General features: G+C 50.8%; 111 protein-coding genes, 1 tRNA gene and 1 riboswitch (2 of these 113 cut by a window edge). Of the genes, 44 read left to right on the top strand and 68 right to left on the bottom strand.

The annotated features are described in order from the left end of the window. A protein-coding gene (dbpA, locus tag ACZ520_RS06390; RefSeq protein ID WP_464127793.1) for an ATP-dependent RNA helicase DbpA crosses the window boundary here: on the top strand, window positions 1-815 show its 3' portion. It extends 574 nt beyond the left edge of the window; only the last 815 of its 1,389 coding nucleotides appear in the window; its start codon lies off the left edge, out of view; it ends in the stop codon at window positions 813-815. Here the strand turns inward: dbpA and ACZ520_RS06385 are convergent, their stop codons facing one another. Then, on the bottom strand, window positions 816-1,916 hold the full coding sequence (locus ACZ520_RS06385; RefSeq protein ID WP_464127792.1) for a class I SAM-dependent methyltransferase: 1,101 nt from the start codon (window positions 1,914-1,916) through the stop codon (window positions 816-818). A 114-nt stretch (window positions 1,917-2,030) separates the two neighbouring features. Continuing rightward, a riboswitch (TPP riboswitch) is annotated at window positions 2,031-2,127 on the top strand. 55 nt (window positions 2,128-2,182) lie between these two features. Here ACZ520_RS06385 and ACZ520_RS06380 point away from each other — a divergent pair. Beyond that, the gene (locus ACZ520_RS06380; protein WP_464127791.1) at window positions 2,183-4,279 is read left to right on the top strand and encodes a TonB-dependent siderophore receptor; all 2,097 of its coding nucleotides are present in this window, start codon (window positions 2,183-2,185) and stop codon (window positions 4,277-4,279) included. Between the two features lie 6 nt (window positions 4,280-4,285). Here ACZ520_RS06380 and ACZ520_RS06375 read toward each other — a convergent pair whose 3' ends face one another. The 4 genes from ACZ520_RS06375 to ACZ520_RS06360 all read right to left on the bottom strand — a co-directional run bounded on the left by ACZ520_RS06375 (window position 4,286) and on the right by ACZ520_RS06360 (window position 8,422). Then, window positions 4,286-5,137: a S1 family peptidase gene (locus ACZ520_RS06375; protein ID WP_088565678.1), complete on the bottom strand. Its 852-nt coding sequence runs from the start codon at window positions 5,135-5,137 to the stop codon at window positions 4,286-4,288. Window positions 5,138-5,253: 116 nt separating this feature from the next. After that, window positions 5,254-6,027, bottom strand: a complete 774-nt coding sequence (locus ACZ520_RS06370; RefSeq protein ID WP_464127790.1) for a hypothetical protein — start codon at window positions 6,025-6,027, stop codon at window positions 5,254-5,256. Between the two features lie 114 nt (window positions 6,028-6,141). Beyond that, window positions 6,142-7,779: a hypothetical protein gene (locus ACZ520_RS06365; RefSeq protein ID WP_464127789.1), complete on the bottom strand. Its 1,638-nt coding sequence runs from the start codon at window positions 7,777-7,779 to the stop codon at window positions 6,142-6,144. Continuing rightward, entirely contained in the window at window positions 7,766-8,422 is a 657-nt protein-coding gene (locus tag ACZ520_RS06360; RefSeq protein ID WP_464127788.1) for a hypothetical protein, read from the bottom strand. The genes ACZ520_RS06365 and ACZ520_RS06360 overlap by 14 nt, the downstream gene beginning before the upstream one ends. A gap of 154 nt (window positions 8,423-8,576) precedes the next feature. Between ACZ520_RS06360 and ACZ520_RS06355 the strand changes: the two genes are divergently transcribed. Further along, the gene (locus tag ACZ520_RS06355) at window positions 8,577-10,178 is read left to right on the top strand and encodes a tryptophan halogenase family protein (RefSeq protein WP_088565682.1); all 1,602 of its coding nucleotides are present in this window, start codon (window positions 8,577-8,579) and stop codon (window positions 10,176-10,178) included. Here the strand turns inward: ACZ520_RS06355 and ACZ520_RS06350 are convergent. After that, window positions 10,175-10,789 carry a tRNA-uridine aminocarboxypropyltransferase gene (locus ACZ520_RS06350; protein ID WP_464127787.1) on the bottom strand — a complete coding sequence of 205 codons (615 nt, stop codon included), beginning with the start codon at window positions 10,787-10,789 and terminating at the stop codon, window positions 10,175-10,177. The two genes, ACZ520_RS06355 and ACZ520_RS06350, sit on opposite strands and share 4 nt — an antisense overlap. Before the next feature lie 182 nt (window positions 10,790-10,971). On the opposite strand from ACZ520_RS06350, the gene ACZ520_RS06345 reads away from it, so the two are divergent. Then, window positions 10,972-11,595, top strand: coding sequence for a hypothetical protein (locus tag ACZ520_RS06345; protein ID WP_416481030.1), 624 nt, complete (start codon window positions 10,972-10,974; stop codon window positions 11,593-11,595). Here the strand turns inward: ACZ520_RS06345 and ACZ520_RS06340 are convergent. Then, the gene (locus ACZ520_RS06340; RefSeq protein ID WP_088565685.1) at window positions 11,592-12,872 is read right to left on the bottom strand and encodes a trans-sulfuration enzyme family protein; all 1,281 of its coding nucleotides are present in this window, start codon (window positions 12,870-12,872) and stop codon (window positions 11,592-11,594) included. The genes ACZ520_RS06345 and ACZ520_RS06340 overlap by 4 nt on opposite strands. Before the next feature lie 65 nt (window positions 12,873-12,937). Beyond that, window positions 12,938-13,612, bottom strand: a complete 675-nt coding sequence (locus tag ACZ520_RS06335; RefSeq protein WP_464127786.1) for a glycerophosphodiester phosphodiesterase — start codon at window positions 13,610-13,612, stop codon at window positions 12,938-12,940. A 79-nt stretch (window positions 13,613-13,691) separates the two neighbouring features. Between ACZ520_RS06335 and ACZ520_RS06330 the strand changes: the two genes are divergently transcribed. The 3 genes from ACZ520_RS06330 to ACZ520_RS06320 are packed head-to-tail and all read left to right on the top strand — an operon-like array spanning window position 13,692 to window position 17,151. Then, a complete protein-coding gene (locus tag ACZ520_RS06330; RefSeq protein ID WP_088565687.1) occupies window positions 13,692-14,246 on the top strand; it encodes a YaeQ family protein in 555 nt (184 codons plus the stop codon). After that, complete coding sequence (locus ACZ520_RS06325; RefSeq protein WP_374032507.1) at window positions 14,243-14,962, top strand: pseudouridine synthase; 720 nt, start codon at window positions 14,243-14,245, stop codon at window positions 14,960-14,962. The genes ACZ520_RS06330 and ACZ520_RS06325 overlap by 4 nt, the downstream gene beginning before the upstream one ends. A 50-nt stretch (window positions 14,963-15,012) precedes the next feature. Next, on the top strand, window positions 15,013-17,151 hold the full coding sequence (locus ACZ520_RS06320; RefSeq protein WP_374032506.1) for a hybrid sensor histidine kinase/response regulator: 2,139 nt from the start codon (window positions 15,013-15,015) through the stop codon (window positions 17,149-17,151). Here the strand turns inward: ACZ520_RS06320 and ACZ520_RS06315 are convergent. From ACZ520_RS06315 to ACZ520_RS06305, 3 genes are all read right to left on the bottom strand, one after another. Next, entirely contained in the window at window positions 17,148-19,739 is a 2,592-nt protein-coding gene (locus ACZ520_RS06315; protein ID WP_464127785.1) for a PAS domain S-box protein, read from the bottom strand. The genes ACZ520_RS06320 and ACZ520_RS06315 overlap by 4 nt on opposite strands. A gap of 70 nt (window positions 19,740-19,809) precedes the next feature. Beyond that, a complete protein-coding gene (locus ACZ520_RS06310; RefSeq protein ID WP_464127784.1) occupies window positions 19,810-20,739 on the bottom strand; it encodes a PA2778 family cysteine peptidase in 930 nt (309 codons plus the stop codon). A gap of 1 nt (window position 20,740) precedes the next feature. Further along, complete coding sequence (locus tag ACZ520_RS06305) at window positions 20,741-21,103, bottom strand: PA2779 family protein (protein WP_088565692.1); 363 nt, start codon at window positions 21,101-21,103, stop codon at window positions 20,741-20,743. A gap of 174 nt (window positions 21,104-21,277) precedes the next feature. On the opposite strand from ACZ520_RS06305, the gene ACZ520_RS06300 reads away from it, so the two are divergent. Beyond that, a complete protein-coding gene (locus tag ACZ520_RS06300) occupies window positions 21,278-22,132 on the top strand; it encodes a hypothetical protein (protein WP_198298005.1) in 855 nt (284 codons plus the stop codon). On the opposite strand, the gene ACZ520_RS06295 is transcribed toward ACZ520_RS06300, so the two are convergent. The 3 genes from ACZ520_RS06295 to ACZ520_RS06285 all read right to left on the bottom strand — a co-directional run bounded on the left by ACZ520_RS06295 (window position 22,129) and on the right by ACZ520_RS06285 (window position 25,616). Further along, complete coding sequence (locus tag ACZ520_RS06295) at window positions 22,129-23,328, bottom strand: DUF7453 family protein (protein ID WP_464127783.1); 1,200 nt, start codon at window positions 23,326-23,328, stop codon at window positions 22,129-22,131. The two genes, ACZ520_RS06300 and ACZ520_RS06295, sit on opposite strands and share 4 nt — an antisense overlap. Window positions 23,329-23,369: 41 nt before the next feature. Continuing rightward, window positions 23,370-25,115 (bottom strand): substrate-binding domain-containing protein, encoded by a 1,746-nt coding sequence (locus ACZ520_RS06290; protein WP_464127782.1) that lies wholly within the window; start codon window positions 25,113-25,115, stop codon window positions 23,370-23,372. 126 nt (window positions 25,116-25,241) lie between these two features. Continuing rightward, window positions 25,242-25,616: a SnoaL-like domain-containing protein gene (locus tag ACZ520_RS06285; protein ID WP_416481022.1), complete on the bottom strand. Its 375-nt coding sequence runs from the start codon at window positions 25,614-25,616 to the stop codon at window positions 25,242-25,244. Window positions 25,617-25,832: 216 nt separating this feature from the next. Here ACZ520_RS06285 and ACZ520_RS06280 point away from each other — a divergent pair, with 216 nt between their 5' ends. Then, window positions 25,833-25,955: a hypothetical protein gene (locus ACZ520_RS06280; protein WP_464127781.1), complete on the top strand. Its 123-nt coding sequence runs from the start codon at window positions 25,833-25,835 to the stop codon at window positions 25,953-25,955. Window positions 25,956-26,126: 171 nt separating this feature from the next. Beyond that, window positions 26,127-26,399, top strand: a complete 273-nt coding sequence (locus ACZ520_RS06275; protein WP_088565697.1) for a hypothetical protein — start codon at window positions 26,127-26,129, stop codon at window positions 26,397-26,399. Between the two features lie 2 nt (window positions 26,400-26,401). Here the strand turns inward: ACZ520_RS06275 and ACZ520_RS06270 are convergent, their stop codons facing one another. From ACZ520_RS06270 to ACZ520_RS06260, 3 genes are all read right to left on the bottom strand, one after another. Then, window positions 26,402-27,676, bottom strand: a complete 1,275-nt coding sequence (locus ACZ520_RS06270) for a M24 family metallopeptidase (protein WP_464127780.1) — start codon at window positions 27,674-27,676, stop codon at window positions 26,402-26,404. 64 nt (window positions 27,677-27,740) lie between these two features. Further along, complete coding sequence (locus tag ACZ520_RS06265) at window positions 27,741-29,420, bottom strand: glutamine--tRNA ligase/YqeY domain fusion protein (RefSeq protein WP_464127779.1); 1,680 nt, start codon at window positions 29,418-29,420, stop codon at window positions 27,741-27,743. A gap of 99 nt (window positions 29,421-29,519) precedes the next feature. Continuing rightward, window positions 29,520-30,746: a DEAD/DEAH box helicase gene (locus ACZ520_RS06260; RefSeq protein ID WP_464127778.1), complete on the bottom strand. Its 1,227-nt coding sequence runs from the start codon at window positions 30,744-30,746 to the stop codon at window positions 29,520-29,522. Between the two features lie 236 nt (window positions 30,747-30,982). Here ACZ520_RS06260 and ACZ520_RS06255 point away from each other — a divergent pair, with 236 nt between their 5' ends. Further along, window positions 30,983-32,017 (top strand): right-handed parallel beta-helix repeat-containing protein, encoded by a 1,035-nt coding sequence (locus ACZ520_RS06255; protein ID WP_464127777.1) that lies wholly within the window; start codon window positions 30,983-30,985, stop codon window positions 32,015-32,017. A 67-nt stretch (window positions 32,018-32,084) separates the two neighbouring features. Next, window positions 32,085-33,137 (top strand): P1 family peptidase, encoded by a 1,053-nt coding sequence (locus ACZ520_RS06250; protein WP_464127776.1) that lies wholly within the window; start codon window positions 32,085-32,087, stop codon window positions 33,135-33,137. Window positions 33,138-33,179: 42 nt separating this feature from the next. Here ACZ520_RS06250 and ACZ520_RS06245 read toward each other — a convergent pair whose 3' ends face one another. From ACZ520_RS06245 to msrB, 6 genes are all read right to left on the bottom strand, one after another. Next, window positions 33,180-34,466, bottom strand: coding sequence for a beta-sandwich domain-containing protein (locus ACZ520_RS06245; protein WP_374032491.1), 1,287 nt, complete (start codon window positions 34,464-34,466; stop codon window positions 33,180-33,182). A gap of 173 nt (window positions 34,467-34,639) precedes the next feature. Further along, entirely contained in the window at window positions 34,640-35,182 is a 543-nt protein-coding gene (locus tag ACZ520_RS06240) for an SRPBCC family protein (protein WP_464127775.1), read from the bottom strand. 121 nt (window positions 35,183-35,303) lie between these two features. Further along, window positions 35,304-36,506: a hypothetical protein gene (locus tag ACZ520_RS06235; RefSeq protein ID WP_464127774.1), complete on the bottom strand. Its 1,203-nt coding sequence runs from the start codon at window positions 36,504-36,506 to the stop codon at window positions 35,304-35,306. Window positions 36,507-36,634: 128 nt separating this feature from the next. After that, a complete protein-coding gene (locus ACZ520_RS06230; protein WP_464127773.1) occupies window positions 36,635-37,477 on the bottom strand; it encodes an ATP-binding cassette domain-containing protein in 843 nt (280 codons plus the stop codon). A gap of 75 nt (window positions 37,478-37,552) precedes the next feature. Further along, on the bottom strand, window positions 37,553-37,939 hold the full coding sequence (locus ACZ520_RS06225) for a nuclear transport factor 2 family protein (RefSeq protein WP_464127772.1): 387 nt from the start codon (window positions 37,937-37,939) through the stop codon (window positions 37,553-37,555). Beyond that, window positions 37,936-38,463: a peptide-methionine (R)-S-oxide reductase MsrB gene (gene msrB / locus ACZ520_RS06220; protein WP_088565708.1), complete on the bottom strand. Its 528-nt coding sequence runs from the start codon at window positions 38,461-38,463 to the stop codon at window positions 37,936-37,938. The genes ACZ520_RS06225 and msrB overlap by 4 nt, the downstream gene beginning before the upstream one ends. Window positions 38,464-38,651: 188 nt before the next feature. On the opposite strand from msrB, the gene ACZ520_RS06215 reads away from it, so the two are divergent. Beyond that, window positions 38,652-39,833, top strand: a complete 1,182-nt coding sequence (locus ACZ520_RS06215; protein ID WP_416481013.1) for a sugar transporter — start codon at window positions 38,652-38,654, stop codon at window positions 39,831-39,833. Window positions 39,834-39,844: 11 nt separating this feature from the next. Here the strand turns inward: ACZ520_RS06215 and ACZ520_RS06210 are convergent, their stop codons facing one another. Continuing rightward, window positions 39,845-40,267 (bottom strand): DUF4288 domain-containing protein, encoded by a 423-nt coding sequence (locus ACZ520_RS06210; RefSeq protein ID WP_088565710.1) that lies wholly within the window; start codon window positions 40,265-40,267, stop codon window positions 39,845-39,847. Window positions 40,268-40,575: 308 nt separating this feature from the next. Between ACZ520_RS06210 and ACZ520_RS06205 the strand changes: the two genes are divergently transcribed. Continuing rightward, window positions 40,576-41,904: a BspA family leucine-rich repeat surface protein gene (locus tag ACZ520_RS06205; RefSeq protein WP_464127771.1), complete on the top strand. Its 1,329-nt coding sequence runs from the start codon at window positions 40,576-40,578 to the stop codon at window positions 41,902-41,904. Here the strand turns inward: ACZ520_RS06205 and ACZ520_RS06200 are convergent, their stop codons facing one another. After that, entirely contained in the window at window positions 41,905-42,759 is an 855-nt protein-coding gene (locus tag ACZ520_RS06200; RefSeq protein WP_464127770.1) for a trypsin-like serine protease, read from the bottom strand. Between the two features lie 245 nt (window positions 42,760-43,004). On the opposite strand from ACZ520_RS06200, the gene ACZ520_RS06195 reads away from it, so the two are divergent. The 3 genes from ACZ520_RS06195 to ACZ520_RS06185 all read left to right on the top strand — a co-directional run bounded on the left by ACZ520_RS06195 (window position 43,005) and on the right by ACZ520_RS06185 (window position 45,483). Then, window positions 43,005-44,579: a L,D-transpeptidase family protein gene (locus ACZ520_RS06195; RefSeq protein ID WP_464127769.1), complete on the top strand. Its 1,575-nt coding sequence runs from the start codon at window positions 43,005-43,007 to the stop codon at window positions 44,577-44,579. Window positions 44,580-44,581: 2 nt separating this feature from the next. Then, window positions 44,582-44,890, top strand: a complete 309-nt coding sequence (locus ACZ520_RS06190) for a hypothetical protein (RefSeq protein WP_374032484.1) — start codon at window positions 44,582-44,584, stop codon at window positions 44,888-44,890. Between the two features lie 68 nt (window positions 44,891-44,958). Beyond that, window positions 44,959-45,483, top strand: a complete 525-nt coding sequence (locus tag ACZ520_RS06185) for a dihydrofolate reductase family protein (protein ID WP_232468623.1) — start codon at window positions 44,959-44,961, stop codon at window positions 45,481-45,483. 36 nt (window positions 45,484-45,519) lie between these two features. On the opposite strand, the gene ACZ520_RS06180 is transcribed toward ACZ520_RS06185, so the two are convergent. The 3 genes from ACZ520_RS06180 to ACZ520_RS06170 all read right to left on the bottom strand — a co-directional run bounded on the left by ACZ520_RS06180 (window position 45,520) and on the right by ACZ520_RS06170 (window position 46,911). Beyond that, window positions 45,520-45,840, bottom strand: coding sequence for a hypothetical protein (locus tag ACZ520_RS06180; RefSeq protein ID WP_464127768.1), 321 nt, complete (start codon window positions 45,838-45,840; stop codon window positions 45,520-45,522). 102 nt (window positions 45,841-45,942) lie between these two features. Beyond that, window positions 45,943-46,680 carry an SDR family oxidoreductase gene (locus ACZ520_RS06175; protein ID WP_464127767.1) on the bottom strand — a complete coding sequence of 246 codons (738 nt, stop codon included), beginning with the start codon at window positions 46,678-46,680 and terminating at the stop codon, window positions 45,943-45,945. Between the two features lie 93 nt (window positions 46,681-46,773). Then, window positions 46,774-46,911 (bottom strand): hypothetical protein, encoded by a 138-nt coding sequence (locus ACZ520_RS06170; RefSeq protein ID WP_157678779.1) that lies wholly within the window; start codon window positions 46,909-46,911, stop codon window positions 46,774-46,776. A gap of 209 nt (window positions 46,912-47,120) precedes the next feature. On the opposite strand from ACZ520_RS06170, the gene ACZ520_RS06165 reads away from it, so the two are divergent. Beyond that, window positions 47,121-47,651: a hypothetical protein gene (locus tag ACZ520_RS06165; protein WP_417869599.1), complete on the top strand. Its 531-nt coding sequence runs from the start codon at window positions 47,121-47,123 to the stop codon at window positions 47,649-47,651. 8 nt (window positions 47,652-47,659) lie between these two features. On the opposite strand, the gene ACZ520_RS06160 is transcribed toward ACZ520_RS06165, so the two are convergent. Next, window positions 47,660-48,172: a hypothetical protein gene (locus ACZ520_RS06160; protein WP_088565721.1), complete on the bottom strand. Its 513-nt coding sequence runs from the start codon at window positions 48,170-48,172 to the stop codon at window positions 47,660-47,662. 162 nt (window positions 48,173-48,334) lie between these two features. Beyond that, on the bottom strand, window positions 48,335-48,868 hold the full coding sequence (locus ACZ520_RS06155; RefSeq protein WP_464127766.1) for a gamma-glutamylcyclotransferase: 534 nt from the start codon (window positions 48,866-48,868) through the stop codon (window positions 48,335-48,337). A gap of 260 nt (window positions 48,869-49,128) precedes the next feature. On the opposite strand from ACZ520_RS06155, the gene ACZ520_RS06150 reads away from it, so the two are divergent. Continuing rightward, window positions 49,129-49,872, top strand: a complete 744-nt coding sequence (locus ACZ520_RS06150; RefSeq protein WP_464127765.1) for a substrate-binding periplasmic protein — start codon at window positions 49,129-49,131, stop codon at window positions 49,870-49,872. A gap of 64 nt (window positions 49,873-49,936) precedes the next feature. Here ACZ520_RS06150 and ACZ520_RS06145 read toward each other — a convergent pair. Next, window positions 49,937-50,013 (bottom strand) — tRNA-Asp (locus ACZ520_RS06145). A 168-nt stretch (window positions 50,014-50,181) separates the two neighbouring features. Here ACZ520_RS06145 and ACZ520_RS06140 point away from each other — a divergent pair. The 5 genes from ACZ520_RS06140 (at window position 50,182) to ACZ520_RS06120 (ending at window position 53,710) form a co-directional block, all read left to right on the top strand. Continuing rightward, the gene (locus tag ACZ520_RS06140; protein WP_088565731.1) at window positions 50,182-50,457 is read left to right on the top strand and encodes a heavy-metal-associated domain-containing protein; all 276 of its coding nucleotides are present in this window, start codon (window positions 50,182-50,184) and stop codon (window positions 50,455-50,457) included. 100 nt (window positions 50,458-50,557) lie between these two features. Continuing rightward, window positions 50,558-50,965, top strand: a complete 408-nt coding sequence (locus ACZ520_RS06135; RefSeq protein WP_232468625.1) for a response regulator — start codon at window positions 50,558-50,560, stop codon at window positions 50,963-50,965. A 76-nt stretch (window positions 50,966-51,041) separates the two neighbouring features. Further along, window positions 51,042-51,569, top strand: a complete 528-nt coding sequence (gene orn / locus ACZ520_RS06130) for an oligoribonuclease (RefSeq protein ID WP_374028132.1) — start codon at window positions 51,042-51,044, stop codon at window positions 51,567-51,569. Between the two features lie 101 nt (window positions 51,570-51,670). Continuing rightward, window positions 51,671-52,549, top strand: coding sequence for a hypothetical protein (locus tag ACZ520_RS06125; protein WP_417869591.1), 879 nt, complete (start codon window positions 51,671-51,673; stop codon window positions 52,547-52,549). Between the two features lie 27 nt (window positions 52,550-52,576). After that, on the top strand, window positions 52,577-53,710 hold the full coding sequence (locus ACZ520_RS06120) for a DNA alkylation repair protein (protein WP_464127764.1): 1,134 nt from the start codon (window positions 52,577-52,579) through the stop codon (window positions 53,708-53,710). Here the strand turns inward: ACZ520_RS06120 and ACZ520_RS06115 are convergent. The 5 genes from ACZ520_RS06115 to ACZ520_RS06095 form a co-directional block, all read right to left on the bottom strand. Next, entirely contained in the window at window positions 53,707-55,380 is a 1,674-nt protein-coding gene (locus ACZ520_RS06115; RefSeq protein WP_464127763.1) for a thioredoxin family protein, read from the bottom strand. The two genes, ACZ520_RS06120 and ACZ520_RS06115, sit on opposite strands and share 4 nt — an antisense overlap. 104 nt (window positions 55,381-55,484) lie before the next feature. Then, on the bottom strand, window positions 55,485-57,077 hold the full coding sequence (locus ACZ520_RS06110; RefSeq protein WP_374028127.1) for a methyl-accepting chemotaxis protein: 1,593 nt from the start codon (window positions 57,075-57,077) through the stop codon (window positions 55,485-55,487). A gap of 373 nt (window positions 57,078-57,450) precedes the next feature. Next, on the bottom strand, window positions 57,451-58,833 hold the full coding sequence (gene ahcY / locus ACZ520_RS06105; RefSeq protein WP_416480995.1) for an adenosylhomocysteinase: 1,383 nt from the start codon (window positions 58,831-58,833) through the stop codon (window positions 57,451-57,453). Between the two features lie 66 nt (window positions 58,834-58,899). Continuing rightward, the gene (map, locus tag ACZ520_RS06100) at window positions 58,900-59,664 is read right to left on the bottom strand and encodes a type I methionyl aminopeptidase (protein WP_088565739.1); all 765 of its coding nucleotides are present in this window, start codon (window positions 59,662-59,664) and stop codon (window positions 58,900-58,902) included. Window positions 59,665-60,127: 463 nt separating this feature from the next. Continuing rightward, entirely contained in the window at window positions 60,128-60,547 is a 420-nt protein-coding gene (locus ACZ520_RS06095) for an SWIB/MDM2 domain-containing protein (protein WP_088565741.1), read from the bottom strand. A gap of 326 nt (window positions 60,548-60,873) precedes the next feature. Between ACZ520_RS06095 and ACZ520_RS06090 the strand changes: the two genes are divergently transcribed. The 3 genes from ACZ520_RS06090 (at window position 60,874) to ACZ520_RS06080 (ending at window position 66,078) form a co-directional block, all read left to right on the top strand. Next, window positions 60,874-61,236 carry a J domain-containing protein gene (locus tag ACZ520_RS06090; RefSeq protein ID WP_374032469.1) on the top strand — a complete coding sequence of 121 codons (363 nt, stop codon included), beginning with the start codon at window positions 60,874-60,876 and terminating at the stop codon, window positions 61,234-61,236. A 106-nt stretch (window positions 61,237-61,342) separates the two neighbouring features. Continuing rightward, window positions 61,343-62,623 carry a sensor histidine kinase gene (locus tag ACZ520_RS06085; protein ID WP_374032468.1) on the top strand — a complete coding sequence of 427 codons (1,281 nt, stop codon included), beginning with the start codon at window positions 61,343-61,345 and terminating at the stop codon, window positions 62,621-62,623. 92 nt (window positions 62,624-62,715) lie between these two features. Then, the gene (locus tag ACZ520_RS06080) at window positions 62,716-66,078 is read left to right on the top strand and encodes a beta strand repeat-containing protein (protein ID WP_464127762.1); all 3,363 of its coding nucleotides are present in this window, start codon (window positions 62,716-62,718) and stop codon (window positions 66,076-66,078) included. Here ACZ520_RS06080 and ACZ520_RS06075 read toward each other — a convergent pair. Further along, entirely contained in the window at window positions 66,075-66,797 is a 723-nt protein-coding gene (locus ACZ520_RS06075) for a DUF4010 domain-containing protein (protein WP_417870144.1), read from the bottom strand. The genes ACZ520_RS06080 and ACZ520_RS06075 overlap by 4 nt on opposite strands. A 126-nt stretch (window positions 66,798-66,923) precedes the next feature. After that, window positions 66,924-68,594 (bottom strand): energy-dependent translational throttle protein EttA, encoded by a 1,671-nt coding sequence (gene ettA, locus ACZ520_RS06070; protein ID WP_088565744.1) that lies wholly within the window; start codon window positions 68,592-68,594, stop codon window positions 66,924-66,926. Window positions 68,595-68,798: 204 nt separating this feature from the next. On the opposite strand from ettA, the gene ACZ520_RS06065 reads away from it, so the two are divergent. Beyond that, window positions 68,799-69,059 carry a hypothetical protein gene (locus tag ACZ520_RS06065; protein ID WP_088565745.1) on the top strand — a complete coding sequence of 87 codons (261 nt, stop codon included), beginning with the start codon at window positions 68,799-68,801 and terminating at the stop codon, window positions 69,057-69,059. A 148-nt stretch (window positions 69,060-69,207) separates the two neighbouring features. On the opposite strand, the gene ACZ520_RS06060 is transcribed toward ACZ520_RS06065, so the two are convergent. The 4 genes from ACZ520_RS06060 to ACZ520_RS06045 form a co-directional block, all read right to left on the bottom strand. After that, window positions 69,208-69,534, bottom strand: coding sequence for a BolA family protein (locus ACZ520_RS06060; protein WP_416480990.1), 327 nt, complete (start codon window positions 69,532-69,534; stop codon window positions 69,208-69,210). A gap of 3 nt (window positions 69,535-69,537) precedes the next feature. Then, on the bottom strand, window positions 69,538-70,146 hold the full coding sequence (locus ACZ520_RS06055; protein ID WP_464127761.1) for a hypothetical protein: 609 nt from the start codon (window positions 70,144-70,146) through the stop codon (window positions 69,538-69,540). A gap of 12 nt (window positions 70,147-70,158) precedes the next feature. Continuing rightward, window positions 70,159-71,088, bottom strand: a complete 930-nt coding sequence (locus ACZ520_RS06050) for a ParA family protein (RefSeq protein ID WP_088565748.1) — start codon at window positions 71,086-71,088, stop codon at window positions 70,159-70,161. A 69-nt stretch (window positions 71,089-71,157) separates the two neighbouring features. After that, a complete protein-coding gene (locus ACZ520_RS06045) occupies window positions 71,158-71,412 on the bottom strand; it encodes a hypothetical protein (RefSeq protein WP_088565749.1) in 255 nt (84 codons plus the stop codon). Window positions 71,413-71,529: 117 nt separating this feature from the next. On the opposite strand from ACZ520_RS06045, the gene ACZ520_RS06040 reads away from it, so the two are divergent. Continuing rightward, window positions 71,530-71,940, top strand: a complete 411-nt coding sequence (locus tag ACZ520_RS06040; protein WP_464127760.1) for a hypothetical protein — start codon at window positions 71,530-71,532, stop codon at window positions 71,938-71,940. Then, window positions 71,937-72,623, top strand: a complete 687-nt coding sequence (locus ACZ520_RS06035; protein WP_374032463.1) for an RluA family pseudouridine synthase — start codon at window positions 71,937-71,939, stop codon at window positions 72,621-72,623. The genes ACZ520_RS06040 and ACZ520_RS06035 overlap by 4 nt, the downstream gene beginning before the upstream one ends. Here the strand turns inward: ACZ520_RS06035 and ACZ520_RS06030 are convergent, their stop codons facing one another. The 6 genes from ACZ520_RS06030 to ACZ520_RS06005 all read right to left on the bottom strand — a co-directional run bounded on the left by ACZ520_RS06030 (window position 72,624) and on the right by ACZ520_RS06005 (window position 79,768). Continuing rightward, on the bottom strand, window positions 72,624-73,985 hold the full coding sequence (locus ACZ520_RS06030) for a PAS domain-containing protein (protein WP_464127759.1): 1,362 nt from the start codon (window positions 73,983-73,985) through the stop codon (window positions 72,624-72,626). 129 nt (window positions 73,986-74,114) lie between these two features. Next, window positions 74,115-76,133: an ATP-dependent helicase gene (locus ACZ520_RS06025; protein ID WP_374035311.1), complete on the bottom strand. Its 2,019-nt coding sequence runs from the start codon at window positions 76,131-76,133 to the stop codon at window positions 74,115-74,117. Window positions 76,134-76,155: 22 nt separating this feature from the next. Then, window positions 76,156-76,596, bottom strand: a complete 441-nt coding sequence (locus ACZ520_RS06020) for a hypothetical protein (RefSeq protein WP_088565754.1) — start codon at window positions 76,594-76,596, stop codon at window positions 76,156-76,158. A gap of 14 nt (window positions 76,597-76,610) precedes the next feature. Beyond that, complete coding sequence (locus ACZ520_RS06015) at window positions 76,611-77,543, bottom strand: hypothetical protein (RefSeq protein ID WP_088565755.1); 933 nt, start codon at window positions 77,541-77,543, stop codon at window positions 76,611-76,613. A 45-nt stretch (window positions 77,544-77,588) separates the two neighbouring features. After that, window positions 77,589-78,998 (bottom strand): class II fumarate hydratase, encoded by a 1,410-nt coding sequence (gene fumC, locus ACZ520_RS06010; protein ID WP_088565756.1) that lies wholly within the window; start codon window positions 78,996-78,998, stop codon window positions 77,589-77,591. A 2-nt stretch (window positions 78,999-79,000) separates the two neighbouring features. Next, window positions 79,001-79,768, bottom strand: coding sequence for an SDR family NAD(P)-dependent oxidoreductase (locus ACZ520_RS06005; RefSeq protein ID WP_088565757.1), 768 nt, complete (start codon window positions 79,766-79,768; stop codon window positions 79,001-79,003). A gap of 125 nt (window positions 79,769-79,893) precedes the next feature. Between ACZ520_RS06005 and ACZ520_RS06000 the strand changes: the two genes are divergently transcribed. Genes ACZ520_RS06000 through ACZ520_RS05990 form a run of 3 tightly spaced genes read left to right on the top strand, consistent with a single transcriptional unit; the run spans window position 79,894 to window position 81,718 of the window. After that, entirely contained in the window at window positions 79,894-80,289 is a 396-nt protein-coding gene (locus tag ACZ520_RS06000; RefSeq protein ID WP_374032458.1) for a YchJ family protein, read from the top strand. Next, window positions 80,286-80,744 carry an EVE domain-containing protein gene (locus ACZ520_RS05995; RefSeq protein ID WP_374035306.1) on the top strand — a complete coding sequence of 153 codons (459 nt, stop codon included), beginning with the start codon at window positions 80,286-80,288 and terminating at the stop codon, window positions 80,742-80,744. The genes ACZ520_RS06000 and ACZ520_RS05995 overlap by 4 nt, the downstream gene beginning before the upstream one ends. Before the next feature lie 2 nt (window positions 80,745-80,746). Continuing rightward, a complete protein-coding gene (locus ACZ520_RS05990; protein WP_417869993.1) occupies window positions 80,747-81,718 on the top strand; it encodes a tRNA dihydrouridine synthase in 972 nt (323 codons plus the stop codon). Here ACZ520_RS05990 and ACZ520_RS05985 read toward each other — a convergent pair. The 3 genes from ACZ520_RS05985 to ACZ520_RS05975 form a co-directional block, all read right to left on the bottom strand. After that, a complete protein-coding gene (locus tag ACZ520_RS05985) occupies window positions 81,700-82,557 on the bottom strand; it encodes a TIGR02285 family protein (protein WP_464127758.1) in 858 nt (285 codons plus the stop codon). The two genes, ACZ520_RS05990 and ACZ520_RS05985, sit on opposite strands and share 19 nt — an antisense overlap. A 101-nt stretch (window positions 82,558-82,658) precedes the next feature. Then, window positions 82,659-84,932, bottom strand: coding sequence for a hypothetical protein (locus ACZ520_RS05980; protein ID WP_464127757.1), 2,274 nt, complete (start codon window positions 84,930-84,932; stop codon window positions 82,659-82,661). Between the two features lie 182 nt (window positions 84,933-85,114). Next, entirely contained in the window at window positions 85,115-85,771 is a 657-nt protein-coding gene (locus ACZ520_RS05975) for a class I SAM-dependent methyltransferase (RefSeq protein ID WP_464127756.1), read from the bottom strand. A gap of 47 nt (window positions 85,772-85,818) precedes the next feature. On the opposite strand from ACZ520_RS05975, the gene ACZ520_RS05970 reads away from it, so the two are divergent. Continuing rightward, on the top strand, window positions 85,819-86,073 hold the full coding sequence (locus ACZ520_RS05970; protein ID WP_417869987.1) for a glutaredoxin: 255 nt from the start codon (window positions 85,819-85,821) through the stop codon (window positions 86,071-86,073). 2 nt (window positions 86,074-86,075) lie between these two features. On the opposite strand, the gene ACZ520_RS05965 is transcribed toward ACZ520_RS05970, so the two are convergent. From ACZ520_RS05965 to ACZ520_RS05935, 7 genes are all read right to left on the bottom strand, one after another. Beyond that, window positions 86,076-87,134 carry a tRNA-dihydrouridine synthase family protein gene (locus tag ACZ520_RS05965; RefSeq protein ID WP_464127755.1) on the bottom strand — a complete coding sequence of 353 codons (1,059 nt, stop codon included), beginning with the start codon at window positions 87,132-87,134 and terminating at the stop codon, window positions 86,076-86,078. A 4-nt stretch (window positions 87,135-87,138) separates the two neighbouring features. After that, window positions 87,139-87,657 (bottom strand): DUF6580 family putative transport protein, encoded by a 519-nt coding sequence (locus tag ACZ520_RS05960; protein WP_464127754.1) that lies wholly within the window; start codon window positions 87,655-87,657, stop codon window positions 87,139-87,141. A 13-nt stretch (window positions 87,658-87,670) separates the two neighbouring features. Further along, a complete protein-coding gene (gene acs / locus ACZ520_RS05955; RefSeq protein WP_464127753.1) occupies window positions 87,671-89,608 on the bottom strand; it encodes an acetate--CoA ligase in 1,938 nt (645 codons plus the stop codon). A 79-nt stretch (window positions 89,609-89,687) separates the two neighbouring features. Continuing rightward, window positions 89,688-90,467, bottom strand: coding sequence for a sulfite exporter TauE/SafE family protein (locus tag ACZ520_RS05950; RefSeq protein WP_088565767.1), 780 nt, complete (start codon window positions 90,465-90,467; stop codon window positions 89,688-89,690). Between the two features lie 10 nt (window positions 90,468-90,477). Further along, window positions 90,478-90,918: a DUF6691 family protein gene (locus ACZ520_RS05945; protein WP_088565768.1), complete on the bottom strand. Its 441-nt coding sequence runs from the start codon at window positions 90,916-90,918 to the stop codon at window positions 90,478-90,480. Between the two features lies 1 nt (window position 90,919). Then, window positions 90,920-91,339 carry a YeeE/YedE family protein gene (locus ACZ520_RS05940; protein WP_464127752.1) on the bottom strand — a complete coding sequence of 140 codons (420 nt, stop codon included), beginning with the start codon at window positions 91,337-91,339 and terminating at the stop codon, window positions 90,920-90,922. Continuing rightward, window positions 91,336-91,659: a rhodanese-like domain-containing protein gene (locus tag ACZ520_RS05935; RefSeq protein WP_088565770.1), complete on the bottom strand. Its 324-nt coding sequence runs from the start codon at window positions 91,657-91,659 to the stop codon at window positions 91,336-91,338. The genes ACZ520_RS05940 and ACZ520_RS05935 overlap by 4 nt, the downstream gene beginning before the upstream one ends. Window positions 91,660-91,844: 185 nt before the next feature. On the opposite strand from ACZ520_RS05935, the gene ACZ520_RS05930 reads away from it, so the two are divergent. Continuing rightward, a complete protein-coding gene (locus tag ACZ520_RS05930; protein WP_088565771.1) occupies window positions 91,845-92,705 on the top strand; it encodes an MBL fold metallo-hydrolase in 861 nt (286 codons plus the stop codon). On the opposite strand, the gene ACZ520_RS05925 is transcribed toward ACZ520_RS05930, so the two are convergent. From ACZ520_RS05925 to ACZ520_RS05905, 5 genes are all read right to left on the bottom strand, one after another. After that, window positions 92,688-93,284 carry a Crp/Fnr family transcriptional regulator gene (locus ACZ520_RS05925; protein WP_088565772.1) on the bottom strand — a complete coding sequence of 199 codons (597 nt, stop codon included), beginning with the start codon at window positions 93,282-93,284 and terminating at the stop codon, window positions 92,688-92,690. The genes ACZ520_RS05930 and ACZ520_RS05925 overlap by 18 nt on opposite strands. Window positions 93,285-93,373: 89 nt before the next feature. Then, on the bottom strand, window positions 93,374-95,287 hold the full coding sequence (dnaK, locus tag ACZ520_RS05920) for a molecular chaperone DnaK (RefSeq protein WP_088565773.1): 1,914 nt from the start codon (window positions 95,285-95,287) through the stop codon (window positions 93,374-93,376). A gap of 259 nt (window positions 95,288-95,546) precedes the next feature. Beyond that, entirely contained in the window at window positions 95,547-96,662 is a 1,116-nt protein-coding gene (gene dnaJ / locus ACZ520_RS05915; protein ID WP_088565774.1) for a molecular chaperone DnaJ, read from the bottom strand. Window positions 96,663-97,203: 541 nt separating this feature from the next. Then, window positions 97,204-97,890 (bottom strand): tetratricopeptide repeat protein, encoded by a 687-nt coding sequence (locus ACZ520_RS05910; protein ID WP_464127751.1) that lies wholly within the window; start codon window positions 97,888-97,890, stop codon window positions 97,204-97,206. A gap of 4 nt (window positions 97,891-97,894) precedes the next feature. Continuing rightward, window positions 97,895-98,464: a type IV pilin protein gene (locus ACZ520_RS05905; RefSeq protein WP_464127750.1), complete on the bottom strand. Its 570-nt coding sequence runs from the start codon at window positions 98,462-98,464 to the stop codon at window positions 97,895-97,897. Between the two features lie 224 nt (window positions 98,465-98,688). On the opposite strand from ACZ520_RS05905, the gene clpS reads away from it, so the two are divergent. The 4 genes from clpS to ACZ520_RS05885 all read left to right on the top strand — a co-directional run bounded on the left by clpS (window position 98,689) and on the right by ACZ520_RS05885 (window position 104,580). Beyond that, window positions 98,689-99,033 carry an ATP-dependent Clp protease adapter ClpS gene (gene clpS / locus ACZ520_RS05900; protein WP_011163787.1) on the top strand — a complete coding sequence of 115 codons (345 nt, stop codon included), beginning with the start codon at window positions 98,689-98,691 and terminating at the stop codon, window positions 99,031-99,033. Continuing rightward, the gene (clpA, locus tag ACZ520_RS05895) at window positions 99,030-101,360 is read left to right on the top strand and encodes an ATP-dependent Clp protease ATP-binding subunit ClpA (protein ID WP_417866483.1); all 2,331 of its coding nucleotides are present in this window, start codon (window positions 99,030-99,032) and stop codon (window positions 101,358-101,360) included. The genes clpS and clpA overlap by 4 nt, the downstream gene beginning before the upstream one ends. 61 nt (window positions 101,361-101,421) lie before the next feature. Next, window positions 101,422-102,318: a protease HtpX gene (gene htpX, locus ACZ520_RS05890; protein ID WP_011163785.1), complete on the top strand. Its 897-nt coding sequence runs from the start codon at window positions 101,422-101,424 to the stop codon at window positions 102,316-102,318. 99 nt (window positions 102,319-102,417) lie between these two features. Continuing rightward, complete coding sequence (locus tag ACZ520_RS05885; RefSeq protein ID WP_464127749.1) at window positions 102,418-104,580, top strand: transglycosylase SLT domain-containing protein; 2,163 nt, start codon at window positions 102,418-102,420, stop codon at window positions 104,578-104,580. A gap of 42 nt (window positions 104,581-104,622) precedes the next feature. Here ACZ520_RS05885 and ACZ520_RS05880 read toward each other — a convergent pair whose 3' ends face one another. The 4 genes from ACZ520_RS05880 to ACZ520_RS05865 form a co-directional block, all read right to left on the bottom strand. Beyond that, on the bottom strand, window positions 104,623-105,168 hold the full coding sequence (locus ACZ520_RS05880) for a GNAT family N-acetyltransferase (protein ID WP_464127748.1): 546 nt from the start codon (window positions 105,166-105,168) through the stop codon (window positions 104,623-104,625). 10 nt (window positions 105,169-105,178) lie between these two features. Then, entirely contained in the window at window positions 105,179-105,592 is a 414-nt protein-coding gene (locus ACZ520_RS05875; RefSeq protein WP_088565779.1) for a glycine-rich domain-containing protein, read from the bottom strand. Between the two features lie 17 nt (window positions 105,593-105,609). Continuing rightward, entirely contained in the window at window positions 105,610-105,909 is a 300-nt protein-coding gene (locus ACZ520_RS05870; RefSeq protein ID WP_088565780.1) for a hypothetical protein, read from the bottom strand. 152 nt (window positions 105,910-106,061) lie between these two features. Beyond that, window positions 106,062-106,571 (bottom strand): hypothetical protein, encoded by a 510-nt coding sequence (locus ACZ520_RS05865; RefSeq protein WP_464127747.1) that lies wholly within the window; start codon window positions 106,569-106,571, stop codon window positions 106,062-106,064. A gap of 171 nt (window positions 106,572-106,742) precedes the next feature. On the opposite strand from ACZ520_RS05865, the gene ACZ520_RS05860 reads away from it, so the two are divergent. The 3 genes from ACZ520_RS05860 (at window position 106,743) to ACZ520_RS05850 (ending at window position 109,485) form a co-directional block, all read left to right on the top strand. Further along, entirely contained in the window at window positions 106,743-108,119 is a 1,377-nt protein-coding gene (locus ACZ520_RS05860; RefSeq protein WP_232468637.1) for a S8 family peptidase, read from the top strand. Between the two features lie 158 nt (window positions 108,120-108,277). Continuing rightward, window positions 108,278-108,850 (top strand): hypothetical protein, encoded by a 573-nt coding sequence (locus ACZ520_RS05855; RefSeq protein WP_464127746.1) that lies wholly within the window; start codon window positions 108,278-108,280, stop codon window positions 108,848-108,850. A gap of 65 nt (window positions 108,851-108,915) precedes the next feature. After that, window positions 108,916-109,485: a hypothetical protein gene (locus ACZ520_RS05850; protein ID WP_464127745.1), complete on the top strand. Its 570-nt coding sequence runs from the start codon at window positions 108,916-108,918 to the stop codon at window positions 109,483-109,485. 51 nt (window positions 109,486-109,536) lie between these two features. On the opposite strand, the gene ACZ520_RS05845 is transcribed toward ACZ520_RS05850, so the two are convergent. Beyond that, window positions 109,537-110,358: a hypothetical protein gene (locus ACZ520_RS05845; RefSeq protein ID WP_464127744.1), complete on the bottom strand. Its 822-nt coding sequence runs from the start codon at window positions 110,356-110,358 to the stop codon at window positions 109,537-109,539. 33 nt (window positions 110,359-110,391) lie between these two features. On the opposite strand from ACZ520_RS05845, the gene lnt reads away from it, so the two are divergent. After that, window positions 110,392-112,002 (top strand): apolipoprotein N-acyltransferase, encoded by a 1,611-nt coding sequence (gene lnt, locus ACZ520_RS05840; RefSeq protein ID WP_464127743.1) that lies wholly within the window; start codon window positions 110,392-110,394, stop codon window positions 112,000-112,002. After that, window positions 111,980-113,976, top strand: the 5' portion of a protein-coding gene (locus tag ACZ520_RS05835; protein WP_464127742.1) for an endonuclease MutS2. Its footprint extends 334 nt past the window's final position; the window shows 1,997 of its 2,331 coding nt (coding positions 1-1,997); it begins with the start codon at window positions 111,980-111,982; its stop codon lies beyond the right edge, outside the window. The genes lnt and ACZ520_RS05835 overlap by 23 nt, the downstream gene beginning before the upstream one ends.

The raw sequence follows: 113,976 nt of genomic DNA, 5'->3' as shown, positions 1-113,976 counted from the left end.
TCGAGCATCTTTCACGCAAATACCAGCGTCATGCACAGCAGGTGATCATCGAGGACGAAGAACAAAACCTGATTGAACAGTTGGTTTATGACAGCGAGGACGATGACAAAACCAACGTGCTGATGCGCATTCTGCAGCAGCATCCGTCGGATTCCACCATCATCTTCTGCAACACCAAAAACGCCGTGGCGGAAATCGCCGAGCGCCTGAATGATCTGGGGGCTGCCAGCGGCTGCCTGCACGGAGACATGGAACAGCGTGAACGCGACCGCGTGATGGCGATGTTCCGTAACGGTTCCCACCGTATTCTGGTGGCCACCGACGTAGCCGCACGCGGTTTGGATATCGACAGTCTGGAACTGGTCATCAACTTTGACCTGCCCCTGTCACCGGAAATCTATGTTCACCGCATCGGTCGCACCGGGCGCGCAGGTAAAACCGGCGTGGCGGTCACCATCGCCCACCCCAAAGACACTTTGAAACTGGCGCAGTTTGAAGACCTGACCGGCGGCAAATTCGCACGTCCTTCGTTGGGCTTTAAGAATCAGTACGGCTTGAATAAAACCCTGAAAGAAGCGCCGATGAAGACTCTTTCCATCTCTGGCGGTCGCAAGGACAAGCTGCGTCCCGGGGATATCCTGGGTGCTTTGACCGGGACGGCGGGCGGTTTGACTTCCGCAGATGTCGGCAAGATCGAAATTCAGGACAAGATTTCTTTTGTAGCCGTGTCTGCCAAAGTTGCAGACGGCGCCATGCAAAAGCTGCGTGAAGGCCGCATCAAAGGCCAAAAGTTCCAGATCAAATTTGTGAAGTGATTATTCGCGCGAACGGAACAAGGACAGATTGCCGCCGTCAAATTCCTGACCCGGCAGCCACCCTTCGCGTTCAGCGATCTCTTTCAGCCACAGGCGCGCATTCCCTTTGGTCACCACGACAATTCTTTGACGGCGCGACACTTCCACCAGTTGATTCAAAACATGCTGGTAAGTGTCCTTGCTGAAGGGATCAAACATGTAATAGACGTCGGCGTCAGGGATGCGGAAGTTTTTTTCGGAAAGATCCTGGGTGAAAAAATGAACGTGCCCTTGCAAGCCGAACTTTGCGGTGGATTCATTGGAGATATCCACGCGGTGTTTGACGTACTCGTATCCGATAAAATCAATATCCGGCCGAAGCACACCGACAACCAGCCCCACCCGCCCATAGCCTGAGCCCAGATCAATAAAGCGTGTGCCTTGCGACGCCTGCACTTCACGCAAAGCCGTCAGCAATGTTGAATAGGAGGACTGCACCCCCAGGCCGGCACCTTCATAAAGTCTTTCGGTGCCATTCACGTCAGTCTTCATTCCCAGATCGGCGTCATAATTCAAACCAAAGATCTGATCCAGGCCATCAAACGTGCGGTACAAAGACAGCGCCAGGGACCGCGCCTGCGAATTTCCCTGCAGCCACAGCGAGTTCTCGTGGGCAAAAACCTTTTCCATCAGTTGCAGGGCCCGGGTCACAAAAAGATTTTTCTGCTGCTGCCCCAGGGATTGCACATGGGACAACAATATTTTCTCAAGCTCTTCACAAAGCTCTGCCATTCGGCGCAGTTCTTTTTCATTCAGGGGTTGCAGAGTGTCCTGCAGATAATTCAAAGACAGAAGATTGGAGGCAAAGGTCTGTTCGGCAAAGTGGCGATAGTTTTCAGAACTGGAGGCGGGGTCTTTTTTCAGCGTCCACTGCTCTCCCTGCAGAAAGATCAGGGCAGATCCAAGAAAGGTGACATCAATGAAAGCCTCGGCCACTTCTTCGGGGGCCAGTTGGGAAAACTGCTGCCGGAATTCCTGTAAAAAGGGCCCGCGCAGTTCTTTTTTATATGAGGCCAGACCCTTGATGACGAACTCGCGAAGCAGGCTTTGATTTATGTTCATATATAAAGCTTAGCACGGGTTCGTGGAAATAAACGGAATTTATGAAAATAACGCCTGCCCGCCGCTGTTTCCAAAAAGAATTTGACCTGAGCGGGTACTTCGCCCATAACGCTGACCTGACGCTAGGGGTGTTGGTGAACTCACCGACTGAGAATAACCCTTTGAACCTGATAGAGATAATGCTCGCGCAGGGAAGCAAGAATAGAAAGATCCGGCTCTGTTTCCATAAGCCCCTTTCTGTCATGCCGACCTGCCAAAGGAAGGCCATGAAAAAGTACTTATCAATCCTCAACGCCATGACAGTTCTGCTGACCAGTCCGGCTGTTTATGCACAAAATCTCCCGACAGAGATCAATACCATCACTGTGCAGGATGATCAGGTTCAGGAACCGCTGGAGGCCTTTGGCTTTCCCGAAATTCCGGCGCAGAATCTGCCTCTTTCGACCTCGCAGATCAGCGACCGGACTTTGCGTGAAAACCGCATTCACCGCCTGTCGGAGATTACTTTGATTGAAGCCTCGGTGACGGACAGCTACAACGCTTCGGGATACTGGGACTATCTTTCCATCCGCGGCTTCACCCTGGATAATCGCGCAAACTTCCTGCGTGAAGGACTTCCCATCAACGCCCAGACCTCCATTCCTTTGGAAAACAAAGAACGCCTTGAAGTGCTTAAAGGTCTCAATGGCCTGCAAACCGGCGCGAGCTCTCCGGGGGGCATGGTCAACTATGTGATCAAACGCCCGACCCCGCGCCAGCAATTCCTGCTGGAAACTGAAGTCGGCAGCTATGGCAACTGGCTGATTGCGGCAGATGCCGGTGGTCCTGTCAGGGGCCATGACCAGTTCGGTTATCGCCTGAATGTGGCGCATGAACAACTGAGCCCCGCAGTCGAAGACAGCAAAGGCGAACGAAATGTTCTGGCCCTGGCCAACAGTTGGCGTCTTTCAGAAACTCAATTGCTTGAGTCGGACATCGAATGGTCCAAAAAATCCCAGCCGACCCAGGCGGCTTTCAGTCTGCTGGGAAATGATCTGCCGCAGGTGACGGATCCCCGTTTGAACCTGAACAATCAAAGCTGGTCCCAACCGGTGGTTTTCACCGGCTTGACCGGCAGCCTGAAATACACTCACCGCTTCAGTCAAAACCTGATCTGGCAGACAACGGCGGGCGCGCAGGAACTGCACACCGATGACCGCCTGGCTTATCCGTTTGGCTGTTCGGCGGAAAACAACTATGACCGCTATTGCTCTGACGGCACTTTTGACATGTATGACTTCCGAAGTGAAAATGAACGTCGCAGCACTCAGGCCATAAAAACATCCTTGCAGATGAAGGGTGTGACCGGCCCGGTTTCCCACGACATCAATGTCGGTTATCTGGGACATGTGTCCCGAGAGCGCTATGCCAAGCAGGCTTACAATCCGGTGGGTGTCGGAAATGTGCAAGGCACCGCGAAACTCCCGGCCGACCCCGCCCTGACTGATGAAAACACCAACCGGGATTCTGAAGTGAACGAACTTTTTGCTTTTGATTCCGCTCATTGGGGTCCCTGGGGAGCGTGGCTGGGACTTCGTTTCAGTGATGTCCATCGCAGCAGCGTTCGCACAGACGCCTCGCGCGCCACGGATTACCGCGAAAATTTCTTGCTGCCGTGGATGGCGCTTTCTTATCAGTTCCCGGCATGGATGACCTATGTCAGCTATGGTGAAGGGGTTGAAACTTATGTCACCCCGAACCGCAGTGGCTATACCAACCCCGGACAGTTTGTCCCCGATGTGATCAGCAGGCAGATCGAAGTCGGCGCCCGCGGCGGCGAAACTGTGACTTGGAACCTTGCGGCCTTCCAGATCGAACGCCCGCAGGTGGAAGATCAACGACCGGACTATAAAATTGACGGCAGCAGCCGCCATCAGGGTTTGGAGGCAGAACTTGGCGGAGAAGTCGGCCGACTGCAATGGACAGCTTCAGCGATGTGGCTGAAAGCGCGCCGTCTGGACAGCACGCTGAATCCTGCAATCAATGACCAGCGCCCGACGAATCTGCCCGAGCACACTTTGCGTGCCCATGTGAATTATCTGATCCCTGGAGTTCAGGGCCTGTCAGTGAATTCCCGGGTTTCCTATGAAGGTGAACGTGCCGTGACGGCCGATAATTCCATGATGCTGTCCGCGTGGACTCGCTGGGATGCAGGGGCTTCTTATGAGTTTGGGAAGAAAGATGAAAAAACGGTGGTGCGATTGGCCGTTGAAAATCTGACGGATGAAAAGTACTGGAAGGAATCCCCTACCCAATACGGGCACATCTATCTGTACCCGGGCGAAGTCCGCAGCGTCTTTTTAACACTGCAGACGGAACTTTAAGACGGATTACTGACGCTCGGTCGTAAAGACGGGGGCGTCAGCACCCATCGCCGCGGCTTCTTCAAGAATGAAAGTCTTGAACATAGTGGCATTCGTGTATTCACCGAAATGACGGCAGTCTGGCGCCAGATCGTGCGGTCCGCGGGTGATCCCGACAACCACAAGTCCTTTGGAAGTTTCCAGATAGGCCGGACCACCGGAATCACCAGAACATGCCCCTTTGGCATTGTTCTGATCGGTCACCAGAATGGATTCCCACAATTTAGCCAGTGGCACACGCACAAAGTTCAGACCGGTTGCTGGAGTCGGGTTATCAATTTCATTCAGCAATCCATAGCCGGCAAGCAACAAAGTCTCGCCCGCTTTCAGCTCCACGGACTCATCCAAAACTGGAACTGGAACGGCGTTTTCCGGAGCATCCAACAACAACTTGATCAAACCCACGTCGTTACGGCCTGTCACCGGGAAACCGTTGTCATCATACACCAGGTGATAATCTTTATGGGTTTCGTATTCTGCCACTCGCAAAAGCTTTGTTTCATCAATCGTTGTCGGAAGAACTTCACCCATATGAACAAAGATCTCTGCGCCCTGAAGATCCACCAGACAATGAGCCGCAGTCAGAACCAGATTCTTTGAAATCAACGTGCCCGTGCAGATAGAGTAAGGTATTCCCTGATAGTTATAAATCAAAGACACGGTGGACGCAGTCACGGGATTCGTGGCATCGGCTTTTTCGCCGCCGATAATGGAGGTCTCTTGACCGTTCATTTCGACACTATTGGTTTTTTCATTCTTCGTACAAGCAACAAGGGACAAAAGCAGCAAGGATGACAGCAACAGCTTAGAATTCAACACAGGGACTCCCCTTACAACGGCGTGAATCGCCGGTGGGAAATCTATCAAAGAGTTATGAAAACTCCTAGGAATTGATCAGTGTCAAATCGATGGACAGTATTAATTTCAGTTAATGATTACAGGAACAATTGAGAGCAGCGCTGAACGAACTTTTCAGATGAGCTGACCCGCGTTTTACGGAACATCTCGAACATGTCTTTGAAATAGCTGTTATAGAAGGGATCAAACAATCCCCCCGGCTTGGTATTGTATTCCCACGAGCTCGGACCGATTTTGGCCGGTCGGGTGACATACATGCGAAGTTTTTTATCAGTGGAATATCCGGTAAAGCGCGAGAACCATTCTTCCAATAGCATCGGCCGTCCGGTGAAGGTATCCACGGCATACCAGCCGTTTTTGTCCTTGGCGCGAACCACGGTGGTCACATGGAACTGCCAGTCCACGCCGTTTTTCATGGGACCCACTATAAAGACTTTCTTAATGGCTTGAGCATCGACACCATGGCGAAGCAGTTCCAAATGGGCATACAAAGCGCGCCCAAAGCAGAATCCACGGATGCCATTGGGATCATACTTTGAATGAGATCGGTTGCCGGTGACGTCGTTCTGATTGGTCATTTGCACGATTTTCAGGGCCTGTTCATAGGTCACGCCTTCGGCGCGCCCGTTGGTGGAGGGCTTGTAGTTACGGATTTCTTCCATCAACTGGCGATTGGATTCATCGATGTTGTCACCACGGCGGATTTCTGAATCCCGCAGTTCATAAAGATTTGCCCGATAATCGATTTGATCCCAGGAATACTGGGAGAAAGCGGGGCAAGACAGCACCGTCAGCAGTGCGATCAACACCGCCGGAAACTTGAAATGTCCTGCCAACTTCAAATTGCTCATGCGCCTCACCTGTTTTTCCAGGATTTAAGCAAATTGTTTGCCCCGAAAAACAGACGTCAGCTCGGATATAGGAATTCTGACAAGACCCGCCCTGCCCAAGAACTGAGCGTGGGCCTATTTTGGGCTTATCTTAGGAACGACCTGGGATTTTAAAACCGGATTGTGGACGATACTAAAATCGACAATGTCCGGCCCCTGAAGCTCGATTTGTTCGTTCCGTCCATAGGCGCGCAGGAATAAATTCCCCTCATCACTCAGTTGCCCATGCATCTTGAGACCTTGCAGGTATTTGATTGAACGGCCCGGGATTTTAAAGTCCACGGCTTCTGTCGTGTAAGTCGTGCGCGAGTTGTATTCATCCAGCTCTTCATAGAAGGACTTGGCCACTCGCAATTCGCCTGTGCGAGTCAGCAGGAACAGATCCTCGTAAAGCACTCCTCCGGTTCCCTGCTGCCAGCCGCGGGAATCCTGCAGCCCTTCCGGTTTTTTAAACCAGTCTGAAAGGTAGGCATCATGAGCCAAAAGCCACGCATCCCCTTCTGTACTCAGGAAAACACTGTCCCCGTATTGCGCCAGAAAATAGCTTTCAAAGGCCGGGTACTTGGCGATGTCTTTGGCGGGAATCATGTCCACCAGTTCAAACTTCATTTTGCCGGGCAAAAGTTTTGAAACCTTATAGACGCCGCCATCAGTTTTAAACGTGTGACGGGTGCGATTAAATTCCCCCGGGATGGTGATTCGGGCGGCATCCCACACGGGCAGGTCCGGTCCGATCAGTTCGGGGTTGTAGTCCTTGAAACCTTCCCGGAAGGACCAACTGTATATATGCCCTTTGTTTGAAAAAAGAATCAAACCGCTGTTGCGCGGATTAAATGCAAGACGAAGAATTTTTTCGCCGGCGGAACGCAATTTCGTTTCAACCGGAGTGAATGTTTTTGCTGTCGCATCCACCACATAAACCTGCCCTCGGCGTCCCAGCGCCATCAGCACATCGGTCTTTTGCGAGACCTCCGCAGGCAGCTCATTAAAGCGGCTGACCAACACGGTCAAAGCCGATGACATCATGTATTCCCTGTCGGCCGGACTCAAACCTTTGCCGTAAAGAGCCAGCCCCGCTTGCAGCAGAACCTCGTAAGAATAAGCCCCGGCATCCTGCTCGGTGGTGTCAAACTTAGCATCACACCCACCCGTGGAAAATGGAATATCCCCACCACGGCACTGAACATGTTTGGGAGAATAACGGACCGAATGCCTTGCCTCGTGAATCAGGGTCGAGATGGCTTCCAAAGGTTCAGAACCAAAGAAGTATCCGCCCAGATAGATGGACTGCTCTGAAGACATGTTATAAGCAATGGAGCCGGTCTGATTCAAATCCAGATTCAGCTTGCGTGAATTCTTGGCGACATAGCCCAGCAGGTCCCCCAGATCGTGCTGAAAACCGGGCAGCCAATCCGGCGGAGCCTCGATACGCAGTTGATCCATCAGCAAAAGAATCTTTCCCAGCTTTGCACGGTAAGAATCATCACAGGCTTCCGTCCCTTCCGGAATGACCAGCGAAACTTTACGCGCCAGCTCGTGGTACCTTTCTTCTGAAGGACAGGAAAGGTTTTCAATCACATTCACACTGCTCACAGATTCTGAAGCCTGCTCCAGACTGAATTCCGAAACCTCGGGCATCCACCGGCCGCCCGCAAAACCCGCCACCATCGCAAATGAACACAAGCCCCAGGAAAGCCATTTAGCGCTTTTCACGCAAGGCCTCCTCGACGATTTCAGCTTCGGATTTAACAGACAAGCCCACCACGCGGGAATCCAGCCGACGATAGTACGCCTGTTTTTCCGAGGGACTTAAGGAGGATTTCAGGTTGCGAAAGACCTGACGTTTGATGATCCAGTTTTCTTCCGGATTTTCCAGAACCTGACGATAGAAAGTGCGAAGCTCCGGCGCCATCACCGAGCTGGGCGCCCGACGAAGAGGCGCTTGCTGCCCCAGGGCTTTTAAAATACCCAGACGCTCAACCATCACCGCGCGATGGAATTTTTCAACCCGGGGATAAGGTTTGGCGAAAAGGCCGCTGATCTTTTGCAGATCCTGCGGATTTAATTTCTGAAAGACCTTCTTATCAAAGAGCGCGCTAAACAGGGCGCCCCCCTTCAGGGTTTCAAGGGCGCGGGGTTGCCATTGCGTTGGCGTTGCCATCTTCACGGGTTCTGGGATAGAGGCCCCCCCCGCCACCGCTTGGCCTGGCTTTAAAGACTTAGGTTGCACCCGTCCCTGCGGCAGTTCTGCGCGCAAAGGTGGCAGAACCGACCGGCTTTTTTTTCCTGCCCAGAAACAGGCAGCAAACAACAACGTGGCAACAGTGAGATACCCCCACCAGGAACTTTTCTTCATGGGAGGCTTATCGGTATTTCAAGATCGCAATATCACAGGCGAAGGTCCTGAATGACTGTTCTTATTTAAGACAGTTCCGGTAGTTTTTTCCGGCCCAGGAACGGTCCATCTCTGAAGTTGCAAATGACTGAATTCACGGGCAGATTAGCGCCCTATGAAAACACTCTCCGAACACATCGAAAATGCTTTTGACCTGTCCTATCTGAATTTCCCCAAATGTCCGCCAACAGACATCAAAACCATCGGCATTTTGGGCGGAGGCACCGCCGGCTATCTGGCGGCCCTGGCATTGGCAAAGTACCATCCGGAAGTGGAAGTCACCGTCATTGAATCCAGCAAGATCCCGGTCATTGGCGTGGGCGAATCCACCACCACTGAGATTGTGCCCTTCCTGCACCGCGGACTCGAGATCGATCCGGTGGAGTTTTTCCGCGAAGTGGAACCAACCCTGAAGTTTGGTATTCACTTTGAATGGGGCTGCCCGGGTGATTACAAATTCAACTTCAGCTTCTTCGCCGGTCACCAGTACGAATCTTACTACTACGAAAACGACATCAAAAATTCCAACTGGCCATCCGTTCTGATGAACGCCAACAAGATCCCGGTCATTCGCAACAAAAACGGTTCTTTGACGTCCTTCCTGCCAAGCATCCCGTTCTCTTACCACATCGACAACAAGAACCTGATCCGCTTCCTTAACAAAGAAGTCAAAAGCCGTGGCATCGAGATCGTTGATGCCGAAGTTCATGAAGCCAAACTGGACGCCCAGGGCAATGTCGCTTCCCTGGAATCCAAAGAAGGTCACAGCCTTTCTTATGACTTATACATTGACTGTTCCGGCTTTCGTTCCAAGCTGCTGGGCCAGACCCTCAAGACCGAGTTCATGCCGTTCACCGACACTTTGATCACCGACCGTGCACTGACCTTCGATTTGCCGAACAAAGACGTGGTTGATTGTTACACTTCCGTGATCACCATGAACAACGGCTGGTGCTGGAAGATTCCAATGCGCACGGAAGATCACTATGGTTATGTGTTCTCGTCCAAATTCTGTGACGAAGAAACAGCCCTGGCCGAAGCCCGCGCGCGCTTCGGTCACTTTGAAAAATACAAAATGGTTGAATTCCGTTCCGGCCGACACAAGCAGGCCTGGGTGAAAAACGTGTTTTCTCTGGGGAATGCTTATGGCTTCATCGAGCCTTTGGAATCCACGGCCATTCAGACCGCCGTTCACAGCATCAATGTTCTGTGCCGTCTGATGCCAAAGTCCCTGGAAGATCAGATTTCCATCAACGGTATCAACAATGAAATTGCCGTGACCTGGGACACCTTCCGCTGGTTCGTGGGCATGCACTACAAGTTCAACAAAAAACTGGATACACCATTCTGGAAACACTGCCGTGAAAAAACCAATATCGGCAACGCACAGACCGTGGTGGATCTGTTTAACCAAAGACCTCCGCTGAGCGCCGGAAACTTCGGATCCAATTCCCAGTTCACCGCCACGGAAGCTTTGGTGTTTAACAGCTACAGCTATGACACTTTGATCTTTGGGCAAAAAGAGGTTCACAAACCTCTGACCGCACCGGAAATGAGCAAAGAAGAATACTTCAGCAAGCTAAAGTCCTATGAAGAGCTGACCAGCCGTTCACTGTCTTTGTTTGAGTTGTTCAAAGGAGATCATCTGATGGAAGATGGAATTCTGGAGCAGCTCTTCAATGACACTGACACCTGGATCATGGAAGCCGACGTCTAAGGCGGCTTCGGCAGAACTCCCCGTCCCATCAAGGTTCTTTTTAATTTTTCCTGATACAAATCCATCAAGGCCCCACCGACCTCGGGGCCTTCCGCCACATAAAAGGCCTGCGCAATCGCCTGCAAAGTCGCCATACCTTCTTCGGTCGTTTCCGCCCGCAGGTGGTGCTGGGATTTATTGGGTGCACTGATCATCACACGCGGAATGCCGGCAATCTCGGGATGGCGGGTGTTGACCTTACTGGCCTGGCGCCAGTTTCCATCGGGGACAATCAACTGCAAAGGCCTTGGGTCTTCGGCCATGAAGTCAGCATTCAGTTCGCGGGCGTCTTCCGACGGGAAAAACAAAACCGTGCGGTACTGCGGCACCAGCACATCAGCAAGGCTCAAAGCCTCTTGGCTGTCCCCGCGCACCCGCATTTCACTGTTGATCAAAGACTTGATCGCCAGACGACCGGTGTTGGTGGTGCGTTTCAGTTCTTTGGCGTGAATCACCAGACACAAACGGGTGCGGGATTGCAAACGCGGTATCAAACTGCAAAGACACAAATCCCGATGCAAGAAACATTCGGGGCAAGGATCTTTGGTTTTACGTTTGCGCTGTGGGATCATTTCTTCACCTTATTTTTTCACACTGCCCGCAAAGGCCGCCGTGATCAACAAATTGACACAATCATGGGGCAAAAAATCCCTGAGCGGGGCTCTAATTCCAACTGAATCGCCCTTTACCATGGCATGGCCTTGGCATTTCCCTGTCCTTGATGAATTTTTAAGCCACTTCCAAAGGATGAACCATGAAACTGCCCGTTGTTTTCCCTGCTCTGATCACCCTGCTTTTGGCTTCCACATCCTTTGCGGAAACCCGCATGCAACCCAGTGCCGAAGGACATCTGATTCAGGGCAAAGCGCCGGTCTCTACCCAGATCTCGGCGATGGCTTTTTATTCCCCGGCTTTCACCTTTAATAAAAAGCTGGATGCTTCTGTTTGTAAGTTTGCTGAAGACCGCATGAGCCCTGCAGGACACGACCGCACCCTGGTCATAAAAGCCCAGCGCCAGGAAGACGGCAGTTATGCGGTGAAAGTTCCGACAGCCGGCCAGCGTGGCGCCTGTCCGTATGTTCTGACCTCGGTTTATCTGGATTTGAATGATGCCAAGGTCAGCCAGAACTTAAGCCTGTCCACTGAAAAAGAAATCCAGCAGACACGCGATGCCCTGTCTGATGTCACCGAACTTGATCCGGTCACTCCCTTTGAACAAGTCAAAACCATTTACTGCGAATTTGAATCCGAGTTTGAAATCGGTCTTTGCCATGTTGGCGACGGTCTGCCTGAGATGAGTTACCAGATCTCTGACACGGCCACCAGCTACATGCTGGATGTGAAGGACGCATCCCAGCGTCCTCCCCGCGAGTTCTAGATTTTTTTGAGGGCCTCGCTGAGGTCCTCAATAATGTCATTCACATTTTCAAGACCGATACTAAGGCGGATCGCACGCGGATCAATACCGCTGTCGCCGCGCTTGTCATCCGGAATCGCCGAGTGGGTCATAAAGCCCGGAACCTCGATCAGGGTTTTTGTCAGACCCAAGCTGACCGCCAACGTGATCGAGTATGAATTCTTGGCGATATCATCGACAAACTTCTGACACTTTTTCATGTCACCTTTAAGCTGGAACGAAATCATTGTACCCGGAGCAAACTGACCTTCCGGGGATTTCAGATATTTTTTGGCCAGCTTGTATTGCGCATGACTTTTCAGCCCCGGATAAGTGACGCTGGCCACTTTCGGATGAGCTTCCAGGAATTTTGCCACTGCCGTTGCTGAAGCCTGCTGCTGTTCAAAACGGATGGCTTGGGTGGAAATACCGTACACCAGAATGTGCCAGGCTGAATACGGATGGATGATCGCACCAAAATCTTTGCGGGCCACGCGCAGGATGCTTTCATGCGCTCTGGGAGCAATCACCGCCCCGCCCATCTCGGTACCGAAGCCGGAGATATTTTTGGTCAGACTCTGAATCACAAAGTCCACGTTCCATTCCACCGGACGCAGGGCCCATGGTGTCGCGAATGTGTTGTCCACCACTGTGTAAATCTGATTATCCTTGCCACGTTTTTTATTGGCCGCTTTCACCAGGGACGTGATCTTTTCCAGATCAGCGATTTCCAAAATAGGATTGGATACAGATTCAAAGTACACCACACGCGCGGCAGGGTCCGCCAGTTGCTGCTCAAGACTTTTGAAGTCATTCACATCCATCAAATGCGTGGAAATATTCAGTCGCGGCAACCAGTTCGTCAAAAGACTGTAAGTGCATCCGTACAAAGTTTTATGAGCAATGACTTTTTGGCCCGAAGAAAGAAGTGACATCAGGGTGGAGGCGATCGCTCCCATGCCACTTCCGAAGGTCACCGCGCATTCGCCTTTTTCCAGAAGAGCCAGTTGGTCTTCCAGCATTTTGGTGGTCGGCTCTTCGAGACGGTCATAGATCCAAATCGGTTTTTCCTCGCCCTTTTGCGCGCCGAAAGTGCTAAAGCCTTCTGCCCCCCGTTGCAACGACTCCAGACGGAACGTCGTTGAAGCTGTCATCGGTGGAATCAAATGATGAGAAAACTCCCAGGATTTGGAAAGGAACTCACCGTGAATGGCCTGCGTGCGCGGTGATTTGGATTTGGCCGTCTTTTTTTTGGTCATGGGACCCCCACAAAATGTATGGGAATCACTAGAGCACAGGTTCTAATTGAAGGAAAGCTCTACTCTCAGGCCCACGACGCAGCGGTAAATGGAACGTCTGTGCCCAGGCAATCCACGCCGATACGCTTCATTTTCCGGAAGGTCGCTTCGTCATTGGCATTCCAGGCCGTGACCGTAAATCCCGCCGCATGGCATTCAGAAACCAGTTGCTGATCAATCCAGTTCACGCTTAAGGAAATCCCCTGCGCCCCGGCGCTTTTCATAATTTCCACGGGATTCAGTGGCAAACCAAAAAGCAGACAGGTTGTCCGGATCGAAGAATGATCCCGGAATTCACGCAGCCAGCGATGGTTGAAAGAAATGACGGTCAGTTTTTCAGACAAAAAATTCTTGCTCAGCAGTTCCGCCAAAGCTTTAAAATTCCCCGGGGACTTCACCTCGATCTGCAACTGGATTGGAGCATTTTGAAAAAGCTCCAGAACTTGTTCCAACCGCGGCAGCGGGTCGCCCTCTTTTGTGCGAACCTTTAACAGGTCCGCCCAGGTGCAGGCATCCAAACGGCCCGTGCTGGTGGTAGTGCGATCCAAAGTGTCGTCGTGATGAACCACCCAAACGCCGTCTTTGGATTCATGGATATCGAATTCCACGGCCGCCACGCCGGATTGCAAAGCAAACTCAAAAGAACGCAAAGTGTTTTCTGGTGCCCGGTCCCGAGCCCCGCGATGTCCCATCAATTTCATGGCGCCATTGAATCAAAAAAACCTGTTTCGGGGCAATCTTTTCTCGCTTTCACTGCGGAAAACCCCTATGCTACGCCCCATGGCACAACCCTCCAAACTGTACCGGTTTCGGATTGATCTTTCCGACATCGACCGCGGTATTTATGAACAGCTTGATTTCCGTCTGGCGATGCATCCGTCGGAATCCATGCCCTATTTGCTGACGCGGGCTCTGGCTTATGCCTGCAACGTTACCGAGGGTCTGGAGTTTTCCGCACAGGGTTTGGGTGATCCCGAGTCCGCAGCCCTCAGCCACAGTGATGCCACCAGCGGCAGAACTCTTTTGTGGATAGAAATTGGAAATCCCAGTCCGAAAAAACTGCACAAGGCTTCAAAAGCCGCGCAAGCCGTCAAGGTTTATACGTACAAAGACGCCTCCCAGATACTGCGCGATTGTGAAAAAGAAAATGTGCACCAACCCGAAAAAATTGAAATCTGGCAGTTGGATGACAAATTTCTGACAGCCCTGGGGGAAGAAAGCTCTCGTGAGTTCCGCTTTGGCTTGATGGTGCAGGACGGTTCGCTGACCGTCTCCCGCGGCGAAGAAATTCTGAACAGTGAATTTAAAAGGTACTATCTGAAAGATCCCGCATGAACAGCGAAAGCCCTTTGAAAATCATCTATCAGGATGAAAACTTTTTTGCGATCGACAAGCCGTCAGGATTCTTTGTGCATCCGCCGGAGCTGTCTCCGTATCCCGTTCCCAAAGAACGCATTTGCCTGTGGCACTTGCGCAAGATGTTCAGAAAAGACGTCTTTCCGGTGCATCGTCTGGATGCGCCGACCAGCGGGATTGTCCTGTTTGCGATGAGCCGTCAGGATGCGCGCGAACTCAATTTTCTTTTTGCGGAACGCCGGATGCATAAAACCTATCATGCCGTGGTACGCGGTTTTGTGCCCGCGTCCGGCAGCATCGACTTGCCTCTGGAAGTCGATGAAGGACAAAGCATTGTCGAAGCCCAAACGGTGTTTCACAGTCTGGCACAAGTGGAACTTCCCTATGCAGTAGGTAAAAAATATCCGACTTCACGCTACTCTCTGGTTCAGGCTCATCCGGTGACCGGCCGCTGGCATCAGATTCGTCGTCATTTTGACCGCATTGCGCACCCGCTGTTGGGAGACATCGAACACGGTGATTCTCATCACAATCGCTTCTTCAGAGACACTTTAAACATCAAAGGACTGTGTTTGAAGGCAACCAAGATCGAAATGGACAGCCCGTGGAACGGAAAACCCGTCGTCATTGAGGCTCCGCCGTGTGAAAAATGGGATCAAATTCATAAGCTGTTCTCTTGGCAGCCTCCAACATGAAGCCGATGCAATTTGCCTAAAAAACACCGCCCTTGTAATATCACAGACAAATGGCGAACAAAGCGGATCTTCCATCCATCACATCGAACAACTCCAATTACGAATCCCTGGATTTGGCTGTTCGAAAAATTGATCTTATCTATCGCCAAAGCATCAATGGCGTGATCGTTATTTTCGCCAATGCCGCCGCCTTTCTGTATATTTCCTGGAACAATGTATCTCATGCCTTTTCCCTGACTTGGGTGGCGGTACTGCTTACTTCCGTGTTGATTCGCCTGTCCATGTTGTATCGCTGGAAACGCGTAAAACCCACCTTGCGCCACGTGGATGAAACTCACTTCTGGCATCGCGCCATGTGCGGACTGCTGCTGGTTTCCGGTCTTTGTTGGGCGGCGGTGGGTTTGGTGGCGCCTTTTGGTTCGACCACCCAGCAGATTCTGACCGCCCTTCTGGTGTGTTCGATGTCTGCAGGGGCCATGATCACTTATGTGTCTTCACGAGTCGCCATGATGTGTGTGGTGGCACCGGCAATGCTGGGTTGGGGAATTGGGTATGTGACATCGGGACAACCCCATCATCTGCTGGTGGGAATGCTGGTGATGGTGTACTGCGGTCTGATGATTGTCATGGGTAAAAACCTGAATCAGGCGATCATCAAACTTCTGACCATGGACACCAGGCTGCAAAAGAATGAAGAACATCTGCGCATGTCCATGGCATCTTCCGATGCTTTGACCTGGGACTGGGACATGGCGACGGACAGTCTGCACTGCGAAGGAAATGCCTCGTTGTTCCCCGATGGCACTGAACAACTGAAAGCTTTGCTGAAAGAAAATCGTCACGCCACTCTGGAGCTTGATACAGAGGCGATCTTGACCGACACCTTTGGCTCCGCCCGCCACGTGGCTTTGAAGGGGCGCTTCTATCGCAACCCCGACAATGTTCCTTACCGTGCCACTGGGATTGCCTGGGACATCACCACGAAACGCAATGAAGAGCTTTTGCGCCGTGAACGCGATCTGCACGAAGCGGCCAACAATGCAAAATCCGTTTTGCTTGCCAACGCCAGCCACGAAATTCGCACTCCGCTGGCGGCCATTCTGGGATTTGCCGACACCCTTTTGCGCAATCCGCATCTGGATGAACAAAGCCGCCGGGATGTTCAGTCCATCCACCGCCAGGGGAACTTTATGGCCTCTTTGGTGAATGATCTGCTGGATCTTTCAAAAATTGAAACCAACCGCCTGTACATCCAAAAAGCCCCGATGAATCCCGCGCGGGAACTGGAAGACTCTTTAAGTGTCATTCGGTCGGCTCTGGAAGATCAAAAACATGACATCCAGATTTACTATGAATCCCAGATCCCTGAAATCATCGAATCGGATTCGGTGCGCTTCCGTCAGGTGCTGATCAACCTTTTATCCAATGCCGTGAAGTTCACCCATGAAGGAACGATCACCGTGCGCGTGGCTTTCTATTCAGACATGAACAACAGCGGGCATCTGACAATTTCTGTGACAGACACCGGGATGGGCATGGATGAGGCCACTCAAAAAAACCTGTTCCAGCCTTTTGTGCGCGGGGAAAGTGCCGAGGTTCAGCGCGTGCAGGGCTCGGGTTTGGGGTTGGCCCTTTCAGAACGTCTGGCGCGCATGATGAACGGCCGTCTGCGCCTGGTGAATTCGGAACTGGGCAAAGGCAGCACCTTTGAACTTTCCCTGAATGTCGGACCGGTGCAAAATCTGAAACTTGTGGCCCCTTCCAAACACAAGATCCAGGCTTTGGACCGCGTGAAGATCGCAAAGGAAACCGGCTTCCTGAAAGACCGCCGGGTCCTGGTGGTGGACGATTCTGAAGATTTGCGTGTGCTGATGAACCGCTATCTGAAAAAGCAAGGTGCCGACGTCGACACCGCTGAAAACGGAGAGGAAGCCGTCAACAAAGCCATGGCCAACCCTTTTGATGTTATTCTGATGGATATCAAAATGCCGGTCATGGACGGCTATAAGGCCACCACCCAGCTTCGGACCAAGGGTTACACCCGTCCGATTGTGGCCCTGACCGCGCAAGCCAGCGTGGAAGGTCAGAAAAAATCGATGGAGTACGGATTCGACGGATACTTAAGCAAACCCGTCGACATGAACCTGCTGAACGATATTCTGACCCGGGTGCAAGGGCCACTGAATTAAAGTTCCGCATCACGCAAAGACTGTTGTTTTGAAAAATCCAGACTGAGCACACGTTTTAACTCGGCCCGATCCAGGGGTTTTTGCAGATACCCGTCAAACCCCGCAGCCAGACATTTTTCCCGATCCCCCTTCATCGCATGGGCTGTCAAAGCCACAATGGGTCCACGATAGCCTTGTGTGCGCAGTTTTTTAAGCGCCTGAAAGCCATCCATCTCGGGCATCTGAATGTCCATCAGAATCAGACTGAAGGGTTTCTCCAGCGCCTTGCGCACAGCTTCGGCCCCGTTGGCAGCCGTCTGGATGCGGTTTTCCGGAATCCCTGCGCGGATGATAAATCTTTTAAAAAGTTCCCGATTATCCATGGCATCGTCCACCACAAGAATGGTTTCCACCTTGCGGGAAGATGCCGGGATGGAGTCGGTGGAGGTCTTTGGCACATACACACGTTGAGTCCCTGTGACCTCTTTGCCTAAAATGGAAATCAGGAAGCTGCTGCCGATCCCCGCGGAACTGGTGTTCAAAATCACATCCCCGCCCAGCAGACGCGCAAGTTTTCTGGACAGAAACAGCCCCAGCCCCGTTCCCCCAAAACGCCGCGTGGTGGAACTGTCGGCCTGGGAAAATGGTTGAAATAAATTGTTTCGCTGTTCAGCGGAAATCCCGATGCCCGTATCAGTGACCAGGAATTCGATGCGTTGATGTCCATCGCGGCGCCTGCCGTTGCGCGAGCGGGCCTCCATTTCGACGTACCCGGAATCGGTGAACTTGATGGCGTTTCCGATCACATTAATCAGAATCTGGCGCAGCCGGGTGGGATCAGACTGAATCTTTTGCGGCAAGGACCCCAGACGCAGTCGCAGCTCAATTCCCTTTTCCTCGGCCCGGCCACGCAGCAGATGAATCACATCATGCAAAAGATCCGGCAGATCAAAGACAATGCTTTCAATCTGAATGCGCTCGGATTCCACTTTCGAAATATCCAAAATCTCATCCACGATATGCAGCAGTTGCTGCCCGTTGCGCAGCACTGTCTCGACGGCTTCTTTCTGTTCTTCGCGCAAACTTTCATCTTCTTTCAGAATTTCAGCAAACCCCAGCATCGCCCCCAGCGGAGTGCGAATCTCGTGACTGACATTGGCCAGGAACGCCGTCTTGGCCCGGCTGGCCTCCTGCGCCCGATAATAAAGCCGGGAATTTTCAATCAACACCGCCAGCCGCCGGCCAATTTCTTCGGCCATACTTTGATCAATCGGAGAAAAGTGCCGGCCGGGCGTGGTCGAAATCAGGCTGATAACCCCCAGTGGTTTTTCATCCCGCAACAGGATCGGCACGGTCATAAAGGCTTCCGCATGAATCGGGCGTTCCGTCAGCGCGGCCTCGGGACCGAAAGCGGATTTCAAAAACTGGTCCAAATCGACTCCGTTGATGATTTCTGTTTTGCGCGATCGAATCACACTGGCCGCCCCATAAGTGCCGTCCCAGCGCATCGGAAACTTTTCCCGCCAGCTCTGAATAAAGTCGCTGTCTTCGGAATTCTTGGCGGCGATCTGGGTGTGGGAAATCTCAAGCCCCTCTTCATCCATCAGATCCACTATGCAAATGTCCGCCAAAGTCGGAATCGATTTTTCAGTGAAGGCTTTTAAAATATTATCCAGATCAAATGACTGGGTCATGGCGAAGGTCAGATCCGACAAAAAACCCATCTGCTGGGCACGAAGTTCAGCCGCACTGCGGGCGATTTGCTCTTTCACCAGAATGGCGCGCTGTCTTTCCGCTTTTTTCAGTTCAGTGATGTCCTCGGAAGCACCCAGCAAGTACTGAGGCCGTCCTTCTTTGTCAAAGACCGGAATCTTGCGCGTGTGCAGATAACGTACGCCGCGGGTGGTGTTGATTTCCTCTTCGGGAATGTCGACAATTTTTGATTCCTTTAAAACATCACGGTCTTTCGCAGTAAAAAAATCAGCCTGTTCCTTGGGAAATAAATCATAGTCATTTTTCCCAATCAGCTCAGACCGGGGAATACCGATCAGATCCTCACCCGCCTTGTTGAAGCGGACGAAACGCAGATCCCGGGCATCCTTGACAAATATCATGTTCGGCATGTTTTCAAAAATGGCCGACAGAAAAGACTCTGATTCCACCAATTGCCGGGTGCGTTCAGCCACGCGCTCTTCCAACAGAACTTTGGCCTCCTCAAGTTTTCTTTCGCTTTCTTTTTGTTCCGTGATGTCCTGAACCAGAGTGATCACAGTGCCGTCTTCAAACATCGTCAGACCCAGGCGCACCGCCACCAGATGTCCGTCTGTATGAATATACTCCTTTTCAAAAACCGGAACAGAACGCTGGGTTTTCAGAAGCTCTGCGACCTTCAGGCTCTGCTCCAGATACTTGGGATGGGTCAGGGTTTTCCAATTCAGCCTCCCCGCCTTCAGGTCTTCACGGGTATAGCCGACCATTTCCAAAAAATAGTCGTTCGCAGCCAGGATCTGACCGTTCATGTCCGTGGAAAGGATGCCCACCATTTTTGAATCAAAAATGGTCTGATAGCGACGTAACAGTTGATTGTTCTGTTCCTGTTCTGCTGGCATCAAAGCTCCCTACCCTATGGTAAAAGAGCTTCCCGCAACCGTCATCGCCCCCTCAAAAGGCTGTCAACAATCACGGTTCATCCAGAAAGGACTGCAGATGTTTCGCGTAAAAATCTTTTGATTCCGGGGCCACCCAGCGCAAAGCCTCTTGGGCGCTTTTGCGTGCGGCGGAGAGCTGCCCCAGAGCGGCCTGTGCCATTGTCAAATTATACCAGGCCACGGCAGATTCCGGTTGCAGGGATGTGGCTTTCTGCAAATGACTGATGGCTTCTGAATACTGTTTTCGCGAATAATGAATGTTTCCCAGCCCCACATAAGCCGCCAAACTTTGCGGCCAGCGTGCCAGAATACTTTGATAGGACTTTTCAGCTTCGGCACTTTTTCCGACTGATTCCAACGCCGCCGCCGCCGTAACGTGCGCTCGTTCAGACGCCGTGACCGACAACTGGCCCGGAGGCAGCACCACCAACCCCCAATAATCCCCAAGCTTCCAGGAGCGCTCAAATTTACGAATGTCCCAGCGTTTTCCCGCTTCCGGTCCGGAGTGCATGATCACTTCTTCGCTGCCGGGATCAAAGCCGTAGACGATGGCATAATGCCATTGGGGAAGCCAGCTTAACGCCAGATTTTCAAAAACGATCACCGGATGCCCGGCCCGCACTTCGCGCAGCAGATTCTGCACACCCGTCACCGGCAAGGCCATCATACCCTGACGACGGGCGCCGCTTATCATGTCTGTTTGCAAACTGCCTTTCATTCCCGGCGTGTAGACCTGGGAGGTCACCGTCGACACAGACACACGGCTTCCCGCCCACTGCAAAGCCATGGTGAGTGTCGCCGGGCCACAATGGCCTGCGCTTTGTTCAACAAACGGCACACCGGCTATTTCTGTTTTTTGCGGAACCAACGAATACAGATTCAACGAATCCACCTGCGGAGTTGTGCTGGCACAACCCGCAGTCAGCAGCAAAATTCCTGTTATCTGCCAGATGAATTTCATCTTAGATTCGCTTAATCAGGAAGATGATCAAAACCACAATGAGGATGGTCACCAGAATGTCGCCTCCGGCCTTGGCTTCCTGAACTTGTTTTGAAAGGTCATTCAGCTCGGCCACGGACAAGCTGGCCAAACGCTCAGACGCCTCGGCAGGCGAAAGGCCGCGTTGAATCAGGGCTGCCTGAACATCCTCGCGGCTCAGGAAATCCTGCACCTGAGCTGTGGCCTCCTCCCGGTTCAGCTCTTCAATCAGCGTCGTGGTGGGAATCATGCGGTTGACCTCGGCGAAGGCCACGGCTGGCGCCTGGGAAATGAATGCCGCCATGGAAAGCGCACAAACTGATTTAAAAGGTTTAGAAAACAACATAGAGCAACCTCCTTGTTCAGTCCTATTATACTAAATTCCCCTGCAAAGAGCGGCAAAGATCCCCGCAGTAATTTGCGAAGTGGCAATAAGTCGTTTTTCAGAGGGGAATCGTCAAAAGAATCGACAAAAAACGGAAATCAGTTTCTCTGTCAGAGACGTGCTATTCTTAAGTCCATGATCAAGGAACTATGGCATTCATTCCCACGTTTATTGGAACAAAAGATCAATGCCCTGCTGGACGAGGCGGAACCCACTCCGGCCAAAGCCTTTCAGCTATATAAAACCTGCCAGAATGAAGGTCTGTGGAACGAGTCCTTTGAAAAGTTCTCGGACCGTCTGGAAGATTTTTTTGCCATCGCCCGCAGCGAACGCCGCAAATCCCATATGGATCAACTGCTCGACCGCCCGATGAGCATGGCCGTATATGAAGGTTTTCATCTGAATTTCCGCAGCGGTCTGGTGAACAGTCATTCAGTCATGAACATTGTCAGTTGGGCCCATAATCTGATGCGTCTGGGACATAAAACGGACAGCGCGGTGATTTCCAAGGATGTCCTTGGCAAGACCCTGCACTATATCACTCACCCGCCGTTTTTTGAAAAAGCCGAAAACATTGATTTCGATGATTTTTGCGCAGCCTGGAAAAAAACCGTATTCAGCCTGTTCGGAAAAAAGCACGACGCTGAATTTAATGCCATCGTAAACGAACTGCGCTGGCTGAACACTCAGCTAAAAAGTGAAGAGCAGGCGATCAAAAAGACCGGCTTTGTGCCGACCATCTATCTGACTCAGACAGAAATCGACTGGACCGAAGCCGTCGAAAAAGCCGTGACCCTGAACCGCGAAATCCCAAAATTCCCGCTCTCACGAGGGCCGGAAAAACAAAGGCTGATAGATCTGGTCCGAACTATCAGCCTTTATAAAATCGTGCAAACAAGCAAGCATCCGGAGTTTTCAGAGCAGCGGGATAAAATCCGCGCCACCATCCTGGATCGCTGTGCCTCGCTGTTGCGGGAATGTGCCCGTTAAAGACCGGCCGGAGATATGCGATAAACCGCGTCTCCGGTGATCTGATTGTCGGTGGTGGCAACCACACAGGCAAAGACCACTTCATTCTTTTCGTTGATATCGATATCCCCGGCAAATCCCGGGAAGTCTTTTCTTTGCAGAATCTGTCCCGGCCCCAGATCCGTCGGGATGCTGTCCCCCTCGCCGATCAGGCGTTTGATACCGTCCTTGGAGGCCACATAGATGCCGCGCAAGCCTTTTTCATTTTTCGCACGGAAGGCCACCACCCCGTTGGAATTCACTTTCGGAGAGAACAGCTCAAGTTCTGAGATTCCGTTTTGGCCTTCGCTAACCAGTGCCGTCTGGCTGCCATTTTCCCAAAGGATCAGTGACTTGGCGTTGTTCTTGTCATACCCCACGAAAGCCACCAGGCCGTTTTGAGCCATGGTCACTCCGTTACCAAACCCAGTGAATGGAGAATTCACGTCGCCCTTGTTGTCCTGAGCCACGATGATCTTGTCATATCCCTGCGGCGTTGGCTTAACCAGCAGGATCTGATCGGATTGCTCGTTGCCGATTTCACCGCGTTCACCCACACGAACTTTGAACGCCCAGTGCTTTTTATCATTCACGGCAGGTTTGAACAAATACGCCGAGGGAACTTCAAAGTTCTTCTGACCTTCCCGGGCAACGGTTTTCAGGCCGCCATTAACTTCATAAAAGCCGCGCTCAAACTCGGTGTCCATGCCTCTGAAAACGGAAGTGCCGTCATTCAGGGTTTGAACATAAGCCATAAAGACCATTTTATTGGCAGGACCTGATAATTTCTCGACGGTTGTTCCTGACTTCGTGTCGAACACGAAAAGACCGTCACTCATCACCTCGGTGTATGGGCTGAAGGTGATTTCTCCACGATCATTCACCGTCGGATCAGAAACATAGCGGTCTTCCGGGGCTACATAGACAACCTGCCATTTGCTTTCATTCCTGGCCTTGTACCACACCGCCTGATTCGGGGTACCATCCACGGCCATCAGCTTGAAAGTCACATCGCCATGGTTATTGATGGAAGGTGACGTGTTGCTGAGGTAAGTCAACGGCGGCAGGTTGTATGCGTTTCGATAGTGTGCACGCACCTGCATCTCGGGCGCTTGATAGGAAGGCAAAGCCCAGCAGGAACTCGCCACAAAGAACAAAGACAATCCCAGTGTTTTCATAGAAACTCCATTTTCCATGAAAATCATATGTCAAAAAACTGCTACAAAGCAAAGATGTTCCAGTCTTTCAGGTTGTATTTCTTAAGAATCTTTTCCAGCTTTCCTGACGCGCGGTGAGTCTCGAACCACTGATTCAGGATCAGCGGAAGTCCCCCGTGCTCAGGATCTTTCGGGTGCCCCACAAGCACCAGCGCATTATAGCCCGCCAAAGACGTGGGTTGAATTTCAAAGCTCAGCAACTGCCGGCGCAGCATATTGTAGCGAAGGACATTATAGTCCCCCAAAGCAAGATCCACGCGTCTTTCGGCAATCAACTTGGTCATGCGGTCGCCGATTTCACCGCCGGAAATTTTAAGAGACCGATTGAAATCCGACGGCGGGAGGTGCATCGGGTTTTCATGGGCCAACTGAGCAAAGACGATGCGTTTATCGGCCAGCGAATCCGAATCCACCAGTTGAAGCTTCACCCCCGGCGTGAACAGGGCTCCGGCCAGACTCATCCCCAGCTTGGGCCCCACAATGCGCAGATCCGGTGTGTAGCGAACCTTTGAAATAGGACTGATCACAAAGTGAACCTGCTGACTTTGCAAAGCCGGCAGCAGCTTTTCACTGGGCAGGCTGACAATCTCCACTTTCAGATTGTTTTCCTTCGCAGCGCTTTCAAGAATATCATAAAGATATCCCGACCATCCTGCCGGGCCCATTTCGCAAAGATACGGGCAAGACGGAGTCAGACCCACTTTGATGACAGCGCCCCTTTTTAGCTTCCCGACCTTGGCCTCTTTGATAAGCAGATCGCGCAAAGACTGGAAGCGGACCTTTTCTGTCGGCCGCCCCATCCAGCCGGGATAATCTTTCAGGGATTCCGATGTCACCGGAAATGTGGGAATGAATTTCACCGGCTCCACTTTGCCTGACTGGAAAAAATGCATCATGGTTCGCGCGGTTTCCCGCCCCAGCTCTCCGCAGAACTGAGCCGAATCAATCACCGTCATTTTTTTGTTTTTGATATTTTCAATCGAGGCCGGATCCCCGTCCACGGTCGCATGAACAAGTTTTTTATGCCCTTCATCCCACAGGGTTTTCACAATAATCAACCCACCGCCATCATTGTTGGTGAATATCACATCCACACTGCCGCGCTTGAATTTCTTCAGATATTCCTGCGCCGCCTTCAGACCCCCGACCGGCTCCACCGCTTCAAAATGCCCGAGCACGGAGAACTTGCGGTTGCGACTGCGAAGGGCATCAAAAAAACCATCCATGCGCTCAACGGTCGCAGACACCCGGAAGTATTCAAACGGCACAATCCTCAGAACCTTTTCCGGAGGAAATTGACTGTCGATGTAAAGACCATTGTCCCATCCGGCCTGATAGTTGTCGCTGCTGATGTAGGAGGTCATTTTGGCATTGACGACATACTGGTCATAGACAAAGACCGGAATATTTTTACGGTTGGCATCCTGAACCCCACGACTGAGAATTGTGATATCGGCAGGCTGGAGGACGATAGCATCCGGCGCGGATTTCACGGCCTGATCCAGTTGCTCGATTTGTCTGAGCAATCCCTCACGACCTTCCCCCGCCACATAGGGAGTCAATTTTATTTTGTTTTCCTCGTTGGCCTTATTGTACGCATTGATCTCTTCTTCAAACCCCTCGCGCATTGCAACCTGGCCGGGAATCTTCATGCTCCAATACAAAACCGCCACGTTGTAGGTACGGGCCTGACTGACTGCGGAAGCCAGAAAAAGAAATGTAAAAAAGGAAAGAGCTAGGGTGTTCACACACTGATTCTATAAATCGTGCTTCGGTTCCACCAGCTCTCACCTTGTGGACGTCTTGATGATTTCGCAAACTTAATCAGCAGGAGTGCTGATACTCAAAGGACTCACATCAAAACACGAGTTAACTCACATCGTATAGAAAAACTCTTCTTTGACAATTTTGCCGTCCTTCACTGTATACAGGGCGACCTCTTCCATTTTTATCCGCTTGTTGGTTTTCTTCTCGGTCGCGTCCATTTTATAATGAACTGCAAACCGATCTCCGAATGGAAAAGGACCTTCCACTTCAATTCCGTGCATTTCCATCTGCTCGTCAAAGTCCTTGTTCTTTTTGCGGATCGCCTCCAAGCCCCGCATCTTGCTGGGCATGCCTGGCATGTCCATGGCCTCGTGGCTTTCAATGTCGGGCGAATACAGCTCGTCAATGGCCTTCATGTTGTCGCCCTTCTTGCAAAGTTCAACCAGCTTCTTACCTACGTTTAAAGTTGCGTTTGATTCCACAATTCCTCCTGGGAAGTTTGTGGGAACTATAATCCCCCCGCCCGTCATCTAAACAAATATGTATCTGAACATCGTTCCTGTTTTTCCGCCCATGGAACATTTCTCTTGCCAACTGTTACGGTCATCGACACTCTTGATGTCGAGCAACACGCCTGTATACGGCGCCGCTTTGATTGACCTCTTTTTGAACGTTGACTGGTATAGGTAAATTGAAGAATGAACGCACAACCTAAAAAGACTCGCTCGCACTTTAAAAAAGATGGCGACGAAAAAACCAATGGCATGACCACATCTGTGACACCCGCCCCAGCCCCCAACTTGGCCTCTGTGTTCAAATAGTGGACAATCCTTTTTTCCATCATTGCTGTTTCCAATGTAGAAACAGGCAATTACTGACTTCCTGTCTAGAGACTGAAGGCTGTCAAAACAATGGGCCCTGTAGTCCCCCTATATTCACGGAAGCACTCGGCACAGCTTTGCAATAGGACTTTTCTGGAGAGAGGGGGATGCATGCGTAAACGCTATATCGCGCTGATCGTCGCGGCTTTCATTGTGGCAATTATACTGACTCGTCCGAAGTGGAATGTCGAGGCTGAGCCCAGAGGATCGGCAGCGGGAAGTTCCCCTGCTATTGAACATGCTCCTTTACGCGAAGGAGATGAGAAGGCCAATGGTTTTGACACTTCCATGGAGGCCCATGAGAGTGTCCCAGAATTAGACGCCGACTATGACACTCACAAATGGTCTTCCTGGCTTAAGGCAGGCCAGGAGACCTCTTTGTAAAATCACTTGGAAACGACGTTGGTGAGGCTTTCGGCCTCACCTTTCGTGATCAGGATGTCGTCCTCCAGACGAACCCCGCCAAAGGACTTCCACTTTTCTGCCTCGGACCACTGAATGTGGTCTTTGTATTTTTCGCGGATTTCCTGATCTTCGATAAAGGCGCGGGCGAAATAACAACCCGGTTCAACAGTGATCAGATAGTTTTCTTTCAATTCCAGATCCACGCGCAATCGTGCGCCATAGTATCTTTGTGGATTCAAGTTTTCTGGATGACCCGTGTCGCGCACTTTCAGACCCACCAGGTGCCCCACGCCGTGAGGATAGAACACGGAAATCGCACCGGATTCCAAAGCCGCATCCACCGAGCTTTTCCAGATCCCCCACTGCTGCAAACCTTCCGCAATCACGCGGGCGGATTTCATATGCACGTCACGCCACTGCGTGCCCGGACGGCACATCGCCACTGAGGCCTTGTAGGCTTCGTGAACCAGATCATAGACGTCTTTTTGTTGCGGGGTGAATTTGCCATCGACCGCATAGACACGCGTGATATCAACACAATAGTCTTCCACGTCAGCACCGGCATCGACTAGAACCAACTCTCCGGAAGCGACTTTCTTTTTGGTCGGCACTGCGTGCAGAATTGCTGCATTTTCACCACTGCCCACGATCGAGCCATAAGGCATCTTGTCAGCACCCGCCATCAGCACGGCATTTTCATAGTGAAGTTGCAGTTCACGTTCCGTGATTCCCGGACGCAGGGCATTTTGCAGTGCCTGATAGCCTTTGTTCGCCATATCCGCAATCTGACGAATCAGCTGAACTTCGTGGGAATCTTTGCAACGACGAACCTGATCCAGCCTGATGGAAAGTTCGCGGGTTTCGGCTTCAAAGGTCTTTTCAGAAGTCTGCCCCAGATGGAAGACACGCTTGTACGCCCCACACTGCAGTTTCTTTTGCAAATCCACCAGAGTGCTTTCACATTCGAAATTGCCTTCCGCACCTTCCCAGACGATATCCACGGGACTGAGCGGGCGCTGATGTTCGATCCAGCCTTCGCTCAGGGAATAAGCCATCACACCCTCATCACGGCGATGTCCGGTCAGCCAGAAATAGGACGGATGAGGAAGGAAATCATACGTCTGATCCAGACCACCAGGCTTCTGGACCGCTTCACCACTGTGAACCAGAACCAGATCCTGTGGCCCCAGCAGGCTTTTCCACGCTTCAGCGACTTTGCCCTGACGGGTTTTATATACATTTTCAGCAAACAGCATAAACGACCACCTCTAAAACAAAGGCAGCCTTGAGGCTGCCTTCATCGTTTGATTTTCTTATTTCTTAGTGACTGGAAGCGAGTTCAACAACCCGGTTGAACACCAAGGCCCCTGGTTGGGAGTCCTTGCTGTCCAGGCAGAAGTAACCCACACGCTCGAACTGGTAGCGGTTTTCAAGTTTTGCGTCTTTCAAACCTTTTTCCAGTTTCGCGTTTTTGATCACCTTCAAAGAGTTCGGATTCAGATTAACTTTGAAATCCTGACCTTCCGGCACGTTTTCCGGATCTGCCACTTTGAACAGACGCTCGTACACACGCACTTCCGCATCCACACAATCCGTCGCAGAAACCCAGTGAACGATACCTTTCACCTTACGGCCATCGGCTGTCGGTTTGCCACCCAAAGTCACCGGATCGTATTCACAGCGAAGCTCAACAATTTTACCGGCAGCATCCTTGATCACGTCCTTGCACTTGATCACATAAGCATTGCGCAGACGAACTTCCTTGCCCGGAGACAAACGGAAGTAATCATCCGGTGGATTTTCCATGAAGTCCGCCGCATCGATGTACACTTCTTTGGTGAACGGCAAAGAGCGGTTCCCCAGCTCTGTGTTCTTCGGATGCACAGATGTTTCGATAAACTCTTTATGGCCGTCCGGAAGATTCTCGATCACAACTTTGATCGGATCCAGAACCGCCATTGCACGATGAGCTGTTTCATCCAGATGATCGCGCACACAGCTTTCCAGAATATCGTATTCGATGATGCTTTCAGATTTCGCCACACCAATGCGTTTTGCAAAACGACGGATGGATTCCGGAGTATAACCACGACGGCGAACACCGGAAATGGTTGGCATGCGCGGATCATCCCATCCCGAAACCAGCTTTTCTTTCACCAGTTGCAAAAGTTTGCGTTTGCTCATCACCAGGTAAGTCATGTTCATGCGCGCAAACTCATACTGATGAGGTTCGGCCGGCACCGGCACATTCTGAACGCACCAGTCATAGAACGGACGGTGATCCTGGAACTCCAAAGTACAGATGGAATGCGTGATATGCTCCATCGCATCGGACAACGGGTGAGCATAGTCGTACATCGGATAAATGCACCACTTGTCACCCGTACGGTGGTGATGCGCCTTGCGAATACGGTACAACAACGGATCACGCATGTTCATGTTCGGTGACTGCATGTCGATCTTCGCACGCAGAATATGCTGACCTTCCTCGAACTCCCCGGCACGCATGCGGCGGAACAGATCCAGGTTTTCTTCAACAGAACGATTGCGGAAAGGAGAGTCCTTGCCCGGAGTCGTGAAGTCTCCGCGGTTCTTGCGCACTTCTTCTTCGTTCTGGGAATCCACATAGGCTTTCCCGTCTTTGATCAACTGTTCAGCCCACTGATAGATCTGTTCAAAGTAATCAGACGCATAGTAAAGGTGCTCACCCCAGTCAAAGCCCAGCCATTTGACATCTTCCTGGATGGATTCAACGTACTCAGTTTCTTCAGTTTCCGGATTGGTGTCGTCAAAGCGCAAATGGCAGCGACCCTGGTATTCCTGAGCCAGACCAAAATTCAAACAGATCGACTTGGCGTGACCCAGGTGCAGGTATCCGTTCGGCTCTGGCGGGAAGCGTGTGACCACTTCGCCTTTGACTTTGCCAGTCTCAAGGTCTTTTTCGATGATTTGTTTCAGGAAATTAGGCGCATCTACAGGTGTTTTATTGGGCTTGCTCATAGTGTACCAGTACACTCCGCGCCCTGATTTCTGTCAAGTCTGGGAGGGTCTTAACTGGCTCTGAAAAAGTCCGAAAGCCCCCCTGCTGCTATGCGCAAGTTAGCGCTTTTTTACTCCCATGGATTTCGCGTATCCAGACTTGCCTTTGGCGTCTTTAAAACGAGTGGTGGAACCAACCCGAGGTTTCCCCATATGCTGGGTCTTTTTCTCCAGCGAAGGAGGCTTGTTTCCATCAAGAGCCGCCATCAAACGACCGTCCCGTTCGGTGACCAGATTCACCACCAGCCCCGGACGACCTGCGCGCGCCGTACGCCCCGCCCGGTGCAGATAATTTTCCATCTCTTTCGGCAAATGATAGTTGATGACGCGAGCGATATTGGACACATCCAGCCCCCGACCGGCAAGGTCCGTGGCCACCAACAGATCGACCTGACCCTCGCGGAACTTCTTCAGGTTCGTGCGACGTTCGTTTTTATCCATTTCACCGCGATAAACCACGCAGGCATATCCCTTGTCCGTCAATTCTTTGGCAATCTTGTCACACTGTTCACGGGTGTTGGCGAAAACAATGGTGCCCCCGTCCACTTTCTGCGACAGAACTTTTTCAAACAACGGCCAGCGCTTGCCATCCTCGACCGTCAGATTTTTGGTTTTCAAAGTGGAAACGACTTTGCCACTGTTCTTGCTGCGAATGACTTCCGCTTTCGCGAATAAATCATTCATCAGCTTTTCCACGGTTTTGGAAACCGTGGCGGAAAACAGCGCCAGGTTCACGTCTTCAGGACAGCAGTCGACAATGCGGTTGGTATCAGGCAAGAATCCCTGATCCAGCATTTGATCGGCCTCATCAAAAACCAGAAATCGCACATCACGCAAACTGATCAGATCCCGGCTCAGCATCTGCACCAGGCGCCCCGGCGTCGCCAGCAGAACTTCAAAGGTTCCGGAGGTGTTGCGACGGGCTTGCTCCAGACTCATCCCGCCCAGGGCCGGGCGCACGCGCAGTCTTGTATCGTGAGTCATGGATTTAAAGACCTTGGCGACCTGTTCCCCCAGTTCACGGGACGGCACCATGACCACTGCGCGAGGTGCGTTTTCCTCTTTCACCGGATCACCGGATTCTTCCAAAGACTTCAGATAATTCAAAATCGGCAGGACATACGCCAAAGTTTTGCCGCTTCCCGTTTCAGAAACACCGACCACCGCCTGATGGCTCATGATCAACGGAATCGCCTGCTTTTGAATCTCCGTCGGTTTGGAAATCTTCAAAGTCTTAAGGGTTTTCAAAAGAGACGGCAGCAGCTCAAAATCAGCAAAGGTATTCATTGGGAAACTCCGGGATAAAACGAGGGACCACTATAGCTTATTTCGCCCTGGAAGAACACCACAATGGCAAAAGCCCCCTGCCGGAGCATCGGCACCCACCGAACCACCGGCACAGGGCCCGCCGGGAACCCGGCAGAAGGCGGCTCATCTCGAAATAAAGGCCTATAGAGGGTGGTTTCACCTCGGCACGACTGATGCTTTTAGATCCAGACATAACAATCAAACTGGAGTTAACAATGAAAAAATCCACCCTTCTGACCCTGATGATCCTGATGAGTAACACCGCTGCGATGGCGAATGTTCTTCATGTCACCACCGGCAAGGACTCAGTCCCGGGTTCTTTGCGATCCGTGGTTTCTGAAGCGCAATCCGGCGACACCATCGAAATCGACGAAAATGTGACACTGCTGACTTTGAGTGATGGCGAGATCGTGATTCAGAAAAGCCTGACCTTGCAAGGCGCGAAAAACTCCCGCCCGGTTGTGGATGCTCAAAACCGAAGCCGCATTTTCATGATCAGCGGATTGAATCTGAACGTGAACATTTCCAATATCAACTTCACCCACGGAAATTCCAACAAAGCCACTTTGACGACTTATCCTGCAGGCGGTGCCATCAATATTCTGAGTGAAGGTTCCAGAATTGACATCACCAATGCGGACTTCTTTGAAAACACTTCTGCAAGTCATGGAGGTGCGATTGAGGCCTCGGGGCCGGCGGCCCCTCATTACAGCATGCTGACTCTGAACCACGTGAACATTCATGACAACACCTCCCGCTATGGTGGTGCGGCCTTGTTCCACTGGGGCACTTCCGTAAAAGCGACAGACACTGTTTTTGAACACAACACTGCAATGCAAGGGGATGGTGGCGCCATCTGGTCTTCCACCGGATGTCTGGATCTGAATCACGTGTCTATCACCGGCAATCAAGGTCAAATCCAGGGTGGACTATACTCTGCCTCCTTCATGAAACTTGTCGACGTTTTGGTGGACCACAACCTTTCTGCTGAAAACACCGCCGCAGTCGAAGGCGGTTTCATCCTGAAAATGCAGGACAGCCAGATCCAGAGCCTGGCAAAACCACTTTCTTTGAACAGTGACGGAAACAATCTGATCGGTGAATTCACACCATCCCCAACCAAACCACTTTCTTCGGTGGTTTTTCACCCGACCGATAAAGTAGGAAACACAGAAAACGCTTCCAGTCTTAACGTCAATGTCGCTCGTCAGCCCACCTACGGTCCATGTGTATGGGAGATGATGAAATAAACGCGCCGCTGCCGGACTTTTCTCGTAACAATTTGTTATTTACCCTAAAACCAACCAAGGAGCCCTTATGAAATTCAACTTTAAACCCGGCCATCGAAACAGCATCACCGACATTGACTCAATCCGTGTTGGCCAGGCTGAAGATCCTAAAGTCTGGACCGGCGTTTCCGTAATGCTTCTGGATAACGGGGCTGTCGCCGGTGTGGATGTTCGCGGAGGTGCGCCGGGCACTCGCGACACCGACGCTTTGAATCCAAGCTGTCTGGTCGACCGTATCGATGCAATTGTCCTAAGTGGTGGCTCGGTGTTTGGATTGGGAGCCTCGTCCGCAGTCACGGACATTCTGGCTTCCCGCGGAATCGGTTTTCCGATTGGCCCCGCACGCGCCCCGATCGTACCCAGCGCAGTTTTGTTTGACCTGCTAAATGGCGGCGACAAAAACTGGGGCGACAAGTCCCCTTACTGGGAACTGGGTCGCACCGCTTTGAACAACGCTTCTTTGGATTTCAAATTGGGTAACGCCGGCGCTGGTTTTGGCGCGAAGGCCGGCCCGCTGAAGGGCGGTTTGGGCACAGCCTCTTCTGTTTCCGGAGACGGTTTGCAAATCGGAGCCCTTGTCGCCGTAAACTGCGTGGGAAGCCCGATCATGCCGGGACAGTCCGCTTTTTGGGCGTGGCCTTTTGAACAAAACAATGAAATGGGCGGACAGCCGATTCCAACTTCAGCAATTGATTTCAATTCTGCTCAGGAAGCATGGACGGGGTCGCCGCTGGACAGCTTGATCCCCCGGGCCGGTGAAAACACCACGATTGGAGTTGTGGCGACCAATGCCCGCCTGACCAAAGCAGAAGCCCAGCGCATCGCCATCATGGCTCAGGATGGATATGCCCGTTCCATCCGTCCAGTGCACACGCCGTTTGACGGCGACACCGTGTTTGCCGTTGCAACCGGCACTTGGGGACAGGACATCGAAAACCGTGCGGATCTGGTGAATCGAATTGGTTTGGTGGCGGCTGACGTTCTGGCCCGCGCGGTGGCCCGCGGGGTCTATGAAGCCTCAGCCCTTGGCGCACTTCCCGCCTATAAGGAAGTTCACGGAAAGAATTTGCGCAAAAAATAAAAAAAGGCCCGTCACTGCGACGGGCCTTTTTCATTCTGCACTCTAGCGATAGATGCGGAACAGAGTACCGCTTTCAGAAAGGATGATGAGGTATTTCATCATGATCTCTGATGGATAATTTGCGGCATCGTTGTATTTCGCCTGATACTCAACAATCAGCTCGTAACGCTGGTCACTGGTCATGGTCTTAACTTCACGAGTCAAGGCCTGCTCTGCCACGGTATAAGCTGATGCGCTCATATCCTGGTGAGTTGTTTTCAGGAAGTTGTCCGGTTTGCTTGTGGTTACAAGTTTGTGGTACTTGTGACCTTCTGCATCCGCCTGACGGAAGGTCAGACTTTTTGCAGCAAGCTCTTTGCGATACTGATTTGGGATCAGTTTGCCAACACCCAGAACGAACGCCTCGTAAAGCTTACGGGCACGGCTGTCAGGTTTGTTTCCTTCCAGACGTTTTTGGAAATCCGTCGCAATTTTGATCATGCCCTCACTGCCAATATTGTAGCAGGTCTGGTCGCTTTGCAGAGCCAGAATGAAGGCATTGAAGGTTTCCATCGCCATGTTTTTATAAGCCACATCTGCCGCACTTTCTGCACGGGCAGTGTTGTGACGTTCCGCAAAGAAATTCAGCAGCGTGACGGTGTATTCAGTCGAAGCAAACGCGGTTTTATCGTTTTTGATGACCGAGATAAACTCGTTCACATAACGATTGAACTCTTTGGTGGCGTACTTTTCCTGAATGGATCCCGGCGCACTGACTTCGGCACGCCCCGCCCACACCTGCACCACGTCCAGGTGTTCTTTCAGGGTGGCATCGATGTTCTTTTTGCAGGCCACTTCTTCCACGCGCAGATTCAGTTTTGGAATCTCGCTGTTGGAAATGGCATTGATGTCCAAGGCCGCCTTGCCACCCATCGCTTCGGCCTGAACCTCAACAACTGCGATCGGCGCCGGGCTGCTCAAAATCTCAGAGGCCAAAGGCTGATCTGTGCTGGCGATAATGACATTGTTATATGCCTTCACGGGAATCCGATCGCCTTTGTCGGTCACCAAAGTCACCGAAACGATTTTCACTTTTCCGGCACTGGGTTTTGCCTTGAGGCTGGTCAGCGGCAATGCTTTGACCAGATCCAGTTTATACAAACTTCCACCCGTCTGACGAGTGACATCGCCGATACGACCAACCCCCTCGAACGGTGGTTTGTTCTGTGTTTCATTAAACAGATCCGCCCCGCTGGTATAAGCCGGAATTTGAACTTCCGCGTGCGCAACGGCTGCAAACTGCAGCGCCAGAACCGATGCAACTATTCGTTGAGACCAATAACGTTCCATTGAGATTCCTTTCTCTCGTTGTTTTGAAGTACGACTTTAGCCCGAATTGAGATTCTGAATCGTGAGACGCGAAATCACGACTAATAAAAAAGACAGCTGCATAAATGCATGTGACGCAAACACACTTCACGGTGGGTGACAGTGTGTTGCGGTTTGGAAATTATCAAAGAAAGTCAGTGCTGGCTGGTGGAACCCTTCAGATAGTTTTGAAGCTTGTCAAAGGATTGGGACCATCCTTGAATACATTCAGCCTGCAGCTCATTGGGAATGCCCTCTTGAGACAACATGAAGCCACTGCGTTCTTTCCCGTGGGATTCAAACTCGAATGTGATGTAGCCTTTTTCCGGCCACTCCCCGGGCATATTGGCTTCTTTGGCGGATATCGGCTGCCCCCGTTCATTGGCAAACTGATCGGTCATGACGATGCGTTCGTTTTGGACGACCTCTTCAATTGATCCGGCCATTCCTCCGCCGCCCTGTTCGTAGCCCTTCATGTTGATATAATACCTGCCACCGTTGCGAAACTCCCATTCGACATGATCGGTATATATACCCTCCGGCCACCACCATTGTTTCAAGGCTTCAGGACTTGAGAAGGCGGCAAACAGTTTTTCCACAGGGACATCATACTGCCGATCGATCACCAGCAGCTTCGAATGCGGGGTTGAACCTTTGTGTGTGGCAGACTGCTTGCTGCCGCTTTTAATTGGCTCCATTTAAACTCCTTTTTTTTTACTTATTGTCATAGGAGTAATCTTAGCCAAGTCTGCTCTTCTCAAAACGTCTTTAATTCCCGCTTGTCAAAAATAGGCATGCCCTTCTTTCATTTGACAGAATCTAATGATCGAAGCTTGAAGATTGCTTTTCTGTTCCAATCCACAAACGAGGATAGCCCTCAAAGTCAACTTTCTCAGATTCGCGAGGAGGGCTACATTCAGCGCGCTTTTTTAACTCCTGCTCGTGCCGTATTCGAAAGAAACGTTTTGCCTCAAAAGAAGATATATCATCAAAATTTTTCATAACCCTAGATACCTCTTTTGACATCTTTTCGCTCACACTAGAGACACTTAAAATTCGGATCGCCACAAATCTCTTTTGAACCTCGCCAGACCTCAACCATGAATATACCTGCAATGTTTCGCTGAATAGCTTGAAAAGCTCATTCAAGTCCGAAAAGGCAATTTCCCTCTTACAATATACATAGGTTCGATTAGCAGTCGTCAGTTCGCATCGAATCAGCATCTTCGAAAACAACTCGATCCTTTGATCCGCTGAAAAGCGACGGGAGTTCACTGTAACAAAACTAAAACATCCTTCCGAATTACACTTCTCTGCCTTCGCAGCGATCTCATCAAATGACAAATCGGTGCCATACTGTGCATTCAAATACTCTGAGTACTTATTTAGCCCAATATCGCGGCTCTTAAGTAACTCCAATGACCTTTCCTTTGTCATTTTAATCTTGAGATCACCCAACAGAGTCATGACAAAATTTGTATGACGATCAATATCCCTGTAATACAAAGTACCAAGGCCCGCCATAGATAGCACAACAACAACTCCGAGAAAGATTGTAGTGCAAACAATACGCATGCTCCTCAAAGAATCCCGTGGCGCCTTGACACCAGCATAAGAAATCAAAGGCACGAAGGTTAATAATCCTGCAGCAAGTACAATCCAAACTAAAGGCTGACTTCCCAGATAGCGAATCAATAGAAGCACGACAAAGAAGAGACCACTGATTTTCAGAAATCTCTTTCGTCCAATATTGCTATATTGCCGTACAGCTTCATTTTTATATGGAATGCAAAAACGTATAAGCGCGACAATGAGAATTACAAATCCCCAAAATGATATTTTTCCAGAGATTTCAGACCAGGAACCAATAAGGACAATATTTTCAGATGCTATTCCAAGTATCAATATCACCAATGCAGCTGAGATCGCTATCAGCAAATTCTCAACTGCATACCAGGCCATTATCTTTTTGCGTGAGTACGGAAGAATTTGTATCCAGTTGCTTGGCACACCGGTGTTCATGCACACTAGGATCGCCGGAAAACCAATTGAATCAAAGAAATCCGAGAACTGGCGGCAAACCAAGGTCATACTCGCCACGAAGAACATGTACGCCCATACGGTTTTTATTCTGCTAAAGATGAAGGATATCATCTTTTTGCCTTTTCAACAAAGTAGGTAAACATCTCCTCCAGTGTCACAACATTCAAGTCGTTGTGCTCATGATTGTCTACCTCTGAAACTGCGAAAATTCCGTGGTCATTCCTTGATACTTCGACCCACTTTCCGTCATAAACAAATTCGTCAACTGGAAACAATTTCTTGGAAAAATGCTTTCTTAGCTCGTGGTGACTGCCGGACCTTAGAACATTCCCTTTGTTGATTAATATGAGATGCGAATCAATATGCTGTGTCTCAGATGCAATATTTGTAGCAAGAACGACTGTTCCCAATTGCTGTGTATGTATCCGCAACTCCTCCACTACCATTCTTCTAACGTAAGGGTCTAGAGTCGCGGTCACTTCGTCAACCAAGACAATAGGAACCTGAGTCCCTATTGCAAGCGCAAACTGAAGCAATATCTTCTGTCCCCTAGATAAGTCTTTTGATGTCTTTTTAATTTCTATTGAACCGTAACCGATAATCCGTCGAAAGACTTCTGGTCTAAATTGTGGCCATATTACTTTATATATCTGCTCCAGCTTCGCGATTGTCAGATCTGGCAAAATAATATCTTCAGAAACAAGAATTTGATGTTCATTGAAACCTTTGTTATCAACGCTTCTATTCAAACCATTCAAAGTCAACGAGCCACTCGTCCACTGCTGTACACCTGCAAGGCATTTTAGCAGAGTTGATTTGCCACTGCCGTTCGCACCAAGTACTACCGTAAATTCGCCTAAAGGGATTCCAAGATTGGCCTCTTTCAATGCCCAACTATCTTGAAAAGGATATTTGACCGACAGACACTTAAGCTCAAATCCGTTCTTCATAACAGACTTATCGGATAAACATCATAAAGTTTAAACTCTCGTTAGAACTCTCCCTAAATCAGTCTCATAGTGAGCCTATATCCCCGCCCACTCCAATGCCTTCTGGCTGTCGATGAATGTGCGCATAAAGATAATTTTACCGTTACGGACAATAAAGCCATCGGCGATGTTGCCTTCGATCCAATCCGATCGGTCTTTCAAGCGTACGTGGACTTTGACGAAGACCACGTACTTGTCCCCGGCATTCAGGATCTTTTCCGGCTTGCAGGTGCCTTCGGCCCAGGTGGCACGCGCGGTGCTGAAGTGCTTCATCATCGCCTCGATGCCCTTGTAGGTTCCGGACATCGGAAAGCCTTCAGGCTCAATTCGCTCCACCTCGGGGTCAAAATACTGGCGAAGGGCCGGGATGTCGTCACTGTTAAGCAGTGCATAGACTTCGCGAACAATGGATTCGTTCGTCATTTTTTCTTTTCCTTTTTATACTTCGGGAAAAGGGACAAATACTTGCCATATCCTTTGGCTTCCATTTCTTCGACCGGGATAAAATTCAGCGCGGCAGAATTGATGCAATAGCGTTTGCCGCCCTTGTCCGCCGGGCCATCGTCAAATAAATGCCCCAGATGGGAATCGGCTTTTTTAGAACGCAGCTCGGTGCGCTCCACCGACATTTCATAATCAGGTTTTGTTACCAGTGAGCCGTCATCAATAGGCTTGGTGAAGCTGGGCCAGCCGGTTCCGGAGTCGTATTTGTCTGTGGAGCTGAACAAAGGCTCGCCGCTGACAATATCAACATAGATGCCTTCTCTTTTGTTGTTCCAATAAAGATTGTCGAATGGCTTTTCCGTTGCTGACTGCTGTGTGCATTGATACTGCATCGGCGTCAGCTTTTTCTTAAGCTCCGCATCCGAAGGTTTCTTGTAATCACTGTCCTTGGCCCACAGAACACTGGCAAACAGAAAGCTGAGAATAAAAATCCCGAACCTCATAAGAGACTCCCTTGTATTTTCATTACTCTTTCATCTTCCTCTTATCCCCTGCCATCATCAAGTCCAGCGAGCGGGCCCGCCATAAGATTCGTAGCCAAAGTCATTTTTCTGTTTTGGCAACAGTTTTCCCTTTCCAGTGCCTTCTAACAGGTTCATACTGGCGACACTCCCATGGAGTGAGTCTTGTCATGAACACACATTCTCTCAAATCCTGGCTTCCCACTGTCAGCATCAGTCTGGCTAGCTTCATTTTCGTGACCAGCGAGTTTATTCCCGTTGGGCTGCTGCCAGAGATTTCGGCAGGGCTTGGTAAAAGCGAGGCCTTCACCGGCCTGCTGATGACCATCTATGCATGGATTGTGGCGACGATGTCGTTACCGATGACGGTGGTGAGTTCTCACTGGGACCGACGTCGCCTGATGTTGATTCTGTTGGGAACATTTGTCGTGGCAAACCTTGCCTCGGGCCTGGCGGCAAGTTTTGGCATGCTGCTGGTGTGCCGGATCATCGTGGCCTTTGCCCATGCCGTGTTTTGGTCTATCGCAATTCCGCTGGCGATTCGCCTGGGTCCTGCCGGAGGCCGCGCCAAGGCGCTTTCGATTATTGCCATGGGAGCCTCCCTGGGTAATATCCTTGGCATCCCATTTGGCACCTTCCTGGGGCAAAGCTTCGGATGGCGCATGGCCTTTAGCGTGATCGCATTGGTGGCCTTTATTATTTACCTGATTTTGTATCGCATGCTGCCCGCTTTACCCAGCCAGAGTGTCACTACATTTAAAAATGTTCCGTCGTTATTCAGACGAAAATCCCTGGTGCTGGTTTACCTGATGACCGCCCTGACCGTGACCGGGCATTTCACCGCGTTTACGTATATCAAGCCCTTCTTGCTGGCCGTTGGCGGAATTTCAACTGATTTTGTCGTGGTGTTGCTTTTCGTGTTTGGTGCTTCCGGCATCTTTGGCAGCATTCTGGGCAGCAAGATCATATACAAGCACCCTAAAAACTCCCTGTGGGTGTCGTTAGGAATCGTATTCGCCAGTTTGCTGTTGATGTCTTGGGCGGTGCATTCGCAAGTCGGGCTGATGGCGCTGGCCTTTATCTGGGGAACGGCATTGACCATCCTGTGCCTGATCTTCCAGTCTTCCGTGCTTAAAGAAGCCCCTGATGTGCAGGATGTGGCCATGTCACTGTATTCGGGGATCTTCAATATTGGTATTGGTGGCGGTGCCCTGCTGGGAAGTATTTCATCCACAAACCATATCGGCTCAGTGGGCTATGTGGGCGCGGTCTTTGTCCTGATTTCTCTAATGCTGTCGGCCAAATTCCAGATCTCGCAGCTGAAACAAAGCCCCGGAAGCGGGGCCTTTTAATTTTTTGCAGCTTAAACGTAAGAACCCAGTTCCTTGCTCATAAAACGCTTGCGCATTTTAATCGTGTTTTTTGTCTCCAAAACACCCAGTCTGCGGGCGATAAGTTCTTTGCTGGAAACCTTTTTAGTCAGGACTTCCGTGGAAGCAAACAATTCCACACCACTTTCCAAAGTTTCATAAAGCTCAAACACATCACAGGCCTTCAGGTACTCTGTGCGGACGGCCTGACCTTCAAAGTTAGTGTAAGTGTACTGGCTGTATTCTTTGGCGTCTTTTTCAGCCGCTTTTACCGCTGCGTTCGCATTCGCAGCCTGGAACAACACCACACGCTCTTCAAGCAGTTCTGCGAAGGCTTGCTTGCCTTTGGCGCTGGATTTCCCCACAGCACGAGTTACATAAAGGGTCTTAACGGCGAACCATTTTTTATTTTTCATTGTCTCTTCCTATGGGTTGTTTCATCAGTGATCGCCTGATCACTGCACCACTATAATGAGCAGACTAAATGGCAGTCAATACACTCTCACTGCGGGCTCCGCGTGTTCCGCGAGCTCCCCCCGCCCCCAATCTCCCCCAAAAGGGTTGGAACGAAAAAAGGAGCGGGCCTCGTTTTTTTATTAATTTCCATGTTCCCGCCGGTAAAAGGGCCCAACGTTACCAAGATGTATTCAAGGGTTCTTCATAGTAAACCGAAATATAAGTCATGATAACACCGGTACGTGTCTCACTCTGGAACATCATACTTTTGCTGGCATCACTGGCTTTAACGGGCTGCACGTTTGATTTGCAACTGGTCCCTACCAGCGTCGTCCTGCCTTCAGAAACTCCTCCTAATGTGACCCCGCCGGCCCCGACAGGACCGACCTTGAACGTCAGTGCCCCGTCCGTGCCCTATGGAACTGTGGCGACAAACTTCGTTTATACCGTCAGCTACACTGATGCCACGACCGTCAACTTACAAGATGCCGACATCACCCTCGCTGGCCCCGACACGGCCGGCTGCACAGCTGTGGTGACGAATGGAACCACCATGACCCCGACGGTGACCATCAGCGGATGTTCGGGGGATGGCCCGGTGAATATCTCCATTGCTGCCGACACGGCGGCAGATGCAGATGGCCTTTTGGCACCCGCATACGGACCATCAACAAGTGCCACGATAAAAAACTCTTTCATCATGACCATCGACACCAGCAAAGGCAATGCTGCCAACTCGATGGAGCTGCCACTGAATGGCTGGTCCGGATACAACTTTGTGGTTCACTGGGGTGACGGCAGTTCCGATCCGGTTGATTCTGCAAGCTGGAATCCCGGCATGCCCGCAATTTCACACAACTACGCGACGGGCGGAATCTATGACATCAAAATCAAAGGTGCCATGCCTTGGTTCCGCTTTGCCGGTGCGGGTGATTATCTGAAAGTCATCGACGTAAAACAATGGGGCACCAATCAGTGGGGCACTATGCAACTGATGTTTGCGGGCTGCGCGAATATGCAAGTCACTGCGACAGATGCTCCGGACTTGACTCAAATGACCGATATGCGCGGCGCATTTATGATGGCTACTAGCTTCAACAGCCCTATCGGTCATTGGAACACCAGCGGGATCGAGGATATGAGCAATTTGTTCATGGGAGCGGCAGCTTTCAATCAGCCCATCGGAAACTGGGACACTTCCAGCGTGATCACAATGAACAGTATGTTCAGCGATGCCCTTGCCTTCAATCAAAACATCAGCAACTGGAATACGGCCAATGTCACCGACATGGCTAGAATGTTTATGGGGGCTCTGGCCTTCAATCAGCCTCTGACTAAATCGGTAAGTTTCTGGGACACATCCAAAGTCACGGATATGACATCCATGTTCCAAAATGCAGACGCCTTCAACCAGCCCCTGGCAAGTTGGGTCTTTGCTACCCCTGGGCTGACTAGCATGGAGCAGATGTTCTTCGGCGCCGACGCCTTCAATCAGGATATCAGTGGGTGGGTCCTTCCCGCGGGCGTGAACAACACCCTCTTCGATCACCAATCCAATCCTGCCTGGGACGCCAGCAAAAAACCGACATTCCCCTAACTAAGGGACCTCAGGGGCCAAGGACTTTGCCAGCTCCACGATCATGGCAAATTGTTTCTGAACGCTGATGTAAATACCCTCATCGGTGCAGCGTTCAGTGTCGGCCGTGGCAGACTGTGACGATCGTGTTGTTTTTGAGGCGATCCCCACCACATAGGTCCGCCCTTGAATTCGGGCAAAGGCGGGACCACCGGAATCCCCCTGGCAAAAACCTTTGCCTTGAGACTGTTGCACACGGAAACGGCTTTCGTTCTTTGCAAAAGCCGACACCGTCAACTGAACCGACCGCAGGGTGTTGCCGCCATCACCTTTAATGTCCGACCAAACACCATTGGTGCGCCCATAGCCTGCCGCCAGAACAGAGCGCAGATCCCCTACAGAATGATCCATCAGAGGCGTGACTATGATATCCTCAGGCAACTGCTTTTTTAACTTCAAAATCCCAAAATCAAAATCCTGATTTCCGGCTTTGTACTGCTCTGGCACCACGAACGTTTCTTCGGCATAGGCCAGGTGCTCTCCGGTTTTGGTCTTATATTCGACCGTGCGTAAATACGCTTGCGGTGTCTTCAGACAATGGGCGGCGGTCAGAATCAACTGTCTGCTCAGTGGAATCCCCGTGCACTGAAACACGTCGTTCATTTCCACCTTCTGGCCGTTTATAACCTCGATTCGGGTGTTATAGTAGGTGCGCACACTGACAACCATCTGGGACAGGTCGCTCTGAAAAGAAGCTGAAGCTCCGCCGATAATCCCCTGCCCTTGCTCCAATTCCATGCCGGTCCCTTGAAAGCTTTCAGGGCTTTCCTGGCAATTGATCAAAAGAAGTGAAAGAAGCATTAACAGTTTTTTCATAAGATACTTTCGCTGGGGCTTAAAACATCCATGCGAGTCTCATGCCCGCGGCCCCCTGATCTTAGAAGAGCTATAAGCCGCTCTTGGCGGCCCCCGGCTGTCCAGCAACTGAGCGAGGCACCAGAAGTGTCACCGGCTGACATATTTATATGAAGATATTTCTCAAATAATCTGTAAATCACAACCAGTTCCCTCCCTACGCTGGCAGAGTTCTTGTATTACCTGCTGCCACGAGGTGAATGGAAATGGATACGCAACCTGTTCGTTTATTTCTTGCGATCACATCTTTGATTGTGGCAAGCGGGCTTTCTACGGCAAAGGCTCAAAGCATTCCGTATTATTCGGCGGCGCCAACCCAAGGTCAAAGTGCGATTGATTATTTAACCGCTGTCGACAGCCTCAGTGCGGCTTCAATCCGCGAAGCTCTGCTGACAGCGTGGCAGCATGGCCTGAATCCCTCCGTCTATTGGAGCGCCGAACTGGAGCAATCCTTCCTGCGTGGAACCCTGGAAACTGACTTCGACCGACGGCAAATTCTGGCGGTCTATGTGAAGGCCCTGCGCGACGTCCATAGTGGATCGGTCAATCCGACCGGCCTGGCATCAGATATCAAAGTCAAAAGAAAGGACTTTCTGACGGCCGAACAGGTTCGCCTTGTCGTCCTGAGCAGTCAGGGCAGCGCAAGACTGGCCCTTGATAAAATGGCCCCGCAATTTCCTGTCTATCAGTCCCTGAAAATGGCGCTGCAAAGGCTTTATCCGCTGATGGAAACCGGACTGTGGGAAAGCATCACCCCCGCAAAAAAGCCCCTGTCCCTGGGGAAAAAAGATCCCGTCATCATCAAGCTGAAAGAACGTTTGCGCCAGTTGGGCTATCGCATCGACAGCATGAATGACACCTTTGATCAGGACATGCTGGCCGCAATCAATGACATTCAAATGAACCTGAAAATGAAACCGGATGGAGTGATTTCACCCGGCGGCCGCACCTGGAAGTTTTTCAGCGTTTCCCTGTTGGACCGCTTGAGCCAGTTACAAGCGGACATGGAACAACTGCGCTGGTTCCCGCAGAACCTTGAAGACCGTCATATTTTCGTGAATACGGCGTTTTCCCACTTCATGATGACGGATAAAAAGAACAATATCTCAATGAGCTTCAAGGCGATCAACGGCACGGCGGAACGAAAAACGCCCACGCTTCGGGATCGGATCACCTATCTGGTGATGAACCCGACATGGACAATTCCGCCCACGGTGTTCCTGAACGACAAAGTGGAGATTCTGAAGAAACTCGACTCCAAGGGTATTCGCAAGTACTTCACTGACAACAGATTTGAAGTGTACACCGCTGACTTTAGCCGAACCATTGACCCGACCAGCATTGACTGGAAATCGATTAAGTCTTCGAGCGTGAACTTCTATATCAGACAGAAACCGAGCTACAATAATGCACTGGGCGTTGTGAAGTTCATGATGACAAATCCTTATGCGATCTATCTGCACGACACCAATCAGCGCGACTTGTTCGGCGAGGCCCAGCGCCTGCGCAGTTCAGGATGTGTGCGCCTGGAAAAACCGCTGGATCTGGCCGAATATCTGCTTGCAGGAACGCAATGGTCCCGACCGCAGATTGAAAACTTCGTGGTTAAAGAAGGTCAAGTGGTTGATAAGGAAACCCGGGTGGACCTTAAAGAGCCGATGCCGGTTTATTTAGTACCTGTAACTTCCCAAATGAACTCGGACGGTGTTATCCGTTTTGTGGAAGACGTTTACGGACACAATCAGTTAATTTTATCTCAAGTAAAAGGATTAGGACGGTAATTATGGCAAAATATCTTTTAATCGTGGGTCTATTCGTAGCTTTCAATGTTGTGACGTCACAGGCAAACGCCACTGTCAGTGCCGGTGCAGCGTCGCAACTGTACGTGACTGGCGTGGTTGAACACATCGAGGCCATGGAAAACGAAGCCATGGTAAAGCTGGTGGGCCTGCCAAAGCTTCTGATCATCAAAAATCTGATGAGCTTCCCTGAAGCCAAACTGCACCTGTTGACGGAATCTCAGGAAAGCCGCGTTCCATTGAAACTTAAGATCAACGGCAGCAACCAGATTCTGGATGTTATCAATCCCTAACGAAAACCCAGCACTTGCCGCTGCATCGAAACTATGGGTATCATCCAAGGCTTGAGACGGAGGACCTGATGAAGACCATTTATTTCACAGCGGCCAGCTTGGATGGGTATATTGCTGATCCCAACGACTCTCTTGAATGGCTCTTCAAAAACGGCCCCACGGATATTAGTTTCATCGACACTTTTGTAAATACGGTGGGCGCCCTGGCCATGGGCACTTCAACCTACAAGTGGATGCAACAACATGCCGAGGAATGGCCTTATAAAGTCCCCTGCTTTGTTTTCACCCATCAAAACCTTAAGCCTTTCCCCAACGCCGACATCCGTTTTGTTCAGGGGGATGTTGCCAGTCACCACAAAGAAATGCAGAAGCTGGCTGAAGGAAAGAACATCTGGGTTGTGGGCGGTGGTGATCTGGCCGGACAGTTTTACGATCAAGGCCTGTTGAATGAAATGCACATTCAGACTGTGGCGGTCTTTCTAAATGAAGGCAAAAAACTTTTTGCGCGCCAAACCGACACCGCGTTTAAGATCAAGGACATCCGCCAGCACGGAGACACCTGCGTTGAGGTCATCTATTCGGTGACCCCTTAAGGCCTGTGGCTAACGAGGTCGCCACGCTGCTTGGACTTACTCGGCGTAAAGAACGCCATGATCTCTCAGATTGCAGTCCAAGTCCAAGGCAAAGGCTTCTTGAAACCAGCCACTGTGATAAGAACCACTATTAAGATAAAGATAGACGTCCTGAGTAAAAGGACCAATTTGCCCTTGTGCACCCCGACGAGCATCCCCTGCCTGCAGAGTACCTACCAGAACCGGAGACGAGGGACGATCACTGGGGTGTCCGTGCTTGGCTGCGATCTCAGAGATTTGTAAATCACAGTTGGCTGTAGCAGCCTGAGAACTCAGGACCAGAGAAAAAGACAAAAAAGCAAAAGCGACTTTGTTCATGATGTTCTACCTTTGTTTAAAAGCTATAGGCCTTTGGCTTTAGCTGACTTTCGGGCGCCCCTCAAGTCAGGAGATTGTTCAGAGCCCCGGCCTATAAGAAGTTCAGGGAACAGGTTTTTTAAAGTACATATCTTTGGCCAGAGTCTCCAACTCCATAGGAGACTCCTGCCACACCTTGAACATCTCCTGGCCGATTTTGTCGGGCACAATATCCAAAACCTCTTTTTCGACGTGGGCCAAGATACTGTCTGCTACGTCGGCCGGAGAGGTCATATCCATTTCGGCACCTTTATTCATGTCCGTATCGATGGCACCCGGATTCACCGCATGAACAGCAATACCGTAGGGACTAAGTTCGATACGAGCCGCCTGAGTCATTGAATAAAGAGCGGCTTTGGATGCCGAATATCCAGCAATAAAAGGAAAGTTCACGAACTTGGCTATCGACACGATATTCACAATACGACCGTCGCTGTTGCGCTTAAGCACGGGGACAAAGGCCCTCATCACATCCATTGTCGAGAAGTAATTAACCTGCATGTCCTGGATGAAGCCGTCCCTATTCCCTTCCAAAAAACTTCCGGCATGAAGAGTGCCGGCATTGTTGATCAGAATCTGCACGTCGGCAGCGGACGACACCGCTTCACTGATTTGCTCAAAGTTGGTGATATCGAGCTGAACGGGAACCACGCGCGGGTCTTCATTTATCGGCAATTTGTTTTTATCTCTGGCGGCAGCGTAAACCTTGGCGACACCCCGACGGAGGCAGGCCTTGACTAAAGCGGCACCGATTCCGCGGTTGGCTCCGGTGATAAAAACATTCTTTCCTTTGAAATCCATAAAACCTCCTGGTAGATCCAAGGCAGGCTAGGATATTTCAACTTAAAATACTGGCCATTTACGGACATTGTCGTCCTTCTGTTCGGACCAGAACTACTTCCCGGTGGACACGACGTAATAGATCCCGCACAAAGTGATCAGCACCGGTAATATGAAGGTCAATCCTATCACCCAAAGGGTTTTACGACGTACTTCTCTTTCTGCGATTTCGGAATCTTGAGGCGTGTCCATATCAGTCCTTTACAAAAGACAGGTCTAATTTCGGGGAATTGTAACGACACCATTATCGGAAGACAAATAAAAAGCCCCCGCTCCTTAACCTGATCCAAGTGTACAAAATGTTGCTGTCACTCAGCAGGAGCCTTGAGTTCGGCTCGTATTTCCTTGGAAGGCGCAATAAACAGTTCATCAGCAACTCAGCAATCGTAAAGGAACAAACGATGAAACAGCTTATATCTTCAATAGCGATTATTTCAATGACAGCTCTGACGGCCTTCGCCGGGGAAAGCCAGCAAGTCACCATTGGCAGTGTGTTTACCAATCTAACCACGGAGTGTGTTGAAGTCAGCGCGGCAAACCAACAATCCCCGATTGATTTCTATAATGCCGAATGCAAGGGCTTTGGCGGGTATCAATTAAACATCTCTGGGGGCGACCTTCGCTATCATCCGGAACTGACTTACGGCGGCCAGCAAATTGCCCTTAAAAACCCGTACTCGTTCCATGACGTGGCTTCAACTGAGGTGGAATGGATGTACCGCAAAACGAATTCCTTAGAGGACGGCAGCGGATCGTTGCAGTGGATTGGCTTTATCTATCGCCTGTCTGAAGCCACGGAAGATGGAATGTCGGATGTGGAAGTGGTGTATGCGGTTCGTTTGGATGGGGCGGACACCTGCTCTATTGGCACCGCCGCCACTGAAGAACAAGCACGGGCGCTTGTTCTTAGCTCAAAGGCTCACTGTAAATAGTCTGACTCTTATTTTGTATTGTCGTGAACGCAAAAGGCCGGAAGCTTATCAAGGGGTCTGTCCTGATAGTCGACGGCCCCTAGCTCTTTCAGTTCTTTGAGGGTTGTTTCCCTGACGACGCCATCACCGCCGCGAATTCTAAGTACAAGATGAGTATCAACGTTCGCTGGATTCTCTTTGTCGATTTTGATCTTTTTCTTGTTGTCCCAAGCGACGATAGCCGTATCAACAGAGCCATCTTTCTTTTTAATCTGCACCATCATACTGTCCACTTGGGGTTTGCCGAATGCCGCAACCCGGATCACTTCTTCCAGGTCCGCCAGCTTCATATTCAAGCCAAGTTGTTTGCCCAGAGTGTGACAGAATGATCCCGCGTCAGCGCGTTTGCTAAACTTAATTTTGGAAACCGCGACGGAGTTCTCACCGACATTAACATCCTGAGTAAATGGCAGCAGGTTCGCGTGGGCGTGGAAAACGGAGAAGTTCAAAATTAAGACAGTTGCCAACAAGACTCTTTTCATAGGGCACCTCTGCCCATTTCCACTGCGAGAGCTGTTCCAGCCCCAAATGCAATAAAGCTTGTTTAGGCCCAGACGAACTGTCGAAGGCTCACAGGCACCAACCAAATTTGTTATGTCTTAAATTGAAATACGAAGCTTCTGTTGCAAAGTGAGACGCGGGTATTAAGGATTGTCTCGAGCTTTAGCTGGCAATGAGGCCACATACGCCTCTGGTAAACCCGAAGCGCGGGCTCCTCTTATCAAGGCCTCGAGATACCGTTCACTGACAGGACCATCAAGACTGCGACGACTCGGTGACGTCACAAAGGCCGTCGCCTCAAACTCTTGCCCGTCGACGGAAACACTCAGAGTCGTCTCAACTGACATCCCAGTCACGACACCTTCTTTGTGCTGAATAATGGGCCATTCTTTTTCCGGAATCTCAAATAACCTTCCAAAGACAGACGAGTCTTTTTTGGCGACCAACCCGGCAACACGCCCACCCCACCAACGCGAAGGAAAATCAAAAATCAAATCGACACCTTTTGCTTCAGCCACCAGCCCCTCGGGCAATGTGAAAAACTGATAGCTATGCTCTTCCGCCCAAACCTCGAAAGCCTGGCGATCCAAAACCCCCGAGTATGCAAAATACAATTTGCTTCCGGTTCCTTGAATTTGATTTCTTGCTTGCATCACTTTTCCGTAATGGGCATCCATATTTGATTTCCTTCTGCTTCTAAGTATCAGGTCTTGGCTCAAAGCTCTTGCAGTGTATCCCGGATCCAAGTCATTTGGCTTTTAATATCGCCTGATTTTGGCCATTTTTTAAAAAAAATGGCGGCCCGGAGGAGACGAGTTCAAAACGCCTTTGTGACAACAACATTCTGTTGTTTATCGCAATCAAATGTCTAAAAAAAAGACGTGGTATCCTTCAAATTAAACCTTGCGACATCTCAACTGTCTAATAAACTTGGAGTATGAAAACGAAGCTGCTGTACTTCCTATCTTTTATTATCTTGGCACATTCAGCGCAGGCAAAAACGGAGACTGAATTTCGCGCCGCAATTCCTGCGGGTCTGGCACCACCTCTTTTGATTGAAAAAGAAGGAAAAGTGGACGGCCTTATCGTCGACTATGTCAATGCTTTGGCAGAGGCTATGGGACGTACCGCAAGCTTCAGTGTCGTGACTCGTTATCGACTCAACAGATACATGCTGACAGGCCAAATGGATGTCCTCTGCTATACAAGCAAAATCTGGGATGACGGAGTTAAAAAATTAGACTTCTCCGAAGTTCTTTTTAACAAAAAAGAAGTTATTATTGGCCCGGCACCGATGCCAAAAAAAATAAGCGATCTGCAAGGCAAAAAAATCGGAACGATGCTTCAGTACGTTTACCCCAAGCTCGATCCCTACTTTGCGTCCGGCAAAATTCTACGCGAAGACAGCTTATCCGAAGAAGGAAATCTAAAAAAACTGCTCAATGGCCGTATCCAGTACGTCGTCACAGATCAAATTTTTTTCGATTATTTCCGTCTTGAAAATCCCAACATTGCAAAAAACCGCGAAGCACTTTTTCTGAGAGACTACCCCATTGTCTGTTCAATCAGTCGCAAAGGGCGAATCACGAAGAAGGAAGTAGATAAAGCCATCGCTGATATTAAAAGTTCGGGAAAAATGAAGGCCTTGTTTAAAAAATACGGCAGCACGTATGTTGATTGATTTTGGGCATAAAAAAACCGAAGACTCAGCTTCGGTGATTTTGGCCATGTTTTCGGAGAAAAAATGGCGGGGTGGACGGGACTCGAACCCGCGGCCTTCCGCGTGACAGGCGGACGTTATAACCAACTTAACTACCACCCCAGTGGCGTTTCGGAGAATCTTTTATAGCCAAGTCGGACACCCCTGACAACATTATTTTTAAAAAAACTTAATATCATGGCGTCCTATGCCCTCTTTTTGGGCAAATAAAGCCCTAGCCGGGCAGTTTTGAAGGGTATAATGTCTTTGCACCATCAAGGAGACCCCAAAATGAAGAAACTTTTGGCTGTAACTGCCCTGCTACTGTCCCAAGCCGCTGTGGCTGAATCCATCACCTATGACGTTGAAGGCATGCACTGCGCTTCCTGCGCCAAATCCATCAAGGCTCAGGTGTGCAAAATGGACGGCCTGGAAAAATGCGATGTTACTGTCGGCAAAGTGATTGTCTCACCTAAAGCCGGTTCAACGATTTCTCAAGATCAGATTCAAGCGGCGATTTCAAAAGCCGGTGAATACAAGATCATCAACTCTTCAAAGTCCAAGTAAGATTGTGGAATCATCGAATCCCCTTTTCAGGGGGTTCGATTAAAAAAAATTGACCATAGAGCGCGATGACCTGGCCGCACTTCTTTGGCATAATGATCCCATGATTAACACAGTATCCGCAGCCCCCAAGGGTCGCCTGCTTATTATCGATGACGAATTTGAACTTCTGGAAGTCCTGACGGCCATCCTTGAAGGCAGCACGTCTGAAATCCACCGCGCCAACAACGGCATCGAAGGCATTGATCTGCTGAAAACCCAACAATTCGACGCGGTTCTTTCTGATGAAAAGATGCCAAAGAAATCCGGCCTGGAAGTTCTGAAGTGGATGCGTGAAAACGGCCTGCAGATCCCTTTTATCATTCACACCGGCTATGGTCAGAAGGACATGGTGCTGGAAGCTCAAAGATTGGGCGTGTATGCCTTTATTGACAAGCCGTGGGATGAAAACTCCCTCATTTCCACCGTGGAACGTGCCCTAAAAACTGGGATGGAGCAAAAGAAGGCCTAAAGGCCTTGTCTCCCCCACCCAAATCCCTCATCATAGAGAGCATCCGGGCCTGTGGCGCCCTAGAATAGGAACTCTCATGAACAAGCTCTTTTGGATCGACATGGAGATGACCGGTCTTGATGTCGAGAAGGAAGTGATCATCGAAGTGGCGGCCATCGTCACGGATCTGAACTTCAAGGAACTCGAAACATTTGAAACCGTGGTGAAGCAGCCCCAGAAATATCTGGACAGCATGGACGCCTGGAACACGGAACATCACAGGAAATCCGGCCTGACCGCTAAGGTGCCTAACGGAATGGATCCGGATCAGGTGGAAGCCAAACTTGTGGACATGGTGAAGAAGCACTTCCCGGATCCGAAGGACAAGCCGGTACTTGCGGGGAATTCCATCATGCAAGACCGCCTTTTCATCAACAAGTACATGCCGGAATTTGCCGGTCGCCTGCACTACCGCATGGTGGATGTGTCCTCCTGGAAGGTCATCATCAACAATAAGTTCAAATACGTGTACCAGAAGGCCAATAAGCACCGCGCCCTGGAAGACATCCGCGAAAGCATCCAGGAACTGCGCCACTATACCGATAAAATGCACTTCACGAAATAACGCCCAAACATGCGTCCACTGCGGATCTTAAGGCAGCGGACGCATGCTCATTTCTTTTGACTCGAAAATCAAAGGCCCCTACTTTCTTGTGCAGGAGCTGAATGATGCGCAAAAGTCTGCTGTTTTTGCTATGTCTGTTTCTTCCTCTGGCCGGCATTGCTGCCGAGATGGTTTACATTTACCATCCGCCCGAATCTGAAATAGATCGTCGTTACGCCTACCACTGGGATCTCTTAAAGGCGGCGTTGGAAATCACCAAAGATAAATATGGGCCCTATGTTTTAAAGCCCAGCGTGCGCATGACGGAAGACCGTCAGATGCGCGAGCTTTTGTCGAACTCGCAAAAGCTGACTGTCATGATCCGCGAAACATCCATCAAGCGCGAGCGTCAGCTTGAGACCGTGCGCATCCCCATCGACAAAAGCCTGATTTCTTATCGCGTTTTGCTGATCAATAAAAAAGACAAGGCCACTTTTGCCAAGATCACCACGCTGGATCAGCTTAAAAAAATCCCCATGCGCCAGGGCGAGGGATGGGGGGACAATGCCATTCTTGAAAGCGCCGGATTCCGCGTGCTGGAAGAGGTTTACTATGATCGTATCTTTGAAAATCTGGTATTCAGCGCTCACACCACGGCCTTTCCCCGCGGCGTAACTGAGGTGCTCGAAGAATACCATGCACGCAAAGAACGCCTGCCTCAGTTGATGATCGAAGAAAATCTTTTGTTGTATTATCCCCTGCCGACTTATTTCTGGTTTCCGCAGACAGCAGAAGGAAAAAAGCTCGCCCTCCGAACCAAAGAGGGTTTGGAAAAGCTGATCCAAACCGGTGAATTTGACCGGATGTTCAACAAAGCCTATGGCAAAGTTATTGCCGATCTGAATCTTAAGAACAGAAAACTGTTCAGAATCGACAATCCCATGTTGCCAACAACGGTTCCCTTCGACGATAAGAAGCTGTGGTTTGATCCGACCAAATAAATTCGGATCAGACGGAAGGGCTGCCTTATGCCGCAGAAGAAAACCGCTGAAAACGAATCGGCCTTTAAAAACTGGATCAACGATGCACTGGTGCGCCGTATGGCCGAACATGTGCAATATCACCACCCTGCTTTTGACAGCAAGAGCTTTCAAAAGCTCAGCCGTGAGCTGTCCGCGCTGGAGATGAAACCTCGTGTTCAGTTGATCCGCGGACGCTTGCAGTCTCATCTTCCCGAAGACTACACCAAAGCCTTAAACATTTTACTTAAAGCCGTAACGAAGCCCAAACCCGGTGTTGAGCCGCTGTCAGGCTTTGATCTTTGGGCTTTCACTGAGTTTGTCCAAGCTTACGGCCTGGAACATTTTGATGAATCCATGAAGGGTCTGCACACGCTGACCCAGAAATTCACCGCCGAATGGGCTGTGCGCCCCTTCCTGATCCACCGTCAGGAAGAAACCCTGAAACAGTTGATGGCCTGGACACGGGATGAAAGCCATCACGTGCGCCGCTGGGTTTCGGAAGGCTCCCGCCCCCGCCTGCCGTGGGGCGAGCTGCTGCGCGAATTTATCAAAGACCCGGCTCCGACATTAAAACTATTGGAAGAGCTGAAATACGATGAAGAGCTTTACGTGCGCAAGTCCGTGGCCAATCATCTGAATGACATCACTAAAACTCATCCCGAGGTGGTGATCAAAACTCTGAAGCGCTGGCAGAAAGAGTCTCCGAAAGAGCAAAAAGCCAAAATCGACTGGATCACCCGTCATGCTCTGAGAACGCAAGTAAAGGCCGGAAACCCGGAGGCCTTAAAGCTTTTGGGTTATCATACAGAAGCCACAGTGAAGCTGCATGATCTGACGTTGAAGCCAAAGACCGTGAAAACCGGCGGCCACCTTGAAATGTCGTTTGCTCTGACAAGTCCAAAAGATGCAACAGTTGTCGTGGACTATGCGATTCACTATAAAAAGGCCAACGGCACAAATTCAGCCAAAGTGTTCAAGCTTGCCAATAAAGAGCTGAAAGCCAAAAAGCGGATGGAGTTCACGAAAAAGCATTCCTTCCGCCCTGTGACCACGCGAGTCCTTTACCCGGGCTCGCATGTTGTCGAGATCTTTGTGAATGGAAAGAGCCTGGGGAAGGCCACTTTCCTTTTGAAGGATTAAAGGTCTTTTTTCAACTGCTCCAGGGATTTTAGAACTTCCTTGAAGCGCTCCTCTTTCACTTCCGGATGAGCCAAAGCGATCTCGATGGTCTTTTTGGCTTCGTCCTTTTGTTTTAGTTCTTTCTGGATCTCAGCCAAAGTTTGCAGGTTATGAAGACGAAGATCTTCACCCAACTCCACTGCCAGCTTGGCCTGCGGCAGGGCTTTTTCGTAAGCCTTGTTACGCACGTAGTAGTTTGCAAGCTTCATGTGCGGCACGTAGCTGTGGGGATCAGCCTTTTCAAGTTTCAGCAGCCAGGATTCCTCGATTTCGGGAAGTCCGGCCTGGCGGAAATAATACAACGTCGCCATCACTTCGCCTGGTCTTTTTTCCGAAAGCTTCAAAGAACGCACTTCTTCCTGCAGTTCCTTTTGAATTTTTACGACTTCTTCTTTTTGCCCCAGAGCTTCGGCAGATGTTTTCCACATGGAAAGGGCTTCCGCCCGCTCTACCGGTGCCATCGGACTGACATCCCAGGCCGCCACCCATTTGACGGTGTCGGCTTTGGATTTTGTCAGGTTCTGCAGGAACTCACAGTTGGCCTTCAGACGTTCTTTCAAATCAGCCGGAAGTTCTTTCTTTTCATTCTGCAGAAACTCGGCCCATTCGTTGGTGGCTGTCACGCCGGTGAAACTTTGCGGCTTCAAATCGGCCCATTTTTTCAGGATGGCAAAATACTCGTCCGTCTTCTTGTCAGCACGGGCTTTCTTTGCAGCCATTGAAGTTTCGGCCGAGGCAAAACGATCCGACTTGGAATCAATCTGACGATACCACTTTACTGAACTTTCCATATCCAGAGCGTTGTAGGCATTCTCGGCCAGGGTTTCGATGGCCTTTTGATCTCCGGCCTGTGCCAGTTTTTCAAGATCCGCAGCGGGCTGAAGGTTCTTTTTCGCGTCTTTGATACGTTGGGCGTAAACATCGGCGGGCGCAAAATCCAGGGCACGATAAAGCTCGGTGCCGTCGGGTTTTAAGATCAACACTGTGGGAATAGCTTTAATATTGTACTGCTTCCCGAACGATTTATTGACGGTCATGTCAGCATTCAAAGCAACAAGAACGAAATCTTTCGTGACGCTTTTAAAGGCCTTGGTACCAAACACTTCGGTTTCAAGACGAACACAGGCCGGACACCAAGGGGCGCCGTAATCAACCAGCAGATTTTTTTTGGACTTTGCCGCCAAAACTTTGGCAGCTTCCAGATCATTTTCGATAAAGCCGTGGTGGTTCTTGTGAACTTTGCCCGTGGAAGCTTTCACTTCCGGCTTGGCAAGGTCGGCTTTTTTGACTTCGCTTGCTGACTTTAATTTTCCCGCGGAAAGCATGTAAGTGATTTTATGCTCTTCACAGACGGTTTTCTTGTCGTCGCAGACATAGAAGCCAAGTTCGAATGGCTCATTTTCTTTTGCTGGCATGGCGAAGATCAATTGAGATTCTTCTTTAACAAGAGGCGCGATCTCCGCGCCCTTCATAACAAAGGCAGCAGGAGCTTCTTTATTGAAATGAAAACCTTTTTGAATGGCGCCGACAATTTTTCCGTCTTTCACGGTGAATGTGGCTTTGCCGTCCGAAAGACGACCGAATGCGGATGCCGCGATGAACAGGGTTAAGATAAAACCAAGAACCTTCATAAGTCCTCCTGAATATCTTAAAACCCTATCACGGCGAAGGCAGATAACAACATCTACGCCGCTCATGCTGCGGCGTAGATGTAAAAAGTCACCAGGCACCTTTTTTAGAAGCCGTCGGTGGTTCCTACTTTGCCCCAGTCGTCCATGGAATCGGTTGCGGGGGCTTTACGTGGGGCTGCGGCGACCGGCGCTGGGCGCTTCTTGGCGGACTTGATGTCGATTGCTTTGGATTTGGACTGCCCACTGCTCACAGCGGCTGTGATTTCACGACGCACGCCTTTGATGGTGTAGGTCAACAGGTCCACGACTTTATCCAGTTGCTGGGCTTGCGCTGACAGCTCTTGGGAAGCGGCGGCAGCTTCTTCCGAAGTCGCGGCGTTCACCTGCGTCACCTGATCCAATTGGTTCATCGCTTTGCTGATCTGAGTAACCCCGTTGGATTGTTCTTCGCTGGCGCCGGCAATTTCGGCGTTCAGACTTGAAACCTTCTGAGCGGACTGCACAATTTCGCCCAGCACTTTACCGCTTTGTTGGGCCTGATTGGCTCCGCGGTCAATTTTCTCAACACTGCCCTTGATCAACTCGGTGATATCCTTGGCCGCGGAAGAACTGCGCTGAGCCAGGTTGCGAACCGCCTCGGCCACAACCGCAAAACCTTTCCCCTGCTCTCCGGCACGGGCCGCTTCCACGGCGGCGTTCAAGGCCAGCAGATTTGTCTGGAAGGCAATGTCGTCGATGACATTGATAATCTCTTCAATACGCTTGGAGTCCTGGGAAATCGCCTGCATGGATTCCATCAGGGAATGAATCTCTTTGTCACCCCGGCTGGCAACCTGACTGGTTTCGCCAGACAAACGCGCGGCCTCGCGTGCGTTGTCCGCGTTGATCTTGATCATGGAAGTCAGTTCTTCCAGTGTTGCCACAGTTTCTTCCAAAGACGCCGCCTGTTCCGAGGACGCTTCCGCCAATTGTTCTGAGGAAACCGAGATCTGCTGGGAAGCCCCGGACACTTGCGTGGAGTTTTCCGTCAAATCCGAAATCACGCGGTTGATGCTGACACTCAAAGAGCGCAGCACCAGGAACGCACAGGCAATCCCGAACAACAACGCACCCAGCACCGTGCCCACCAAAAGATTGCGGGACTGAGCATAGGCGACTTCCGCCGCCTTTTGTTCAGTCTGCATGCGCTCGTTATTGCTCTTTACCATGCCGTCGACAATTTCAGTTCCACGCACGCGAACATCACGGCCTTTGGTGACAAGAATGTTCAAGGCCTCTTTGTCGTGCCCTTGATCATAAAGCTCTGTGACTTGTTGATTCAGCTCAGTCCATTCCTTATAGACGGCTTCAAATTCTGCAATACGCTTAAGCCCGGCTTCATCCGCCAGCGCTTTTCGCTGCTCAAGAATCCCGGCCATTTCCTTGTGGCGTTCAGCGATATACTTCCGAGCCGCATCCCGGGCTGGACTTCCAGCCGGATTCAAAGCAAAGTTTCTTTCATTAATGACTTGAGTAAGGAAGACTTCCTTCATCATGTGATCCCGATCAATTCGAGGCACCGTGATGTTCGTAATATGAGTCAAAGTAGAATTCAGATTCCCAAGACTGCGCCAGCTCATCACCGCTATCAGAGCAGAACAAATCACAAGGATCCCAACAATCACAGACACTTTAAAATTCAAACTTCGTACGTTCATGATTTCCCCTTAATGGGGGAATGTATCGGGCCCGGATTAAATAAACCTAAGGAACAAACCCGTTAAATTATTTTGATTTCGATTCTGAAATCTCAAGATCTTCAATAAATTCCAATTTCAAAACACCACAAAAATTCTTAACAACACAAAAAAACTCTACTCTACTCCCCCATCCCCACACAACCAAGCTGGTCACCAGCAAGGGAAGAGGGGCTGTCTGGGGTTAGAAACCGAGTTCCACAGCGCAAGTTATGTCGGCAATAAAAAAGAAGAACGAACAAAGGCAAAAAAAAGGGAGCCATGATGGCTCCCTAGCGCGAGGACTGTCCGAGAGTTTCTAACCCCAGACAGCCCCTCTTCCCTTGCGGGTTGATTAGTAACGGTAGTGCTCAGGCTTGAACGGACCTTGAGGACTCATGTGCAGGTACTTGGCTTGTTTGGAAGAAAGTTTCGTCAACTTCACACCCAATTTATCCAAGTGCAATGCCGCCACTTTTTCGTCCAAGTGCTTAGGCAAGCGGTAAACGGCGATGTCCTGGTACTTGTCACGGTTGTTGAAAAGTTCCATTTGCGCCAACACCTGATTGGTGAAGGAGTTGGACATAACGAAGCTTGGGTGGCCCGTAGCGCAACCCAAATTCACCAAACGGCCTTTAGCCAGGATGATCACCTGTTTGCCGTTTTTCAATGTGTGGATGTCCACTTGTGGTTTCACTTCACGCATTTTGGAGTTCTTGTTCAGCCAAGCCATGTCGATTTCGATATCGAAGTGACCGATGTTGCACACGATCGCGTTGTTTTTCATTTTCATGAAGTGCTTGTCAGTGATGATATCGCAGCAGCCAGTTGCTGTTACGAAGATGTCACCCAATGGAGCTGCATCTTCCATCGTTGTCACTTCGAAACCTTCCATTGCCGCCTGAAGCGCGCAGATTGGATCGATTTCAGTCACAAGAACGCGGGCACCCAGACCACGCAAAGAGTGCGCAGAACCTTTACCCACATCGCCGTAACCTGCAACAACGCAGATCTTACCGGCAACCATCACGTCCGTTGCACGTTTGATACCGTCAGCCAAAGATTCGCGGCAACCGTACAGGTTGTCGAATTTGGATTTGGTCACAGAGTCATTGATGTTGATCGCTGGAACTTTCAGTTTACCCTGTTTTACCAGGACTTCCAGATTGTGAACACCGGTGGTTGTCTCTTCAGAGATACCAATGATTTTCTTCATTTCTTTGGCGAAACGAGGCTCGTGCATCATGTTCGTCAAATCACCACCGTCGTCCAGAATCATGTTGAAGCCTTCTTTGCCCCAACCCACGATAGTTTGTTCGATACACCAGTTGAATTCCTGTTCAGTCAGACCTTTCCAGGCAAACACTGGAATGCCCGCTGCCGCGATAGCCGCTGCTGCGTGATCCTGAGTGGAGAAGATGTTGCAAGAAGACCAGCGGATTTCCGCACCCAGCTCAACAAGCGTTTCGATCAGAACCGCAGTCTGGATAGTCATGTGAAGGCAACCAGCGATACGAGCGCCTTTCAAAGGCTGCTGTTTTTTGTACTCTTTACGAAGAGCCATCAAACCTGGCATTTCAGTTTCGGCAATCTTGATTTCTTCACGACCCCATTTAGCAAGCTTTGCGAAAACCTCTGGGTTTTCCATCGCTTCTTTGCTGACTCTGTAGTCAACAACTGGAGTTTTAGCAGCAGCTTTAGTTGCTGTAGGAGCTTTCATTTTAGCATTTTTCTTCATAGCGGTTTTTCCGTTCGTCGTAGTCAATGACATTTGATTGAAGTCCTTGTCTTAGGTTTTTAAAAATTATGGTAAAGTTAAGATTTCATAGCCAGTATCCGTCACAAGAACTGTATGTTCAAATTGTGCGGACAGTAGACTATCTGCAGTATGATAGTACTTAATGCTGCTTCCTGGAATGTCGAATTCGATGATTTCGTCAGTCCCTTGGTTCACCATCGGTTCGACGGTGATACAGTGGAACGGCACCAGGCGCTCGCCTTTGCCTTTTTTGCCATAGGATGGAACAAACGGCTCTTCATGGAACTTGCGGCCCACACCGTGGCCACCGATCTCTTTCACGGCGACATAACCCTTGCGGGTCACAAGCTTGTTCGTTTCGAAACCGATGTCCCCGGTATAACCATTTGGACGAATGGCTTCGATACCGATATCACGCGCCATACGGGCGGTTTCCACCAGGTCCTTGGCTTCATCAGAAACATTACCGATCATGTACATCTTGGAAGTGTCCCCAAAGAAACCATCAATCCAAGCCGTCACGTCGACATTGATAATGTCCCCGTCTTTCAAGATGGTTTTGTCATCAGGAACGCCATGGCAGACAACTTCATTGATGGAAGTACAAGTGTACTTAGGATAGCCGTGATACCCCAGACATGCCGACTTGGCACCTTTGGTCGCCATAAAATCGAAGCAAAGCTGATCGATCTCGTTCGTGGTCATACCAATTTTGATATATTTATCCAGGTAAGTGAGTGTGTCGGCCGCAATACGGCAGGCAACAGTCATCTTTTTGATTTCTTCCAAAGAAAGCGGCTTAATTCCCATAGAGGATGGTATAGCACAGCCCCCCACCCTTGAACAGACCAAAACCCCAACTCCCACCAGGGAAAATCCAAGCCCACCTTCAAAAAAAGTCAGCCATTCCCCTCTAAATTCAAGCTCAGAACCTTACCCTCCAAAGGACAAGCCCGCCTACCAAGGCGGCGGCGAAGCCCAGCCCAAGCGACCAACAAAGCGGAAGCCCATACCTGTACGACGAAGTCGAGCCCATCAAAGGCGACCCCGCGAAGCGGAAGCCCACAGTACACGACGGGAAGAGGGGCTGGTCAAAAAGGTCCATATACAAGGCGGAGGGCTGCCCTCGCAGCGGAGGCGTACCCATGGTACGTCGGAGCGAGAAGGCCGCCCGACAACGCAGGAGATGGGCCTTTTTCACCAGCCCCGAAACGAAGGCAAAAAAAAAGCCTAGGAGCAATCCTAGGCTTTTTTCCCCGTTTCAAACGACCTACTACTTAAGGTGTTTGGAAACTAGTTTAGTCATGTCGAACATAGAAACTTGAGTTTTGCCGCCGAAAACTTCTTTCAATTTAGCGTCAGCATTGATGTTTCTTTTGTTCTTAGTGTCTTGAAGGTTGTTCTTCTTGATGTAAGCCCAAAGTTTTTTAACAACTTCAGTACGTGGAAGTGGAGAAGCACCAACAACTGCTGCCAAAGCTGCAGATGGAGTCAACGCTTTCATGAAAGCTGCGTTTGGTTTACGAGCAGTTTTTGCTTTTTTAGGAGCTGCTGCTTTTTTTGGAGCTGCTTTTTTAGCTGCTGCTTTAGGAGCGGCTTTTTTAGCTGCTTTTGGAGCTGCTTTTTTTGCTGCTGCTTTTTTAGGAGCTGCTTTCTTAGTTGTAGCTTTTTTAGTAGCTTTTGCTTTTGCCATTCGAAATTCCTCCGTTAGGTTTTTAGTCTTGTTTATCTCGAATGAGCTTAGTGTGTATCCAAGTCCAGTCGTTTGTCTAAAGAAAAATGCAGGGGAAATCATTTTTTTTTCGCACAGGAAGCGGAAAAGACCCCGTTTTCCCCTCTAAAACCACCCCCTCCCCCCTCGGAAAACGGTGTTTTCCCCTAGGGAAAGCCCCCTTTTCCCCTCTAAAAAAGTCCGTTTTTCACTGGGAAACGACCTTCTGGACTGAGCCTTTTACCCCTTATACCGATAAGAAAGGCATGAGTTTTCAGGCAAGCTTTAAGCAAATTCTCAGAGAGAAAATGGGTTCCGAACCCTTCGTGAACGCCTCGGAAGAAAGCCTTTTGAATGCCGACCCCTCCCACCTTGCCTTCCTGATGGGGCAGGTTGGTCGCAAAGAATTCAACTCCCCACGTGGACAATATCCGGCCCCTAAAGTTCGTCCACAACGCAAAGCTCATAACTTTTCCCCGTCACAACAACAGGCTTACGAGTTTCTGAAAAGCTGGATCTATGACCTTCCGGCCGGCTTCACCGCAAGCGAATTGAAAAAGGCCTTCCGTCAGGCCGCGATGATTCTGCATCCCGACCATGGTGGAAATGCCCCGCAGTTCGTAGAGCTCAAAGCGCACTACGAGACTTTGCGCCCCCTTGTCTCACTCTAGTACGAACAAATTTCAGATAAACAAGATTACATTGCTGAAATAACCTCAGACCTTTTGCATCTGCGCCGATATTGCATTAAGGAAGCAACCAGGAATAAAAAGCACCATGCGAGACCTGACTTTTACATCTGAGGATGCCTATAAGAAAAGACTGACCTATTTCAAGGTCATCTATTTTCTTACCCTCGCCGTTTCGCTTCTCTATATAATTAAATTCAACTTCCAATATAAGGTCCCGGACTACAACTCAGCCCTGATCCCGATCTGGGTGGTGCTGCTGATTGTTCCACAAGTGTGCCTAAGACTGCTGAAAAACTATCTGATCTCTGCCTGTATCATGGGCACGATGTCCTCCCTGATCCTGGCCTATTTGCTTTACCTGTCGGGCGGTGTTGAGGCGCCGGGCATCTTCTGGCTGACGGCCATCCCCTTGGTCTGTGGCATCCTGGTGGGCGTTCCGGGGGCCATCGGTGGGTATCTGGCAGTCCTTGTGATCCTGGGGTTCTTCTGGTACGCACGGGCGCAAGGGTTCGGCCCCAACGTCATTGCTGAATATGGCGACTATAACCGTGAAAAGCTCTTCAATGTCGTGGTCTTCCTGCTGTTCTCGGCCTTTAACACCCACTACTACATCCGTGGGGAAAAGAGCCTGATGAAGAACCTTGAGGAGAAAAACCTCGACGTGGAAAACCTGCTGCGTGTTCTGATTCACGATATCGCCAACACCCTGTCATCTATGACCTACAATCTGGTCAAAGCCAAAGAAGACCGGGAGGAAAACCTGTCCGGCGCCCAGGAGCTGGACAAAATCGAACGTGCGGTGGATGACATCGTCAATCTGCTGGCGCAGGTGCGCCATCTAAAGTCCGTGAAAGACGGAAAAGCTGCCATGCCGCTGAAGCCTTTGAATCTGACCATGGTGCTGAACGAGGTTTACGAAAACACCGTCGCCACGGCCCAGCAAAAAGGCATCAAAATGCAGTTGGATATCTCCCGCGACCGCATGCCTATCAATGGTGAAAAAACCATCCTGAGCAGCGTGGTGCTGCAGAACCTTATCAATAACGCCATCAAGTTCTCTCACCCCGGCGAACGGATAGACCTGCGCGCCTACCCGACGGAAACCGAAGTGATCATCGAGATCCGCGATTATGGAATCGGCATTCCCAAAGAGATCCTGGCCAATATCTTCAACCTGAATTCCCAGACCACCCGACCGGGAACTCAAGGCGAAAAAGGCACTGGCTATGGCATGCCGCTGGTGCGCGAGTACCTGCAGATGATGGATGGGACGATTGAGATCTTCTCAAGTGAGGAAACCAGCTCCTCTGCCCCGAGTGGCACTCTGGTGGTTCTGAAGATGCCGCTGGCCAAGACCGTCCTTTAGTTGTCTCGATTTAAGACTCTAAACCCCCTCGCCTTGCAAAGAATTATTAAAATTTCCTGAATCCGTGCCCACAATGAGCCGATAAGTATTCCATGGGAAAACTGTACGTCACCGGAATCACAGTTCTTTTTCTTTCGTCGTGGGCTTTGGCCACACCAGGCTCACTCACCTATCAGGGACGCATAAGAAACTCTCAAGGCGAAGCCCTTGAAGTCAACGGAGTTCAATTCGAGTTTTCGATCACCAACCCCACTGGCTCCTGCGTGCTTTACCGTGAAACTTCCAGCGCCATTGACATGCGCAATTCCTCTGGCGTCTTCGATGTGCCTATTGGCACAGGCACGAAGAACTACCCCGCAGCACCGGGCTTTAAATTACTGGACAGTTTTGACAACTCGGTCGCTATTCCTTGTGAGGGCGGTGGCTCTTACACTCCGGTTGCCGATGACAAACGCCTTTTGCGTGTGCAGTTCCATGACGGCACAGGCTGGAAGCTGATCACCCCAGACAATGAAATCCGCTCTGTTCCCTATGCCGGTCACGCCAAACTGGCGCAAAGCGCTTTGAAACTGGGCTCCAACGTAGCCAGCGACTTTGTGGCTAAAGCCTCTTTGCCGGTGTGTGGTGCCGGGACTTACCTTCGCCATATTGCTCCGGCTGGAACTTTCGAATGCACAGCGCCCGTGGTGACGGGCGCTAATGTTTCCGGAAACATTGCAGGCAGCTCTGCGGGCTTCACTGGCAATTTAACGGGGGATGTTTCTGGCACGCAAAGTGCGACTTCTGTGGATCGCATCAAAGGAACCCCGGTTATAAATACCGGCTTGGCTTCCGGAAAAGTTTTGAAATTTGACGGGACCAACTGGGCCCCGGCCGATGACAACTCCGGAACTGCGGGAGCTATCACCTCTTTGACGGGGGCAGTTTCCTCTTCTGGCAGTCCGGCGGCCACAGTCACATTGAACGATAATACGGTTGCAACCGCCAAGATTCAGGATGATGCCGTGACCACGGGTAAAATTCTGAACGGGACCATTTTGAATGAAGACATCTCGGCCACCGCGGCCATTGCCGACAGTAAACTGGCGACAATATCCACTGCCGGAAAAGTTTCTGGCAGCGCGATCACTTCCGGCACCATCGGGGGTTCCACCGCCATCAACACCAGTGGTCTGATTCAGACCTCCAGCGGCGTGCGTCTGTACAGCGGAGCTAACTATGTGGAGCTGAAAGCCCCTGCTCTTTCGGGAAACAGCAGCTATGAACTGCCTGCCGCCGACGGCACGAACGGACAACTTTTAAAAACCGACGGGGCCGGAAAGCTTTCCTGGACAACCGTCACTTCCAGCGGAGGCACTGTCACGGGTGTGACGGCCTCGGCTCCGATTGCAAGTTCGGGCGGAACCGCTCCGGTCATTTCTTTGAATGACTCCGGCGTGACTGCCGGCACTTACAACCGGGTGACTGTCAGCGCCAAAGGCCTTGTCACAGCGGCTTCCAACGCCACGGCCACAGACATTCCGAATGTCGCTGGCGATGTGACTTCAACGGCGGGGCTCAGCAACACCAAAGTTGAAAAGATCCAAGGCACGGCGGTGGCTTCTGCGACACCGCTATTGGGACAAGTTCTGGTTTACGACAATACCAAGTGGAACAATCAGTATTTTGGATTCGGACAGCTTCGCTCCACCGTGACCGGCAATGCCCAGATGCCGGCGGCCTGCGCTACGGCCAATAAGACTTTGAACTGGAGTGCGATCACCGACACGTTCTCGTGTTCGGATATTGCCATCAGCAACACGCAGGTATCGGGCTTGGGAACGGCTTCCACCAAGGATTTCGGGACTGCTGCCGGAAATCTGGTTGAGCTGGATGGCACAGGAAAAGTCCCCGCGGCACTGCTGCCGTCCGTGGGCGACAATCTGGGAAACCACACCGCGACCGCCAATCTAAATATGGCGTCTTACAATATCACCAGCGCCGGAAAGATCTACCTGGCGGATGGTGCCTGGAATGCGCCTTCGATAAGCTTCTCCAGCAGCCCATCCACAGGCATTTCCAATAACGGCGGAATCATGAAATTCACTTCCGGAGGAAATCTGGCCATGGATTTAAGCGCCACCTCCCTGACTTTGAATGGCTCTTTCGGGCCTTTGATGCGCTTGGGTGGCGGATCTTTCAATGCTGCCAATCCGACATATTCCTTCGGTGGATACAGCACCTCGGGAATGTTCCCAGGCACCAACATACTGGGCTTCAGTGTGAACGGAACTGAAAAACTGCGCCTGGCCAGTGACGGAATGATTGGTGTCGGCACCACCTCCCCGACCCGCCGACTGCATATCGTGGGTGATGGCACGGACTATGGTGACGACATCTATCTGGAAGGCGTAAATTCCGAAACAGCCCTGCCGCAAATCAGTCTGACTCGTTCCCGCGGCACAACCGCGACCCGCAATCCACTTTTGGCCAACGACACTATCGGAACTTTGGCGTTCCGCGGTTGGGACAATACCGCACACGCCTATAGCGCACGCATTTCTTCTTCGGCTGAAACCGACTTTGCCACAGCCGTGAACGGAAACTTAAGATTCTTCACCGCCTCTGCTGGTACCGATGCCGAACGCATGCGTATCACAGGTGCGGGAAACATCGGTATTGGCACAACCGCCCCGACAGTCCCTTTGCAAATCGCGACCCGGGTGCCATCTTCTGCGGTTCACCCCCATCGTGCGGGTGTTCAGGCCATGGGTGAAGGCACTGATGTCGGCGGACGCATTTCAGCTCTTGTCGCAAGTACGGTGGAAATTGCGACATTCTCAGGGTATCAAAGTGCTGGAACCCTTGCTTCTCCAGTTGCGGTCTCCAGCGGCCAAGCCATCACCAGCCTGACAGCCTTTGCTTACAACGGCACTCAATATCAAAACGGTGGAAATGCCGCCGTGAACTTCTATGCGACGGAAGCTCATACCACTTCGGCCGGTGGTGCGAAGATCACCTTCCACACCACCACAAATGGTGCCTCAGGGGCTTCCGAGAAAATGGTCATCAACCACAACGGCAATGTCGGCATCGGCACAACCAACCCGACGGCCAAGCTGGAAGTCAACGGCGCGGTAAAGATCGGAACCAGTGCTCCCATCGGACGAATGACCGTTTGCTCTTACGTGACTCAGACGGGAACAACAGTGGCGGCATACAATGTTCACAACTGGATTGCCGCAGAATGCACCGACGGAGTCCCAAATGCGACTTGCGTTGGCTACATTTCCAAAAGCGTTATTTCGGGTACAGAAAATAATCTAGCCGCACTAGGCCCAAATGAATCAGTTTATCCAGGATGCCCAGGATCATGCACGGCCAATGCGAATGGGGGGTTTGGGTTCTCTACGGACACCGCGGCCACGGGAAATGCCATCTATGATATTCGCGTCGTGTACATGTGTCAGAACTAAATGTGAATCCAGCCCAAAAGGTGCAGAAGTAAAAACAGCACAGCCGGCATCAGGCTGACGACAGCCCGTTTTTTAAAGGGCGCACTGGACAGGGTCACAATCAAAAACAGCTTTGAAACAAAACTTGCAAGCAAAGAGATCTCTACCAGTTTTTCATATTGAGCAAGACTGACCTGATCCGCCGCCAAAAGCTGAGCTGTGGAAATCAAAGACCCGTGAACTTCGAACAACGACACAATAAAGGTCAGAACCATCAGGCCGTCGTTACCCAGCCAGGTTTGCGCTCCCCGGCTGGCCGCCAGAATCAGGACAATGAACACCGTCAGCTTCAGCGACTCCCAGACATCCAGAACTTTTTCCGGGCCCGTGGTCAGACCTCGGGGGCGACTTTGCCTGTGCCACAAAATCACCGCCATCATCATCGTGATCAGGAACAGAATAAGGAAATGCAAGGATACGACCCGTAGTGCTTCAACACTGCCAGCACCCACCAACACAACCGCTTGCAGCAACATGGCCAGAATCGCCGCGTGCAAAGCTGCCATCCGAACACTTTGCGACCCTTCCGTGTCATGACTGTCCTTAGCCAAACGAACGGTGGTGGCCGTGCTTGAAAGCAAACCCCCTAAAAAGCCAGTCATCAAAGTACCGGCCCGATGACCGACAAAGGAAGACAACACCTTCCCCATCACCTGCAGCGCTGACAGGGCAAAAAACATGAAAAGAATCTTCTGGGGACGGAAAAGCCCCCAGGGATCGATGGAACCGGCCGGTACCACCTTGGATGCGACAAAAAGAAAGAGCAGGAATAACCCTGCTCTCACCCACTGATTTTTCATCAGCTATTACACCATTTTGAAACGAACACGTTTTGGACCGGCATTTTCGCCCAAACGACGTTTGCGGTCTTCTTCGTACTCGGTGAAGTTGCCAGGATAGAATTCAATCTTGGAATCACCTTCAAAGGCCATGATGTGCGTGCACACACGATCCAGGAACCAACGATCGTGCGAGATCACCACGGCAGATCCACCGAATTCCAACAATGCTTCTTCCAGCGCACGCATGGTGTTGACGTCCAGATCATTCGTCGGCTCATCCAGAAGCAACAAGTTCGCACCCTGCTTCAGGATTTTTGCCATATTCACACGGTTGCGTTCACCACCGGACAACTGACCGACTTTTTTCTGCTGGTCAGAACCCGAGAAGTTGAACCAGGAAACGTACTGACGCGCATTGATTTCACGCGTGCCCAACTGGATCACATCAGCACCACCGGACAGTTCCTCGTAAATGGACTTGTTCGGATCCAGAGTCTCACGAGTCTGGTCAACGTAAGCGATCTTCACTGTTTCACCGACTTTGAATGTGCCGGAATCAGGCTGCTCTTTGCCGGTGATCATGCGGAACAACGTGGATTTACCCACACCGTTCGGACCGATCACACCCACGATCGCCCCTTTTGGAATCGTGAAGCTCACGTCATCCAAAAGAACTTTGTGGTTGTAGGCTTTGGTGATGTTGTGGGCTTCCACCACGATATCGCCCAGACGAGGTCCTGGCGGGATATAGATGGACATCTCCTGGATTTTTTCCGGAGAAGCCTCCTTCAACAGGTTTTCGTAGTTCGAGATACGAGCTTTGGATTTTGCCTGACGGGCTTTCGCGCCCTGACGGATCCAATCCAATTCCTTTTCCAAGGTACGGGCCTTGCGGGCCTGATCTTTAGCTTCGTTCGCCTGACGCTTGTCTTTTTGTTCCAACCAGGAAGTGTAGTTGCCTTTCCAAGGGATGCCTTCACCGCGATCCAGCTCAAGGATCCAGCCAGCCACGTTATCCAGGAAATAACGATCGTGCGTCACCGCGATCACAGTTCCCGGGAACTTGGAAAGATACTGTTCAAGCCACGCCACGGATTCCGCATCCAGGTGATTCGTCGGCTCGTCCAAAAGCAGAATATCCGGTTCAGACATGATCAAACGGGCCAAAGCCACACGGCGTTTTTCACCTCCGGAAAGGTTTGTCACCGGCAAATCACCATCTGGACAGCGAAGAGCGTCCATCACGATTTCGATCTTTTGATCGACGTCCCAGGCACCCAGGGCTTCCAGTTTTTCCTGAAGAGCACCCTGCTTTTCGATCAGCTTGTTCATCTCGTCCGGATCCAGATCCGGGTCAGAGAACTTGTCGTTGATCGCGTTGTATTCTTTCATTACTTTCGGCAACTCGCCCATACCGGCGAAGATGTTTTCTTTCACCGTCAGTGTTTCATCCAACTGAGGTTCCTGCTCGAAATAGCCGACTTTCATTGTCTTGGATGGGAAGGCTTCACCCAGGAAGTCCTTGTCCACGCCTGCCATAATTCTGAGCAAAGTGGATTTACCAGAGCCGTTCAGACCCAAAACACCAATCTTGGCGCCATAGAAGTAAGAAAGATAAATATCCTTCAACACATATCTTTGTGGAGGATATACTTTACTTACGCCCTTCATTGTGTAGATAATCTCTTGAGACATGACGTCACACTCCTAAAAAGACCGGTTTCGGCCCTGACTTCGTCTATAAACGAAGTAATTTACCAGCCCGAAAACGCTTGTCAAATGGAGTTCCATTTATCACACTATCGCCCCTAGCGCAGGATGCGCTTCTGATAGAAAGCCGGGTTTCCGGCACAAAAATTAAGCAATAGCTTAGAATTTACGGATAGAAATTAGTATTTAATGAGTGGCGACAACCTAGAGCGGCAGCAAAATTCGAATACTGACACGCCGAATTCCCCGGAAAAGCCGGAGAAGCGTGAGCCGTCGTCCAAAAAGTCGCTGTTCGGCAACCTGAATTCTGACCTGAAACACGCCCTCAACACATGGGAAACTCTAACAGAAGAGGCCGCCAACAAGGTGTCCCCTGACGAAGAGCAGTTGCAGGAAGTCAAACGCCTTCTGGGCGAGCTTAAATCCAAACTCAATCAATTCGACGAATAGAACTGGCACCCGATGGATGCGGGGATGGCCTTGATGACGGGCTGGGGCTGCTTGCAGCTCTGGGGCACGCCGTCCGGGCTCAGTTGCCGCCGCCTACGGCGGTTCGCGCCGTCGTGGCGCCGGCAGCTCCGCAGATGAACCTGCGTGCTTATTTTTTGTCGTGCTTGCTGCCGCCCAGGCATTCTGGGGAGACAAAGTTCAGAGTGTCTTTTTGTGTTGCCCATTCGGTGGGTGTCAGCGTTTTTTGTGTGAGAGCGTGAAGGCCGCTTTGCAGTTCTGCCTTCAATAGGTCGTTGACCAATCTTTGACGGTCGATGCGGGATTTGCCTTCGAATGAGTCAGAAACCACCAAAACTTTGAAATGAGTTTCGCTATTTGGTGGCACTGAGTGCATGTGGCTTTCGTTTTCCACCCCTAGCTCTTGAGGAGCCAGGGATTGGGTCAGGATTTCACGGATGCGTTTTTCTCGGGACATTCTTTAGTGATTTCTTTTTTCGATTTTTGATTTGATAAGGTCAATGCCCATTTTAGCCATGGCATAGACGCCTTTTTCTTCAAGCTTCTTATCAACATCCTTGGCCGTGCGCAAAGCTTTTGCTGCTGCCATCTGGGCGATCGGGTTTCCAACTGGCAAACCTTCAAACTGCCCGTCTTTCTTCCATTCATCAGCCACGGTGTCGGCGATTTCCATCACTTTCGGGGCTTTCTGACGGATCACTTCGCTGCCATAGAATTCCAAGTGAACCTTTTCTTCAGGATGGTGAATGTCAGAATCCACGGTGTCTTCAGAATAAACCGGGGCGCCTTCGGAAACCATTTTTTTGGCTTCACGCATGGACTCATCCGCTTTTACGCCTTCGTTTTGCGCTTCGGTGTTGATTTCATCAGCGGCTTCCATCGTAGTTTGGGCCTCGCTCATTGTCGCTTGCGCATCTTTCACAGTAGCGTGAGCCTCGTCGATGATTTCTTCGGCGTCACCGCGAATTTCGGCGGCTTCGTCGATTTCAGCCTGAGCCTCGTGGTGAGGACGGCGTTTTTTTGGATGATGATGCTTCTTCTTTGCGTCGTAATGTTTGATCTCTGGCATGTTTACTTCCTTTTAAACAAATCCCAACATTTCGCGGGTTACAAAATCATAGTCGGCTTTGATCGGAGACTTTCCGGCATAAAGACTTTTACCGGAGCGCACGGTGTTCTTCACCTCGGCTGAGGTTCGAATATAACCCTTCATCAGCGAGTCTTCAAAAGACTCTATGCACTTTTGTAAAAGCTCATGACTGAACTTCTCACGTCCATCGAACTTGGTAAAGAGAACTTTACGCGAGAACTCCAGACTGAAGTCGCTGCGGATGTCCTCCAGTTCGCTCAAGTTCTTTTGCAGGCCCATAAAGGCGAACTTGTCCGGATTCACCGGCAAGATCACCTCGTCGGAAGCCACGGTCACCGCCGTGTTCGTGGCACTCAAGGCCGGCGCAGTATCGATCAGGATCAGATCATAGCGGTGCTTGATTTTTTCCAGCGGAGCCTTCACCGCCAAAGACCAGTTGCGATTGGAGTTTAGCAACACCCGGTCCAAGACTGAATTGTTCAGACTGGACGGAATCAAATCAACATGCGGCTCGATAAAGCGCACACACTCATCGATGCTCTTCTTTTTTTCAACGATATCCACCCAGACCGGCAGGGATTCGTCCTCCACCCCCAAGGCGAAACTCAGATTCGCCTGCTGATCCAGATCCACAAACAAAACACGTGCCCCGTACATGGCGGCTCGCAGGCCCATATTCAGGACGGATGTGGTCTTCGCCACCCCACCCTTTAGCATTTGAATGGAAATGACTTTGTGGGGATATTTGTAACCCTCTGCCAGCAACAGTTGACGGGCTTCTTCCGGAAGCAGCCACGGGGATTTGATTTTTCGTTGCAGAGTCTTTTCAGCCTTGGCTTTGATTTGATTTGGAGGAATCTCCATGAACGAGGCCAAATCGCTGAGAGTAATGCAAAACTCCTGTTGCGCCAAAGTGGACATGAAGGACCTCCGTCAGTCCTTCAAGCCTACAAGGGGGTATTCCGCTTGGAAACACGCAGCGCGAAAAATCTAGGAAGGTCCAAAATCCTCAAGGTGACTGACCTCCTGCTTTAGCAGAGAGCGCATTTCTTCAATGTCGTCCTTATAGGACCAGAGTAATTGCTCGCGCATGCGGCGCAATTGCAGGACTTGTTCATTACTTAGCGGACGCAAGGACTCTGCCAGTTGCATTAAATGCAGGTCCACCTCGCGCTTGAAGTCGCCATAATCCGTGTCGTCTTCTTTATCCAGAAAGTCCAGGAACTCATTGATGTTCGGATTCATAGAAACCTCCCTTGTTGTATTTTGCCCCGCAACCCTTTGCTGCCTCAAACCCCCGGGCCCAGGCTTGCTAAGAATCAGCCAAAGGAATAAGCTTACAAAGTTCTTGAAAGGACCTCTATGGCCCCCGAACTTGCCGCCGCCTATGTCATCGGTTGGATCCCCTCGGCTTCCGTCACCGGACTGCACCTGTGGATGCACCGAAAGAAGGTTAAATCCCCTGCGTATCGACAGCTTCAAAAAAACCTGCAAAAAGTCGGTCTTTACTGGCGCGAGTCGCGCTCGGATGTTGAAACCTTCACTGAAGGCGCCGAAGAGCAAAATCTGAAGTCCTATGAAAAGAACATCCTGCTGATGGGAACTTTTTTCCTGTTTCTGAGCTGGGGCGGATTTCTGTTCAACCTGATTGTTTTAATTTCCGTGCATTCACTGGCGATCTCCCGTAAAGAAAGAGCCCTGTTTGAAAGTCCACTGACCAATCAGGATCTGCCCACGGAAGAGGTGCAGAAAATTCTGAAGGAGATCCCATGAACCGCCAGCCCGCTCCCATCCAAATCCCCATCCTTGAAAAATCCAAACACTGGCTGGTCATCAACAAACCTTCAGGAGTTTCCGTTCATAACGATCCCCCCGACGTTCGCACACTGCTAAAAAAACAGCTAACACCGGGAAGCTATCAGGACATTCACCCGGTGCATCGTCTGGACAAAGAAACCAGTGGTTTGTTGCTGGTGGGACTGGATGCCGAAACAGCCGCCAATCTTTCCGGGCAGTTTCAGGAACACAGCGTGGAAAAGACCTATTACGCACTTTTGCGGGGTGAAATGCCGGTCAGCACCGACTGGCAGGAATGGAACACTCCCATTTCCGACAAGGCCGAGGGACGTAAAAACCCCCAGGGACTTTTAAAAGACCGGGTGGAAGCCCGCACCCTTTACAAAGTGCTTGAGGCCAACAAATATTTTTCCCTGGTGGAAGTGCGCCTGATCACCGGTCGCCAGCACCAGATCCGCAAGCACACGGCCCTGATCCGTCATGCCATCGTGGGCGACACTCGTTACGGCGATCCCAAGTACAATGAACGCATGGCGAATATTTACCAAACCAAACGCATGTTCCTGCATGCCGCACGCATGACCGTGATGATCAATGGCTACAAACACTCGTTTGAAGCCCCGCTGCCGCCGGAATTCAAAGAAGCCATGAAAGGCTGATTAGCTGGCTTTCTGCTGCTCTTGCGAGGATGCCAAAGCAAATATCTGATCCACGTTGCCAGAAATATTGCGAATCGAAGACACGATGAATTCGGAATTTGAGGTCAGGGAGTTCACTCCCCGGCCGATCTCGCCGGTGCTTTCGCGCAGCAATTGAATGAAGTCATCCATGGCTTCCAGATAGTGCGTGAAACTGTTTCTAATCTCTGTCGTTCGCGCCGACTCGATAGCGCCCATCTGACGAACCACCTCAAGGCCGGTCACAAATTTAGCCACTTCCAGCATTTCAAAGGAAATGGCAGACAGGCTTTTTTTCAGTTCGGAAAATTCTTTATCGAGATTTTGGCAATACTGGGCAAACAAATCGGAAAAGGCCTTCTGGTTCTGCAACATCTCGTCGAAAGCGTTTTCTGAAGATGCCAGCTTGGCGATGGATTCGCGAACGAAAAAGTCCACCATCAGCATCTGCACGTTCAAGGCCGCCGCCCGCAAGACACACTTCTGAATCACACCCGACAGCTCCTGAACAAAGCCGGAAAGGCCGCCCAGGTGTTTTTCAATAGTGCCCGACAACACTGAAAACTCGTGGGAAACAACCCCCAGACTGGCCGCCATCTCGCCAAATTTGGCAGCCGCGATTTTCATATTGATGGAAATAAACTTCAGTTGCTGAAACCCCTGGTCCAAACGGCCCATGGCGGTATCAAGACTTTGATTGGCCCCTTGAAAATCCCGCAGTTTAGCAAAGACCTCATTCAGCTTGCGGGTGGTGACATTTGTGACGGCGGTGACTTCCCCCGCACCGCTGGCTCCGGAAGAGCGTGATTCAGACTCCAGCACCTGGGCTGCGCGGGCTTTCAGCTCTTCCATGACTGCCTTCATCATAAAGCTTTCATAATCGGCAAAACCCGCCTCCTGAATCTTTGACAGCAGATACGGATGCGATTCTTCAAGACTGTGTCCTTGCTGTTCGAACTGCAGCACGTCCTTGTAAAGCCCCTGCACGGCTTGGAACAATTCCGATGAAGGCTTAAAGCGAACGGACAAATACCCATCACCAACCGGAAAAGCAAAAGCATACACCCAATAATAACTGCCGTTCCCGGCCAGGTTCTTTACATAGGCACCAACGGCTTTTCCCTGATTCAGGAAGTTCCAGAACTCCTTAAAAACCGCTCGAGGCATATCGGGGTGACGAATCAAGCTGTGCGGAGCCCCCAACATGGATTCCTTCGGATACACACTGACGCGAACGAAAACATCGTTTCCGTACTTGATAACGCCTCTCTTGTCGGTGACGGAGAAAAAGAACTCATCAAACCCGAACGGGCTTTCAGATTGGGTGGGCGCTGGACGTTTCATGGAATCCTCTCAGAAAACTTTTACAGCTTTTTGATCGGCATTTTATCCAGCATCCTTAGCTTCGGGTCACGAAAGTGACCGTTGCTCATTCTTCTGATCAAAACAGATTCAGATCCAGAGAGGGATTCGCTATTTCTTGTTTGTTCCGAGCTTGCTGTCGAGTTTCGAAAGGAAGCTCGCAACTAAATCCTCACGTTCCTGCCCGACCACAGGTCGAGCGCCCAGAGGGAATTCAGTGTAAAGCTCTTTAGGAAGCTCCAGCAGGAATCTGGAAGGGGCCACCGGGCGAACCGCGCCGTTCTTCTTGCGCTGCTGACAGCGTGACATCACCAGACGCTTTTTCGCGCGCGTGACGCCCACATAGAACAAACGACGTTCTTCATCGATATCAGATCCCAGATTCTTGTGCGGCAAAAGATCCTCTTCAAGGCCTGCTAAAATCACCACCGGGAACTCAAGCCCCTTGGAGGCATGCAAGGTCATCAGTTGAACTTTGTTTTCCAGTTCTTCTTCGGACAGATCGTCACGCAAAAGCATGCAATCCACAAAGGACTTGATGCTTTCCACGTCATAAGAACGCCGTCCCAGGAATGAATCCAGGATGCGTCCCAAAATTTCAACGACCATCCATTTTTTCTCGGCACTGGTTGGATCCGCTGCGGTTCCGTAAACGTATTCGCGGTATCCGATGTCCTGGAAAATCTGAACCATCTTCGCCCCCGGTGAAGACCCCACCTGGAAATCGAGGATGTTTTTCGGAAGGTTTTCAATGAACATCATCAAATCATCAATGGCGGCGCCGGCCTTGTCCTGCACGCCCGCCTCTTGCCAGAAACGGCAGGCGTCGACGAAGTTGATGCGTTTTTTAAGAGCGAACTCACTCAGTTTTTCGATGGACGTGTCACCAATCCCACGTGAAGGCACATTGATGATACGACGAAGGGACACTTCATTCGGAGCCAAGGCCTGCTTCAGGTAAGCCATCAGATCCTTGATCTCGCGACGGTCAAAGATCGAAGTACCACCCGAGATATGATAAGGCACGTTCGCACGACGCAAAGAGGACTCAATCAAGCCGCCTTGTGTGTTGGAACGATAAAGCACGGCCATGTCCTTGTAGGTATAGCCCTGTCTTTGGAAATTCAGGATTTCACTGACGACGAATTCACATTCGTCCTCTTCACGATCCAGAATGAACAATTCCGGCAATTGGCCGGTGTCTTCAGCGACCTGCGGGCGCAGGATCTTGCCGTGACGGTTTTTATTCTTGGAAATCGCCGCATTCGCCACCGCCAGAATTTCTGCGGAAGAACGATAATTGCGTTCAAGCTTGATCACTTCACAAGGAGTGAATTCCTGCGGGAAGTTTAAGATGTTCTTCACTTCCGCCCCACGCCAGCCATAGATCGACTGATCATCGTCACCCACCACCGCGATGTTGTTATGGCTTTGCACGATCTGCGCAATCAGATCCATCTGCAAACGATTGGTGTCCTGGAACTCATCGACCATCACTTGCGTGAACATGCCCTGCACTTTTTCCAGGATTTCAGGATTTTCTTTAAACAACGTGATGGGTTTGATCAAAAGGCCTTCAAAGTCCACCACCCCCAGATGCTCCAGGCGTTTGGTGAATTTCGGCGTCAGGACTTCGACCATCTCGTGATATTCGTCAAAGCCTTCCGTCTGCGGAGCCATGCCCGTGCGACGGTCATTGATCATGTTCAGGATCTTGTCGGCATCGAACTTGTCTTTGCCCGAGTTTTTGATGTCTTTGATCAGGTCTTTGACGATGGCATTGCAGTCACTTTGATCGACAATGCCGAAATACGGGGAAAGACCCGCATGTTTGTGGAACCGGCGCAAAATCTGCAGTCCGAACGAGTGGAAGGTCCCTGCCCACATCCCCGTTCCAGAGCTTCCCAGCTTTGCGCCCACGCGATGTTTCAGCTCGCGCGCGGCTTTGTTGGTGAAAGTAAGCACGCAGATTTCCTGAGCCTGTGCCACACGCTCTGAAATCAGTCGTCCTGTTCTGGAAACCAGAACCGTTGTCTTGCCTGAACCGGCACCCGCCAAAATCAACAAAGGCCCGAAGTTGTGCTTCACGGCCTTTTGTTGCTCGGGGTTGAGCCCCTTAAACCAATCCATTATTTTTCGATTCTATAAAAAATTACTGACGGTTGTGGATCAAAGTACGAACTTCGTCTTCGAACACAACTTCAATTTTATCGGTCAAAGCGTCTTTGATGAAGCCCAGGCCGAACTTAGGGTGTTGCAGCTTGGTGTTCTTTTCGAACTTGCCCTTCATGTTGTAAGTCGCAGTTGCTGCCGAATCGTTGGCCATCAGCATGTCGTATTCATTGCGGTGGCTGGATTTGCGGGAGTTCATCGTCTGCTCACGTTTTTTCGCCGCAGCACCCGTCAAAGGCTTGCCGGTTTTAGTTTGAGCTTTAGGAAGAGAATATGTCTTCTGAGAACCGCAGATCTCGCATTTGATCTTTGCGGAAGTCGCCGAAGTGTGCGCCAGAACTACATGGTATCTGTCAGCATCACATTTTTTACAGAACGCAAAAAAGGACTTCGCGACCGGTGGCAGGGTATTCATGGACATTTGTATCTTCCTATCTAGTATTGTTGTTTCAAACTATAAATCATCAATTGTTCGTCGAGCTTCTTTTGGGCAATCTCCCCTGCACTCAGGTAGAAAGGGCCCTCTCCGCGCTCAATGCGCTGCTGGAAGTTCAACATACTCATTTCCTGTTTCGGATCGATGAACGTGCCTGTCGGTCCGTAGTGTTCCAGGAAGGCCAGGTCCGGTTCCTTGTTAAAGAACTTTTCCCAGCACTGGGTATTTACCTGTACGCGGTAAGTAATAGTTTTAGCATGAGAATGCACCGGAGCGTAAGCCCCAATTACCTCTAAATGACCATAATGCGAGTGCAGCTTCAAAGCCGGACTTCCCCACTGGGTCATCCCGGAGCATTGCTCCACGTTGGCATACCAAAGACCAAAGGCCTTGGACAGGAAACCCAGACCGTAGAACTGCTCTTCCTTTGGCAATAACGAGTTCACGGAGCACAGATTGTGCGCCACCCACTCGCCCTTATGCATTGTCGGGATGATGATAAACAGGGACAACGGGACCCAGTCCATGTCGTCCAGGGACTCAACTTCTTTTAAAACCCCGGAGGATTTGATCGGAGAAAGGCTGGCCGGGAACTTTTTGGGGTCCAGCGCCTCACGCGCCGCCTTAGAAAGAGCCGACGGACGAGCCGCAAAGCCCGCCACAAAACCCGGCATCACCGCGCAGTCATAAAAGACCCAGCGAGGCATCGCCATATTTGAAGGCCCGAAGGCACGCTCTTCCAAAGAATAAATGCGATCAGCAAAGGCCAGCTCTTTCACATCCAGAGGATTCTTGAATACCGGCGACTGGGTGAACCAGTCATTACGGTGCACAGAGCCCGGCTGAGCGATCTGATTTTCGGGACGAACAAAGACATAGGGTCTGATGTCGTCACGATTCATCCAGTCCGCTTTTGCCAAAAGAGAATTCATGCAAGTTACTCCAGTACTGCTTCAGCTTACGCGGCTGCCGCCGCTTCAGCTCTGCCCGCTGTTGCGGACGCCGACCATCTGTTCCGGTTTTACTATCTTATCAAATTCTTCGCCAGAGAGCAGTCCAAGATTGATGGCTTCTTCGCGCAGTGTTGTGCCGTTTTTATGGGCAGTTTTGGCAATTTTGGCTGCATTGTCATAGCCAATATGAGGATTCAGAGCCGTCACCAGCATCAACGAGTGCTCCAGATGCTTCTGAATCTGTTTACGGTTGGCTTCAATACCCACCACACAGTGATCAGTGAAGGATTCTGCCGCATCTGCCAGCAGGCGCACGGAATTCAAAACGTTGAACACGATAACAGGCTTAAAGACGTTCAGCTCAAAATGCCCGGTGGCTCCGCCAATAGTGGCGGCCACGTGATTTCCCATCACCTGGGCACAGACCATGGTCATGGCTTCACTCTGGGTTGGATTCACCTTGCCCGGCATGATGGAGCTTCCCGGCTCATTTTCCGGCAAGTGAAGCTCCCCGATCCCGCAACGCGGCCCGGAACCCAGCAGACGAATATCGTTCGCAATTTTCATCAGGGACACCGCGACCGAGTTCAGCGCCCCGCTGACTTCCACCAACGCATCATGAGACGCCAGTGCTTCAAACTTGTTTTCCGCAGAAACAAAGGCAATCCCCGTCTCGCGGGCGATTTCAGCAGCCGCTTCAACGGCAAATTTCGGGTGCGTATTCAAACCCGTCCCCACGGCCGTCCCACCCAACGCCAGCTCATACAGATGCGGCAGGGTGTTTTTCACGCGCTGAATGGAATGCTTCACCTGAGTGCTGTAACCGGAAAACTCCTGCCCCAGTGTCAGGGGGGTTGCATCCATCAAATGAGTGCGACCGATTTTAACGATGTCTTTGAATTCTTTTTGTTTGTTTTCCAGAGCTTTATGCAGCTTTTCCAGCATCGGAATCAGACGGTGATGAATCTGCTCGCCCACCGCAATATGCATCGCCGTTGGGAACGTATCATTCGAAGACTGGCCTTTGTTCACATCATCATTGGGATGAACTTCCTTGCTGGGAAGCTTGATGCCCATCATGTCCATCGCGCGGTTGGCGATAACTTCATTGGCATTCATGTTGGTCTGTGTGCCCGACCCCGTTTGCCACACCACCAGCGGGAAGTGTGCATCCAATTTTCCAGAGATCACCTCATCGGCGGCCTTCACGATGACCGTGGCTTTCTTCGGATCCAGCAGGCCTAATTTTTCGTTGGTGATGGCGGCGGACTTTTTCAAGATGCCCAGGGCCCGGATCATCTCGCGCGGGAACCTGTCGCCCCCGATGCGGAAGTTTTCCGTGGACCTTTGAGTCTGAGCCCCCCAGAACTTGTCTGCGGGAACCTTCACTTCACCCATGGTGTCTTTTTCGATTCTGAATCCGCCCTCTGCCATCACTACACTCCTTTGCGAGCGACCTGGCCGACATGGGCCTGGTCTGTGGGATAAATCACGAGTTCTTGAATGTTCACATGAGCCGGTCTGGCTGCACACCAAGCAACTGTCTCGGCGATATCCTGAGCCGACAGCGGAGTCATGCCTTCATAGACCTTGTCGGCCTTGGCCTGATCCCCCAGTCGCACCACAGAAAACTCTGTGTTCACCATGCCCGGTTCAATATTGGTGACACGCACCTTGGTGCCCAGTAAATCCATGCGCAATCCTTCGGAAAGCGCCCGCACTGCAAACTTGGTGGCGCAATAAACACCTCCGCCTGGATAGGTCCAGCGGCCCGCCACCGAGCCTAAATTTATAATATGACCGGAGTTCTTTTTCACCATGTGTTCCACCACGGCGCGGGTCATGAACAGCAGACCTTTGATGTTGGTGTCGATCATGATCTCCCAGTCATCCAGTGAGGCGTCCTGCATTTTTTCCACCCCGCGAGCCAGGCCCGCGTTGTTGACGAGGATCTCGACTTCGGCAATTTCGGCTTTGTGAGCTTTGACGAATTCACTGACCTCGAAACGGTCCGACACGTCAAAACAAGCCAGCTTCACTTGAGTTTTGGGGTGACGGGCTTTGATGGATTTTTCCAGCTCCTGCAGTTTTTCATAGCGTCGTCCGGTCACAAAAATATCAAACCCCTGCGCCGCCAGCGCCTCGGCCGTCGCCCAGCCAATTCCCGAACTTGCCCCCGTAATCAAAGCCCACTTAGCCATCATTTCACCTCACCCCAAAACGATAGCAGCCCCCCTCTGGAAGGGCACCCCCACAAGCCAAATAACGCAATGCTTCGGAAAAAGTAAGCAGGTACCTTTTAGGGGGAATTCTGGTAGTTTCGCGGGCTATGAAATGTCCTTGTGGTTCTGAGAAAAATTATTCTGAATGTTGTGGTGTTTATCACTCTGGCAAAGCTTTGGCGCCGACGGCGGAGGCTTTGATGCGCTCTCGCTACAGCGCCTTTGCCAAGAATCAAATGGAGTACTTGCAGGATACGACAGATCCTCAGACTCTGGATCAAATCGACGAAGAGGCCAACCGCGAGTGGGCGGAACGCGCGAAGTTCCTGAAGCTTGAGATCATTCACGCCGAAGAAAAAGGCACCAAAGGAACGGTCGAGTTCAAAGCCTACTATAACGTTGATGATGAGGACTTCATCCATCACGAAGTCAGCCTGTTCCGCAAACAAGCGGGCGAATGGTTCTTCAAATCCGGAAAAATCAAAGAGGAGAAATCCAAATGAAATACTGGCTGATGAAATCAGAACCGGACGTCTTTTCTTTGGATCAACTGAAGAAAGACAAAACCACCTGGTGGACCGGTGTGCGCAACTATCAGGCGCGTAACTTTATGATGAAAGACATGCAAGTCGGCGACGAAGTGCTTTTCTATCATTCCAATGCGACTCCTCCGGGTATTGCGGGCATTGCTCGCATCAGCAAAGCTGCTGAGCCGGACAAAGAGCAGTTCGATAAAAAATCTGAATACTTCGACCCGAAAGCCACCAAAGAAAAACCCATCTGGTTCTGTGTGCAGGTGGAATACGTGGCGCACTTTAAAAACTATATCAGCCTGCCTGAGCTGCGCGACAACGCGAAGCTTGCTGACATGCTGGTTTTGCAAAAGGGCTCCCGCCTTTCCATTCAGCCTGTTGAAAAAAAGCACTTTGATGTTCTGACCAAACTGGGCGGCGCTTAGGAATGAAACTGTTTCTGGCTCCGATGGAAGGCGTTGTCGACTGGGTGATGCGTGATACTCTCACGCGCCTGGGAGGCATTGATCAGTGCGTGACCGAATTTTTGCGTGTCACCGACCGTCTGCACCCGGAAAGTGTTTTCTATAAAAACTGCCCCGAGCTGAAAACCGGATCGCGCACCCGCTGGGGCACGCCGGTGTTTGTGCAGCTTCTGGGGGGCCAGGCCGAACCCTTGGCTTTGAATGCCCAGCGCGCGGTGAAACTGGGCGCTTTGGGGGTGGACCTTAATTTCGGCTGCCCGGCAAAAACCGTGAATCGTCATGATGGCGGTGCGAGCCTTTTGAAATCCTGCGATCGCGTGTTTACGATCGTCGATACCGTTCGCAAAGCCGTACCCGCGGATGTTCCCGTGACCGCAAAAATCCGTCTGGGCTTTGATGATCCGACCAAGTGTCTGGAAATCGCCCAGGCCGTGGAAGAAGCCAATGCCACCTGGCTGACGGTTCACTGCCGCACCAAAACTGATGGCTATAAGCCACCGGCTTACTGGGACTGGATTCCAAAAATTAAAGAAAAGACCAAGATCAAACTGATCGCCAACGGTGAAATCTGGAATGTGGCAGACTTCAACCGCTGCGTGGAAGTCACCCAGTGTGAAGATTACATGATCGGCCGCGGAGTCATGAGCAATCCGTTCATCTTCAGCCAGATCAAACAAAGCCTGAACCAGCAGCCCGTCGAAGACATGAGCTGGGAGCGCGCCCGCCCCCTGCTGCCGCAGTTCTTTGAATCGAGCACTTTGTACATCAACGACTATTTTGCCGTGTCCCGCTCCAAACAATGGCTCAAAGCCCTGTCCCTGAAAAATCAGGAAGCCAAGGCGATCTTTGACGAAATCAAGGTTCTAAAAAAACCAACAGAGTTCAAAGCCAAACTGCACGCCTTGTGCGGTGTTGATCACTTGAGCGACGGATAGTTCTTTCGATAAAATTCTTTACGGGCCGGAGCCAGCTTTTCCCGGTCCTCAGCACTGAGCCAACGATCCACACCTTTTTCAAATTTTTCCAGCAAGGCTTTGTTTTGAAGGGCCCGATCCACGTCGGCAATGACTTTGGCTCCCCAAGGTGTTTTAGGGCAGGCCACAACCACTTCCACCCGGGCTGAGTTTTCTGTCACCGGAATATGCACTACAAAATCGCTCTTACTGTTCAGAAGCTCGTTGTAATAAACCGCCTCAAACGGATAGCCCAATGTGTACTGAATGCGATTGGAATGAAGCATCTTGTGAACCCGAAGGCTGGTGCTAATGGTGATCACCTGTGGATTTTTCTGATAGTTGTTCTTGATCAGTACTTCGTCGATACCCTCGCCGTAAAGGCGACCGACCCCAAGCTTCCAGGATTTCTTTGAATCCAGAAACTTTTGCAATGAATAAGGGGCCAAATTTCGAACCTCGTCCAGTCGGCTTTTTGGCAGCAAGATTCCATTAGCGGGAATCACAAACACGGGCGTTGAGAAATAAAACAGCTTGGACCACTCGGGCGTATCCAGCCAGCCGGCGTTGCAGATTTGGCTTTTACCTTCAGCTTCCTTCAAAACCCGAGGCACCGTGCCTTCCAAGGTCTTGTGCTGATACTGGGGAAGTTTCTTGCGAAGCTCGCCTTCCACGGTGTCCAGTACTCCCTGCCCTTTGAACGGTCCGGAGAAAATAAAAATCGGCGGATCGTCCCACCGGATCCACGTGAGATCCTTGGCCCCTGCCAATGGGCAAAATAAGTTCACAATAAGGAAGGACAATAACATCCGTCTTTTCATCAACTCCTCAAGCCTTCACGATAGCTCAGTCCGAGATGTCAGGATAAATGTATTTCAAACAAGATATTGCGCTGTAGCCAGAATTTTCAACCAGGCACCTTTTAAGGAAGGGCGTTGTAATTGGTGGAGCTGGAGGCGTTGAATTTTTGGATGGCTGCTTTAAAGGCCTCTTGGATGCGTTTGCGTTCGTGGGCGGTCAGAGTGACGCCGTTGGCTTCGCCCATCAGCAATTTGATACTGCCCTCATTCAAATTCTGGGTCCGCATGTCCACACCGAAAGTCAGCCCTTTTAGTTTTCTTGGCTCCATCTCTGAGCCCAAGGACTGACGCAGGATTTTTTCAACGGATTCCCCATGATTGGCCAAAGCATTGCGTGAAGACACGTTCTGCACGCCATCAGGAATAAATGCCAAACGGTAGGTGCCCGAGTAATCTGTGTTGGCCAGGCCCTTCAGGATATCTTGTTTTTCCGCCTGATTGAGCGGCTTCACCGCCACGGCCACGCAGTCATCCCCTGAACACAGGGACTTCAGCTTACCGGATGGCACCGCCCGGGTCAGAACGTCCTCGAACTGCTTTTTCTGATCATTGAATTTTTTGGTGACCGCTTTTTCCGCGGCCCGAGTCGATTCAAGGGCCTTGTTCACATTGGATGAAGACGCCAACGCCTCGGCCGTGCCTTTTAAGTTGGCGGAACCAAGCCCGATGATATCCACCGACAAACCACCCTGATCAGCAGCATTCAGATGTGCGATCTCGCGTTTGGCGATGTAAATCCCCGGAGAAAACTCATCTGTCGCAGTCACATAGGACTGCAGTTTCTTGACCGTCCCCGTAGAGATGTCGCTTAAAGCGTAGCGATTCTTCAAAGCCTGCTGCACTTGGGCCGTGTCGCCTTTGCCTTTACGAACGATATCAAACACGTCCTGATCAAAGGTCCTTCCATCCACCATGCTGGTGCCCGCGACCTCCATGCGCAGCTCTTGGCGTTGTTTTTCAAGGGACGTGATTTTCTGCTGCATGGTGGTTTTCAGACCATCTTTGCGGAAGCTTTGCACTTCGTTCTTGTCGAGCTGTCGGGAGTATCGGGCTGCCATATTGGCTTCATCGGCCGAATTCCCGATCCCCGCCCGAAACCAGTCTTCTGTTTTGGTTCCGGGTTTCAGGGCGTCGGACTCTTTCAGCTTTTTGTTGAATTCAGCATTCGTCTTGTCAAAAACCTTTTCAAGCTGCTCTTCAATATCCTTCGGAACCTTGCCGGAAAAGGCAAAGCGCGAGGATTTAAAATCAGAATACTTATCAATGACCAGCCCTGGATTTGCGGCTTCAAGCTCCTTGATGTTATCAAACAACAACTCCTTGTGATAGTTCGTCAGCCCCGTCACAAGATTTTTGTCTTTCAAACTGTCGTTCAGATATTTCATCTGGCTGTTTTCCACATCCAGGAAAGTGACCTTGGCATCCGCCCCTTTTTCAGCACGGGCCATCCAGGCGGTGTTCTGCTCCACGCTGGTCGGAGAATAACTGATATAACGACCCGTCAGTTCACTGCGGGAAACCTTCGCAGATCCCGCCGCCACTTCGGCGCCGGCATGAACTTCTTTTTCAGCCTTTAGCAGTCGGCCCGCGGCTGTGGCCGCTCGGGCCCCTTTGACGAAATAGCCGGCCAGCAGTGTCGGGTCCACGACGGAACCGATTGCATAACACTCCAGCTCTTCCCGGGCCAAAGCGTTGTAACACATGTAACGGCCGTACTGCTCTTTGATTTTAGAGCCGGCAATGGTCATCAGGCTTTCAAGTTTTTGACTCTGCTCCGGGGTCATTGTCGTGTCATCGCGAGCACGTTCCGCAATCGGCACATAGGGTTTTGGGCGCACTCGCTCCAACGAGGACATGTAGGCTTTCATATCCTGGGCCTGCACATAAAGAAAAGTCGCCGGAAGTTTGTTGATCTCTTCATCAGAAAGTTTGTTGTACCGGTGATCGTCTTTCACCAGATCTTTTTTGCAGGACAAAGAGGTGTTGCATTGTTTGAGGAACGCCGCCCGCTCGCGGTTGTTTTTCTTGATGGATTCCCAGCTGTCTTCAACCAGACCGGCCAATGAAACCGTCATGTCTTTTAAAGAAACTCCCAGATCCACCATCGCATTTTTATATCCCCGCAAACAGGCCAGGGCTTTTTGTTGTGCGTATTCTTTTTGCTGCTGGCACTGTGACGGCAAATCACACTTGCGCATCAGAGGCGCCCAGTCAGGATGCTCCTCAGCTAGCTTCGCACAGTTTTGGGATTTGATTTCAAGTTCACAGTTCCACTGCAGTTGAGTCTGCAGTTTTTTTACCTGGTCAGAACAATCGGCCGGTCTTAAGCAGGCCATGGCCAGCGCCACCTCAGAAGTGGCCCAGACGGGACTCGACCCAAAAACTGTTAAGAAGATGACAATTATGTGAAGACCCAACTCATATTCCTCACCTATCTCTTCGGAATATGGGTCTTAGGTCAAAAGGCGATCAAAAAATTCTCATTTTGAGTCGGCAACTTTTGTATCACCCGTTAAGGCTAGAACAATTTCTGGAAAATCCAGTATGGGCTTCGACTTTTTATCAACTGCATTTTATAGGTCTGGGCAATCCACTGCATGGTCTGCTCTGAGAAAAATACGACGTGAGTCGTATCTCGGCGATAGTGCCAATCGTGGAAGACAGCTTCCCCGCGATGACCGGAAGTCATCACTCCAAGCAGTCCTCCCGGCTTCAAAAGGCGCAACATGCGTTCGATTTCGGTACGGGGATTATACAAGTGCTCCCACACTTCGGTGCTCGTCACCAAGTGATAGGTTTTGCGCAATTCATCCTGATTCGGATGATAGTACAAATCATAATCGTGAGTTTTAAATCCACGCAGATTCAAAAGCTGCGAAAGCATCGCCGTCGGACCACAGCCAAAATCCAAAGAAGTCAGTGAGGACCCCATCACACCAGCAGCATTGAAGTGTTCTTCAATGCTGTTAATAAGGGGCTCGAAGAATGCCAGATACCCGGCACCTCCCTGATTTTCGTGCTGGTCATAACGCTGTTTTTCTTCCTGCGGACCAAGACGCTCTGCGGGATCCATAAAGATCAAATCACACTCTGCGCAATGAAAATAGCTGCGAACGGGCTTTTTATCCACTTTGAAGGGCGCTGAATGAGGCGAATGACAGAGCAGGCAGTTCATCTTAGATGAAACCTTGTCTCCCCCTCTTAGCTATGTCAAAAAGAATTATGGCAAAAGTATTAATCTACAAGAAAAACCCATGTCCCTACTGCGATCGCGCGATTCACTTCATGGAAGACAAAGGCATCGCCTTTGACATCATCGATCTGACCGACAAACCTGAAGAAATTGAAAGAATCAAAAATGAAACCGGCTGGAGAACCGTTCCTATCATCATGATCAATGGCAAACTGATCGGTGGTTACACGGATTTGAAAGCATTGGATGAAGAAGGCAAACTGATGCCTCTGCTGCAGGAATAAGATTACTGCCGAAGCTCCGTGCGCAGACTCATCTCCACGGGGCCTTCGAAGAATTTCGTCACACCCTCGATCATTTCATCGACAGTGCGGGCTTTCGCACAGACTCCCACCAACGTGTTACCAAATGGCAACCACACACTTGTGGTGCGAACATAGAAGCGCACTTTGCGCATCGCCAGATCGTCCCCGAAATAGAACCGACAACGCTCGATCAATTTGAGTAAACATTTGCCGTACTCTGCACCCTCTTCTTCTGACGTGCGCGGAGCCTTCTGGCCTTCTTTCCCCGCTGGGGGAGCAAAGCCCAGCTCTTCACCCAACTGCCACATCATCCACGGACGAGCGGCAAGACCACGGCCCGCCATCGCCATGTCACAGCCGGTTTCTTTCAGCATGTTGATGGCATCATCATAAGTTTGTACGTCGCCATTTCCAATGACCGGGAAATCGACAGCTTTATGAAGTTGTTTGATCTGCTCCCAGTCAGCATTGCCACGGCGTTTTTGCGCTGCTGTTCTTGGGTGAAGGCACACCCAAGCGGCGCCCGACTGACGAAGCCCCGACACGAACGTCAAAAGTTCGTCGAACTCTTTCGTGCTGCCAACCGCGCGCAATTTCACACTGACCGGCACCGTGGAATTTTTGACGGTCATGCGCACCACTTCGGCGGCATAGGCCGGATCCCCCATCAGCGCCACACCGTAATTGTGTTTCAGTGCTTTTTGCACCGGGCAGCCCATGTTGATGTCGATGGCTTCAGCGCCCCACTCCACCAGACGTTTCACGCTTTCAGCGATGGCGTCTTCCTCGTTGCCCAGGATCTGTGGCACCAAGCCCGGCTCGTGGGCCGCGCGCATGGTTTCAGGGGTCTTTTCAAGATTTTCGCCAGGAATACGGCGGGAGTTTAACATCTCGGTCGGCCAGATGGTGTAAGCCTCGGCCGGAAGATAATCGCGCATGACTTCGCGCAAAGCCACGTGAGTCAGGCCCACCATCGGAGCCAGACACAACGGGAAGTTCACTTTACCGTCCAGAACCGGACGATGAAGACCCAGTTTCACTGTCTTATTTTACAGCCGCGCCAAGGAATTCAGGCGCGTATTTTTTGACGGCTTCATAGCCACCGAACAACAAACCAGAGAAGAACAAGTCCCCGTAAATCTGGTTGTCAAAGAACGGGATGCCCGCAACCAAGCACTGCACCAGACCATTGAAAGTCGGAGCGTACATTGTGCCCATCACCCAAACACCAAAGTTAGAGACCAGGAAGAACACCGAGCTTGTCACCAAAGCGGAAGTGCCCACTTTGAAAACACTTCTTTGATCGCGCAAAGCCCAACCCAGCATCACCACCAAAGTGAAGCCCAGGTACACAAACAACATGGTGTTATGGAAACCCAAAGCCAGATCGCTGATGAACAGCGCTGCCAGCGGGATCAACAAAGATTGTTTTTTGGATGGGAAGTAAGCCCCACCAAACAAAGCCATCGCACCAATCGCGGTGAAGTTCCAAGGATGAGGGATCAAACGGCTGAAAGCCGCTGCAACTACCATCAAAATCAGGGTCATCATACGTGTGTTCATGACGCGCAAGCTATCACCGGTTCATTCGGTTGTCCACCAGTTCTTGGACCACCGCTGGCTCTGACAAGGTTGTCGTATCCCCCAGTTGATCCGGGTGGTTCTCGGCGATTTTACGCAGGATTCGGCGCATAATCTTGCCCGAACGGGTCTTAGGCAGGCGTGGCGCCCACTGAATCAGATCCGGAGTCGCAATAGGACCGATCTCTTTACGCACGGTCTGGATCAGCTCCTTACGCAAATCCTCGCTGGCAGTTTCACCGGACTTGAGAGTCACAAAGGCATAGATCCCCTGCCCTTTGATGTCATGGGGATACCCCACCACAGCGGCTTCCGCCACTTTGTGATGAGCCACGAGCGCCGATTCAATTTCTGCCGTCCCCAGACGGTGACCGGAAACGTTGATCACGTCATCCACACGGCCCGTGATCCAATAGTACCCGTCCTGATCGCGGCGACAGCCGTCACCCGTGAAATAGTATCCCGGATAGTTCGAGAAGTAAGTGTCTTCGAAACGTTCGTGATTGCGATACACCGTGCGCATCTGGCCCGGCCAGGAATCAGCAATCACCAGCACACCTTCACCCGGTCCTTGAATTTCCTGACCTTCGTTGGTCAGAAGTTTCGGCTGCACCCCAAAAAACGGCAACGTTGCCGACCCCGGCTTTTGCGCAATCGCGCCCGGAAGCGGAGTGATCAAAATGCCACCCGTTTCTGTCTGCCACCACGTATCCACGATAGGACAGCGTCCTTCGCCAACCACGTCGTGATACCACGCCCAGGCTTCAGGGTTGATCGGCTCCCCGACTGAACCCAACAGGCGCAGAGTTTTTCTTGAGGTTGCTTTGACCGGACCTTCCCCTTCACGCATCAGGGAGCGAATCGCCGTTGGCGAGGTATAGAATATCGTGACTTTGTGTTTGTCGACCACTTCCCAGAATCGCGATGGTGTCGGATAGTTCGGCACCCCTTCAAAGAACAAAGTGGTCGCACCATTCGCCAAGGGTCCATAGACAATGTAGCTATGGCCCGTCACCCAACCCACGTCGGCCGAGCACCAGTAAATGTCATTTTCGTGATAATCAAAGACATACTGATGGGTCATGCTGGCATAAACCAGATATCCCCCTGTGGTGTGCATCACGCCTTTGGGTTTTCCGGTGGAGCCGGAGGTGTACAGAATAAACAAGGGATCTTCCGCGTCCATCGGCTCTGGTTCGCACTGGTCGCTGACGGTTTTGACTTCTTCGTGATACCAAAGATCGCGGCCCGGCTTCATGTCGACAGAGCTGCCTGCGTATTTCACCACCAGAACTTTCTGCACATCCGGAGTTTTCACCAGCGCTTTATCGATGTTTTCTTTTAGTGCCACCACTTTGCTACCGCGATAACCGGCATCACCGGTGATCACAAACTTGCACTGCCCGTCCAAAATACGATCAGAAATAGAATCCGGAGAGAATCCGGCAAACACCACAGAATGAACCGCCCCGATGCGCGCACAAGCCAGCATCGCCACGGCCGTATCCGGAATCATCGGCATATAGATCGTCACCACGTCGCCTTTTTTTACACCCATTTTTTTCAGGACGTTGGCAAAACGGCACACTTCCAGATGCAGTTCTTTGTATGTGATTTTACGAGAAGGGGTGGAGGGATTGTCCGCTTCCCACAACAAAGCGGTTTTATCGCCGCGGGTTTTTAGGTGACGGTCCACGCAGTTGACGGACACATTCAGTTTTCCACCCAGGTACCACTTGATGCTGACAGGTTTTTTGAAGCTGACTTCTTTGACCTTGTCCCACTTTTTGATCCAATCCAGTCGCTCGGCTTGTTCGGCCCAGAAGGCTTCGTTGTCCTTGATCGAACGCTCATACATTTCTTTGTATTTTGCTTCATTGATCAGGGCGTTTTTTGCCACTTCTGCGTCTACGGGATAAAGATCTTTGTGCATACTCACCTCTTATGGATTTAATCGTAAATCAACTGAGAATGAGGTCAAACGTTAACGCCCAGGAAAGTATTTAAAAGTGTTAATTAAGCATCTGTTGCACAATGATAATTCCACCCAAAAGCAAAACAAAGATCCCGAAGGCCGGCTTTAAGCGCGCCTCGGATGTATGCTGCGACCAGTAGGAGCCAACAAAAATTCCCGCCACGGCCAGAGCACCGACCCGCAAGAGCAAACCGAAGTCCATCGGTGTCCGGGCCCAAAGATCGCCAAAGAAACCCAGCAGTGAATTGGCGGCAATCACCCCCAAAGATGTACCAACGGCCACTTTCATTCCAAGCCCCGACATGCGCACCAAGGACGGCACGATCAGAAATCCACCACCAGCCCCCACAAAGCCCGTCACCGCCCCGACACCCAGTGCTTTCAGAGCAAACACTCCTGGCGCGGCAGGATCCTTCACTGCAGATGCACGAGGCAGCAACATCGCCAAGGCAGCCATCACCATGACCACGGCAAAAGAGCTTAAGATCACAACTTCTTTGTTAAATAGAACCGGTCCCCAAACCCACTGATCCGGAATTATCGGCAGCAACCAGCGACGCACCAACAACACCCCAAGAAAAGATGGCACTGCAAAATAAAATCCTGCTCGGAGATCCACCTGCCCTTGACGAAAATTCCGGACAAAGCCGATCAGGCTCGACACCCCCACCACAAATAATGAATAAGTCGTGGCCAAAGACGGCGGCAGCGAAAAGAAGTATACAAACAAAGGAACTGCCAGAATTGCACCGCCTCCGCCCAGAAGGCCTAAAGAAATCCCGACAAGACTGGCACCGAAATAACCCAACAGTTCCATAAAAAACACCTCACCCTTTCACAGTGAAGCGGGCGTACAGGCGATAAAGTCCCATTCCCGCAAGCATCGCAATCACAAAGTAGATCGCCATCTCCTGACCGGCTCCAGCAGAAGTCAGTGCCGGCCCCGGGCAAAATCCGCCCAAACCCCAGCCCAAACCGAACAAAGCACTTCCGACCACCAGGGGCCGGGTGACTTCCTTAGACACCGGCACATGCCACTGAGTGTCCAACAAAGGTGTGCGATGCCCTTTCATCCAACGATAACTCAGCATATGAACCGGGATGGCGCCGATCATGACAAACATAAGTGACGGATCCCAGCCCTCACCCAACTGCAGAAAGCCGATGACCTTCTGGGGCTGAGTCATACCCGAAACTCCCAGGCCGATCGCAAATATCAGTCCCACCACAAAAGCCGCCGCAGTCTGTTTCATAGATGTTTTATTCATATCAGCCTCCCACCAATGCTTTAAAGAGTGTGGCCGTCAGCATTCCCATAATCATGAATGTTGCGGTCGCCACCAGCGAGCGCACAGAAAAGCGCGCAATGCCGCAAACACCATGGCCACTGGTGCACCCACTGCCCATCACCGTGCCAAAGCCCACGATCAAACCGGCAATCAGAACCACGCCCACGGATCGGCCCGAGGTGTTCACGAACATATCCGGCTGCAAAGCTCCCAACACCAGACCGCCGATCAACAGCCCCAGGATAAAGGCACCTCGCCACAGATCCTTGCGGACATCGCCGATAAATCCATTCACGATGCCACTGATACCCGTGACCCGACCGTTCAAAATCAACATCAACGAGGCCGCCAGGCCGATCAAAGCGCCGCCCGCCAAAGCCATCAAAATACTGTTCATCATTTTCCTGCTCCTTTAGTCACTGCATATCCCATTTCATTCCAGCGTAGCATTCCACCCACCATGTTGTAGGTGCTGGTGAATCCCATCTCTTCACTGAGAAGTGTGGTCTGTCCTGATCTTGCCCCACTCCGACAAACAAAGACAATGTTCTCGGACGGGTTCAGGGTTTTCAAAAATTCCAGCAATGCAGGGCCGAGCGGACGCAGCTCTGTGCCCGCAATATGCCCCAGCTCCCCGGTGTATTCTTCGGGGGTGCGCACATCCACCAGACGGAATTCGTTCATTCTTTCTTTGAGTTGTTCACAGCTTATTTCACGCATAGCAGTCCTCGCTTATTTGGCTTCACAGGACTTCATCCTAAGGCTATCCTCGGTCTGGGTGTTATGCCCGGGGACATAAAGAAAAACCTTCTCTGATGTCCCAGGACATAACTCAGGGGCCGGTCTTTGTTCTATAATGAACCATAGCCAGAAACCTGAGACAGGCTTTCAGCAGGAGGTTTTCCATGAAACTGCAAATTCAGCACTTCTTTGACAGCGTCACTTCGACGCTGACCTATGTGGTTTATGACCAGGACACACGGGATGCCGTGGTGATTGACCCCGTATGGGACTATGATCCGGCATCGGGTAAACTCTCAACAAAATCAATGGATCCGGTGGTGGCGTTTGTGAAAGAGATGAACCTGCATCCTCACTATGTCATGGAAACCCATGCCCATGCGGATCACCTGTCCAGCTCTCAACTTTTTAAAAACTTCTTCCCGGACATCAAGGTCGCCATCGGCGAACGCATCACCGAAGTGCAAAAGGTGTTTAAGAAGGTCTTCAATATGAACGACCTGAACACATCCGGTTCTGACTTTGACATCCTGCTAAAAGAAGGCGAAGTCCTGCAGGCGGGATCGTTGAAAATTAAAACCCTGTTCACACCGGGCCACACTCCGGCGTGCGCGTCTTATCTGATTGAGGATGCGATCTTTACCGGGGATGCGCTGTTTATGCCTGATTCCGGCACGGGCCGCTGCGACTTCCCGGCAGGCAGTGCTGAAAATCTTTACGACTCGGTCACTGGAAAGATTTATTCCCTTCCGGAAAACACCCGGATTTTTGTCGGTCATGACTATCAGCCCAATGGCCGGGCGTTGATGTATCAAACAACCGTCAATGAAGAAAAAAATCAGAACATCCAACTGAAGGGTCACACCCGCAAAGAAGACTTTGTGAAGTTCCGCCAAGAGCGTGATGCCACGTTGGCAGCCCCTAAACTGCTTCTGCCAAGCATTCAGGTGAATATCCGCGCGGGCCAGCTTCCGGCGGCGGAGGAAAACGGCACACGGTATTTGAAGTTACCCCTGCGCCAGTAATTTCTTTTTGTCGAGAATAATGATTTCCCGCCCACGCTGCTCAATCAGCCCGTCTTCCACGAAGCGGGCCAGGGTGCGGATCACGGTGGGCGTGGTGGTCCCGCAGAAATCGGCGATCTCTTGCCGGGTCCACGAGTATTCGGGATGAAGTTCTTTTAAGTACACCACCGCTTCAGCAATACGCGCCGGGGCGTCTTTTTCACTCAACGTCAGTTGCTTGGCCTCGGCCCGGCGCAGTTCAATCGCCAAAGTCTCCAAAAGCTTTTCCGCGAGGTCACAGTTGCCCTTCATCTGCTGGCGCATTTCGTTTTTGCTCATAACACGAAGGACGCTGTCATCAATCACCGTGGCGGTGGCATGATAGGGTTCATTGGCAAACAGGCTGCGATGTCCAAAAATCTGGCCCTCACGAAACAGGCGCACCAGATGGTCCTTACCCGACTCGCCCCACAACCCCAGACCCACCAGGCCTGATTCGACAAAATAAATATTCTGGGGTGTTTCACCAGCACGATACACCACGTCCCCGCGGCGGAAGTTCTTTGCGACGGCTTGAGAAAACAGATCTTTGAATTCCATACTGTCATTAAATCACAAAACCGGGTTTTGGACATAAAAAAAGCCGGGCTGTTTCCAACCCGGCTTTTAGTTTCAGGAATGACCCCTGATTAGTTTACGTCTTTGTAGTCAGCGTCGATCACATCGTCGCCGCCTTTATTCGCAGAAGCATCGCCGCCGTCAGCTGCGTCAGCCTGCTGACCTTCAGCACCTGGCTGAGCCCCTTGCTTTTTGTAAAGCTCGGAAGTCAGTTTGTGCGTCAGGTTCTGAAGTCTTTCGAAGGCCCCTTTCAACTCATCGCCAGAGGCAGACTTGTTTTCAAGGATCTTCTTGGCTTCAGCAACCGCTTCGTTCGCAGACTTCACTTCAGATTCTGGCAACTGAGCACCGGAATCCTTGATCAGTTTTTCAGTCTGATAAACCAGGTTGTCGAGGTTGTTTCTTTGTGTTGCCGCCTCGGCCTTGCGTTTATCTTCCTCTGCGTGACCTTCAGCGTCCGCCACCGCACGTTTGATCTCGTCCTCAGACATACCGGACTGAGCCGTGATCTTGATCTGCTGGGACTTGCCGGAAGACATGTCTTTCGCAGATACGTGCAAGATACCGTTGGCGTCGATGTCGAATGTTACTTCAACTTGCGGAACACCACGTGGAGCTGGTGGGATGCCTACCAGTTCGAAACGACCCAGCGTTTTGTTGTCGCCAGCCATTTTACGCTCACCCTGAAGGACGTGGATGTCCACGGCAGGTTGATTGTCAGCGGCTGTCGAGAACACCTGGGATTTCTTGGAAGGAATCGCCGTGTTTCTTTCGATCAAAGTCGTCATCACGCCACCCAGGGTTTCAATACCCAGGCTTAGTGGAGTCACGTCCAGCAGAAGGACGTCTTTCACGTCACCCGCAAGAACGCCACCCTGAACTGCGGCACCGATCGCCACAACTTCATCCGGATTCACAGAGCGGTTTGGCTCTTTACCGAAGAAGTCTTTAACGGCTTTCTGGATCGCAGGGATACGAGTGGAACCACCCACCAGGACAACCTCGTCGATTTCAGAAGCTTTCAAACCGGAATCGGCCAAAGCTTTACGGCAAGGTTCCATAGAGCGTTTCACAAGATCTTCAGTCATCTGGTCAAACTTCGCGCGAGACAGACGAGTCTGCAAGTGCTTAGGACCGGACTGGTCCGCCGTGATGAACGGAAGATTGATTTCTGTTTCCTGAGCGGAAGAAAGTTCGATCTTCGCTTTTTCAGCCGCCTCTTTCAGACGCTGCAAAGCCATTTTGTCGTTCTTAAGATCAATACCCTGATCTTTTTTGAACTCCGTGATCAACCACTCCAGGATCACTGTATCGAAGTTATCACCACCCAGGTGAGTGTCACCGTTGGTTGCGCGAACTTCAACAACACCGTCACCCACTTCAAGGATGGAAACGTCGAACGTACCACCACCGAAGTCGTAGATAACGATTTTTTCGTCTTTCTTTTTATCCATGCCGTAGGCCAATGCCGCCGCTGTCGGCTCATTGATGATACGTTTTACTTCCAAACCAGCGATACGACCGGCGTCTTTTGTCGCCTGTCTTTGCGCATCGTTGAAGTAAGCTGGAACGGTGACAACCGCTTCTGTTACGGGTTCACCCAAATAGTCTTCTGCCACTTTTTTCAGCTTCGCAAGAACCGCAGCACCGATCTCTTCTGGAGAAGCGGTTTTGCCCTGAACCTTGAACGCACAGTCATTGCCTTTGGCAACAACAGTGTAAGGAACCAGTTTGATCTCTTCTTGAATCTCTTCAAATCTGCGGCCGATGAAACGTTTCGCAGAATAGATCGTGTTCTCAGGATTGGTTACAGCCTGACGTTTGGCAATTTGACCAACCAAGCGGTCACCATCTTTGGTGTACGCGACAACTGAAGGAGTGGTACGAGCGCCCTCTTCGTTCACGAGTACTTTAGGCTCTCCGCCTTCCATAATCGCGACGCATGAGTTCGTCGTTCCTAAGTCGATACCAATAATTTTACCCATACCTAAATCTCCTTAAAATTAGCTGTTTTCAGCAATTTAAATGTGTGTCCGACCCTGATTTCGTCAAGCCGGTGGGCTCACTTTTTTATGACAATTATTTAACGAATAATTTCAATATCTTACAGGGTTTTAACTCGTGTTATGAGGCAGCTGAAGGCATGATGTGACCTCGCTCCTCTCTTAAAACAAAACAAAAACAAGACCCCTCTAGGCCCTGGCGTAACCCTTCTGCGCCGGGGCCGCAATTTTTTGCGGGATCCTATTTCTTCTTGCCGAAGAAGCCACCTTCCGAGGTCACATTCAGACCGCGTGCCTTAGCAATTTCTCGCAAAAGCTTCTCTTCGTCTTTATGTAATTTTTCCGGGAACTGCACGTTCACAGTGAAGTAGATATCACCGCGGCGGTTGCCTCTGAGCGAAGGTAATCCTTCACCCGCAAGTTTCACGTTGTCACCATGGTGAGTGCCTTTAGGGACTTCCAGTTTGGCTTTGCCTGTGACGGTCGGCACTTCGATTTCTGCACCAAGAAGCATCTGCACGTAAGGCAGTGACAGCTCGGCGAAAAGATCTTCGTTGCGACGTTCGAAGTTGTTGTGTTGTTTAACGCGGATTTCAACATACAGGTCGCCCGGAGGTCCCCCCATGTAACCGCCCTCACCTTCCGTCGCCACACGCAGACGTGTGCCCGTGTCCACCCCTGCCGGGATATTCAGACGGATCTTGCGGTGTTCAGCCACGCGGCCTTTGCCTTTGCAGGGCTTGCACGGATTTTTGATCACTGTGCCCTGGCCATGACAGGTTGGGCATGTGGATGCCATCGCGAAGAAGCCCTGCTGGCGCACGACCTGGCCAGAACCTCCACACGTGCCGCAAGTGCTGACTTGCGAGCCTTTTTCGGCGCCGGTGCCTTTGCACTCTTCACAGTTTTTGTCGGTATCAAATTCGATTTCTTTTTCAATGCCCGTGATAACGTCTTTCAATGTGATCTCGGTCACATAGCGCAAATCAGAGCCGCGGCGCGGTTCATTGCGGTTTCTGCGCTGTCTTTGCTGGCCGCCCATGCCGCCACCAAAGAAGTCGCCAAAGATATCCCCGAAGTGCGAGAAGATGTCTTCTGCATCCGTGAAGCCACCACCGCCACCACCACGAGTGAAGGCGTCATGACCAAAACGATCGTACTGCGCGCGTTTTTGTGCGTCGCTCAGAACTTCATAAGCCCCTGCAGCTTCCTTGAACTTTTCCTCGGCCTCTTTGTTGCCGGGGTTTTTGTCCGGATGGAACTGCATCGCCAATTTGCGATAAGCTTTTTTGATGGTGTCCTGATCAGCGCCTTTTTCGACGCCCAGAATTTCGTAGTAATCTCTTTTGCCAGCCATAGTTTATGGAACCTAACGTTGTGCGCTATTTTTCGTGATGAATATGACAAAATAGGGTGTCAAAACCACGCCCGTCAAGGCTTCCTCGAAAAAACCTTGTGCGACACGGCCCCGGGGAGGGCTTCCCTGCTGCCCGCTTCGGACAGTCCTCGCTTCGCTGCGGAACTTGCAGGCAGCAGGGACACCCTCCCCGTGACCTGACGGTGGCTTTTCGGGTGCGCATAGCGTCTAAGGGCGGAGACAGGATTAACTAAAGAATGTTTACATTGTTCCGATGAGTACTACTCGGGAGGTGGTATGCGTGGGGTGATACTGATTTTTACTTTAATCTTTGCGGTTTGCTCTATCAGTTCTGCGCAGATGGCTTCGTCGTCTTCGACTGTCTTCAGTATCGCGAAACTTACTGAAGCTCAACCGTTGAGGTCTCCGGCTCAGCACTGCTGCAAGATCTGCAGAAAAGGGAAAGCTTGTGGAGATTCATGTATTGCTAATTACAAAACCTGCCACGTTGGGCCAGGCTGTGCTTGCGATAGTCGCTGAATTATTTGGTTGGTTTTGTCTTCTTCATGGATTCGATTTTATCCTGAAGGCGCTTGATTAGAACCGGATCTTGTTCGGTGTTGATCATGTCCTGAAGGACCGACTCTGCAAGCTCTAGACTGCCTGCATCTGAATACAAACGACCTGCCAAGGTGAATACCCATGGTGGAGCACCGTTCTTTCCTGCTTGAATCAGCAGTTCGGCGGCTCGTTTGTTGTCTTTAACTTCGTACATATAGTGATAGGCCGCGCGGTATAGAATTGGCCAATCATTCGGGAAAGCTTTGACGCCTTTGTCGAAAATTTTTGTGGCGCCGTCAATATCAGAAACAATAACCGTCAGGGCCAATCCACCAACAGCAAAAGGCATACGGAATGATGGGGACAGATCAGTAATTGCATCCAGCATTTTCGTCAGCCAAGAGTTGTTTTCACAAATACGCTCTGCGATAAGCTTTTCACAATAGTCAAAATCCTGAATAGAACGCACCCACAAAACATCAGCCATAACTTCCGAATAACCAAAGGCCATTCTCTCAATCATTGGCGGCGGAGCAATTAAACTTCGAGAAACCAAACCTTGATTCTGCAATTTCCCAGATGAAAAGACAATTACGCCCAAAGCAAAAATCCCAAGCAAAATGCCTGGGATTTTCACTAAGACTGCGAATGCTGGTCTTGAAATCATGATACTAAGGAATACCCGGACGGAAGTTTCTCAAATCTTTATTCTGATCGATGTACCACTGATCATTTCCACCGTTAGAATGAATTACAGCGATTGCTTCAGCTCTGAAAATAGAGCCTGTCGCAGGCGCAGTTACGGCAGCAGTACCTGGCAAAGCCGGAGCAACCGCATTCGTAGCACCGCGAAGCATCGTACAACCAGTCGTACCTCCCGTGCAGTATGCAAGCGAGTTACGAGTATTTCCCGGAGCAGCTGTCGGCGGATTATTGAAGCCATTTGCTGCCGTAGCATCACCAGCACCAGAAGCAAAACCTACGTTATAACGCAAACTACCTTCAGGGGAGTATCCTATCGCACCAAACATACTGTGATAAGCGGTATACTCAGCATAGAAAGCCTTCTCCGAGGTATAAATAGAGGACAAACTTGTTTTAGCCTCAGTCTGACGGGCTTTGGACAAGTACTTGTTAATTGATGGAACGGCGATAGACGCCAAAACACCGATGATCGCAACAACGACCATCAACTCTACAAGCGAGAAACCGCTTTGAGATTTTCTTTTAACTGAAAACATTTAAAGACCTCCATGGTTCTTTTACTAACTGTTTACCCACATAAGTGTGTCAAAAGTGAATTGTTATTGCAAGGTCCTGTCTCGAATAAGACTGGGTAATTTGTTTCATGTTTATTATGTAAGGGACACGCAGTGCTCTCGACCTATAACCAGCTTTTTTCACTCTGCTAGACTTGCCAGACACGAAAGAGTGCTCAAATTGAGTCATAAGGTAGAATAAACACATGGGTAACAATAAAAAAGACAGCAACAGCAACTATCCTTTTGCATCTCCCGAGGGGGAAGCGGGCGTCCAGCTTGTCCCAAAACTAGACACTCCGAAGATGTACAAGGTGATCCTACTCAACGATGACTACACGCCCATGGACTTTGTCGTCCTTGTATTGCGTCGCTTTTTTGCGAAAACAGAAGAGCAAGCCACTGAAATAATGTTAGATGTTCATAAGAAGGGTGCAGGTGTCGCAGGGGTCTTCAGCCTTGAGATTGCCGAGATGAAGGTGATGCAGGTCAACCAATTCGCGCAACTCAATCAGTACCCCCTAAAGAGCACACTGGAGGAGGAAGCATGATGAGCCGAGAACTTGAGCGCAAGCTCGCCGAAGCCACGGAACTCGCCAAACGCAACCGACACGAATTTGTGACTCTGGAGCACATACTCCTCATCCTGTCCGAATCCCCCGTGATGGTGGAAATTCTGGAAGCCTGCGCAGTCAATGTGCAGAAACTAAAACAGGATCTGCGCGATCACCTGAAGGTCGGCATCCCCCAAATCACCGATGAACAATTGGGATCCTATGGAGGTTTTGAATCCTGGACCCCTGAGTTCACCCTCGCCTGCCATCGACTGATTCAGCGTGCGGCAATTCAGATGAAAAGCGCTGGACGCAATCAGATTTCTGAAGGAAGCCTGTTGGTGTCTTTGTTCTATGAACAAGATTCCCACGCCGCTTTTGCTCTGGCTCGCCAAGGGTTGACCCAGTTTGACATCATCAACTTTATCTCTCACGGGATCACCAAAGACGGGAAAGATCACGACATCCCTTCGGCCTCCGCACCAAGATCGGCAGAATACCAAGCTGAAGGCGCAGATGAAACCCGCGGCTCCCCGCTTGAAAGTTTCTGCGTGAACTTGAACGAACGCGCCAAACAAGGAAAGTTAGACCCTTTGATTGGCCGTGAGGACGTCATTGAAAGAACCATTCAGGTCCTTTGCCGTCGCACCAAAAACAATCCGCTTTTGATCGGCGAACCCGGCGTTGGTAAAACTGCCATCGCGGAAGGTTTGGCGCAAAAAATCGTGCAAAACCAAGTTCCTGAAAAACTGAAAAATGCCGTTATTTACTCTTTGGATCTGGGCGGCCTGCTTGCGGGCACCAAATTCCGTGGGGATTTCGAAGGACGCCTGAAAGCCGTCGTCAAAGAAATCGAAAAACACCCGAACGCCATCTTGTTCATCGATGAGATTCACACAATTGTGGGTGCCGGTGCGACCAGTGGTGGTTCGATGGATGCTTCGAATCTTTTGAAGCCCGCCTTGGCCAGCGGGGATATCAGCTGTATTGGCTCCACCACCCACACGGAATACCGCCAGTACTTTGAAAAAGACCGCGCGCTGAATCGTCGATTCCAAAAAATCGACATCCACGAACCGTCCAAAGAAGACTGCGTGAAAATCCTGAAAGGCTTGCGTAAATCCTATGAAGAGTTCCACCAGGTCTCTTACTCGGATGAAGCCATTCAGGCCTCTGTGGAACTTTCCCAGAAGCACATTCACGGAAAACTGCTTCCGGACAAAGCCATCGACGTTTTGGACGAAGCTGGTGCTTACTTCCGCCTGAAATATGAAAATGCGGAAGACATCAAAATCGGCGTTCCTGAAATCGAAGAGGTTATTGCCAAAATGACCGGCCTTCCGGTGGCTAGTATCTCTTCCAGTGAAAAAACGCAGTTGCGTGATCTGGATAAAAAACTGAAAGCCCTTATCTTTGGTCAGGACGAAGCCATCGACCGCCTGGTCGCGAACATCAAGTACGCGCGCAGCGGCCTGGGCCGTCCGAACAAACCTATCGGAAGCTTCCTGTTCACCGGACCTACGGGTGTTGGTAAAACGGAAGTCTGCCGACAGCTCGCGACGATCATGGGTGTTCACTTTGAACGCTTTGACATGAGTGAGTACATGGAAAAGCACGCCGTCGCCCGTATGGTCGGCGCGCCTCCGGGATACGTGGGTTATGAAGAAGGTGGTTTGTTGACGGAAGCCGTGAACAAACATCCTTATTGTGTTCTGTTGCTGGACGAAATTGAAAAAGCGCACCCGGACATCACCAACATCTTGCTGCAAGTGATGGATGCGGGTCGTTTGACCGACAGCAATGGTCGCGTGGCTGACTTCAAGAACGTGGTTCTGGTGATGACTTCCAACGCCGGCGCCCTTGAAACATCCCGCGGCACTATTGGTTTGATCGATGAAAACCGTGGGTCTTTGTCCATGGATGCGATCAAAAAAGCGTTTGCGCCAGAATTCATCAACCGCCTGGATGCCGTGGTGGCCTTCCGCGATCTTTCTGAAGATATGGTCATCCGTATCACTCAGAAATTTGTGGACGAGCTGAAAATGACTTTGCTTGAGAAAAAAGTGGAACTGAACGTTTCTCAAGATGTGATTAAGTGGCTAATGAAAAAGGGCTATGACAAGGTTTACGGAGCGCGTCCTTTGGCTCGTTGCGTGGACGAAAATCTGAAGAAAGCCTTGGTGGACGAACTTCTTTTCGGCCGTCTTGTTGACGGTGGACGCGTAAGTGTTGAACTCGAAAAGGATTTGCTCAAGTTCCATTTTAGCACCACCCCCACTGGCGGAAGCGGTCAAAAAAATCAAAAACAACCTGTCACAACGTGATGGCATTGACATTCCTTTTAGAGTTATCATTATTAATGGTGACTCTAGAAGGAGTGCATAAATGGCATTTTTGAAACGTATTGGTCTATTTGTTCTAACGAACGTCCTTGTGATCGTCACGATCGGGATTGTTTGGTCTATCGTCAGCCGCTTCCTAGGCATGGCGGGACTTAACTCTTATATTCCGTTCCTGATGGCCTTCTGTGCCGTTTGGGGTATGGGTGGCGCGTTCATCTCCCTGTTCATGTCCAAGTGGATGGCGAAGATGTTCCATGGCGTGAAAATTATCGACGCCAACAATCCAAATCCGGAACTGCGCAATCTGGTTAACAAAGTTCATGAGTTCGCAAGACGTGCTCAGCTTCCTAAAATGCCAGAGGTTGGTATCTACGAATCCGTGGACATCAACGCTTTCGCGACAGGTCCTTCCAAAAAGAACTCTCTGGTTGCGGTTTCCACCGGACTTTTGCAGAGAATGAATGAAAAAGAAGTCGACGGCGTTCTGGCGCACGAAGTGGCCCACATCGCCAACGGTGACATGGTGACCATGACTCTGATCCAAGGTATCGTGAATGCCTTTGCGATGTTCTTCTCCCGCATCCTGGCCGGCCTTGTGGCTGCCAACGTGGACGAGAAATACCGCGAGATCGTGCGCTTTGCCGTGACGATCCTGGGCGATATCGCCTTCACAATGTTGGGTTCTATCGTGGTGAACTACTTCTCCCGTCAGCGCGAATTCCGTGCGGATGCCGGTGGCGCGAAGTATTCCTCCCGTGACAGCATGGTCGCGGCTTTGCAAAAACTGCGCTCTGTGTATGATCTGCCAATTCCACCGGAAGAAGGTCAGACTGCGACTTTGATGATTTCCAACCGCGACAAAGGTGGAATCGCCAAATTGTTCATGACTCACCCTCCTCTGGAAGTTCGTATCGAAGCTCTTCAGCGCGGTCGCTTCTAAGGCGACCTGCAAGACCGCGCGCAGCGGAAAGCCAACTTTAGAATGGCTTTCCGCCCTGCGGGGTTGTTTCTTCCTCTGAATGGGCATACCCTTACTGGTATGCCTCGTATAGTACTAGCCCTGACATTCTTCTCTGTGATTCTTGGTTGCGCGACCACCTCGCGTTTTGATTCCCGTATCGACAAGCGCCTGACTCCGCCATTGCCAAACTTTATGGCAAAGTGGAGATCTGCTCCAATTTCAGATCTGGAAAAACTGGAAGTCGGTTCTAACGAAAATAACATTCTGTGGTGGAAGACCTACACCGTTTCCATGGCCAAAAAAGAAAAGCAGCCCCAAGAGGCCTGCGCGGGCTTCACCCGCCTTTCCCTGATCCCCGAGTTCCCGCTGCATGATCTGGCTTTGCTGCGTGCCTACGAATCCTGTGAGCGCATTAACACCCTGGCAGAGCTGCCAGCAAACGTGGCTCCGTGGTACCGCGAACTTTACATCGACATCAAGCTGAAAGAGGCTTTGGCCTCTGAAGAACTTCAGGATGACCTGCCGGCGTATATCGAAAAAGCCCGCGCTGAATCCAATAAAAAGAAAAAAGAAGAATACTACATGAAAGCCCTTTTGATCGCGCAGAAGCTCGAATTGAAAGAGGACATTCAAAGCATTCAAACCCAGCTTTATAAAAACTCTCCGCGCCTGAACCCGCTTCCGGCTTACAAAGACCTCAGCGCTGTGGCCTCGGACTATCGTTTCCACCGTGAATTTGATCAGGCTCTTGCGACTTATAAGAAAATTCTGGCGGCCAAGGAAGCCACGGCGGATGAACAGTTCCAGGCTTTGAAAAACATCCGTCAGACTTACAAAGTGGCTCAGCGTCGCACAGAATACATCAATGCGACCGCCGATGTCGTGAACTGGTCCAAAACTCAGTTCCAGAAAAACAAAAAAGACCGCCGCTCGATTGCCCGCTTCCATGATTCTCAGGTTCTGTTTGCTAAAACTTTGTGGACGGAAGATCAGACATCGCGTGCGGTGAAAGTATTGAATGAAACTCACCGCCTGCTTCGTGGGTCCTATCCGATGGATGAGGTTTATTTCATCCTGGGTCGTATTGACGAAGAAAAGGGTGATTTCAAAAAGGCTTTGGAATATTTCGAAGCCAGCTACCAGCAACCCGTAAGTTTCACCGGCTTGCGTGACAAGATCGCGTGGCTGAAATCCTGGAACTACTACAAACTTTCCCAATGGCCCGAGGCGAAAAGCAGCCTTGAGCAAATGAAGGACCTGGTGAAGGATTCTTCCGACAAGGCGCGCGCCCGATTCTGGCTGGCGCGCACGCTAAAGAAGCTTGATCAAGCTCCCGAAGCCCAAGTCGAACTGCAAACCCTGATCAAAGAAGATCCGCTGGGTTACTATGGCGTATTGGCTTACCGCGAACTGGGCTGGGAGTTCCCGCCCCTGAAAGTGGACGTGAACGAGCTGCAGGGATTAAGTCTGTTCTCGATTGAAGAACTGGATGTGCAAACTCGCATGACCACCGAATGGCTGATTGCCGTGAACGAAAAACCTTTCGCGGAAAAAATCCTGAACATCGCCGTCGATGATCTGAAAAAACGCAATGTCACTGCTGAAAAGACCTGGCTTGCAGTGTCTTCAGGCTATGCCCGTTCCGGCCTTTACCTGCCGCTATTCTCGGCGATTGGGGCGCTGGAACCTCAGGTGAAGGATCGTTTGCTAAATGACCATCCGGATCTGCTGTTCCCGCAGGCTTATGGCGACATCATTGCTGCTGCTTCCAAAAAAAGCGGCATTCCGCAGGAATTCATTTTCTCGATCATCCGTCAGGAATCCGCCTTCAACCCAGAAGCGCGCAGCCCGGTGGATGCCTTCGGTTTGATGCAGCTTCTGCCCAGCGTGGCAAAGCAGCTAGCCAAACAAAACGGTCTGCCTTATGGCGAGGCTCTGGACCTGTACAAGCCTGAAATCAACGTCCCGCTGGGGGCCTTTGAATTGAAGAATCTGATGCGCAAGTATAAGGATCAGTACATTTTGGCAGTGTCCGGTTACAATGCCAACGACAGCGCCATCCGCGGCTGGCTGAAAACCCGCTACCGTGATGATTCCGTGGAATTCATTGAAGAGGTTCCGTACGAAGAGACCCGATCTTACATCAAACTGACAATGCGAAATTACGTCTTCTATCAAAGACTGCTTCATCAGGACAAAGGCTCGCTGTTCCCGGAAGAACTGCTGAAGCTTTCCAGATAATCTCAAACAAAAAAGCCACCCGACAAGGTGGCTTTTTTTTATTTAGATATCCAGTCCCAAACTCCGACAGAACAGCTTTCTGCGCTCAGGGTTATAAATGTATTTCAGCTCTATCAACGAACGAAAGCGTTCATGAAACTGCATGCCCGTAACGATAAACCCAGCCTTTAACTTCGGAATCAAGACCGACGGGTTGTTAGGGTGATGAATGCTGGTAACAACCTGGAATCCTTCTTCCTGAAGCTTTTGAAGCGTGCAGGTCAGGAGTTTGGCATAAAGGCCTTTGCCGCGAAAGGATGGCAGCACCGCTGAATTTTGCATATAATAGGTTTCAGCATCCGTTGCATGACCATAGTGCCACCCAACGATACCGCCCTCAAAAAACACAGCCAGTCTCAGCCGGTATCTCTGCTCCTGCTTACGACGTTCATCAATTTTCGCCTGCGCTTGAGGGTCATCGAACGGAACTGCCCCAGCCTCATGCCTGTTTGAATATACAGATGCGAAGTGTTCATCTAAGCAGGCATTGAGCTCTACCGCAGATACCTCTTTCACCGTAAAGCCACTTCCAAGGTCTTTTGAATACATGTACGATCTCCTAAACACCGAGCAGTTCTGGATAAAGAAAGAATATCCTATTCACAAAATCAACACCCATTTTAGACTCTAACAAATTCATTTGCTGCTCAAGAGCTATTGCAACCATCTGACCATCTACCTCCCCTTCGTTATCACAAACAGTCTCAGGGGAATGGTGCAGGTACTCACCAAACTCTCGGTCACAAAAATCACTGTAAAACTTCGTATGCAGGATAAAGTGATGCCAAGTTTTATCAAGGTAATCGATCTGATTTGTGAAAAAGAACGGGCCACTTAAAGACCCGCTCTTTTCAGCTTCATGAATAAAACGTAGTAGCAGAATCAAATCATCAAAGATCATCTCCAGCAGCACAGGAGATTTCAAGCTTGAGAACTCTTTTCCATTTACATGCTTAGCGATGATACTTTTCATGATATTCCTCAATCAAATTAAACAGGGTCGCCGCTTCCACCATGAGATCCCGCGCCACAGGTTCTATAAATTGAACCATCTTTAGCATCTTCTAACAGATCGGCTTTGGACTTTTCATAAGAGCGGATTTCACTCCCCCGCTGACGAAGCGCTTCAATCTCCTCATTGGACAACTGCGATTCATCGATATTCATGGCGCGAAGAACGCCTCTGACAGAATTGAGCTCGGAACCAGTGAGAGAGCTCGCTTGTGCGAATGGCGCAGCTGCCACTACGATAGCCATAACCAATACTTTGTTAAAATTCTGAACTTTCATTTTTGTCTCCTTTTCCGTTAATCGGATGCAGAGATGTAATGCGAACGAAGTGCCGCCATAAGATCAAATATATGCAATCTGAGGAGGCATTCTTAAAAGAATCCCCCAGCCGTGGTCCAAGATCCGAGACTGGGGATAAGAATTCGAAAGCTTTAGCGGTTGCAGAAGGTGTCCGCGACAAGACCGGCTTGGGCGGCTGTGTATTCGGGATAGTCTGCATACAAGGTGTTGGTCAGATCCAACAGGTCCGAATTTTCGTTCCATTTGTATTTCAGGCTCTGATAGCTCAGCTCACGCAGGTCGTAACGCTTTTCAAGCGCCACAGCGCCGCCATTCAGCTCTGTCACCGTCACGACAAGCTCGTTGCCAACTTCCGAATCCTCGGTGCCCGGCTCAACGGCCCAAGTACCTTTAAGAAGGCAACTGGTTCCTGACCCCGTCTGGTCAAACAAAGCTTCGGTTTGCTCGAAGTCCCCGTTGGCTTTCAGGTCCATTTTAACGTAATGAAATTCGCTGCCGGAGGAAGTTCCGGTTTCGGTTTGATTGTGGAAGGTGGCGTCTTCGCTCAAGCTTCCTAAATCCAGCTCACCTGATCCCACAGTCTGATTGCACGAGATCAGGAACAAAGCGCTGAAGGTCAGAAACATTCTAAACTTTTTCATGTTCTTCTCTTCGGTTAGGGGCCTCCAGGCTTTAGTTTAAACCATTCCGGCAATATCTATATAATGTATGCCCACACTGGCCCGACCGTCTCAAGATGAGATCAAACCCTTTCGTGCTTATGCTGGCCCTTTAAATTCCGATAAGTGTTTGTGGAGAAAGGGGAATACTTCATGTTTTCTCGCAAGATGATTGTTGCAGCTGGCTGTACCGGTTTGGTGTTTTTTGGTGGACTGGGTCTATACCTGTATTCCACAGAAGAACATTCCCCTTCCCGTTCTCAAAGCTCTAAAAAAGACAGCACACGTGCTCTGGAAAAATCATTCATCACCTCTCAGACGGACAAAGTCATTGATGAACCGAGTGCGCTTTTCAACGACCCCGCCATCAGTCAGGCCTGGGGACTGAAAAAATCCGATGCGGCTCGAGCGTGGTCCGTCACCAAGGGCAGTCGTGACATCGTGATTGCCGTGATCGACACCGGCATCGACATCAAACACGAAGACTTGGCGGGCAACCTTTGGCGCAACCCGGGTGAAACCGGCAAAGATGCCATGGGCCGCGACAAAGCCACCAATGGCATTGACGATGACGGCAATGGTTTTGTGGATGACGTCTATGGCTGGAACTTTGTTTCCAACAATCCAAAACTGGATGACAATCACGGACACGGCACGCATATCGCCGGCATCATCGGCGCAGAGGCCGGAAACGGCAAAGGCATCACCGGGATCGCCCCGGAAGTCAGCCTGATGATTCTAAAGTACTATGACCCGAAAGTTCCGGGCACGGATAACTTGAAAAACACCGTGGCTTCCATCCGCTATGCAGTGAAGATGGGCGCACACATCATCAACTATTCAGGTGGTGGTACTGAGTTTTCACAAGAAGAGCATGATGCCATCGCCGAAGCCGAGAAAAAGGGCATCCTTTTTGTCGCGGCGGCGGGTAATGAAAGATCCAACTCGGATCAACATCACTACTATCCGGCCGATTATAAGCTGAGCAACATCATCTCAGTCACGGCGATCGATCCAAGCACGCAAGTATTGGCATCGTCCAATTATGGTGTCGAGACTGTGGATATCGCAGCTCCGGGCCAGAACATTCTGTCCTGCCTTCCGGGGAACTCTTACGGTTACATGACGGGCACCTCGCAAGCCACCGCATTTGTGACAGGTGCAGCTGCTTTGGTGATGGCACACAAACAGTCTTTCTCTGCCAGTGACGTGAAAAAATACATCTTGGCTACGGGGGATGCCCAGTCACAACTGGCTTCCAAAACCCGCACATCCCGTCAGTTGAATCTGTATAAAGCACTGACCATCCTGGATCAGGGCGTGGGCGCCACGGGTGTGATCGCGGTGAACACGGCCAATATGAAAAGCTTCAGTGGGGATCCTAATGACAAAAATTCCCGCGCCGCCGAAGACGGCGTTGATGCCACCGCCAAAGAGATGAGCCACTTTGGCCGGTCTCTGATCGATGCCATGGGCACCAAAGTTCGCCCAAGCAAACTCGGTACAAAACAGGAAAACGAAGGGTTCTAATATCCCCCTTCCCGCCTAAAAAGGAGCCCACGAGGCTCTTTTTTTATGTCTTTCACTGTCAACAATCTGGACAGGCCTATCGGTTTTTCCCAGGCCCCATCCACCACTGGGAATCAGCCCCACCCTGTGGCACACTTGCCCCCATTCGGGGGCATTCCATGAATAAGTTTATTGTCGTTCTGTTGTTGTTGCTTTCATCGGCGTCTGCATTTGCAGGTATGGATGAGACTTTCGAGAAAATCCGCAATCAGGCCCGTCATTATCGTGATCCAGGTGCAGTGTGCGAAGAGGTCGCCCGCGCTGAGTTTTCTGAAAAATACCCTGCTCCCCAATATGAAGTGATCGTGGGCATTGCCTACAACCTGAAAGGTCGCACCGTGGGTGAACTGGACATGGTTTTGATGGATCACAACACTCAGAAAGTTGCGATGGTGGGCGAAGTAAAGTGTTACAGCAACCTGAAAAACGGTCTGACCAAAGCCAAACAACAGCGCAAACGCTTCCTGACCCACCTGGGTTCGGGCGCTCCTTTGGAGTTCATCAACACCTCCACCGGGGAAAAGTACGCTTATGACAAATTCCAGTATGTGCGTGAGTTCATCTCGGTATCGCAAAAAGGCGGAAAAGCTGTGGGCTTTGATGTCGAGCTTGAGCACAACTTGGATGAAATGACCCAGTTGCGCGACAGAATCATCCACTGCCAAAAAGACAATCTGTGCCCTGTGCCGTAAAAGTCGCTCCTGTGTTGCAATTCAAGTCTGGATCGTGCCAGACTTGATTGCACAGGGGGAACTTTATGAAATCGGTAATTTCAGTATTCATTTTCTTGCTAGGCCTGTCTGCCCACGCCGAAGTCGGCTTCAAAAACGGAAATCAAAAAACGGCTGTTCTTGCTCAAGGAAGAATCGTCGTCCACTGCTTCGGGAACAACCCAGGCGGTCCATCCCACGGCTCGTTCATCTGCCGCGAAGAAATTCTGACTGCGGGCGAGTACGACTATTTCGTCGGCCCGAAGGGTGTTAAGGGTGACTCGGTCACGCTGACCGCCCTGCACCAGGACGGATCGCAAAGAACCAAAACTGTTGATTACGACAGCGCCAAAGGCCAAAGCAAGAAATCCATCAACCTGTGGATCGCCACCTTGCTGCAACGCCCGCTTCTGGATCCAGGTATCAACACTGTCAGATACAAAATCACATCCAACGGCAAAGTCACAGCCTCTGGCGAATTCGTGGCTGAGATCAAAGATGGCGGCACCAAAAACTGCTCCCGCACAGGATCCTACACATCCAACACGCCATCGGACTGCCAAAACGGAACATCACTTTGCCGCCGCTACTTCAACGAAAACAACTACTGTCTTTAATTAATTGATACAAAAAAACTAAAAAGGCTCCCGATGGGAGCCTTTTGTTTTTTAATCCAGGAAATCGGAGGCAGAGATTTTGCCTTTGATCATGACTATCAGGCCGGCCGCCATACACGCTAGCGCCACACCCACACCGATCAGATTACGGTGCCCCAGGTTGATCATACCCAACAAAATCAACAGCGCACTCAGACCAAACGGACCCCAGTACATGTACTTGTTCCATTTTGGCTTCACCGTCGGATCTTTCGCCGTAGGTTTTTGGCTCAGTCCCACCATCATCAAAGAGTTGATACGTGCGATCATCTGATCACACTGTGGATCGCCACCTTGAGCGGTTTTAAGGTCTTCATACTTCAAGATAGCAAAGCGCAAAGCATCCAGTTCATGGCAAGAACGGATAAACTCGTCATGCAGATCTTCGTTGTCAAAGTTTTCAACCAGGTTCTTCCACTTACGCACAAGGCTTGGCTGCGCTTTCAAAGAAGGATCCTTTGGCAGACCTTCCAACTTTTCAAAGATCACGTGGCAAGAGTAACACTCTTTCGCACGGCGACCGTTCAAAGCCCCGCACTTCGGGCAGGATTTCATTTCCTGAGCGCCCGGCTCAATCGCATGATCCTCTTGTCGCTTAGCAGCAAGAACAAGCTCACTTTTCTCCATCTCAGGAGCGGATTCGGCAAGTGACGCCTCTTCAGCTTCAAGAGAAACTGCAAAACAGATCACATTCGCCGGATCTTGAGGAGGATATTCGAAACTGAATCGGCCCTCGCAGGAAATGCACTGAAACAGCGGCGACTCCGTCTGGATGTCGTCACTTTCAACCTCGTACAATTTCGCGCATGATGGGCATCTGATCTTCAATTTCACGTGGACTCACTCACTCTTTATGTTACTAATACCATGATGAAGAGATGGTTTCAATTTTTCAAGCATAAAGCCTACGATTTTCGTTGGGCGATTCTCTCCGGAATTCTCGTCGGCACAAGTTACATTCCGTTTCCACCTTGGGCGCTGATCTTCTGCTACACGCCGCTGTGGATTTACGTGACGGAAGAATCCTCGTCGGTGAAGAAATCTTTCTGGGCCGGATGGGTCACGCAGTTCATTCTGACCTTGATTGGTTTTCACTGGATCGCCTACACCGCACATGAATTCGGTCAGCTTCCGTGGGCCGTGTCCTATTTGGCGCTGCTGCTTTTTTGTGCGTTTATGCATCTCTATATCCCGGTGGCCGTGGCGGCAGCAACCTGGCTGCGCCTCAGATTCAAGCTTTCCGGCGGACAGACACTGTTTACGATCGCTCTTTTGCACGCGCTTTTGGAGAGAACCTGGCCGGTCATCTTTGAATGGCACTTGGGTTACACTCTGATCTGGTCGAAAATTCCGATGTATCATCTGGCGGATCTGGTCGGTTTCCACGGGCTTTCCACGGTGGTATTGCTTTTCAACGCCTGGATGGGTTACGTGTGGCTGAAACAAAGCTTTGTCAAAAAAGCCTTAAGTCACCTGTCATTGCTGGCGCTGACTTTTGCTGCTTTGGTGGGCTGGGGCTTCTGGCATGGGAAAACCTGGAACAGGTTTGACGGCGAAACCAAGGCCACCGTGGTTCAGGCCAATATCGGCAATCTGGAAAAGATCTACGCCGAACAGGGCCGCGCTTATCAGGAAGTCATCACCCGCAAGTTCCTGGATCTGTCTTTTGCTGCTATGCAAAAGTATCCGCAGACCGACATCTTAATCTGGCCCGAAACGGCCTTCCCGGATTATCTGGATCAGCATCTTTTGGACCGCAAACACACCCAGATCCTGATTTCCGGTCTTCAACCCCTGGGCCGCCCGCTGATCACCGGGGCTTATTCCAAAGACCCCAAGGCCGACGAAAAGCAGGACACGTCCACTTACAACGCGCTTTTCCTGGTAGATCAGTTGGGTAACAACCTGGACAAACCTTACCGCAAGACGGAGCTTCTGGCGTTTGGTGAGTACCTGCCTCTGAGTGAGCAGTTCCCGTTCCTGCTGAAGCTTTTGCCGTTTGTTTCAAACTTCGGCCGCGGCCATGGACCGGAAGTGATGAAGTGGGAAACCCCGCAAGGAGTCATCAAATGGGGCGGTCAGATCTGCTATGAAGGTCTTTACCCGTCCTTCACCCGGGGGCTTGCCGAAAAAGGCGCAGATATTCTGGTGAACGTGACCAATGACTCTTGGTTTGGAAAAACCTTTGAGCCGCAACAGCACCTGTACATGACTCTGGCCCGGGCCATTGAAGTGCGCCGTCCGCTGGTGCGTTCAACCAACACTGGCGTCAGCACCGCTGTTTTGGCAAACGGTGACGTTCTACAAAAATCGCCACTCCATGAAGAATGGAGCGGACAGTTCGTGATAAAGTATCTTAAAAACGCTCCCCTTACTTTCTTTGTCCAATGGGGTCATTGGGACTGGATTGTTATTATACTTGTGCTGGGAGCAGTGATTGGCCGAGGAGCCCTCAATGCAAGATCTCGTCGTTCTTGACTGGATAGAAATTCTAGAAAAAATCAAATCCCACGCCACCAGTGACATGGGTCGTGAAGCCATTATGCAAACGGAGCCGTTGAAAACTCCGCAAGAGGCGCACGCAAGCTTTCAGGAAATCAACAACGCCACGGAAGTCTTAAACCAAGGCGTCCGCCCGTTCATGACCAGCCTGGATCTTTATTCGACCTGGATTCCGCGCCTGAAAAAAAATGCGGTTCTGAAAACTTTGGAAATGAAAGATGTCAGAAGCTTCTGTCTGGAAGCTTTGGCGTTGAAAGAAGCCCTGCATCCGGTGCAAAACGACTGGGCCCAGCGCATTCACCAAAGCCTGATGAAGGCCGAGGAACCCGTCTCTGCGATTGACCAGATCCTGACTCCCAGCGGGGACATCAGATCGGACGCCAGCGAAACCCTGTTCCGACTTTTCCGCGAAAAAGAGCGTCTGGCGCGTGAAGTGCAAAGCACCCTGGATCGTCTGGTAAAAGATCATCAGATGGAAAATGTCCTTCAAGACAAGTACGTCACCACCCGTGACGGTCGCTGGGTCTTGCCGGTTCGAAGCGGCATGCAACACCACTTGCCAGGTGTGATTCACGGATCTTCCCAGACCAAACAGACCGTGTTCATTGAACCTGAAAAAGTGATCCCGTCCAACAACCGCCTGCGCCAGATCGAGGTGGAAATTGAAGACGAGATCGAAAGACTTCTGACCGAGCTTTCCCGTTATCTGTCTTCCAAGTCTTTGGACATTGAAAGCTCGCAAGTGCTGATGAAAGACGCCGACGTGCGTTTTGCCCAAGCCCAGTTTGCCAATCAGGTGGAGGCCCACCCGATTGAGTTTTCTGATGACAGCATGGAGCTGATCGAGGTTCGCCATCCGTTGCTGCAACTGTCCGGAAAAAAAGTCGTCGCCAACACCGTGCTGCTGGAAGGCCACAAAAGTATTTTGCTTTTAAGTGGTCCCAATGCCGGTGGTAAAACCGTGCTTTTGAAATCCATCGGCCTGGCGGCGCAAATGGCCCGCTGTGGTCTGCCGATCTGTGCCAGCGAAACTTCCAAGCTGCCGTTCTTTAAGAATGTCCTGATCGGCATTGGAGATGCACAAAGTGTGGATGAAGAACTTTCCACTTTTGCCGCCCATTTGAAAATTCTAGGCAAAGCCGCATCCGTCAAAGGCCGCGACAACCTGATTCTGATTGATGAGATCTGCGGATCCACCGATCCGGAAGAAGGCAGCGCTTTGGGCCGTGCCTTTATCGAAGAATTCTCGAACAACGACGTCTTTGCCGTGATCACGTCCCACTTGGGCCCGTTGAAATCAGGCTGGGACGAACAAAGCCGCGTCTATAACGGAAGCCTGGAGTACGACCCGAAAACCGGCCGCCCGACTTATCAGTTCCTGGCGGGTATTCCCGGGGATTCCATGGCGATTCAAACAGCGAAACGCGTGGGCGTTGCGCAAAATATCGTTCAGCGCGCTTTGGATGTGCTGGCTCCGGCCACACGCGCCCGCCTGGAAGGTCTTGAGCAGATCGAGCAACTGAAGGCGGATATCAATCTTTTGCAGGAACACCTGAAAAAAGAAACCAAGAAAGCCACCGAGATGAAGCGCAAGTATGAAGGTATGCTTGAGCAGTTCAACAAGGACAAGGACGAATGGTTGCAGCGCACGCTGAAAAAAGCCGAGCGCAAAGTGGAAGAAGCCATTGCCCACGCCAAAGCCGACGAGACTTTCAAACGTCACACCGCTTTGCAGGAAATCAAATACAAGCTGCCAGAAATCGTGAAAGCCAAACCGATCACGCAGCCGGGAGCACCGGAAACCGCCGAAGAGTTTGGTAAGAAGTACCCACCGGGATCCAAGGTGTATGTTCCGACCTTGAATCAGGATGGCATCATCCAGAGCACGCCAAACTCCAAGGGTGAAGTCATGATTTTGTCAGGCTCTGTGCGCCTGCAACTGCCATGGAC

Source organism: Bdellovibrio sp. BIS2, assembly GCF_055398295.1.
Note: the sequence above shows the minus strand (reverse complement) of the source record. Positions and strands in the feature narration are given on the sequence as shown.

Bases quoted from the DNA above. Each gene is read 5' to 3' on its own strand.
- ettA (WP_088565744.1), bottom strand. From the start codon at position 68,594: ATGTCTCAAGAGATTATCTACACAATGAAGGGCGTAAGTAAAGTATAT.
- ACZ520_RS06240 (WP_464127775.1), bottom strand. From the start codon at position 35,182: ATGGAGCCAATTAAAAGCGGCAGCAAGCAGTCTGCCACACACAAAGGT.
- dnaK (WP_088565773.1), bottom strand. From the start codon at position 95,287: ATGGGTAAAATTATTGGTATCGACTTAGGAACGACGAACTCATGCGTC.
- ACZ520_RS05990 (WP_417869993.1), top strand. From the start codon at position 80,747: ATGAAACTGTTTCTGGCTCCGATGGAAGGCGTTGTCGACTGGGTGATG.
- ACZ520_RS06135 (WP_232468625.1), top strand. From the start codon at position 50,558: ATGATTAACACAGTATCCGCAGCCCCCAAGGGTCGCCTGCTTATTATC.
- ACZ520_RS05905 (WP_464127750.1), bottom strand. From the start codon at position 98,464: ATGTTTTCAGTTAAAAGAAAATCTCAAAGCGGTTTCTCGCTTGTAGAG.
- ACZ520_RS06210 (WP_088565710.1), bottom strand. From the start codon at position 40,267: ATGAAAAATAAAAAATGGTTCGCCGTTAAGACCCTTTATGTAACTCGT.
- ACZ520_RS06275 (WP_088565697.1), top strand. From the start codon at position 26,127: ATGCGTAAACGCTATATCGCGCTGATCGTCGCGGCTTTCATTGTGGCA.
- ACZ520_RS06315 (WP_464127785.1), bottom strand. From the start codon at position 19,739: ATGCCAGCAGAACAGGAACAGAACAATCAACTGTTACGTCGCTATCAG.
- ACZ520_RS05970 (WP_417869987.1), top strand. From the start codon at position 85,819: ATGGCAAAAGTATTAATCTACAAGAAAAACCCATGTCCCTACTGCGAT.
- ACZ520_RS06065 (WP_088565745.1), top strand. From the start codon at position 68,799: ATGAGTGGCGACAACCTAGAGCGGCAGCAAAATTCGAATACTGACACG.
- ACZ520_RS06360 (WP_464127788.1), bottom strand. From the start codon at position 8,422: ATGAAGAAAAGTTCCTGGTGGGGGTATCTCACTGTTGCCACGTTGTTG.
- ACZ520_RS05850 (WP_464127745.1), top strand. From the start codon at position 108,916: ATGAAATCGGTAATTTCAGTATTCATTTTCTTGCTAGGCCTGTCTGCC.
- ACZ520_RS06030 (WP_464127759.1), bottom strand. From the start codon at position 73,985: ATGAAACGTCCAGCGCCCACCCAATCTGAAAGCCCGTTCGGGTTTGAT.
- ACZ520_RS06280 (WP_464127781.1), top strand. From the start codon at position 25,833: ATGAACGCACAACCTAAAAAGACTCGCTCGCACTTTAAAAAAGATGGC.
- ACZ520_RS06000 (WP_374032458.1), top strand. From the start codon at position 79,894: ATGAAATGTCCTTGTGGTTCTGAGAAAAATTATTCTGAATGTTGTGGT.
- ACZ520_RS06195 (WP_464127769.1), top strand. From the start codon at position 43,005: ATGGATACGCAACCTGTTCGTTTATTTCTTGCGATCACATCTTTGATT.
- ACZ520_RS06350 (WP_464127787.1), bottom strand. From the start codon at position 10,789: ATGATCCCACAGCGCAAACGTAAAACCAAAGATCCTTGCCCCGAATGT.
- ACZ520_RS06305 (WP_088565692.1), bottom strand. From the start codon at position 21,103: ATGTTGTTTTCTAAACCTTTTAAATCAGTTTGTGCGCTTTCCATGGCG.
- ACZ520_RS06250 (WP_464127776.1), top strand. From the start codon at position 32,085: ATGAAATTCAACTTTAAACCCGGCCATCGAAACAGCATCACCGACATT.
- ACZ520_RS06200 (WP_464127770.1), bottom strand. From the start codon at position 42,759: ATGAAAAAACTGTTAATGCTTCTTTCACTTCTTTTGATCAATTGCCAG.
- ACZ520_RS05865 (WP_464127747.1), bottom strand. From the start codon at position 106,571: ATGAAAAAGTTTAGAATGTTTCTGACCTTCAGCGCTTTGTTCCTGATC.
- ACZ520_RS06095 (WP_088565741.1), bottom strand. From the start codon at position 60,547: ATGGCAAAAGCAAAAGCTACTAAAAAAGCTACAACTAAGAAAGCAGCT.
- ACZ520_RS06295 (WP_464127783.1), bottom strand. From the start codon at position 23,328: ATGAAAACACTGGGATTGTCTTTGTTCTTTGTGGCGAGTTCCTGCTGG.
- ACZ520_RS06225 (WP_464127772.1), bottom strand. From the start codon at position 37,939: ATGACGAACGAATCCATTGTTCGCGAAGTCTATGCACTGCTTAACAGT.
- ACZ520_RS05945 (WP_088565768.1), bottom strand. From the start codon at position 90,918: ATGAATAAAACATCTATGAAACAGACTGCGGCGGCTTTTGTGGTGGGA.
- ACZ520_RS06155 (WP_464127766.1), bottom strand. From the start codon at position 48,868: ATGGATGCCCATTACGGAAAAGTGATGCAAGCAAGAAATCAAATTCAA.
- ACZ520_RS05960 (WP_464127754.1), bottom strand. From the start codon at position 87,657: ATGAACACACGTATGATGACCCTGATTTTGATGGTAGTTGCAGCGGCT.
- ACZ520_RS05985 (WP_464127758.1), bottom strand. From the start codon at position 82,557: ATGAAAAGACGGATGTTATTGTCCTTCCTTATTGTGAACTTATTTTGC.
- ACZ520_RS06235 (WP_464127774.1), bottom strand. From the start codon at position 36,506: ATGAACACCGGTGTGCCAAGCAACTGGATACAAATTCTTCCGTACTCA.
- ACZ520_RS06380 (WP_464127791.1), top strand. From the start codon at position 2,183: ATGAAAAAGTACTTATCAATCCTCAACGCCATGACAGTTCTGCTGACC.
- ACZ520_RS06215 (WP_416481013.1), top strand. From the start codon at position 38,652: ATGAACACACATTCTCTCAAATCCTGGCTTCCCACTGTCAGCATCAGT.
- ACZ520_RS05975 (WP_464127756.1), bottom strand. From the start codon at position 85,771: ATGAACTGCCTGCTCTGTCATTCGCCTCATTCAGCGCCCTTCAAAGTG.
- ACZ520_RS05935 (WP_088565770.1), bottom strand. From the start codon at position 91,659: ATGCGTGAAATAAGCTGTGAACAACTCAAAGAAAGAATGAACGAATTC.
- ACZ520_RS06310 (WP_464127784.1), bottom strand. From the start codon at position 20,739: ATGAAATTCATCTGGCAGATAACAGGAATTTTGCTGCTGACTGCGGGT.
- ACZ520_RS06185 (WP_232468623.1), top strand. From the start codon at position 44,959: ATGAAGACCATTTATTTCACAGCGGCCAGCTTGGATGGGTATATTGCT.
- ACZ520_RS06115 (WP_464127763.1), bottom strand. From the start codon at position 55,380: ATGAAGGTTCTTGGTTTTATCTTAACCCTGTTCATCGCGGCATCCGCA.
- ACZ520_RS06355 (WP_088565682.1), top strand. From the start codon at position 8,577: ATGAAAACACTCTCCGAACACATCGAAAATGCTTTTGACCTGTCCTAT.
- ahcY (WP_416480995.1), bottom strand. From the start codon at position 58,833: ATGAAGAAAAATGCTAAAATGAAAGCTCCTACAGCAACTAAAGCTGCT.
- ACZ520_RS06170 (WP_157678779.1), bottom strand. From the start codon at position 46,911: ATGGACACGCCTCAAGATTCCGAAATCGCAGAAAGAGAAGTACGTCGT.
- ACZ520_RS06035 (WP_374032463.1), top strand. From the start codon at position 71,937: ATGAACCGCCAGCCCGCTCCCATCCAAATCCCCATCCTTGAAAAATCC.
- ACZ520_RS06085 (WP_374032468.1), top strand. From the start codon at position 61,343: ATGCGAGACCTGACTTTTACATCTGAGGATGCCTATAAGAAAAGACTG.
- ACZ520_RS06340 (WP_088565685.1), bottom strand. From the start codon at position 12,872: ATGACCAAAAAAAAGACGGCCAAATCCAAATCACCGCGCACGCAGGCC.
- ACZ520_RS06385 (WP_464127792.1), bottom strand. From the start codon at position 1,916: ATGAACATAAATCAAAGCCTGCTTCGCGAGTTCGTCATCAAGGGTCTG.
- ACZ520_RS06110 (WP_374028127.1), bottom strand. From the start codon at position 57,077: ATGAACGTACGAAGTTTGAATTTTAAAGTGTCTGTGATTGTTGGGATC.
- msrB (WP_088565708.1), bottom strand. From the start codon at position 38,463: ATGAGGTTCGGGATTTTTATTCTCAGCTTTCTGTTTGCCAGTGTTCTG.
- map (WP_088565739.1), bottom strand. From the start codon at position 59,664: ATGGGAATTAAGCCGCTTTCTTTGGAAGAAATCAAAAAGATGACTGTT.
- ACZ520_RS06090 (WP_374032469.1), top strand. From the start codon at position 60,874: ATGGGTTCCGAACCCTTCGTGAACGCCTCGGAAGAAAGCCTTTTGAAT.
- ACZ520_RS06125 (WP_417869591.1), top strand. From the start codon at position 51,671: ATGATGCGCAAAAGTCTGCTGTTTTTGCTATGTCTGTTTCTTCCTCTG.
- ACZ520_RS06230 (WP_464127773.1), bottom strand. From the start codon at position 37,477: ATGAAGAACGGATTTGAGCTTAAGTGTCTGTCGGTCAAATATCCTTTT.
- ACZ520_RS05855 (WP_464127746.1), top strand. From the start codon at position 108,278: ATGAATAAGTTTATTGTCGTTCTGTTGTTGTTGCTTTCATCGGCGTCT.
- ACZ520_RS06120 (WP_464127764.1), top strand. From the start codon at position 52,577: ATGCCGCAGAAGAAAACCGCTGAAAACGAATCGGCCTTTAAAAACTGG.
- dnaJ (WP_088565774.1), bottom strand. From the start codon at position 96,662: ATGGCTGGCAAAAGAGATTACTACGAAATTCTGGGCGTCGAAAAAGGC.
- clpS (WP_011163787.1), top strand. From the start codon at position 98,689: ATGGGTAACAATAAAAAAGACAGCAACAGCAACTATCCTTTTGCATCT.
- ACZ520_RS06005 (WP_088565757.1), bottom strand. From the start codon at position 79,768: ATGATGGCTAAGTGGGCTTTGATTACGGGGGCAAGTTCGGGAATTGGC.
- ACZ520_RS06190 (WP_374032484.1), top strand. From the start codon at position 44,582: ATGGCAAAATATCTTTTAATCGTGGGTCTATTCGTAGCTTTCAATGTT.
- ACZ520_RS06335 (WP_464127786.1), bottom strand. From the start codon at position 13,612: ATGAAATTGATGGGACATCGCGGGGCTCGGGACCGGGCACCAGAAAAC.
- ACZ520_RS05995 (WP_374035306.1), top strand. From the start codon at position 80,286: ATGAAATACTGGCTGATGAAATCAGAACCGGACGTCTTTTCTTTGGAT.
- ACZ520_RS06370 (WP_464127790.1), bottom strand. From the start codon at position 6,027: ATGAGCAATTTGAAGTTGGCAGGACATTTCAAGTTTCCGGCGGTGTTG.
- lnt (WP_464127743.1), top strand. From the start codon at position 110,392: ATGATGAAGAGATGGTTTCAATTTTTCAAGCATAAAGCCTACGATTTT.
- ACZ520_RS05875 (WP_088565779.1), bottom strand. From the start codon at position 105,592: ATGAAAAGTATCATCGCTAAGCATGTAAATGGAAAAGAGTTCTCAAGC.
- ACZ520_RS06330 (WP_088565687.1), top strand. From the start codon at position 13,692: ATGGCACAACCCTCCAAACTGTACCGGTTTCGGATTGATCTTTCCGAC.
- ACZ520_RS06180 (WP_464127768.1), bottom strand. From the start codon at position 45,840: ATGAACAAAGTCGCTTTTGCTTTTTTGTCTTTTTCTCTGGTCCTGAGT.
- ACZ520_RS05950 (WP_088565767.1), bottom strand. From the start codon at position 90,467: ATGGAACTGTTGGGTTATTTCGGTGCCAGTCTTGTCGGGATTTCTTTA.
- ACZ520_RS06265 (WP_464127779.1), bottom strand. From the start codon at position 29,420: ATGAGCAAGCCCAATAAAACACCTGTAGATGCGCCTAATTTCCTGAAA.
- ACZ520_RS05880 (WP_464127748.1), bottom strand. From the start codon at position 105,168: ATGTATTCAAAAGACCTTGGAAGTGGCTTTACGGTGAAAGAGGTATCT.
- ACZ520_RS06270 (WP_464127780.1), bottom strand. From the start codon at position 27,676: ATGCTGTTTGCTGAAAATGTATATAAAACCCGTCAGGGCAAAGTCGCT.
- ACZ520_RS06320 (WP_374032506.1), top strand. From the start codon at position 15,013: ATGGCGAACAAAGCGGATCTTCCATCCATCACATCGAACAACTCCAAT.
- ACZ520_RS05930 (WP_088565771.1), top strand. From the start codon at position 91,845: ATGAAACTGCAAATTCAGCACTTCTTTGACAGCGTCACTTCGACGCTG.
- ACZ520_RS05940 (WP_464127752.1), bottom strand. From the start codon at position 91,339: ATGATGAACAGTATTTTGATGGCTTTGGCGGGCGGCGCTTTGATCGGC.
- ACZ520_RS06300 (WP_198298005.1), top strand. From the start codon at position 21,278: ATGATCAAGGAACTATGGCATTCATTCCCACGTTTATTGGAACAAAAG.
- ACZ520_RS06325 (WP_374032507.1), top strand. From the start codon at position 14,243: ATGAACAGCGAAAGCCCTTTGAAAATCATCTATCAGGATGAAAACTTT.
- acs (WP_464127753.1), bottom strand. From the start codon at position 89,608: ATGCACAAAGATCTTTATCCCGTAGACGCAGAAGTGGCAAAAAACGCC.
- ACZ520_RS06015 (WP_088565755.1), bottom strand. From the start codon at position 77,543: ATGAATTCTCTTTTGGCAAAAGCGGACTGGATGAATCGTGACGACATC.
- ACZ520_RS06020 (WP_088565754.1), bottom strand. From the start codon at position 76,596: ATGTCCATGAATACCCTGCCACCGGTCGCGAAGTCCTTTTTTGCGTTC.
- ACZ520_RS05980 (WP_464127757.1), bottom strand. From the start codon at position 84,932: ATGGCCTGCTTAAGACCGGCCGATTGTTCTGACCAGGTAAAAAAACTG.
- ACZ520_RS06080 (WP_464127762.1), top strand. From the start codon at position 62,716: ATGGGAAAACTGTACGTCACCGGAATCACAGTTCTTTTTCTTTCGTCG.
- ACZ520_RS05885 (WP_464127749.1), top strand. From the start codon at position 102,418: ATGCCTCGTATAGTACTAGCCCTGACATTCTTCTCTGTGATTCTTGGT.
- fumC (WP_088565756.1), bottom strand. From the start codon at position 78,998: ATGGCAGAGGGCGGATTCAGAATCGAAAAAGACACCATGGGTGAAGTG.
- ACZ520_RS06160 (WP_088565721.1), bottom strand. From the start codon at position 48,172: ATGAAAAGAGTCTTGTTGGCAACTGTCTTAATTTTGAACTTCTCCGTT.
- ACZ520_RS06175 (WP_464127767.1), bottom strand. From the start codon at position 46,680: ATGGATTTCAAAGGAAAGAATGTTTTTATCACCGGAGCCAACCGCGGA.
- orn (WP_374028132.1), top strand. From the start codon at position 51,042: ATGAACAAGCTCTTTTGGATCGACATGGAGATGACCGGTCTTGATGTC.
- ACZ520_RS06040 (WP_464127760.1), top strand. From the start codon at position 71,530: ATGGCCCCCGAACTTGCCGCCGCCTATGTCATCGGTTGGATCCCCTCG.
- ACZ520_RS06025 (WP_374035311.1), bottom strand. From the start codon at position 76,133: ATGGATTGGTTTAAGGGGCTCAACCCCGAGCAACAAAAGGCCGTGAAG.
- ACZ520_RS06150 (WP_464127765.1), top strand. From the start codon at position 49,129: ATGAAAACGAAGCTGCTGTACTTCCTATCTTTTATTATCTTGGCACAT.
- ACZ520_RS06075 (WP_417870144.1), bottom strand. From the start codon at position 66,797: ATGTTTTTTGCCCTGTCAGCGCTGCAGGTGATGGGGAAGGTGTTGTCT.
- ACZ520_RS06140 (WP_088565731.1), top strand. From the start codon at position 50,182: ATGAAGAAACTTTTGGCTGTAACTGCCCTGCTACTGTCCCAAGCCGCT.
- ACZ520_RS06060 (WP_416480990.1), bottom strand. From the start codon at position 69,534: ATGTCCCGAGAAAAACGCATCCGTGAAATCCTGACCCAATCCCTGGCT.
- htpX (WP_011163785.1), top strand. From the start codon at position 101,422: ATGGCATTTTTGAAACGTATTGGTCTATTTGTTCTAACGAACGTCCTT.
- clpA (WP_417866483.1), top strand. From the start codon at position 99,030: ATGATGAGCCGAGAACTTGAGCGCAAGCTCGCCGAAGCCACGGAACTC.
- ACZ520_RS06055 (WP_464127761.1), bottom strand. From the start codon at position 70,146: ATGCCAGAGATCAAACATTACGACGCAAAGAAGAAGCATCATCATCCA.
- ACZ520_RS06045 (WP_088565749.1), bottom strand. From the start codon at position 71,412: ATGAATCCGAACATCAATGAGTTCCTGGACTTTCTGGATAAAGAAGAC.
- ACZ520_RS05910 (WP_464127751.1), bottom strand. From the start codon at position 97,890: ATGATTTCAAGACCAGCATTCGCAGTCTTAGTGAAAATCCCAGGCATT.
- ACZ520_RS06050 (WP_088565748.1), bottom strand. From the start codon at position 71,088: ATGTCCACTTTGGCGCAACAGGAGTTTTGCATTACTCTCAGCGATTTG.
- ACZ520_RS05860 (WP_232468637.1), top strand. From the start codon at position 106,743: ATGTTTTCTCGCAAGATGATTGTTGCAGCTGGCTGTACCGGTTTGGTG.
- ACZ520_RS06260 (WP_464127778.1), bottom strand. From the start codon at position 30,746: ATGAATACCTTTGCTGATTTTGAGCTGCTGCCGTCTCTTTTGAAAACC.
- ACZ520_RS06245 (WP_374032491.1), bottom strand. From the start codon at position 34,466: ATGGAACGTTATTGGTCTCAACGAATAGTTGCATCGGTTCTGGCGCTG.
- ACZ520_RS06345 (WP_416481030.1), top strand. From the start codon at position 10,972: ATGAAACTGCCCGTTGTTTTCCCTGCTCTGATCACCCTGCTTTTGGCT.
- ACZ520_RS05870 (WP_088565780.1), bottom strand. From the start codon at position 105,909: ATGAAAGTTCAGAATTTTAACAAAGTATTGGTTATGGCTATCGTAGTG.
- ACZ520_RS06255 (WP_464127777.1), top strand. From the start codon at position 30,983: ATGAAAAAATCCACCCTTCTGACCCTGATGATCCTGATGAGTAACACC.
- ACZ520_RS06165 (WP_417869599.1), top strand. From the start codon at position 47,121: ATGAAACAGCTTATATCTTCAATAGCGATTATTTCAATGACAGCTCTG.
- ACZ520_RS05925 (WP_088565772.1), bottom strand. From the start codon at position 93,284: ATGGAATTCAAAGATCTGTTTTCTCAAGCCGTCGCAAAGAACTTCCGC.